The organism is Bradyrhizobium sp. ISRA436 (assembly GCF_029910015.1).
In the GTDB taxonomy this organism is placed as follows: domain Bacteria; phylum Pseudomonadota; class Alphaproteobacteria; order Rhizobiales; family Xanthobacteraceae; genus Bradyrhizobium.
In genome coordinates this window covers 5,572,652-5,687,994 of record NZ_CP094519.1, presented here as the reverse complement: position 1 = coordinate 5,687,994, position 115,343 = coordinate 5,572,652, and the positions used below count along the sequence as shown (strand labels likewise).

78 protein-coding genes and 8 pseudogenes (1 of these 86 cut by a window edge) are annotated in these 115,343 nt (G+C 59.1%); 52 read left to right on the top strand and 34 right to left on the bottom strand.

All coding sequences use genetic code 11. The features are described from left to right. The 6 genes from MTX23_RS26600 to MTX23_RS26575 all read left to right on the top strand — a co-directional run. Positions 1-1,070: the 3' portion of a DUF1592 domain-containing protein gene (locus MTX23_RS26600; protein ID WP_280973164.1), read on the top strand. The gene continues 613 nt to the left of window position 1, outside the view; 1,070 of the gene's 1,683 nt are visible here — the last part of the coding sequence; its start codon lies off the left edge, out of view; it ends in the stop codon at positions 1,068-1,070. 1 nt (position 1,071) lies between these two features. Next, positions 1,072-2,415 carry a DUF1552 domain-containing protein gene (locus MTX23_RS26595; RefSeq protein ID WP_280973163.1) on the top strand — a complete coding sequence of 448 codons (1,344 nt, stop codon included), beginning with the start codon at positions 1,072-1,074 and terminating at the stop codon, positions 2,413-2,415. Next, complete coding sequence (locus MTX23_RS26590; protein ID WP_280973162.1) at positions 2,412-3,815, top strand: hypothetical protein; 1,404 nt, start codon at positions 2,412-2,414, stop codon at positions 3,813-3,815. Before MTX23_RS26595 ends, MTX23_RS26590 begins: the two co-directional genes overlap by 4 nt. After that, positions 3,799-4,143: a hypothetical protein gene (locus MTX23_RS26585; RefSeq protein WP_280973161.1), complete on the top strand. Its 345-nt coding sequence runs from the start codon at positions 3,799-3,801 to the stop codon at positions 4,141-4,143. Before MTX23_RS26590 ends, MTX23_RS26585 begins: the two co-directional genes overlap by 17 nt. Next, positions 4,140-5,414, top strand: a complete 1,275-nt coding sequence (locus MTX23_RS26580) for a cytochrome c (protein ID WP_280973160.1) — start codon at positions 4,140-4,142, stop codon at positions 5,412-5,414. The genes MTX23_RS26585 and MTX23_RS26580 overlap by 4 nt, the downstream gene beginning before the upstream one ends. 389 nt (positions 5,415-5,803) lie before the next feature. Further along, positions 5,804-6,292, top strand: coding sequence for a hypothetical protein (locus MTX23_RS26575; RefSeq protein ID WP_280973159.1), 489 nt, complete (start codon positions 5,804-5,806; stop codon positions 6,290-6,292). 173 nt (positions 6,293-6,465) lie between these two features. Here the strand turns inward: MTX23_RS26575 and MTX23_RS26570 are convergent, their stop codons facing one another. Then, positions 6,466-8,052 carry a carbohydrate porin gene (locus tag MTX23_RS26570; RefSeq protein WP_280973158.1) on the bottom strand — a complete coding sequence of 529 codons (1,587 nt, stop codon included), beginning with the start codon at positions 8,050-8,052 and terminating at the stop codon, positions 6,466-6,468. A gap of 956 nt (positions 8,053-9,008) precedes the next feature. Here MTX23_RS26570 and MTX23_RS26565 point away from each other — a divergent pair. Beyond that, positions 9,009-10,049 carry a PLP-dependent aminotransferase family protein gene (locus MTX23_RS26565; RefSeq protein ID WP_280973157.1) on the top strand — a complete coding sequence of 347 codons (1,041 nt, stop codon included), beginning with the start codon at positions 9,009-9,011 and terminating at the stop codon, positions 10,047-10,049. A gap of 239 nt (positions 10,050-10,288) precedes the next feature. On the opposite strand, the gene MTX23_RS26560 is transcribed toward MTX23_RS26565, so the two are convergent. From MTX23_RS26560 to aepX, 5 genes are all read right to left on the bottom strand, one after another. After that, the gene (locus MTX23_RS26560; protein ID WP_280990701.1) at positions 10,289-11,161 is read right to left on the bottom strand and encodes a DMT family transporter; all 873 of its coding nucleotides are present in this window, start codon (positions 11,159-11,161) and stop codon (positions 10,289-10,291) included. 24 nt (positions 11,162-11,185) lie between these two features. Continuing rightward, complete coding sequence (locus tag MTX23_RS26555; RefSeq protein ID WP_280973155.1) at positions 11,186-12,283, bottom strand: PLP-dependent aminotransferase family protein; 1,098 nt, start codon at positions 12,281-12,283, stop codon at positions 11,186-11,188. A gap of 30 nt (positions 12,284-12,313) precedes the next feature. Next, positions 12,314-12,922: a CDP-alcohol phosphatidyltransferase family protein gene (locus tag MTX23_RS26550; RefSeq protein WP_280973154.1), complete on the bottom strand. Its 609-nt coding sequence runs from the start codon at positions 12,920-12,922 to the stop codon at positions 12,314-12,316. 10 nt (positions 12,923-12,932) lie between these two features. Further along, positions 12,933-13,733 (bottom strand): phosphocholine cytidylyltransferase family protein, encoded by an 801-nt coding sequence (locus MTX23_RS26545; RefSeq protein ID WP_280973153.1) that lies wholly within the window; start codon positions 13,731-13,733, stop codon positions 12,933-12,935. A gap of 333 nt (positions 13,734-14,066) precedes the next feature. Beyond that, complete coding sequence (aepX, locus tag MTX23_RS26540; protein WP_280978205.1) at positions 14,067-14,975, bottom strand: phosphoenolpyruvate mutase; 909 nt, start codon at positions 14,973-14,975, stop codon at positions 14,067-14,069. A gap of 744 nt (positions 14,976-15,719) precedes the next feature. Here aepX and MTX23_RS26535 point away from each other — a divergent pair. From MTX23_RS26535 to MTX23_RS26490, 10 genes are all read left to right on the top strand, one after another. Then, on the top strand, positions 15,720-16,358 hold the full coding sequence (locus MTX23_RS26535) for a type VI secretion system ImpA family N-terminal domain-containing protein (protein WP_280973151.1): 639 nt from the start codon (positions 15,720-15,722) through the stop codon (positions 16,356-16,358). Positions 16,359-16,946: 588 nt separating this feature from the next. After that, the gene (locus MTX23_RS26530) at positions 16,947-17,510 is read left to right on the top strand and encodes a DUF2285 domain-containing protein (protein WP_280973150.1); all 564 of its coding nucleotides are present in this window, start codon (positions 16,947-16,949) and stop codon (positions 17,508-17,510) included. 754 nt (positions 17,511-18,264) lie between these two features. Further along, complete coding sequence (locus MTX23_RS26525) at positions 18,265-19,398, top strand: glycoside hydrolase family 18 protein (protein WP_280973148.1); 1,134 nt, start codon at positions 18,265-18,267, stop codon at positions 19,396-19,398. A gap of 309 nt (positions 19,399-19,707) precedes the next feature. Then, a complete protein-coding gene (locus MTX23_RS26520) occupies positions 19,708-20,652 on the top strand; it encodes an SMP-30/gluconolactonase/LRE family protein (RefSeq protein WP_280978204.1) in 945 nt (314 codons plus the stop codon). 230 nt (positions 20,653-20,882) lie between these two features. Beyond that, entirely contained in the window at positions 20,883-21,056 is a 174-nt protein-coding gene (locus tag MTX23_RS26515) for a hypothetical protein (protein ID WP_280973147.1), read from the top strand. Between the two features lie 881 nt (positions 21,057-21,937). Beyond that, positions 21,938-23,548, top strand: a complete 1,611-nt coding sequence (locus MTX23_RS26510) for a trehalose-6-phosphate synthase (RefSeq protein ID WP_280973146.1) — start codon at positions 21,938-21,940, stop codon at positions 23,546-23,548. Between the two features lie 1,045 nt (positions 23,549-24,593). Next, complete coding sequence (locus tag MTX23_RS26505; protein WP_280978203.1) at positions 24,594-24,800, top strand: cold-shock protein; 207 nt, start codon at positions 24,594-24,596, stop codon at positions 24,798-24,800. 1,462 nt (positions 24,801-26,262) lie between these two features. Beyond that, positions 26,263-27,522, top strand: coding sequence for a glycosyltransferase (locus MTX23_RS26500; RefSeq protein WP_280973145.1), 1,260 nt, complete (start codon positions 26,263-26,265; stop codon positions 27,520-27,522). Between the two features lie 27 nt (positions 27,523-27,549). Beyond that, a complete protein-coding gene (locus tag MTX23_RS26495; protein WP_280973144.1) occupies positions 27,550-28,863 on the top strand; it encodes a Bcr/CflA family efflux MFS transporter in 1,314 nt (437 codons plus the stop codon). 28 nt (positions 28,864-28,891) lie between these two features. After that, on the top strand, positions 28,892-29,758 hold the full coding sequence (locus tag MTX23_RS26490; RefSeq protein WP_280973142.1) for an alpha/beta hydrolase: 867 nt from the start codon (positions 28,892-28,894) through the stop codon (positions 29,756-29,758). 65 nt (positions 29,759-29,823) lie between these two features. Here the strand turns inward: MTX23_RS26490 and MTX23_RS26485 are convergent, their stop codons facing one another. The 4 genes from MTX23_RS26485 to MTX23_RS26470 all read right to left on the bottom strand — a co-directional run bounded on the left by MTX23_RS26485 (position 29,824) and on the right by MTX23_RS26470 (position 34,491). After that, complete coding sequence (locus MTX23_RS26485) at positions 29,824-31,149, bottom strand: type II toxin-antitoxin system HipA family toxin (protein WP_280973141.1); 1,326 nt, start codon at positions 31,147-31,149, stop codon at positions 29,824-29,826. After that, positions 31,149-31,403, bottom strand: a complete 255-nt coding sequence (locus MTX23_RS26480) for a helix-turn-helix domain-containing protein (RefSeq protein ID WP_280973140.1) — start codon at positions 31,401-31,403, stop codon at positions 31,149-31,151. Before MTX23_RS26480 ends, MTX23_RS26485 begins: the two co-directional genes overlap by 1 nt. A gap of 731 nt (positions 31,404-32,134) precedes the next feature. After that, positions 32,135-33,694 carry an ABC transporter permease/substrate-binding protein gene (locus MTX23_RS26475; RefSeq protein WP_280973138.1) on the bottom strand — a complete coding sequence of 520 codons (1,560 nt, stop codon included), beginning with the start codon at positions 33,692-33,694 and terminating at the stop codon, positions 32,135-32,137. Further along, entirely contained in the window at positions 33,691-34,491 is an 801-nt protein-coding gene (locus tag MTX23_RS26470; RefSeq protein ID WP_280973136.1) for an ATP-binding cassette domain-containing protein, read from the bottom strand. The genes MTX23_RS26475 and MTX23_RS26470 overlap by 4 nt, the downstream gene beginning before the upstream one ends. A 1,239-nt stretch (positions 34,492-35,730) precedes the next feature. Here MTX23_RS26470 and MTX23_RS26465 point away from each other — a divergent pair. Continuing rightward, positions 35,731-36,032: pseudogene (locus tag MTX23_RS26465) on the top strand (hypothetical protein). After that, positions 36,029-36,455: pseudogene (locus MTX23_RS26460) on the top strand (VapC toxin family PIN domain ribonuclease). The pseudogenes MTX23_RS26465 and MTX23_RS26460 overlap by 4 nt, the downstream one beginning before the upstream one ends. A 359-nt stretch (positions 36,456-36,814) precedes the next feature. Here MTX23_RS26460 and MTX23_RS26455 read toward each other — a convergent pair. After that, positions 36,815-37,855, bottom strand: coding sequence for a nucleotidyltransferase domain-containing protein (locus MTX23_RS26455; RefSeq protein ID WP_280973135.1), 1,041 nt, complete (start codon positions 37,853-37,855; stop codon positions 36,815-36,817). 529 nt (positions 37,856-38,384) lie between these two features. Between MTX23_RS26455 and MTX23_RS26450 the strand changes: the two genes are divergently transcribed. Together MTX23_RS26450 and MTX23_RS26440 are read left to right on the top strand one after the other, a co-directional pair. Then, complete coding sequence (locus MTX23_RS26450) at positions 38,385-38,696, top strand: helix-turn-helix domain-containing protein (RefSeq protein WP_280973134.1); 312 nt, start codon at positions 38,385-38,387, stop codon at positions 38,694-38,696. A 379-nt stretch (positions 38,697-39,075) separates the two neighbouring features. After that, on the top strand, positions 39,076-39,954 hold the full coding sequence (locus tag MTX23_RS26440) for a HipA domain-containing protein (RefSeq protein ID WP_280973133.1): 879 nt from the start codon (positions 39,076-39,078) through the stop codon (positions 39,952-39,954). Positions 39,955-40,303: 349 nt separating this feature from the next. On the opposite strand, the gene MTX23_RS26435 is transcribed toward MTX23_RS26440, so the two are convergent. Both MTX23_RS26435 and MTX23_RS26430 read right to left on the bottom strand, forming a co-directional pair. Next, positions 40,304-42,661 carry a S9 family peptidase gene (locus tag MTX23_RS26435; protein ID WP_280978202.1) on the bottom strand — a complete coding sequence of 786 codons (2,358 nt, stop codon included), beginning with the start codon at positions 42,659-42,661 and terminating at the stop codon, positions 40,304-40,306. 829 nt (positions 42,662-43,490) lie between these two features. Next, positions 43,491-44,327 (bottom strand): shikimate dehydrogenase, encoded by an 837-nt coding sequence (locus MTX23_RS26430; RefSeq protein ID WP_280973132.1) that lies wholly within the window; start codon positions 44,325-44,327, stop codon positions 43,491-43,493. Between the two features lie 1,300 nt (positions 44,328-45,627). Here MTX23_RS26430 and MTX23_RS26425 point away from each other — a divergent pair. Then, entirely contained in the window at positions 45,628-46,518 is an 891-nt protein-coding gene (locus MTX23_RS26425) for a transketolase (protein ID WP_280973131.1), read from the top strand. A 263-nt stretch (positions 46,519-46,781) separates the two neighbouring features. Beyond that, positions 46,782-47,753, top strand: coding sequence for a transketolase C-terminal domain-containing protein (locus MTX23_RS26420; protein ID WP_280973130.1), 972 nt, complete (start codon positions 46,782-46,784; stop codon positions 47,751-47,753). Here the strand turns inward: MTX23_RS26420 and MTX23_RS26415 are convergent. The 7 genes and pseudogenes from MTX23_RS26415 to MTX23_RS26385 form a co-directional block, all read right to left on the bottom strand. Continuing rightward, positions 47,750-48,646: an SDR family NAD(P)-dependent oxidoreductase gene (locus MTX23_RS26415; protein ID WP_280973129.1), complete on the bottom strand. Its 897-nt coding sequence runs from the start codon at positions 48,644-48,646 to the stop codon at positions 47,750-47,752. The genes MTX23_RS26420 and MTX23_RS26415 overlap by 4 nt on opposite strands. A 13-nt stretch (positions 48,647-48,659) precedes the next feature. After that, entirely contained in the window at positions 48,660-49,406 is a 747-nt protein-coding gene (locus MTX23_RS26410) for an SDR family NAD(P)-dependent oxidoreductase (protein WP_280973128.1), read from the bottom strand. A 4-nt stretch (positions 49,407-49,410) separates the two neighbouring features. Then, positions 49,411-50,628, bottom strand: coding sequence for a Gfo/Idh/MocA family oxidoreductase (locus tag MTX23_RS26405; protein ID WP_280973127.1), 1,218 nt, complete (start codon positions 50,626-50,628; stop codon positions 49,411-49,413). A 583-nt stretch (positions 50,629-51,211) separates the two neighbouring features. Continuing rightward, complete coding sequence (locus MTX23_RS26400; protein WP_280973126.1) at positions 51,212-52,867, bottom strand: autotransporter outer membrane beta-barrel domain-containing protein; 1,656 nt, start codon at positions 52,865-52,867, stop codon at positions 51,212-51,214. Continuing rightward, a complete protein-coding gene (locus tag MTX23_RS26395; RefSeq protein ID WP_280973125.1) occupies positions 52,831-54,567 on the bottom strand; it encodes a hypothetical protein in 1,737 nt (578 codons plus the stop codon). The genes MTX23_RS26400 and MTX23_RS26395 overlap by 37 nt, the downstream gene beginning before the upstream one ends. Before the next feature lie 1,061 nt (positions 54,568-55,628). Next, positions 55,629-55,823: pseudogene (locus MTX23_RS26390) on the bottom strand (tyrosine-type recombinase/integrase); the annotation flags it as partial. Further along, complete coding sequence (locus MTX23_RS26385; protein ID WP_280978359.1) at positions 55,736-56,584, bottom strand: hypothetical protein; 849 nt, start codon at positions 56,582-56,584, stop codon at positions 55,736-55,738. The gene MTX23_RS26385 and the pseudogene MTX23_RS26390, both read right to left, overlap by 88 nt. 1,744 nt (positions 56,585-58,328) lie before the next feature. Here MTX23_RS26385 and MTX23_RS26380 point away from each other — a divergent pair. The 10 genes and pseudogenes from MTX23_RS26380 to MTX23_RS26335 all read left to right on the top strand — a co-directional run bounded on the left by MTX23_RS26380 (position 58,329) and on the right by MTX23_RS26335 (position 69,065). Then, positions 58,329-59,075, top strand: a complete 747-nt coding sequence (locus MTX23_RS26380) for a YqcI/YcgG family protein (protein ID WP_280973124.1) — start codon at positions 58,329-58,331, stop codon at positions 59,073-59,075. 247 nt (positions 59,076-59,322) lie between these two features. Then, a complete protein-coding gene (locus MTX23_RS26375) occupies positions 59,323-60,573 on the top strand; it encodes an amino acid permease (RefSeq protein WP_280973123.1) in 1,251 nt (416 codons plus the stop codon). Then, a complete protein-coding gene (locus tag MTX23_RS26370; protein ID WP_280973122.1) occupies positions 60,570-61,664 on the top strand; it encodes a radical SAM protein in 1,095 nt (364 codons plus the stop codon). Before MTX23_RS26375 ends, MTX23_RS26370 begins: the two co-directional genes overlap by 4 nt. 326 nt (positions 61,665-61,990) lie before the next feature. Next, positions 61,991-62,182: pseudogene (locus MTX23_RS26365) on the top strand (transposase); the annotation flags it as partial. 189 nt (positions 62,183-62,371) lie between these two features. Beyond that, on the top strand, positions 62,372-62,725 hold the full coding sequence (tnpB, locus tag MTX23_RS26360; protein WP_091968098.1) for an IS66 family insertion sequence element accessory protein TnpB: 354 nt from the start codon (positions 62,372-62,374) through the stop codon (positions 62,723-62,725). Positions 62,726-62,777: 52 nt separating this feature from the next. Then, a pseudogene (locus tag MTX23_RS26355) lies at positions 62,778-64,336 on the top strand (IS66 family transposase). After that, positions 64,333-64,935 carry a plasmid pRiA4b ORF-3 family protein gene (locus MTX23_RS26350; RefSeq protein WP_280973121.1) on the top strand — a complete coding sequence of 201 codons (603 nt, stop codon included), beginning with the start codon at positions 64,333-64,335 and terminating at the stop codon, positions 64,933-64,935. The pseudogene MTX23_RS26355 and the gene MTX23_RS26350 overlap by 4 nt, the downstream one beginning before the upstream one ends. Before the next feature lie 513 nt (positions 64,936-65,448). Further along, positions 65,449-66,696 (top strand): glycosyl hydrolase family 28 protein, encoded by a 1,248-nt coding sequence (locus MTX23_RS26345; protein ID WP_280973120.1) that lies wholly within the window; start codon positions 65,449-65,451, stop codon positions 66,694-66,696. A 168-nt stretch (positions 66,697-66,864) separates the two neighbouring features. Then, complete coding sequence (locus tag MTX23_RS26340) at positions 66,865-67,875, top strand: pectinesterase family protein (protein WP_280973119.1); 1,011 nt, start codon at positions 66,865-66,867, stop codon at positions 67,873-67,875. Positions 67,876-68,336: 461 nt separating this feature from the next. Next, the gene (locus tag MTX23_RS26335) at positions 68,337-69,065 is read left to right on the top strand and encodes a sulfite exporter TauE/SafE family protein (RefSeq protein WP_280973118.1); all 729 of its coding nucleotides are present in this window, start codon (positions 68,337-68,339) and stop codon (positions 69,063-69,065) included. 235 nt (positions 69,066-69,300) lie between these two features. On the opposite strand, the gene MTX23_RS26330 is transcribed toward MTX23_RS26335, so the two are convergent. Then, on the bottom strand, positions 69,301-69,576 hold the full coding sequence (locus tag MTX23_RS26330) for a hypothetical protein (protein WP_280973117.1): 276 nt from the start codon (positions 69,574-69,576) through the stop codon (positions 69,301-69,303). A 645-nt stretch (positions 69,577-70,221) separates the two neighbouring features. Between MTX23_RS26330 and MTX23_RS26325 the strand changes: the two genes are divergently transcribed. The 6 genes and pseudogenes from MTX23_RS26325 to MTX23_RS26300 all read left to right on the top strand — a co-directional run bounded on the left by MTX23_RS26325 (position 70,222) and on the right by MTX23_RS26300 (position 79,733). Next, positions 70,222-72,489: a hypothetical protein gene (locus MTX23_RS26325; RefSeq protein ID WP_280973116.1), complete on the top strand. Its 2,268-nt coding sequence runs from the start codon at positions 70,222-70,224 to the stop codon at positions 72,487-72,489. An 822-nt stretch (positions 72,490-73,311) separates the two neighbouring features. Next, complete coding sequence (locus MTX23_RS26320) at positions 73,312-74,925, top strand: acyltransferase (RefSeq protein ID WP_280973115.1); 1,614 nt, start codon at positions 73,312-73,314, stop codon at positions 74,923-74,925. Between the two features lie 980 nt (positions 74,926-75,905). Continuing rightward, positions 75,906-76,982, top strand: coding sequence for a 3-oxoacyl-[acyl-carrier-protein] synthase III C-terminal domain-containing protein (locus MTX23_RS26315; protein WP_280973114.1), 1,077 nt, complete (start codon positions 75,906-75,908; stop codon positions 76,980-76,982). Positions 76,983-77,388: 406 nt separating this feature from the next. Continuing rightward, positions 77,389-77,505 (top strand): annotated as a pseudogene (locus MTX23_RS26310) (transposase); the annotation flags it as partial. 182 nt (positions 77,506-77,687) lie between these two features. After that, positions 77,688-78,032: an IS66 family insertion sequence element accessory protein TnpB gene (gene tnpB, locus MTX23_RS26305; RefSeq protein WP_280973113.1), complete on the top strand. Its 345-nt coding sequence runs from the start codon at positions 77,688-77,690 to the stop codon at positions 78,030-78,032. A 74-nt stretch (positions 78,033-78,106) separates the two neighbouring features. Beyond that, a pseudogene (locus tag MTX23_RS26300) lies at positions 78,107-79,733 on the top strand (IS66 family transposase). Between the two features lie 202 nt (positions 79,734-79,935). On the opposite strand, the gene MTX23_RS26295 reads toward MTX23_RS26300, so the two are convergent. Both MTX23_RS26295 and hemN read right to left on the bottom strand, forming a co-directional pair. Further along, entirely contained in the window at positions 79,936-81,531 is a 1,596-nt protein-coding gene (locus MTX23_RS26295) for a carbohydrate porin (protein ID WP_280973112.1), read from the bottom strand. Positions 81,532-83,811: 2,280 nt separating this feature from the next. Continuing rightward, positions 83,812-85,146 carry an oxygen-independent coproporphyrinogen III oxidase gene (gene hemN / locus MTX23_RS26290; RefSeq protein ID WP_280978200.1) on the bottom strand — a complete coding sequence of 445 codons (1,335 nt, stop codon included), beginning with the start codon at positions 85,144-85,146 and terminating at the stop codon, positions 83,812-83,814. A gap of 1,551 nt (positions 85,147-86,697) precedes the next feature. On the opposite strand from hemN, the gene MTX23_RS26285 reads away from it, so the two are divergent. Together MTX23_RS26285 and MTX23_RS26280 are read left to right on the top strand one after the other, a co-directional pair. Further along, a complete protein-coding gene (locus MTX23_RS26285; protein ID WP_280973111.1) occupies positions 86,698-86,943 on the top strand; it encodes a type II toxin-antitoxin system VapB family antitoxin in 246 nt (81 codons plus the stop codon). Then, positions 86,943-87,339, top strand: a pseudogene (locus MTX23_RS26280) (type II toxin-antitoxin system VapC family toxin). The gene MTX23_RS26285 and the pseudogene MTX23_RS26280 overlap by 1 nt, the downstream one beginning before the upstream one ends. 924 nt (positions 87,340-88,263) lie before the next feature. Here MTX23_RS26280 and MTX23_RS26275 read toward each other — a convergent pair. Further along, complete coding sequence (locus tag MTX23_RS26275) at positions 88,264-88,485, bottom strand: hypothetical protein (RefSeq protein WP_280973110.1); 222 nt, start codon at positions 88,483-88,485, stop codon at positions 88,264-88,266. 367 nt (positions 88,486-88,852) lie between these two features. Here MTX23_RS26275 and MTX23_RS26270 point away from each other — a divergent pair, with 367 nt between their 5' ends. Continuing rightward, on the top strand, positions 88,853-89,578 hold the full coding sequence (locus MTX23_RS26270) for a LuxR family transcriptional regulator (protein WP_280973109.1): 726 nt from the start codon (positions 88,853-88,855) through the stop codon (positions 89,576-89,578). Positions 89,579-89,894: 316 nt separating this feature from the next. Here MTX23_RS26270 and MTX23_RS26265 read toward each other — a convergent pair whose 3' ends face one another. The 3 genes from MTX23_RS26265 to MTX23_RS26255 all read right to left on the bottom strand — a co-directional run bounded on the left by MTX23_RS26265 (position 89,895) and on the right by MTX23_RS26255 (position 92,803). Continuing rightward, entirely contained in the window at positions 89,895-90,629 is a 735-nt protein-coding gene (locus tag MTX23_RS26265; RefSeq protein ID WP_280973108.1) for an outer membrane beta-barrel protein, read from the bottom strand. Positions 90,630-91,113: 484 nt separating this feature from the next. Next, entirely contained in the window at positions 91,114-91,359 is a 246-nt protein-coding gene (locus MTX23_RS26260) for a hypothetical protein (RefSeq protein WP_280973106.1), read from the bottom strand. Positions 91,360-92,329: 970 nt separating this feature from the next. Continuing rightward, complete coding sequence (locus MTX23_RS26255; RefSeq protein WP_280973105.1) at positions 92,330-92,803, bottom strand: hypothetical protein; 474 nt, start codon at positions 92,801-92,803, stop codon at positions 92,330-92,332. Positions 92,804-93,316: 513 nt separating this feature from the next. Here MTX23_RS26255 and MTX23_RS26250 point away from each other — a divergent pair. After that, the gene (locus MTX23_RS26250; RefSeq protein WP_280973104.1) at positions 93,317-93,583 is read left to right on the top strand and encodes a hypothetical protein; all 267 of its coding nucleotides are present in this window, start codon (positions 93,317-93,319) and stop codon (positions 93,581-93,583) included. A gap of 981 nt (positions 93,584-94,564) precedes the next feature. Beyond that, positions 94,565-96,676, top strand: a complete 2,112-nt coding sequence (locus tag MTX23_RS26245) for a prolyl oligopeptidase family serine peptidase (RefSeq protein ID WP_280973103.1) — start codon at positions 94,565-94,567, stop codon at positions 96,674-96,676. Between the two features lie 527 nt (positions 96,677-97,203). Here the strand turns inward: MTX23_RS26245 and MTX23_RS26240 are convergent. From MTX23_RS26240 to nodD1, 7 genes are all read right to left on the bottom strand, one after another. Next, complete coding sequence (locus MTX23_RS26240; protein WP_280973102.1) at positions 97,204-98,232, bottom strand: LLM class flavin-dependent oxidoreductase; 1,029 nt, start codon at positions 98,230-98,232, stop codon at positions 97,204-97,206. A gap of 192 nt (positions 98,233-98,424) precedes the next feature. Then, on the bottom strand, positions 98,425-99,576 hold the full coding sequence (gene hisC / locus MTX23_RS26235) for a histidinol-phosphate transaminase (protein WP_280973101.1): 1,152 nt from the start codon (positions 99,574-99,576) through the stop codon (positions 98,425-98,427). Between the two features lie 462 nt (positions 99,577-100,038). Then, entirely contained in the window at positions 100,039-101,046 is a 1,008-nt protein-coding gene (locus tag MTX23_RS26230) for a branched-chain amino acid ABC transporter substrate-binding protein (RefSeq protein WP_348637517.1), read from the bottom strand. 414 nt (positions 101,047-101,460) lie between these two features. After that, positions 101,461-102,174, bottom strand: a complete 714-nt coding sequence (locus tag MTX23_RS26225; RefSeq protein ID WP_280973099.1) for a MerR family transcriptional regulator — start codon at positions 102,172-102,174, stop codon at positions 101,461-101,463. A gap of 121 nt (positions 102,175-102,295) precedes the next feature. Continuing rightward, on the bottom strand, positions 102,296-102,505 hold the full coding sequence (locus MTX23_RS26220) for a hypothetical protein (protein WP_280973098.1): 210 nt from the start codon (positions 102,503-102,505) through the stop codon (positions 102,296-102,298). Positions 102,506-103,007: 502 nt separating this feature from the next. After that, the gene (locus MTX23_RS26215) at positions 103,008-104,039 is read right to left on the bottom strand and encodes a LysR family transcriptional regulator (RefSeq protein WP_280973097.1); all 1,032 of its coding nucleotides are present in this window, start codon (positions 104,037-104,039) and stop codon (positions 103,008-103,010) included. Between the two features lie 758 nt (positions 104,040-104,797). Beyond that, the gene (nodD1, locus tag MTX23_RS26210; protein WP_280973096.1) at positions 104,798-105,742 is read right to left on the bottom strand and encodes a transcriptional regulator NodD1; all 945 of its coding nucleotides are present in this window, start codon (positions 105,740-105,742) and stop codon (positions 104,798-104,800) included. A gap of 664 nt (positions 105,743-106,406) precedes the next feature. Here nodD1 and MTX23_RS26205 point away from each other — a divergent pair. The 8 genes from MTX23_RS26205 (at position 106,407) to MTX23_RS26170 (ending at position 114,514) form a co-directional block, all read left to right on the top strand. Then, positions 106,407-107,039 (top strand): NodA family N-acyltransferase, encoded by a 633-nt coding sequence (locus MTX23_RS26205; protein ID WP_280973095.1) that lies wholly within the window; start codon positions 106,407-106,409, stop codon positions 107,037-107,039. Then, positions 107,036-107,695, top strand: a complete 660-nt coding sequence (gene nodB / locus MTX23_RS26200) for a chitooligosaccharide deacetylase NodB (protein ID WP_280973094.1) — start codon at positions 107,036-107,038, stop codon at positions 107,693-107,695. The genes MTX23_RS26205 and nodB overlap by 4 nt, the downstream gene beginning before the upstream one ends. A 15-nt stretch (positions 107,696-107,710) precedes the next feature. Then, a complete protein-coding gene (gene nodC, locus MTX23_RS26195) occupies positions 107,711-109,069 on the top strand; it encodes a chitooligosaccharide synthase NodC (RefSeq protein WP_280973093.1) in 1,359 nt (452 codons plus the stop codon). Positions 109,070-109,115: 46 nt separating this feature from the next. After that, a complete protein-coding gene (gene nodS / locus MTX23_RS26190; RefSeq protein WP_280973092.1) occupies positions 109,116-109,730 on the top strand; it encodes a nodulation methyltransferase NodS in 615 nt (204 codons plus the stop codon). A 13-nt stretch (positions 109,731-109,743) separates the two neighbouring features. Then, the gene (gene nodU / locus MTX23_RS26185; protein WP_280973091.1) at positions 109,744-111,453 is read left to right on the top strand and encodes a nodulation protein NodU; all 1,710 of its coding nucleotides are present in this window, start codon (positions 109,744-109,746) and stop codon (positions 111,451-111,453) included. Between the two features lie 7 nt (positions 111,454-111,460). Continuing rightward, complete coding sequence (nodI, locus tag MTX23_RS26180) at positions 111,461-112,375, top strand: nodulation factor ABC transporter ATP-binding protein NodI (RefSeq protein WP_280973090.1); 915 nt, start codon at positions 111,461-111,463, stop codon at positions 112,373-112,375. A gap of 2 nt (positions 112,376-112,377) precedes the next feature. Then, positions 112,378-113,166 (top strand): ABC transporter permease, encoded by a 789-nt coding sequence (locus MTX23_RS26175; RefSeq protein ID WP_280973089.1) that lies wholly within the window; start codon positions 112,378-112,380, stop codon positions 113,164-113,166. A gap of 361 nt (positions 113,167-113,527) precedes the next feature. After that, positions 113,528-114,514: a nodulation protein NodZ gene (locus MTX23_RS26170; RefSeq protein ID WP_280973088.1), complete on the top strand. Its 987-nt coding sequence runs from the start codon at positions 113,528-113,530 to the stop codon at positions 114,512-114,514. Positions 114,515-115,343 lie beyond the last annotated feature (829 nt).

Sequence of the window (115,343 nt, the reverse complement as noted above, 5' to 3'; positions counted from 1 at the left end):
AAGTCCGCCTGACGGGCTGGTCGAAGGCGACGCGGCTCAGCCTGTTTCTCTGGAATGCTCAGCCCGATGAGATCCTGCTTGATGCCGCCGAGCAGGGAGATCTGGACAAGGCCGATGGATTAAAGCGGCAGATCGAGCGAATGCTGGCATCTCCGCGCATCGAGAAAGGGGTACGAGCGTTCTTTGCGGATCTGTTGAAATTCGACCAGTTCGCTACGCTTGCAAAGGATCCCACGATTTATCCCGGATTTACCATCCAGGTGGCGCGGTCGAGCGAAGAGCAAATGCTGCGACTGATCACCGACCAACTTCTTTCGCGCAACGGCGATTATCGTGACCTGTTCACCGGACGCGTTACGTTGATCAACGCCACCCTTGCTCCGCTGTACAGAACTCCCCTCGAGGACGTAGAGGGCTGGACTCGGCACGAGCTGTCGCCGGCGGACAGTGCGGGTCTGCTGACTTCGCCCGGCTTCCTTGCATTGTATTCGCACCCGGGCAGGAGCTCGCCCACACGGCGCGGTCGCGCGGTCCGCGAGAATCTTCTGTGTCAACATGTGCCGGACCCGCCGCCCGACGTCAGCTTTGAAATCTTTGATGATCCCAATCGCCACTTCAGAACCGCGCGCGAAAGGCTGGATGCGCACAGGACCAATCCAGTGTGCGCCGGCTGTCACAATATCACGGATCCAATCGGGCTCGCACTGGAGAACTACGACGGCGCCGGAGCGTACCGCAAGGCTGAGGGCGATGCCCCCATTGATGTCGGCGGTGAGCTCGACGGAAGATCGTTCGTCGACGTGGCCGGGTTCGGTCAGGCGGTTCACGACAATCCCGCGCTCGTCTCGTGCCTCGTGAACAGGCTGTACAGCTATGGCGTCGGGCGGCCGGCCGCAGCCCTCGACCGGCTATGGCTGGACTACGAGACAAGACGTTTTGGTTCAGAAGGCTATCGCCTTGTTGCGCTCCTGAGAGACATCGCAGGCAGCAAGGCCTTCTACGCCGTCTCGGCCGGCTCTGACATGCGAGGCGGCGCGCAAGAAGCTCGAATTGATCGCCAGGAGGACTAGCGTGTTCAGGAAAATCGATCGCAGACAGGTGTTGAGAGGGATACTCGGCGGCACTGCCGTGACCGTGGGGATGCCCTTTCTCGAATGCTTCCTGAATGACGGCGGGACTGCCCTCGCCAATGGCCGTCCCCTGCCGGTGCGCTTTGGCACATGGTTCTGGGGGCTCGGTATGAACAGGGAGATCTTTGTACCCGAAACCACCGGAGCGAATTTCGACCTGAAGGAGGAGCTCGCCGCAATCCGGCCGGTCAGGGACCACATCAATCTCTTCACCCGCTACCGAACCTTTACAGATGGCCGGCCGTCTCTCTGTCACTATACGGGATGGGTTACCCTGCGTTGTGGCCAGGCGCCTGCCGACAGAAAATCGGTTCCGGGAGAGAGCCTCGATGTAACAATTTCCGACGCCATCGGCGGCAGCACGCGGTTTCGCTCGCTCGAGATGACAGCAACGGGCAATCGCCAGCACAGCTACAGCTTCCGCAATGCCCAAGCTGTCAATCCGCCGGAAATTTCCCCGCTGGCCTTTTACCAGCGGGTTTTTGGACCGGAGTTTCAAGATCCAAACTCTCCGGTGTTCCATCCGAATCCACGCCTCATGGTCCGCGAAAGTGTCCTGTCGGCTGTCCTTGAGGACAGCGCCTCGCTCAAGCAGAGCCTGGGTGCTGCCGATCGCGCGCGGCTCGACCAGTATTTCACGTCGCTTCGTGACCTTGAACAGCGCCTCGCGCTGCAGCTTGAAAAGCCCCCGCCGGCCCCGGCATGCCGGGTGCCGTCCGCACCGGCCGACGTTACGACGATCGGCGAGGATGCGGATCTCGTCGCTCAACGACACCGTCTCATGACGGACATTCTGGTCGCAGCGCTGTCATGCGATCAGACACGCGTGTTCAATATGGGATATTCGGAGAGTTTTGCGGCGACGACCAGGAAAACAGTTCCGAACTCGCACCACTCCGTGACCCATGAAGAGCACCTGAACAAACAGGGCTATCAGGCGATGCATTCCTGGTTCATTCGCCGGGCCATGGACGAGTGGGCCTATTTTGTTGGTGCGCTGGCGAGCGTGCGTGAAGGCGACCGGACGCTGCTGGACAACGCCCTGGTGTTCGCCCACAGCGATCATGAGCAGGCGCGCGTCCATTCCTTGGACGGAATTCCCATGATGACCGCAGGCAGGGCGGGCGGCCGGATGAAGTCCGGCGTTCACGTGGCTGCGGGCGCGGAAGATGTCGGTACCCAGATCGGGCTGACCGTCATGCGGGCCATGGGCCTGCAGAAAAGCGAATGGGGCTTTGGCTCAATGAAGACCAGCAAGGTCGTTGGCGAGGTTCTTCAGGCATGACGATGAAGATCGGCATTTCGATCGTCCCGGCCCTGGTGCTGCTGTCATCCGCGCTCGTGCAGGCGTCCCAATCAGGACTGGCAGCGCCGCCAGGCATCGATGTCCGGTTGACGGATGAGGGACCGGCCTTTGCCGGCCCCAATGGCATGACCCTCTACTCTTTCAGCCGCGAGCCGGATGAGCGCCATCCTCTTGAGGATTGCACGAACGAGATCCGGGCAGAGATTTACCGCACCGAATCCGACAACTTCTCCAACGAATCCGAAAACCTCGGCGCGGATTTCGTGATCAGGGCGCCGGACAGCCAAATGCGCCGGACCTGCGTCCAGAAGCGCCCGCCATTGCTGGCATCCCCCGATGCAAGACCTGTCGGAAAGTGGACGATCGTCCAGCGCACAGACGGCACAAAGCAGTGGGCCTATGAGAACGCGCCACTCTACATGTCGATCAAGGACAGACGTCCCGGAGATGTAAACGGAAACATGCGCGCCCAGAAGTACCTGGAGTTCTACCCGTGGAAGGCCGCCCTGGCGCCGCTCCCTGGCGCGCCACCGCAGGTCACAGTTCAAAAAACAGCACTTGGCCTCGCGCTGGCCGACGGATCCGGAAAGGTTCTCTACCACTCCGACTCCGGTGAGACGACTGGCGATCCGCAGCTTTGGCGTCCCTTCCTTGCCCCCGCCCTTGCGACGAGCGAAGGCTTTCCTGACTGGTCGATCGTCACTCGAGGAGGCGTGAGGCAATGGGCCTACAAGGGGATGCTGCTTTATACCTACGCACGGGACTCCGATGTCGCGAGGGAGTTCCAGGAGTTTCGCAACCTGTTCGGCGAACTTTACGGAACGCCGTCCGCTAGCTGGCAAGTGGCGCTGCTAAAGAGGGCGCCCTCCCATCCATCCGACGTCACGATCGGGACGATTCCGAATGTGATGGCGACTTATATGTCGCAAGGAAGTCTCGAGCGGAAAGTCTACGCCGATGCAAGGGGCATGACGCTTTATACGATTCATTGCGTCGACAAGACCGCGGACCGCCTTGATTGCGACGATGTCGCCGACAGTCCGCGCTACTGGACCAGTTTCTGCGGAGGTGAGGATAGATGCGCCAGAATTTGGCATCCCCTCGCGGTTACGGCGGGAACATCAGAAACGAACCACATCTGGTCCGTGATCTCGATCAATCCACGGCATCCCTTTCGCGAAATCGAGAAGGGGACTCAGGGCCTGAACGTGTGGGCCTACAGGGGAAGACCAGTTTTTACCTATGAAGGAGATCAGGCTCCAGGTGACTGCAACGCCTGGGAGGTCAACAACAACCAGAATCAGGGAAGCCAGATGAAAGCCTCGCCGATTATGGCCTATGAGAGCCAGGAGATGCGCAAGCATGCCGGCAACCCGTGAAGATCAGGCAAGCAGGACAATGGTTTCGCGCCGGCAAGCCTTGTACCGCGCAGCCTCGCTTTCCATTCTCGGCGTAATAGCGACGCTGGTCGCCTGCAAGAAGGACACGAAGGCGCTGGCTTGCGCCGAGCTAGCGGCTACGAGCGCGGACAAGTCGTTGCGTGACGCCCGGCACTACGTCGAACAATCGCCTGATCAGAGCAGGACTTGCCGTGCCTGTTCGTTCTTTGCGTTCGCAAGTGATGCAGGTGCCTGCGGCCGCTGCCAGATATTCAATGGAGCGGCCAATCCGGACGGCCATTGTGATTCCTGGGCTGCGAAGGCATGAAGCCGGTTCAACTGGCCACACGCCTTGCTCGTTCAGTAGCTGCAGCGATCCTGGTCGGAAGCCTCACGGCTCCGGTTTGCGGTCAGGAGATCGCGGCGCCTGAAGCACCAACGTCACTCGATGAAGGACGAGAGCTCGCGGCTCAAGGCCGATATCTCGCGGCCGCAGGCAACTGTATCAGTTGCCATACCGCGCGGGATGGCGAGCCATTCGCCGGTAACGTGCCATTCCAGACGCCTTTTGGTACGATCTATTCCTCCAATATAACGCCTGATCCCGATACCGGGATTGGCGGCTGGACAAGGGAACAGTTTGTTCGCGCGATGCGCGAAGGCATCCGTGCTGACGGGGCCCACCTCTATCCCGCTTTCCCGTATCCGGCTTTCACAATCCTGTCCGATGAAGATCTGGATGCCCTCTGGACTTATTTGCGCGGTCTCCCCACTGTGGCACGCAGTGTTCGCGCCAGCGAGTTGCGATTTCCGTTCAGCCAGCGCTCGCTGATGGCGCTCTGGAATCTACTGTTCTTCACACCTGGCCGTTTTCGTTCCGATCCTGACAAGTCACCGGAATGGAATAGAGGAGCTTACCTGGTGCGGGGGGCGGGGCATTGTGGCGCCTGTCACACACCGCGCAACAGCTTCGGAGCGGAGAAAAGTGAGCTCGCGTTGACAGGCGGTCGCTACATGGACTGGGTCCCACCCGGCAAGATGCGGCCGTGGTCAGCGCCGAATCTGACTGGTGCCAGAGACGGTCTCGCCTCGTGGCGGGTGAGCGATATCGAGGGCTACCTGAAATCGGGCCACAGTCCCCGCGCAGGCATTTTCGGTCCGATGAACGAGGTAGTTGGCAACAGTACACGGCACCTCGACGACGCAGACACTCACGCCATGGCGGTTTACCTGAAGGACCTTGCGCCAGCCGGGGAAGTCGCGGCGTCACCCAGTGCAACTCAGGCCTCCGCCGGCGAACTTGTCTATACGTTACATTGCGCGACCTGCCATCTGCCGGATGGATCGGGCGGCGCTACGACGGGCCCTCCGCTGGTCGGCAGCCCGGTGGTTCAGGCCCGCGATCCATCCAGCCTGATCAATGTCATTCTCTATGGGGGGCGGCCCGCGCCATCGCCGGGTTCGCACTGGAAGTCCATGAACGGCTTTGCTGGTGAACTCAACGATACGGAGGTTGCCAACTTGGCCAACTACCTCAGGGGAAGCTGGGGAAATGTGGGCGCGGCGGTGACATCTGCCGATGTCGCCCGGCAGAGATAAAGCCTGCGGCCAGCTCCGATCTTACCCTCGGAGAGCGGACCCTGCCGATAGTTCAGCGGCGATGGCTGACGCCGGGCGGAGGGTCCGTGGAATCGCCACAAATGTCGCCTTCGTCTAACCTTGTGATGCAACGGGAGTGTATAGGAACGTTGCGACCTGGCCGGGCAGCAACAGCGGCCCTGAGGGGAGGACGCGCTGCACCCGACCGGCCGGTGTTGATCTCCAGCAAAGCCCGACCAGCCGCTCCGGGTACAGCTTGTATGAAAGGCTGCGGCAACCAAGGCCCTTAGCCTGATCGAGGACCCAATCTGTTAGCGCTGCTTAGCGGGCACCTATAGTTTTAGGATAGAGGTGAAGTAAGTAGGCCGCGGCCATGGAGGGTCATCTAGTTGGTCACGAAAAGCGTGGTACAAAGCCCATTCGTCGCCATAGTTTTCATCGCAACGGTCGTCGGCGGGTTGGCGATCTTGCTGACGAACCTATCGACGATTTATTCGGTTTTCGTCGTGGATCAGCCTGCGATCCAACTTGAGCTTTGGATGGCTGGAGAAATCCCAAATAACTTCGAGGGCGCAAACAAACCCGCCTTCAACATCTACACACTTATGCTACGGAAGTTCGGCTCGGTGCCGTTGTACAAGTGCCGTTTTGAGGGAGAGCAGAACGAAATAGCTTTTCAGTTTCTCAATTCAGACCCTTTTACCCATCCGGTTGGCGAGTTAGCCCGACGTCAAACTGTGTTTGTAGTAAAAGCCGGGTACCCGACGACACGCTGCCTTTCGAGGCTCGGCATTCGATGCGGATCGTGGAATGCAAAAGTTGCAGAGCTACGCTTTACGACGGCTCGTCTGCCATATGCCCTTCTCTCCTTTAATTGAACGCCCAGTCGGGATCGACGGCGCTTCGAGACTGTTCTGACGCTGTACCCTTTAGCGGCTCACCGGCCAACAGCATTGATGCCCACTTTTGCCCAAATGGTTGAGGCGAAGCGGACATCAATCCTTCCGGAGCCTGCATGATGCAGGCTCGCGAAAACGCGCCTCATGAGGAGCTAGAAAGCTATTGTCGTAGCCGCCGAGAAATTCAGGGCGTGACCTGTTTGGGGCGTGTATGTGATGCTTGTCGGATTATTGATGTATGACAATCCAAGATTGAGATAGATTCCGGGCGCAAGATGTGCGGTGTACGTCCCCGAAATTGCCTTGCTGTCCCAATGGACCAGATTCCCCTTGGCCAGGGCAGCATTCACCGCCAGTTTGCTCCAGACCGTGTCGGTGACAACGATGGAAATTTGATCGCGGGGCCGACTGTCAAAAAAGCCCTTCGCATAAACGCGAAGCTCGCCATACTGGCTGACCTTGTTTATGTCGGATGGCGCAGACATTACGGAAAATCCGGCATAAATGCCGCGGCCTGGCGCCCCTTGCGGATCAACTTGCCAGAGCTGCCGGTCTGCAGCCAAGTAATAGAAGCTGTTTCCGTTATCCCTTGGCTGTGTCGGGTAGGCCAGACTGGTGTACTTGCTATCGTTGAAGCCAGCCCCCGCCCGCAACCACGTATCGGACACTCCAGGCGCAGCCTTGTTTCTGTAGCCCGTTTCATCGAGGAAAAGCAGGCCTGCGTTGGGCATACTCCAGTTCAGGCCGGTGGAATTCTGAATTGTCTGCGTGTATGATCCGTCCGGACTGATAGCCCGCTGGAGCGTCGATTTGGTGTAGAGCTGATCGTCGAAGTGGTAGGTCAGGTTGATAGCCGGTGTCGGCGTCTGGTTGCTGCTCAGACCTCCCTCATAAAGGATATTCGAGGATGATCCGAACACACTGGACCCGGCGTTTCCGCCCACAACAGTGCCCGCGAACTCATAGTTATTTCTGAGATAGCCCATCTTGAGCTCGACTTTTCTGTCGAACAGCGTCTGATAGTAGGCGATCTCATTGATGCCCCATCTATCAGGTCCGCCGGGCTGCCAATTCCAGGATTGCTGCTCGGTACCGACGATGATCTGGCCGTCGGGAATTCCGAACTGGCTGAGATCATAGGTCACCATCAGGAAGTTCTGGGTGTAATATGTCGGGTTCTGCCCGCTGTAGAGCTGATTGGCGATCGTGCTTCGGGCTGCGTTCGGAAGAACATTGTCTACGAAAAGATACTGGGTCCAGCCGACATAGCCAATCCCGACTTCCGCCAGCGCCGATCTTACGCCGCCCTCGTCCTGGGTAATCGTATCGGCGGGGCCAGGTATGCTGACCACGAGCCCCCTCTCCCTGAGCTTTTCGAATTTTGCGTATGGGTCTGCCTCTCGAGGGGGCAGTGTGCCCGCCCTCTGAAATACAGCGGTTGTTCTTTCGGATGCGATCATCGCCGCCCGGAATGAATCGGCTCCCTTGCGGAATCTGCTGCCGACCTTGTTCCCCGGGTTCTTCCTCCCAACCTGATCTGGATTACTGGAATGGGAACTCGTGCTGACGGTCTGTGCCGGCGCCGGACCGCCGACGAGGCTGGCCGCCAGCGACAACGCAAGTAACGAACCAGATTGTCTATTTCGCCGAAAGTTGGACACGGACCTTGACAGGCCGGTCAAGGAGAGCGCCCTTATCCCGTGGCCAACGCGCGCGTCGGCAGGTTTGATCCTGTTCATCTCAACTTGCATACTGTCCCCGAAGATTGAACCTGTTTGACGCGGGACGCTTCGCATTGAACGTGCAACGGCTCGATGACGTACATCGAACAATTCGATGTGAGTCGGCGCAAGACGCGATGGGCGATCGGCGTCACCGCATCTGCGCGGCGCAAATCACAGATGCGCCCGATAGAAAGCGGGATGATCGATCCAGCTCCACACGCCGCGATGAGACGCGACGTACACTTGAGCGCTCTGCGCCGGCACGTTCTCTTGTACCTTGATGCAGACGGCTCCTCCCATTAAGCGAACATGCTTGCGTGCGCGCTCCTTGACGTTTCGGTGTGCTGATGGGGCGCTCGCAGAAATTCGGTTCGATAAAGGTTTGCTACGTCGCAGCCAAAGCCGATCGGAACGCGCCGTTTTCCTCGCGCCAGCCGGTATTGTCCGGTGACCTATCGGGGAAACCACGACGATTCCGCTATTGACCAGCCGTACAAACAGCCCCGCATCGCTCGTTTGTTTGGAAGATAGCGGAACACCCGTTCTCGACCGTGGGCTCGACCGTTTTCGTCAACCAACCCGATCGTCGATCCCGAAAAGCCCAGCGTGCAAGGTGATCAACCTGATCGAAATAACAATGCATCCGATCGGATTATTAGATGTGTGTCATGCAGACGTTGTCTTCTATCGATATCGCCTCGTCCATGCTCATCGCGGCCTGCGAAACCTGCTCATCGTCAGATCATCCAGAAGCGATCCTGCCGGCCAACTCCGCAAGTTTTCCGTGCGCGGCGACCACAGGCAATTCCGGATAACGGCGCACCCGCCATGATCTTCAAATCGCGCGCGAAGAATCGCAATGCGCAAGCTGGTGCCTTGTGCCCGCGTGAACGGAGCACGAAGCTCTTTGAGAAAGTCAGTGTGAGGAGATGCACAATCAAATCGATCTTCGGCGAGTGACCTCACCCGTCATGCCCGATACCGACCGCGATGTCCGAGGCACGCTGCAGACCATGGCAACCAGTTGGCTCGTGACAGACGAAATGCGTCAACACCGCAAATATGGAACAGAACGCGACAGGCAAGCCGCGGCCAGTTTCCTCGGCGTCAGGTATGACCAGCAGCTCGATGCCAGCCGCATCTTTTTGGCCAACGGCACACAGAATGTCCTGGTTGCCTTGCTCGCTGTGCTGGCCGGCGGGGGAGGCACTGTTCTGGTCGAGGAAATGACTTATCGCCAGATCCGCGAAGTCGCCCAATTGCTGGATCTTAAGCTGATCTCGGTTCCCCTGGATGATGATGGTATTCTACCAGACGCGCTCGAGGACGCATGCAAATCCCATCGAGCCAAGGTGCTGTATTGCATTCCAACGGTCCAAAATCCCCGGGCGTCGATTATGCCCGAGAAGCGCCGGCGGTGTGTCGCCTCGATTGCGCGGAACTATGGGCTTGCCATCATCGAGGATGAAGCGCAGGGCTTGATTCCCGTCGATGCACCTCCGCCATTTAGCGCGATCGCGCCGGAGATTACGTGGACAGTCACGGGTCTTTCCAAATGTACCCTCGTTGGCCTTCGAATTGCCTACGTGGTCGCGCCGTCGCCGGGCACGCTCACGCGCGTGATGGCGCCATTTGAATCCATGGCTTTCTGGTACGCTTCCGTAGTTTCGGCCAGCCTCATGACACACTTTATCGAGAGCGGGCTCGCAAGAAGACTGCTGACCTCGATCCAGGCAGAGGCGATCAAGCGGCAGGCGATGGCGCGGGCAGTCCTTCCGGAAACAATGATCCGGGGGGCCAATGGCCTCCACGTGTGGATGGCTGATCCCGGCATGCCAGGCGACCGGCTGGCCGCAGAGGCGGCGCGAGCCGGGGTTCTTGTCAGGAGTGGATCTGAATATGCAATTGAATCCAGTCCGCTGAGCCCCGGCGTCCGGATTTCGCTTGCCGATGTGTCGGAGTCGGATCTCGCCGAGGCTCTTTCCCGTCTGGCGGTGGCGTTCCGACAATAATGTGCCATGCCAAGCTGACGGGCCGGCATGATGCCTGATCCGGGGATGAAAGGCCCAAGGCCCTGCTGCAGGCTTGCGTGCTCCCGCGTCAGGTCGCGTACGGCTGATCCCCCTGGAGGGCTAGCCAATCGGCTGCACAGGCTGCATGGGATGCCTCTGTTGTAAGACAGGGTCCTGCGCGACTGAAACAACAACGCCGCATGATGGGGATTGGACCTCCTTTCCCTGTACTGCTCCGTCTAGAATCTCTTTGCCCGCTCAACGTCGCTATTGCGCCTTACCGAGCCATGCGCGGCAGCGAAAGCGGAACCGAATATGATCAGGGCGACTCCAAACCATGCCGAGCGGGCAGGTTGTTCGTTGAACCAGAGAAGGCCCGCCACCATGCTCGCCGGAAGTCTCACGAAGTCGAAGATGGCGCCCCGGGCCAGCCGCGCGAGGGCGTAGCCTCTGGTCAGGCAAATTTGCACGAACGCGGCAAGAAAGCCGACGACAGCCAGCAATGCGAGCGTTGACGGCCGCGGCCAAACCCAATCCCGAAGCGCAAGCGGAAGACCGATCAATGTCGTCCAGATCATGAATCCGAATGAGGCTCGCTCAGGTGACTCTCCTGACGAAAGTTGCCGAACGACCATGATCGCAAGACCGCCCATCCCGGCACCTGCGAGCCCGACCGCCTGCCATGGATCGGGTGCTGCAAGATCCGGTTGAACGACAAACCATGTCCCGGTCAAACCGAGCAGCAATGTCGCGACAAGCCCTAAACTCACCATTTCCTTCAGGACGACTGTGGCCAGAAGAAAAGCCCAGACCGGAGCCGTGTAGGAAAGAGCCACTGCGTCGGAAAGGGGCAGGTGACCCAGACAAAGAACATAGCACAGGAAGCTGAGATAGCCGAATATCGCGCGAAAGAAATGCCTCTTGGAAAGTAGTATGTCCAGGACGCCAAAGCTGCCCCCCTTGATGAACGTTCCAGAAAAGAATGGAAGCGCTGCCAAACTCCGAAGAAAGATGATTTCTGCCGCCGGTATTTCGGGCGCCAGCATTTTGATCAGGCTGGATAGCGCAACGAAGCTGGCGCTCGATGCAACCAGATACCCGATGCCCTTCAATTCTGAATCCGCCAATGAAAGGCTCTATCGCGACAGGATGCGTGCCAGAACTTCGGCGGCACGACACAGGTCATCCTCGCTCCGTGTTTCGCAAAACGACACACGAAGACCCTGCATGGCTTCAGCTGATTCTGTCGTGGCCGCGAACTGAAAACCTGGACGGACAAGAACGCCAGCGGAAAGAGCCTCCGCTGCCAGCTTTCCCGCGTCCGTTCGGGTCGGGACCCATAGGTGGAGCGCCCGCGGCCGGTCGGCGAGCTCGGGTCGATGCAGGATATCCGCAATCATCTTGCGCCGCGACGTTGCTACATCCCTGATATGCTTCGCGGCTTCATATGCAACTCCATTCGTGATGAAGGCTTGCGCAAGCTCAGCCTGCAGGGCCGCCACAAACCACATGGACATCTTGCCGAACCGATCGATCAACGCGTTTGCATCCTCTGGCCGCGGCGCCATCACAAACGCGACCCGCATGCCCATCACGATGGTCTTGGCAAGACCCATGACGTACCAGGTAAGCTCGGGGGCGAGCGTTGCGAGGGGAGCGGGGGCATTGTCGACCATAAGAGCTTGCACATCATCTTCGATAATCAGAACGTTGTACTTTCGTGCAATTGCCGCAATCTCGAGCCGTCGCGCCAGCGGCATGACGACTGCTGTCGGATTCTGCACCGTCGGGATCGTGTAGAGGACCTTGGGTGTAAGTGTTGTGCGGCAAACATGCTCAAACGCCTCCGGACTTATGCCATCGGCGTCCAGGCGGATTCCCTTGATGTTGAATCCGAGCATCCCGGACAGCGCCTGCAAATTGGGATACGTCATCTCCTCGGCCAATAGAGTTCCGTTCCTGCCGACCAGCTGGTTCAGAAGCAGGAACAGGACATTCAGGGTGCCGTTCGTGACAACCAGCCGGTCGATATCCGGCGTAAATTTCAGCCGCTGGGAGATCCATTTCGCCCCGGCCAGTCGATCACCCGCCGTTCCACGCGGTCTGTTGGTTCTTAGAATTCCTTCTGCCCCTCGCTCCTCAAGACGACTCGCAATGCTCGCGGCGAGCGATGATTCCAGAACTGGAACGATCGGGGGAACGGCTCTTGACAGGTCAATAATCCCGCTTTGCATCGGCTCCTCGCATCAGGTGAAATAACCAGCCTAAGTCATCGCCCGGATTGACAGGCTCGCCGATGCAACGATGCTGAAGAGCAAGATCACGATATACATCGGACGGGTCGGTGCCGGTACCCTAATCGACGAAACATGCAACGTGGCAAGTGCAATGAATGAGCCAAGAACCAGCCATGAGAACGATGACCGTTCCAAAAGCGGCTGTATCAGTACGAGCAGCGCCAGGAGCGGAACGTCGTAGGATAACGGAACACCGGTGAAAGCGCGATCTGCTGTCAATCCAGCGATGTTAAAGTGGCTCAAGCGCAGCGCGCCTGCGAGGAGCAGCAGCGTGGCAACCGTGGCAGACGGTGTGGTAACGCCGTTCAACCGCAGCAGGATGATTGACGGAAACACGGCCCCGTACAAGAGATCAGCGTAACCGTCGAGGCTCTTGCCGATCCTGCCAGCGAGTTCGGAACGGCCTCGCGTTCGGCTCGCGACGATACCGTCGAGGTGATCGGCCAGCATCGCCCACAGGGCAACTGAAATGGCAAGTTCGATGCGCCCGTCCATCGCTAGAGACAGCGCAGCCCCCGACAATAACACTCCTGACGCCGTGATTGCATTTGCCGGGTCAAGCAAGTAGCGGAGCATGACCATTCCTTCAATCGGATCGCAGGGCTTGCGGCCGCCTGGCGATGCTTCTATCAGCGAACAGGTTGCTGGCGATACGAAGATCATCGGCGTTGTCGATCTCGTACCATCGCAGACCGTCACAGCGGATCGCCGCGAGTTGAAGCCCGCGATGCTCCACCAGATATGACAGGAGCTCTTCGGTATAGGCCCCCGTAGCTCCTGAAGCGATGATCTCGTTGAGCGAAGGCACAATCGTCGTGCACAGGGTCGATCCTGAGAGCCGAAGCAGATTCAACGTCTTGAAAAGCATCGGTCCGCCGATCGACAGGTCGGCACCGGATTGTTTCATGCGAAAACACGAGATGAACCTGCACTCGGAAAGCAGGACTGCAGATCCTTGCATTGTCGGCTGGAATGGCGCGACGGCGGCTACGTCAGCCGCCGGGCTCCGTGCAAGGTAGTGCAGGGCGTCCTCCTCGAAGAAAACGTCGCCCTCAAGGAGGTAGATGTCGCCGCGCAAGAGTGCGTCGCGCGCCAGCCAGAGGGAATATGCGCTACCGGTACGGTCGAAAACGGAAGACTCGACATAGGCAATTTTCAGCTCACCGAAGCGGGTCCCGCACGCATATTGAATTGCCTCCTTTCGGTAACCGACGACGATCGTCACTTCCTGTACGCCGACCGTCTCCAGATGTCGCAGGGCGTTATAGAGGATCGGCGTTCCATTGACTTCGACCAACGGCTTTGGTCGCAGATCGGTCAGTGGTCGCAGGCGGGAGCCGACGCCGGCGGCAAGAATGACGGCATTTTTGGGAGCGCTGCTCGTCATTCGGTTCTCCGTTATAGTTGCGGGGCCGCATCGTCAATTCGAGCTTCGGCGTCGATCGACAGCCGTACGTTGCGTCAGGCCCAGCGCTCCATTCATCATGGGTTGATAGTTTTGTTGTCGTGGCGCGAAACGAGCAAAGCACCAATACATTCAAGGCGCTCGTTCGTCTGGCAGGGCGGCCGCGTTCGGTGGCGGGATGCCCCCTGAGACGTGAGGCGATTGAGACAGCGGATGGGGTCAATGCACGGCGGCGGATGAGCTGTCTGCCGTACAACGTGACTTCAGATGAAATGAGCGTTGAATAGCTTGCTCCGGATCGCAGCGCGGTGCGATTCATGACAACGGCCCTTCAAAATCGATGCTGCTTTGTTCATGATAATCCGGACCTCGTGGCTCGGGCAGATATCGCGTTTCCGCATCAGCGAGTTCGTCGTAACTGAGCAGCTCGAAGACCTCATCGAGCGTCGCAATCGTGGGCTCAATGCTGGCACTACTCTCCTCAGCGATGATGCGACCGCAGACCTGTCGCATTGCCGCTATTGCAGCCCGCATGGAGTGGTTGGCCCAGATCACTGTGGAAACGTGAGCCCTGCGATATGCCGACACCGGGGTTCGATAGTACTTCGTTGGAACGATCACGACCGGCAACTTGTTCTGCCAGGCGCGCGTAAACGCGAAGATCTCGTCTGCGGCGGTTCTTCGCGAGTGAATGAGGATCGCATCGGATCCTGCGTCAGCATAGGCGTGGGCGCGAGAAATTGCGTCGTCAATTCCGTGCCCGGCGATGAGCGACTCGATACGCGCCACAAGGATCAGATCGTCCGCGACTGTATCTTTTACAGCGCGCAAGCGGCCAGAGAACTCGTCAATGTCGGCGAGCGGATGTCGATCGCCAATCAGCGAATTTGTTTTCGGGAAACAGCTGTCTTCCAGCGCGACGCCGGCCGCGCCACACTGGCGGAGTTTGCGAGCCAGCAGACGAGCGTTGTTGAAGTTCCCGAAGCCGCCATCCCCGTCGACCAGGACCGGAAGGCGGCTGCAATCCACGATCCGCCCGACTATGTCGACAAGCTGGCTCCACGATGCTTCATTGGCATCGCGGTAGCCCAGCGCGGAGGCAATCGACAGCCCCGATGCCCAGAGCCCCTTGAAACCTGCGCGCTCGGCGATTGCGGCGGAGAGGCCATCATGCGCTTCCATCAGGAATGAGAGTTCGCTGCTGCAGCAGATCTGGGAACGCATTCTTCCGGCAAGTGATGAGTTGGCAATGTGGATGCGGCCGTTGGCGGGAGCGGAAGACGATTGGGCTTGCATGCCGATTTCCTGTGCGCTTGACCGGCCGACGTTCATCAATGGAAAAGGTGACATGTGGCTGTCATCTGGATCAATGACGAGCACTGGTAGTTGACCGGCCCAGAATTCGTGCGAATCGCATGGAGAGAGATGCATTAGGAATGCTGGGCAAGACTACAACCAGGAGGCTCGAGTTAAGCGGCGGAGGATGTGTTGATCCTACAACCTTGCTGCTGGTCCAGACTGAGCGAATGCGCGAGTGGCCAATGCGTTCGCACGCGCGACATTGCAACAGCCAGGACAGGAGATCACAATCACCGAATTCAGCTGGCCGGCTGCCGCGGAGGAAATCCTGGTTCATAGAGGTTTTGACGGCATCCCGGGCGTGGTGTGTCCGAGCCGGACAACTCCATGATTCCAACATCCTTCCGGGCTGCGGGCCTGCGAAATCTCTCATGTCGGTTGTGCAACACTGTCGGGTCGATGACGCGTCCTATCGAGCAAATTGCATTTACAATCAGGCTGTCGGAATTGGCATAAGCCTTGATTGATGATTGCCATCGGCAGCGCCCGTAAGGAGCGGCAATGGTAGCTCACGACGTCGTCGGCTCCGGGCGGAGTGTACAGGAGCGGGAACAGGGGCGTCTATTCCATGAGCCCGGCCCGTCGTAACGGATACCCGGTTATGTCAACATGATCGATTACTGGATCGCAGTCCGCGACAACATCGCTGCACGTTCGCGCCACGGCGCGGCGCCTGTGTCAGGTCCTCGACCCGCCGGCATCAATATTCGACAGGCAGCCGTTTTCAAACGACTTGAAGCCGAGGTTCGGCGCATCGATCTCGACGGACCGGCTGCGGTCGACTGGAGCAAGGTCAATGCTCTGTCGCTCAACATTCTGTCCAACCAGTCAAAAGACATGCTGGTTGCTGCCTGGGCCACCTATGGCTTGTTTCGGGTTGAGGGATATGAGGGCCTTGCCGTCGGCTTCGGCGTCTTGCGCGGCATGGTCGAGACGTACTGGGAGGAGCTGTTTCCATCGATCGGGCGGCACGGAGCCCGGGCCGGAGCGGTCGACTGGCTCGTTCACCTCGGGCCGCCGCTGGTCGCGCATGAGCCGATTGAAGCCGATGCGTCAGCAGTGATCGCCGCCTGGGACGCGCTCGATGGACTGGCGCGTGGACTTAGCGCGAAGCTGACGAACGGGCAGGTTGCGTTGGAGGTTTTGTTCCGGGCGCTGCAACCGCATTATGAGCGAGCCAATGAGGCGATCGCCAGTGCGGCCGAACATGCGGCGGTCGAGGCGATGCAGGCCGCCGGGCAGGGCTGAGACCACATCGGCGGAATACGCATCTCCAGTTGAAACCGCTCAGACGGCAGCCCCGAATGGAGTGCTATCCTTGGCGCCGATCGCGGCTCGCTTGTTGTCGGCGTGCCAGGATCCGATGTTTCGCTGTCATCACCCGGAGCCACTGGCCGTGCGAGGCGGCCAGTTAGCACGTCGGGCGATCGTTGGCGCCGAAAAGTGAAGAGTGACGGTATCCGAAGCGGGCGTGAGTTTCTTGTCATCGCAAAAGTTGATCAGTCCATCGCATTAGTGGATCGCATGTTGAATATCTGAATGAGTGCAACCATAAATCGTCACAACCCTGCCGTTTCCTTGCGCGCGCATTCAGAGCCCGCGGGGAAAACAGTGCGATGTCAGGTGCGGACTGGAGATCAGAGAGCGCATACCACGATGTCAGGAAAGCAGAAGCCGCCGACATAGCGTGGGAGTGGCTGCGCCGCGATCGCGAATATAAAAAGGACTTTAGGGCCTTGCTCAGGAGCAACAAACCCAGCGCGACGGATCACTTCCGGCGGAAGTGGGGACTGACGTTTCGCAGCTGATCCGAACCAGCCGTTCGACAAACAGGCTGTGTTCTGGTCGCCTGAGGCGCTGTCGACCGTGCTGGCTATCCGCACGGCGATCTGCCCGACCGCGTCCAGTCCGTACGGGATTGATTTCGCCAACCTCGCAGGCAGCGAGCTTCGCGAAGCGCCGGATGGGTGGCATGCCATCGTGCCGCTCGGCGGAGCGAAGCATCGGCTTTGGCTGAGAGAACTTCCGCCGAACGGATCGTCGATTGCCGTCGACTTGCCGCTCGACCGTAATTTCGACCTCCGTTTGCAGGCTGCGCATCGATTCTGGCTCGCGCTCGAACAGCGCCCCGTTGGACGACCGCCTCTTGCTCAATCGATCGGGACCCGGCATCGGCACATCCTCGCCTTGCGTGCAGTCGATGGGTGGCTAGAAGGCAACAGCTATCGCAACATCGCCCAAGGTCTGTTTGGCAAGCCTCGCATTCCCGATCGGGGTTGGAAGACGCACGATCTGCGTAGCCGCACCATTCGCCTGGTCCGGATGGGCTTGCGCCTCATCCGAGGCGGCTGGCGTGACCTGCTCCGTCACAAGGGCAAAGAAAGGGACGATACCAGCTGAGCTCTCGCTGATTGGCCAGCGCATGCCGCCCTCCGGGACAAGGGGCGTCGGCAAGCGAGTTTGTCCTCACCGGGACCCCTCTGGTGCGAATTTCGTGACGTCCCCCTCCAGCCGGAAGCCGGCGCAAGCTTGATGCGCGTCATTTCAGAAGGACTTCTGGACACTGATTTGTCACGATATCGTGGTTGCTCAATCAGCTAGAAAGTCGGCACGTCAGTTCATCGTGCGGTGTCCAGAGATGCGGTTGGCGTTCAACGAACAACCAGGAGAATGCAGAGAGCGGCTCAACCTGCATCCTGTGAGAGAGCACCGTCGTGCGACATGCAGGACGCATCGCGAGAGCTTGCAGTCGGGATGGGCGCTTCGCGCTCGATCGACATTTCGCGGGCCTGCGGAAGCCAAACTCCCTCGCGAACGCCCAAATTGCGTGTGAGCATGAGCTCGATCAGCTTCAAGTCGAAATGCAGCGGACCTGGCCGCGCAATCAGAGATGAAGCGCACCGCGAATGGATGGCTGAATGAGATCGCGTTGCGCACACGAGACAACCGAGTCGACCATTTTTCGTTCGACAGGTTTGAACGATGAAAAAGCTTATGTCGTGGAGGCGACCGCTCCATCGGTTGGTGCAGGCCACAATTTGACGGAGAGAAGGTCGTGGCAGTCAATCGTCGAATCTTCGCTGCAGCGGGACTTTCTGCGCTTGTATGCGGATACACAGTTCGGCAGGGGAAGACGACGCCGGCGGGGAGGTCGGTGGTCGCCGGCTATGTCGCCCCCTGGAAGGTCAGGACGGGCGGTCCAGACATCGGGATGATCCCGGCTCGCGAGCTGACCCATTTGATGTACGCGTTCGGCATGGTTTCGGCAGATGGACTGGCTGAACTTTCGGATCGCTGCCTTGATGCTGGCGTCTGCGACGGGATGGTGCCGTCCGGTCCGTTCGGCGGCAATTTCGCCCAACTCGCCGAATTGAAGCGGATCAACCCGCAGCTTCGGATCCTGATTTCATTGGGCGGTTGGAGCGGATCGAAATATTTCTCGGCCGCTGCCGCAACTGCGCTGTCGCGCACACGGTTCGCCCAATCCGTCATCGAGGTATTCTTTCGGCCGTATCCGGGCCTGTTCGATGGCGTCGATGTCGATTGGGAGTTTCCCGTCTCAGGAGGAGCGCCAGGAAATCTCGCACGCCCTGAAGACCGTACTAATTTCACGCTCCTGATCGCGGAGCTCCGCCGAAAACTCGCCGAGCGTTCCGCGTCCGAACGCAAGGAGCTCGAGCTCACCATTGCCGTGTCGGCCGCTCCCGACAAGATTGTCCATCTGGAGGCGGCCGCTGTGGCCCGGCTGGTCGACCGCATCAATCTGATGGCCTACGACTATCACGCGGGCTCGGGCCTTGCCGCCTTCAATGCTCCGCTGTTCGCCAGCGCCCGCGATCCAAATCCCGATCTCAATGTCGATTCGAGTGTAACCGCCTTGATCCGGGCCGGCGTGCTTCCCGCCAAAGTGACGCTCGGGGTCGCCTTCTATGGCCGGGCCGTTGCCGGCGTTCCGCCGGAAAACGGCGGGCTCTTCCAAAAGGGCGCGACAGCGAGCCGCGAGTGGGGAGGGGGCGACGGCATCGACTATCGGGATCTCGTTGCCCGGCGCCCGCAGCAGCATGGCTTTCGCCGGTATTGGAGCGACGAGGGCCAGGTGCCGTGGCTCTATAACGCCGAGCAGCGCATATGGATCAGCTACGACGATCCGTTCTCCATCGCACGCAAGGCATCATACGCGCGCAGCCGTGCACTCGCCGGGATCATGATTTGGGACCTGTTCGCCGACGACGGTTCGCTGCTCGCAGCACTCCGGACCGGCACCCTTCCTTCGCGAAGATTCGAATAGGACCGTAGTCACCGTGTCGCATTGAAGCGCGTCATCCGTCCGTCTCCACCGAAAGCAGTCGCGAAATGCGCTGGTGCCGTGAGATCAGCGCGACGTCCGGTTGAAAACGGCAATGTCGGAAATCTGACAAGGGGCAGCCTCGTTCCAGAGTCATGCTGGTGGCAAACGCATGCTTTCCGCCTCAGGGCAAATCGCCCCGGTCATCGGAACCGCTGTGGCGGAAGGCCGCCTGACACGGGCGCTCCTATCACGAATGCGGATCCGTTGCCCTTGGGACCGCTCCCCGGAAGTCGCCATCCAGACACTCATATTGAGTTTCTCAAGAAGCCCAAGATCTTGTTTGGCTCCACGGACCTTCCGATTTTTTCTGGCACAAGCGCGGTTGAGCGCATCGCGACTGGATTGCGCTGGGCTGAGGGACCGGTTTGCTTCCCGGCAGGGCGCTACCTCCTGTTCAGCGATATTCCGAGCAACCGCATCATGCGGCTGTCAGAGGACGACAATCATTTGAGCGTATTCCGCCAACCGTCCATGAACGCGAATGGGAACACCATTGATCGAGAAGGTCGCCTGATCACTTGCGAACACAGCGGCCGGCGGGTCACCCGGACCGAGCTCGACGGCTCGATCACGATCGTCGCCGACAAGTGCAATGGCAAGAAGCCGAATTCACCCAACGAGGTGGTTGTCTCGTCCGATGGTTCGATCTGGTTCACTGATCCTGCCTACGGCATCAGCGACTATTCGGGTGGCAACATAGCCGAGCCTGAGCAGGAAACGATGAACGTCTACCGGGTCGATCCGAAATCCGGCGAGGTCAGGGTTGTTGCTGATGATTTCGTGGAGCCCAACGGCATTGCCTTCTCACCCGACGAAAAGAAGCTCTACATCATCGACAGCGGCTTCTCGGACAGTCATGACAATCCCTGTCAGATCCGCGTATTCGACGTCGATGTCGGAGCCGGAAAGCTGCTCAACGGCAAAGTCTTTGCGGAAATGCCCAAGTCGAATGTCAGCGACGGGGCGCGTTGCGACACCGCCGGACGGGTTTGGTGCTCCGTGGGGTGGGGCGATCCCAGCGAGGACGGCGTACGCTGCTACACGCCGGATGGAGATTTGATCGGCAGGGTCCACATCCCGGAAACCGTCGCCAATTTGTGCTTCGGCGGTCAGCAGCGAAACAGACTGTATATCTGCGGCACGACGTCGATCTACGCACTTGACACAAATGTGCAAGGCGCAATGAAGGCTTGAGGGCTGGCCGCGCCGACTTGTCTGCCAATTCGATAACGGCCGACCGTTCGCGGACGACGAAACGCTTAACCGCGCCGAACTTGGTGGAGCGGACGTATCGACCGATCGCGATCATGTCGACGAAACGGTTGTCGAGGCATACAGGCTCATCGGCTTTCGGACAGCGGCAGGCCGCATTCGGGAAGCTGTCGCAGGTGGTGGACGGCGCGAGCGGAAAACGAGCGCGATGTATGGCCCAGCTTGCGCAAGCAGGTTTCGGCATCGAAACCGGCTCGGTCACGACCGCCATCCCGCAACTGGAGCACAGTGATCGCCGAGCCCAACCTCGAAGGCTGGCGCCCGCGCTCGAGGTCGCCGAAGTGTGCTTTTGGCGCGATGACCCCATTCCGATTGGCATCAAATAGGTGACGAGCCTCCAGCCGCCGCGTCGCGCTCAAGCAAATCCGAACGCGGGTCGCAGGCATCGATAGCGCACGTCCGCGGTCGCAGCGGATCTTATCAAGGACAAAATCTTAAGTGCGCCCCAGTCTTCGCAAACCTGTCCAGAATTTGCTCGAGCAAACGATTTGGCGCGGCCCGCGACCCTTGCGCGTGCTCACCGGCAGGCGCGGGTGATAGCTCGTGATGTTCCGCAATGGATTTGACCGCTTGTCAATCGAGCCGCCGGGCGGCGCAACCAGGTCAAGTCACGGTCCATGCCTACTCCTGCATATGCTCGCAGATGCGCGCGGACGGCCGCGCAAGTGATGATCACGTAAGGGGCGATCCTGCTCCAGTGCTCGGGTCCTTGGCGTCGGGCCCGTCATGTCCTCGCCGGACCGCCTGTGGCGGCGTGCGCTCATCAAGGCGATGAAGGTCGAGCTCGTCTTCCCCTTTAATCCGACGTGTCGCCGTCCCATCCGCTCCGATCTAGCCGATAGTCCTCGATGAGAGAACCAATGCGGCCACTTGTACGACCGGTCAGCTTCCCGAAAGCTAGACCTGTCAGCCTTATGAGGTGGAAATGACTGGGAGCTGATCCGCAAACCGCATCAAACGAAAACATCGTCAAACGGAGTTACGAAATGGATCGAGTCCATGACACTCTCGACGTGGCAACATTGAGCACCGAAGCTATATATTATACGCCACTCAGCAACCTGAAACGACAGATCAGGCGGCGTTTGATCGACACCTGAGCGAGATCCCATTGGAACTGGAGCAACCAGCCGGCGCGAGCTCCTCCCATTCCGTCGTCTCCAGCGACCTGAATGATCGCGTCGATACGCGAGCCCGGCGACCGGACATGAAGCTGGTCGTCATTTCGAACCGCGGCGCGCCCTTCGATCCCAATGAACCCCAGGTCGGCGGACTTGCCGCGGGTCTCGAGCCGGTCGTTGAACGGTCCGGCGCGATCTGGATGTTCTCCTCGGACAGCCGCGGCGACGGGACTGAGAAGCCTCTCCCGCTCCAGGAAGCTGGCGAAGGCCATGTGGCCAAGCTCGATCTGCCGGCCGCGCATTATCCCGGCTACTATCGAGATTATTCGAACGCGAGGCTGTGGCCGGTATTGCACTCCCTGCCCGACCGGATGTCGCCCGCGGAAGAGGGGTATCGCAGCTATCGAGAGATGAACGCCTTCATCGCGCGCGCAGCGTCCAGCTTGCAGGATCGGAACGCGTTCTGGGTGCATGACTATCACTTATTTCCGCTCGCGGCCGATCTGCGTAAGCTCGGCATCGAACGGCCGACCGGCTTTTTCCTGCATACGCCATGGCCGACCCCTGACATGATAGGGCTCGTGTCCAATCATCGCGAACTGATGAAGTCGATGCTGGAGTATGATCTGCTCGGCTTTCAGACGAACCGGGACGTGAACAATTTCCTCGACTGTATGCGTTCCCATCTCGGGCTGGAGAGCAAGGACGGCGTTGTGATCTCGGAACGTGGCCGGACGCGATGTCAAAAGTTCCCGATAGGTATCGATCCAAAGCAGTTCGCAGACTACCTGGCTGCAGACTTGTCTCCCGCAGAGCAGGAAAAAGTCTCGTCCTTGCTGAAAAGCGTCGAGGGCACCACGCTTGCGATCGGCGTCGACCGGCTCGACTACACCAAGGGCATCGATAAAAGGGTCGAAGGTTTCAATCAGGTTTTGGCGAAGGCCGAGCCGCGCAGCATCTCGCTGTTGCAGATCTCGCCCCCCTCGCGCGCCGACGTCGAAGAGTATCAGAAGTATAAAAACGAGGTGGAGAGCCGGATCAACCAGGTCAATGCCGAGCACGGCACGGACGGGTGGAGCCCGATCCAGTACAGGAACGAATCGTTCAGCCAGGCGGCACTCGCGCGCCTTTACCGCGCGGCGCGTGTTGGCGTCGTGACGCCGTTGTGTGACGGCATGAATCTCGTCGCGAAAGAGTATGTTGCTGCACAGGATCCGGAGAATCCCGGCGTTCTGGTGCTCTCGAAGTTCGCGGGTGCGGCTGAAGACTTCAGTGACAAGGAGGCGCTGTTGGTGGACCCGAACCGTCCTGAAGAGATCAGGGACGCAATTTTGCAGGCGGCCAAGATGCCGCGTGAGGAGCGTGTCAGGCGCTGGCGGTCGATGATGGACAAACTAGAAGAATATACGATCCACGACTGGTCGGCGGACTACCTTCGAGAGCTGGACAAAAGCCGAGTTACCGCAGCCGCGGTGACCGCCCACGACAGGATCAATCCCGCCGGCACGGAGCTGAGGGAGAGCGCCGATGCGAGGGGAGCCTTTGAGGCTTTAGCGGACCCGGTGAAACATACACAGGATAGCCTTCGGGCGCTACCGACGACGACAGCTCCGCCCCTCGGCCCCAGCGGACAAGAGCCGGCCGCCAGCGACCGACCGGACGAGGAGCATATCGCGGCGGATTACGCTCTATCGTAGCAGGCATTGCACAGGGGACGATCCGATCCGGCGGGCGCACGTCGCTCTTGCGGCCGGCGCAATCCTGGCTCGAGGCTCGCCGCGCGTGAATGGCTTGCATGGCCCTTGCATGGCAATCCGTCTATGACCAGAAATGGCAGCGACAAGCCAATGTCCTGTTCCTGCCAGGAAACGACAGTCATGCGAGTGGCGGCAGTACCGTTTAGCCGCTGCTGCTCGCTGAGCGTCGGAAGCGGCGGTTGCCTCATGCCGGTGCGCAATAGCCAGTTCGCGGCAAGGCGGCGCTAGCTCGGGCCAGCCCGCTGGCCCGGCAGCAGCGGGCGAGGGAAGTCTCGTCCTTCATTTTTCGTGAGATGAGTTTCCTTGAAAAGATACGCAGCCTCCTTCGTCCGGTCTGCCATCGGAATCGGGACCATCGGTGAGGGTTAGGCAATCGGGAATGGCATGAGTTCTTTGAAACGGCTATGCAATCAGAGGCGAGCGGCGGGCTCCGATGGTTTTTTGGAAAGGGGCGACGTTTCGGGTTTTGAGCCTGGCCGGCCGGTTCTCACCATGTCCCGATGAGATGTCCAGCGTCCCGGTCGCGTCAAGTGCTGGCGAAGATCGGATGTGTGCGCGCCGGCCGACGGCTGCGTTCCTTGCCTCGACGAGACGGCTTCAGATTTTCAGAGAGTTACGCGACGAGCTTCGGGATTGGAGTGTACGATCGCCTGGTTCTGCAAGGCTGATCGGACGTTCCGCCCCAGCTCGGCTCCTCATGGGCGCGGTATGGTGCCGGCCCTGCAACTGCCTTCTAACCGGTAAGCCCGCGACCAATGCTGCGCAAGTGAAAACGCCGTCCGTATCCTGAAGCCTCAAAGCGAAGTGTGCTCCAAGCCAGGGCTTGTGCTGGTGGTCCGCGCACAATGCGGCGGGACTCAAGCCATGCGGCAAAAAAGTTGGTACGTAACGTGCGCTGCCAAGCCGTGCGTTTCCCCTGCCACCCAGCTTGATGACTGCAAAACTCTTCACTAAATCACCATCGTTCAATTATGGAGATAGTGCGGTGGCAATGGGTATTGTGAAGTGGTTCAGTTCGACCAAAGGGTATGGCTTCATCAGGCCGGACGATGGAGGACCAGACGTTTTCGTGCACATCCGTGCCGTCGAAAAGGCCGGCTACACCGGTCTTGAGGAGGGCGCTCGCGTCAGTTACGAGCTAAAGGCCAATCGCTCGGGCAAGACGTCCGCCGAAAACCTCCGGATTGGCTGATCTCATCCTGCCCCGACCAACCCGCCACACTATCCGACGTTTTCAGCTGAGGGTTTTACGGCGTCGCGTTATCCCGGCGCCGGTCTATTCGGCCGGCAGCTCGGGCGGTCTTTCCCCGCGCCAAAAAAAAGCTCTCGTTGGTATACCAGAAAAATCCAAACGCACTCGTAATCGCGAACAGATTTCGGTTTGGGTCTCAAACGAATGTAAATCGCTTATGACGCAGTTCGTCGGCGCGCCTTTTCGAACGTGGACGGCTGGTCCAGATCGCGCGCCTCTGAAATATTCTGGCAGGGTTTGCCGATGTCGATGCCGAGACCGCCGTGCGGTGAGACAAGGTGCGCATTCCCGGTGTCTTGCACAGAACGCGTGCATCGAGGCCTGCAGTTCAATTGCCTTGTTCAGGTCGGACAACGTGATCGACTGGTGATCTGTTGGTGCTTCGGCCAAGACGCTCGCCAGCGGCGCGGCGACGGGCTTGATTTTGCGCAGCTTGGTCAGAATTTCCGATGTCGTTGTCTTTGAAAATGTCGGCACAACGATGCGTCAGGTTCGACTGACATCAGTTCCTTCCTTCGTGATCATGATCCGCGAGGTGCGGTCATTGTCGTCGTGATCGGCCGCTGTCTCAATTGGGACACTCGCTAGAACAAATAATATGACCTACGCGATTTTGATGGCTCAGATCATTGCGGGAATCGAATTGGCTATGCACGATCAGGTTGCTGATCCGAGCTAATCCCGGATCAGGCGACGACGGCCCTAGCACCCGCCTCCATGGCCCCCAAAGGTGCTGGGGCCGCTTCGTTGTTGACCGCAGCTCGCTGGGGAAAAACCTCACCCGACGCCAAACGAATGTAAATCGCTTGCTGCGCGCACGTCGTCCGGGCACTGCGCTCAAATCGGCACGAGCCGATCCATCATGTTTCCATCAGACGAGGCTTTCCAAGCTTCGCCTGCGGCAGATTGGAATGAGGTCTGCGAACTCGTCAAAAACAACTTGAATCTCTCGTGGCGTCAGATTGTAGGTTTGAGGCCATGATCAAAACAACACGCTGGCATCGCCGGATCATCGGCAAATCACCTGTGGAGCTTTGCTTATCTCTTGGGTGAATCGTACGCAGTAGAGAAGGCGAGTCGTAACGACGGGTTCAACCGAATTCTCTTCGGCTGCACGACCTTGCTTCAATAGATCGAAATAGATCCGCGTCAAACAGACCAGATCTCGTCAATGCGAGAAGGCTGGCCTGGCGCGCTGTGGAAGACGTGTCGTCGATGGAACGGGGGTGACTGGCGCGTCGGAAACCGGAAGCGTTTATGTGACGCGGATAGCACCTTTCCGGCCCCGCATGCTGGACGGCTCGCGCGCAGCATCCTTGGGCTCGCGCGCGCGGGCTTTAAGTTGCGCCTTCGGGGCGAGGGCTGCAGATCTTGGAATGCGCGACTGCGAAGAAAGGCGCCGATGACTTCTTACAATTTTCTCTTCGCCTCGTGGGGTACGTTGGGCAATCTCAGTCCGCTCTTGACAGCGGCTCGCCGATTGCGCCGGCATGGTCACCATGTTCGCGTGATCGCCGATCCGGCCATGCGGGTAGAAGTCGAGGCCGCGGATTTCGAGTTCGTGACATGGCGCCGCGCGCCAATAGGCAGGGCCGCGGACCCGACTGATGTCTCGGATATGCAGGACCGGATGCGTAGGGTCGTCTTCGAGCCTTGTTCCGCCTACGCAGCCGACATTCGCGAGGAGATTGGACGCGTGCCAACGGATGCGGTGCTCGGTCTCGACCTGCTGTTTGGTGCGGCGGTCGGGGCGAAAGCATGTGGCGTGCCGTTCGCGTTTCTCTCGCCTCATGTCAGCATTCGTCCGCTGCCCGGAATGCCGCCCGCGACCTCCGGACTGGGGCAACCGAAAATGCCGGAGGAACACGCCGAAGTCAGGCGAGCCTCCGATGCGCTCGCGGCAACATTCAATGCCTCTCTTCCTATCCTCAATCAAGCCCGTCTCGAGTTCGGTCTTCCCGTCCTTAGCGACGCTATGGAGCTGTTTGACGAAGCCGATCGCGTTCTGCTTGCCATCAGCCAGGCCTTCGATTTTGAGGCGGACGCTCTTCCGGGCAATTTTCGCTACATCGGGCCTTTGCTTGACGTGCCAAGTTGGTCGAAGTCGTGGCAGGGTCCCAGGTCCCCGCGATCCGATCGCCCTCGTGCGCTGATCGCCTGTAGCACGGGTGCACAGGGCCAGCGCGAAGTATTTCAGCGCGTCATCAATGCCGTCGGCACCATTGATCTCGAAGCTGTGTTCACGACCGGTCCAAATCTGGACATAGCCGATCTTCAAGCTCTGAAGAACGTCCATCTGGTGCGCGGCGCGCCCCACGACACCATTATGAAGGACGTCTCTGTTGTCATATCTCAGGGCGGTCACGGAACCGTTACCCGAGCACTGATCAATGCTTTGCCGCAACTCATCCTGCCAATGGGACGAGACCAGTCAGCCAATGCAGCGCGGATAGAGGCAAAGGGAGCAGGGCTTCGATTGGCACCGACAGCGTCCGCGCCGGAGATAGCGGCAGCGATCAAGCAGCTGATCAGCGAACCGCAATTCAAAGTCGCAGCCCGAAGCCTTGGCGAAATCATCCAGGCTGATATCGACACGTCGCCTGTTGTCCAAGAGATGGAGATTCTCGCGGCAATCGGACGACGGCGGCGCGGCCGCGCGTGACGAGCGAGCCGAGGTGCTGATCGGGCGGTGCTCCCGGACAGTTGCCTGATCGATGCGTTGTCTTTCCCTGATGAAAATTCCTCCAAGCCGGCGACATGGCGCGCCTTGACGCCGATCAATGGAAACATGGCCCTGCGCATCAATCCAAATTCGTTCGCCTTTACCTTGTTGCTCGGTCTTCTGGCCTCCTTGCCGACATTTGGCATCGACATGATCCTGCCAAGCCTCTCGGCTGCGGCAGCCGATCTCGGCGCGACCTCAGCCGATGTCGGGCTCGCGATGAGCGTCTATCTCATGACCATGGGAGCATCGCTTCTCGTCTATGGGCCGGTATCCGATCGCTTCGGCCGCAAGCCGATCATTATGTTTGGCTGTGCACTCGTTGTCGCCGCGAGCTTAGGCTGCCTCCTGTCAAGTTCGCTATCGCAGCTCCTGTTCTTTCGCGCCCTCCAGGGAGCTGGCGCATCGGCGAGCGGGATCGCTGCGGTTGCGATTGTCAACGACCTCTTTGAGGGGGAGGCTGCCGCAGCAAAGATGGCCAACGTAGTGCTCGCGATCTACATCGTCCCGATGATTGCGCCAATCGTCGGTGCTGTGCTGCTTGCGCTGGGCAGTTGGCGGACTGTTTACCTTGTGCCGCTCGCGGCAGGATTAGTGCTGCTCGCCGCAATGTCGGCCTTCAGCGAGAGCGCGACAATCGATCCGAACCTCAAGCGCGGCCATGGGACGATCCTGCAAAACTATCGTCGCGTTCTGCGACATCCACTCTGTGTGGGCTACATCCTTTGCAACGCCGCGGCTGCGGGAGCCGTATTCGCCTACGTGACCGGTTCATCACTATTCTTCATCAATGCTCTGGGGCTCAGCCCGTATCAATATGGTGTGATCTTCGCAGCCAGTTCGCTATCGGTCATGCTCGGTACCCGCGTTAACAGGATTCTCGGCCGTTCGGGGCTATCGCCGGCGCAAGTGATTGTGACGGGCCTCGCACTCTCGACTTTCCTGGCCACGTCCCTGGTCGCCGTGATGCTCGCGGGAGGCACGTCGGCCGTTCTGGTGGTGATCGTGATCGTCGGAGTCGCATTGTCGTTCGGCTTGATTTCGCCCCACACCACGAACGAAGCGGTGCGGCCGATGCCGGACATCGTAGGCACCATCAGTGCTGCCAGGGCTTTCGTGCAAATGATCGGCGCCGCGTTGTCCAGCGCAATGGTCGCGGCGCTTTTCGACGGGCATTCGGCACTTTCGATGGCTGCCGTGATGCTTGGCTTTTGCTTGTTGGCCTTCGCCATCTATGTCGGCCTCGTTCTTCCAGCCGAACATGTCGTCGAGGCCACTTGAACGCCAACCAATTTCGAAAGGAAAGACCGTGATCTCTTATGACACGTTGGAGCCCGTTGTGTTGCGTCGCGACGGCGTACGTCTAGCGCACGTTGAGGCCGGTCCTAGTACCGGTCAAACCCCTCCGCTGCTCCTTATCAATGGCTGGACTGGCGACCACGGCATCTTCACGCCGCAGATCGCTCATTTTGCGCAGTACCGTCGCGTGGTGGCCGTCAATATTCGCGGCCATGGCGCCAGCGATGCGCCTGAGCAGGAGTACACCATCGCGGGATTTGCGGACGATATCGCCTGGCAATGCGCTCAACTGGACCTGATCAAGCCGGTTGTGATCGGCCACAGCATGGGAGGCCGGATCGCGCTCGAACTGTGTGGCCGCTATCCGGACTTGGCCTCAGGCGTGGTCATGATCGACACAATTGTCATGCCACCGCCCAGCTTGCGCGATTCTCGCGAGCTTTCCGCGTTCCTGGAAGGTATCGCCGGGCCCGACTATCTTGCGGTCTTGACCGCAAACGCATGGGACATGGGCTGCGATTTCGACGATCCCGCCCGGAGAAAGACGATCTACGAGACTTATGTACGTCCGTCTTGCGAGAAAACGCCACAGCATGTGGCCTATTCGATGATACGGAACGCAACCTTGAACTATGATCCCGTCCCTGCCGCTCGAGCCTGCCGGATCCCTATGGCCTATATTTCCGCAGACGTTCCGCTGGTGAACATGGCGCGCGACCTCGATCGGCTGCAGGAGATCTGCCCGCAGCTGGTGATCGCGAAAACGATGCTCGCCGGACATTTCAACACGATCGAGGTTGCCGATCAGGTCAATGCCATGCTGGATCGCTTCTTGTCTGTCGGTCTTCGCCCGTGCCGACGTCGAAGCCTTGAATAGGTCCATGCGTCGCACCTCAAGAATCCCGTGCTCCGCTGGTTCCTCTGTCATGATCCTGACCGGAATCAAGGTGCTGCATTGGACCAGGCTTCCTTCATCAGGGTGATCCGGTGCAGTGCGGCGATCCTGATCGACTCCGTGAGCTCCGACGGAAATTCCTTCGGAAGCTTGTCAAGAACCCCGGCGAAAGCCGGCTTGAAACTTTCGACCAGAGACTCGAAAACTGAACGGACGAGGGGAGCTCCGACACCGGACATTTCGGCCGTCTGGATGAAGTGGCGAGGCTGGATTTCGCTCATTCTATAGTGTCGGCTCTTGCCGACGGACATTGCGAGCTTGAATACCTTGGGCTGAATCTGCTTTGCATCCAGGCTCGGTTGGGCGGTCAGCACGTCGTACAGGGGGGTGAGGCGGAAGCGCCCCCCTGGGCTTAAGAAGACACTGAAGTTCTTGGCGTGACCATCCGTTGCTCCAATCAGCCAGAACGCGACGGCCGCGCGCATGAATGTCGCCAGATCCTCCGCCGGCGCGTCGCTACCCTTGAGCAGTTCTAGAATCTCTTTCATCCCGGGGCCACCTTCCGACTGGTATTTCCTCGAAGGCGGCACCGACAGAGACTGGCAACAATCTTCCTGGGGAAGGCGCAGCAAGCGCCCGTTGCCTGTCCAGCGTCGATCAAATCGCTGGATGATCAGGGTCCGGCGTCCCCCGAACTCGCCGATCTCCGCGTTGGCAGTCGGTATGCCGAGGCCGAACAGCAGTTTCAGACAGAAATATTCGTTCTCAACGCTGTTGGAGAGGTCAACGCCGTTTGGCAGCCTGCCAATTTGCGGCTTGAGAATGTGCGTGGTCGCGGCAGTGCCGACCGGCTTGTACCATTTGCCATCGCGGCGAAGTAAGGCGGTTTTCTCCTGCGTGCCCGCAATCGAAAGTCTGAATTCTTCATCCTCGCCAACCCCGAGCGGAGCTGTAGCGAGGTTCTGGATGATGTTGCCAATATCGGCGTCACTAACCGGTTTCCCGTCGACCTTCCCGGCCGGAGCTGGATCGACCCCCTCAGGCAAAAACTGGAGCGCGCCAACGCAATCATGCCCGAGCGCGGACAGCATGCTGTAGGCGTCGATTCCACTCGCCCCGACACGTTCGGCCACGCGTCTGCGCATCGGTTCGCTATCGGGAAGCAGATTGTCGAACACGTTGACGACCGGCGCGCCGATGTAGCGGTCCTCTCGAAGGGGCAGCGAGAGAGAAATTGGAAAAGTGGATTCCCAGGCCAGCCATTGCGGATCGTACCGGAAATCGATTGCTCCGCTTGATTCACGCCGAAGCATGCCGACCAACCGTCCGTTGACGAACACATTTAAGGGAGCGTTCGCTCGTCGACGGGCCATCAGAAGACGCTTTCAATGTCAGCAGCGCTCGACTTGCTGCGCGGGCGGATCACCAGTTCGAGATCAAGGGCTGCCAGGGCTTCCATCAGGGTGCGCAATTGAATTGCGGGCGCGCCCCCCTCCAGGCGGGAAACTGTTCCCTGCCGCAGGTGAATGCGCTTACCTAGATCGGACTGCGTCAGCCCGGCCTGTTTGCGAACCCGGCGCAGGACGGCTCCAAGTTGCCTTTCCGTGCGGGCAATATGCTGCGTCATATCCAGCCTCCAAGGGGGATATACGCGATCCCGTATATTAAGTAAATACACGCGATCACGTATATTTCAGCTTTATACGCAAGCCCGTATAAACATGGAATAAGCGATGGCCCATACGCACGGATCTGAGATCAATGCCCGGAATCGGCACAATTATGCACGTCTCTGGGATCTTCCCTCGGTAACCTTCCGCTGATGCGCATCGCGAGGAGCGATTGTCGCTCCATGGTCCGCGCCTCTGATAAAGAGGCGATGCTGCGCGAGACCAACGTCATCGGCACGTCCCGCGAGCGCACCCTGCAACATAAGGGACGCGAACTCGCGCGCGAAATACGTCTTCGTACATCAGGCCCGGGACGCACTGTAAATCGACGGGAGCTGGACTCCGTCCCTTGGCGCGTCGCCGATGGATTCGACGAACTGAGGAGACGGCGTCGTCAAGAATGACGAAGTCGCCGATCTCCACAAAATCGCCGCTGGCAAGATCGTGGCTCTCGTCCTCCACGCGTCGCAAAGCGCCGTGATGAGGCGCGCCGCTGCCACTGTCCGAAGCCTCGTGATCGCCTGGTCGCAGAGGCGGCCCGATCGCCGGCGCTATTCCGCTCGTCGTGACCGGCCACGTGCTGTTTTAGCGGCAAGACTTCGGGCGTGAGTGCGTAAGCGGGGGGAGGGGCGGAGGGCAGAGGCGTCCACCGTGCTGTGCCCTGATTATTTTGCGCGCCGGCCCCCGCCTACTGCCCACTGATCCTCTGCCACAGCCAACGTGCCACCGCGGCGGGCGAAGAATTCGCGTCGCTTCCGCCGGCGCGCAAATTGGCTTCGCGCATCGCCGCGATGTCGATCCGGCCAAGCAGCGGCTTCAGTTCGGCCTGCAACGCCGCGTCATGCGCGCGCCGCGGTGCCAGCAGCAGGACCGCATCATAAGGTGGGATCGCGTGCTTGGGATCGGCCAGCGCCACCAGGTCGTATTTCTTGATCCGCCCATCGCTGGTATAGCCCGCGATGACGTCGACGTCGCCACTGGCCACTGCCGCATACATGAAATCCGGCTGCATCTGTCGTTGCGTGCGGAATAACAGGCCATAAGCCTTGTGCAGGGAGGCCCATTCAGGGCGTGAGAAGAACTCGTAGTCGCCCGCAATCGACAGCGCCGGTGCGTGCGCAGCCAGGTCGGCGATCGAATGAATTCCCAGCGCATCGGCGCGCTGCCGCGGCATCACCAGCGCATAGGCGTTCTCGAAACCGAGCGCGCCGAGCAGGGTGATATTCTGCTTTGCCAGGATCGTCGTCAACTCGGCGAGCAACGTTTCGCGCGGCGGCATATCGGTGCGGTGAAACTGGTTGACCCACAGCGTGCCGGAATAATCCACGTAGACGTCGATGTTGTTGGCTGCGAGCGCTTGGAAGATCACGTTGGAGCCGAGGCTCTCGCGCGTCGAGGCCTGCAATCCCGCCGCCTGCAACCGCTGCTCGATCAACGCGGACAGCACATATTGCTCGGCAAACGTCTTGGCGCCGACGATGTAGGTCGACGGCGCCCGCGCTATCGAAGGGGTCAGGGTGGCCGCGACCAGTGCGGCAATCCCGACGCTGCCAAACGTCGTGCGCAGGCGCCTGCGTTCGCGCAAGCCTCGCTCAATCAGCGCCAGAAGCTGATCGACCGCGAGCGCGAGCACCGCTGAAGCGACACAGCCGAACAGCACGAACACCCAGTTCTGCGTCTGCAATCCGGCGAAGATGTAATTGCCGAGGCTGGTCTGCCCGATCGGCGTCGACAATGTCGCGGTCCCGATCACCCATACCGCCGAGGTGCGGATGCCGGCCATGATCACCGGCAGCGCCAACGGCAATTCCACCGTGAACAGCGATTGCCGCGGCGTCATGCCCACACCTTGTGCCGCCTCAAGCAGTGTGGGATCGACACCGTTCAGCCCTGTGATGGTGTTGCGCAGCACCGGCAGCATGGAATAGAGCGCCAGCGCCAGCATGGCTGGCAAAAATCCGAACCCGGAAAAGTCGAAGCCGAACCAGCGAAGCGTCAACGACGCAATGGCGAGCAAGAGCGGGTAGAACAGCGCGAGCAGTGCCAGTCCCGGCACAGTCTGGACGATGCTTGCGAGGCCTAGCAGGATGCCGCGACTCACGGTGTGGTTGCGCGCGAGGATCGCGAGTGGCAGGCTGATCACGAGCCCGAGCGCCAGTGCTGCCAAGCTGACCTGAACATGGCTGCCAAGATAGTCCGGCAGGTGCGCTGCCGCGTCGCGCCAACGCGGGTCGGACAGGAAACTCATCCCGTGCTTGCCCCCGGGAGCAGGGCGTTCAGGCGCTCCGCCTGACGCCTGGGCGTGCGCAACAGCTCCGCCACATAGGGATCGTTGTTGTTTGAGAGCTCAGTTGGCCGGCCTTGCGCTACAACCTGTCCGGCCCGCATCACCGCGATGCGATCGGCAAGCAGCAAGGCCGCCGTCATATCGTGGGTGACCATGACCGTGGTCAAGGCGAGCCTGCGGTGCAGAGCGCGGTAGTCCTCGCCGAGAGTGTCGCGGGTCAGCGGATCGAGCGCGCCGAAGGGTTCGTCCATCAGCATGATACGAGGACGGGCAGCGAGCGCCCGCGCCACACCTACACGCTGCTGCTGCCCGCCCGACAGTTCATGCGGAAGGCGATCGCGATGGAGGGAGTGATCGAGACGTACCAGATCGAGGAGCTCATCGACCCGCGCGGCGATCTCGGCGGCGGCCCATCCCAGCAGTCTCGGCGTGATCGCGATGTTGTCGGCGACGCACAGATGCGGAAATAGCCCGCCACTCTGGAACACGTAGCCCATGCGCCGGCGCAAACGCACCGGATCGACGTCGCGCACGTCCGCGCCTTCCACCACAACACGACCACTGTCGGCGTCGAGCAGACGATTGGCAAGCCGCAACAGCGTGGATTTGCCGGAGCCCGAGGCGCCCACGATCGCCACGAATTCCCCCGCTGCAATATCGAGCGAGACATCGTCGACGGCCATGACGCGTCCGGCGTCATGACCGTTACCAAAGCTCTTCACGACATGGGCGTAAGCGATCAGCGGTGTGAGTGCCATGGTTGGACTGAACAGGTGCGCGAGCGTCCGGAATCCGAAGGGCGCTTCATTCTGCGGTAAGTAGTTAGCGACCCCCCCGATTTGAAGGACACCAGCAAGTCTACGAGACTAAAGCGGCCCGCCGTGACGCGCGGTAATGCGGTTGTTGGCTTGAGATGTCGAAATCGGTCATGGCGTCGGGCATTCCGATATGAAGCGTAGCACTATGACCCGAATAGTTCACGCTCGCCGAGCGCGCGTGTTGGTCCGTTTCGTACAGAGTTTGCCTTCGATCGGTCCTGTTCCTGCAAAGGCAAATACGCTAGTGCGAAAAGCGAAGCGGACCAGGCGGGCGCGGAGTGCGGGTGGATAGCCGCGTTATGCCGCAGCTATATCGGCCTGCATGAGTCCGACGGCAAGCCGATTGCTCGCGCGACGCGTGCTCGTCGTGAGGCCTCTCAGATCTTACAGGCAAGCGATCAGTCGCCCAGGCCGCGGACATCGTCCTTCCACTATCCGTCGAGTTTACGAACTTCATATTCACGCGCGGCGGAACCGCAAAGTCTACGTCGGCCGTCCCAAATTCACGCTGCTCTGGATGTGCTTGGTAGTCACCGCACTGCTAAGCAGAGCCACGCGCTCTGAGCCTTTGCGGCGATACCACTGAATGTCTGCTGATCATTATTGGCGCTGGAACTCTGCCATCGATCACAGACGAACGATGGCGCTGACACCAGTCGACGGCCGATCGTTTCAACCGTTAGCGTTCCGTCAGGTAACCCAAGTATCGGCGTCGCCCCGGCGCGTGACGATCGTCCGTTTCGGAAGAACGAAATCGTTGCGGGCAGGCGGCGTCGTCCCGTTTACATCGGAGATGATTTATGCGGGACATTGACGAGCGCGGGCAATCGCCCATTTCCGATCTTTGGACCAATGAAGCTGCCAACGCCGACGCCTCTCGTGTTGGACCTGCCGCTGGCCGTACTGAAGAGCGCCAATTATTCAATGCCGTCATGGATCGCATGCGCCCGGAATCTGAGGATTCGGGTGCCTTCTCCTCGGGCATCGAGCGCTACACAGCGGTGTCCGGCCGGACCGGTCTGCCCATCGCGAGTCTCAGCCGCACTCAGGAGCGTATCAAATGGCGTGCCTTCTCTGCTCCTCGAACAGTCTCGGCCGGCACGACGGTCGAGCAGATGAGTCAGTTCGATCAGGCGCGGTTCGGACCATTGCCACCAGATGTAGTATGGAGGGCGGGCCATGGGCAACGCCGCACGGAAGAGAGCGACGAAGAACTACCGTACGCGCCTGTACGCAGCGCGGCTTCACGCGCTTCGAAGTTATGGCCCACGAGTCCGGTCGCGATCTGATCCGGACGCTGGCCCGCCGCCTGGCCGAGGAAGGACCGGAAGCAGAGCAGGTTCGCGCCGCCGTGAAGACGGTCATCGCGGGCGAGCCTCCCAAGCATGGTGCTATCCTCACCGCACGCGTCGTTCGCCTCTGGTGGGTGCTGACCTGATCTTTCCCGCCATCGTGAAGAGGGGCGTAAGGTCGGCCCGTGAAGCGCTACCTTCTCGGCACCAACATCATCAGCAACGTCGTCAACCCATAGCCGTCGGGGTCGCTGCTGGCCTGGATGGTGGCGCAGCGAGATGAAGATCTGTTCATCGCGTCACCAACCGTCACGGAAATTCGTCGCGCGGCTCTCGAAAAGCCGCGCGGCAAGAAGCGCGATGCGCTCGACACCTGGTGCTCGGGACCGGAGGGGCCTCAGGTCTTGTTTGCGGGGCGCATCCTGCCGTTCGACGACTGGGCCAGCCTGGTCTGGGCCCGCCTCATGGCGGAGGGTGAGGCCGCCGGCGTCGCGCAGTGGGCATGTCACCGCCGCCGTCGCTGGTGCGAATGACTGCGTCGTGGTTACCGATCACGAAAAGGATTTCGTCGGGCTACAGATCGTCAATCCGATGCGCGAGGGCGCATCATGAACAACATTAGATCCATTGACATGATGTTCCTCGGCTTGGCTGCGCTAGAAGCGCATGCGCGCGGCTACGGTTTCGAAAAAATCTCTCCACGATCTGTTCGATCGCCTATGGCTTTGCGCAACGGCAGCCTTTCGATTAATGGGCGAACAGATCGACGGCAGATTTCAGTTCGGTAACGAGACCTGTCTCGTCGAAGCCAATTCGGCAGTCGCGACTGCGCATAAGTATTCCACCGTGTCGAGCATTACTCCACTCATCTCCCGTATGTCCCCATGCCCGATCTTTACGGGGATGAGCAGGAGCGCTGGATCATAATCATGGTACCGCCGCTACGCGGCGGCTATTGTCGAGCCTGACCGCTAGATCCGCACTGCGGTATCTTTCTGAACGAAAAGTCGCGCCGCGCTGTCTACCAATTCTTTCGGTAGCATCCTTAGCTGCTCTGTGTCGAAGGGCAGGTGGGTCAGATAGTTCGCGACCAGAGCACCCACGGCTTCCGCCTGTGCTGCATCTCGTTGGCGCTTCAGTGGCTCCCTGTCCGCACGACGCGACAACCAAAGCTTATGGACAGCCCAAACCCGCGGATCTGGAGCGACGATGCGAACCGGCTCGCCCTTTTCGTCGATTGCGACCGCCTCGAAACGCGGAGAATTCTGTAGCCAATCGAGTCCTTCGATTTGAATGGCGGACAGATCTTCGGGGTCCGAGCCGATCTTGTCAGGAGCCGTCTTCCAGGGAGGGCTCTGCATGGGCTTGATCAGATCGACAAGATAGCCGTCCCGGTTCACAGCTCGAAACGTCTGCTTGGCGCGTTGGAAGCTGGTGTCGACGCGTTGAAGTATTTTCAGAAGTGAAGATTCGGAGACGTCGTCCCCCACGAACGTCAGCCCGCCACGCGCGTCGAACAGAAGGTCGATGTCTTCCGTCGTGGCCAGGCTCGGATCGATCCTGACGCCCGAAGAGGCCTCATAACCGTAGATCGCGTTCGTTCCGAGAATCCGAATGCCCGATCCCAACATCCCGAAGCCATCGAGGGCGCGCATAATCCGGGCCCCGATCAGAGGCACGCGACCAAGGCCGAGCGCGCGATTGATCGCGGCTTGCCGGTTGATCGTATCGCGCAAATTCTTCAATCGGTCTTCCGCCGCAGCGCGCTTGGCCTCGAAGTCGGCCTTCATCTTTTCGGTTTCGGCAGACCGCGCCCCTAGGGAACTTTGCTTTCGGCGGCCGGCTTTGTCGTAATAGCTCCGGACCAAATATTCGTGGCCTTTGGACTTCGCCCAGGTCAGGGAACCGCGATGCGCGGCAGAGGCCTCCTTGGCGTCTCGCAGGGCCTGAAACCGCTGCCGGCTGTTGACCATCTCGCGGCGCTGATCATTATTAAGCTCTTGAAAATACACGGTTTCAACATTTGATTCTGATTTTTGCCGTCGGTGTTGAAGCCCTATTTATCACCTGTAATCAATGGTTTCAACAGTTAGTCTGATGTACTGACGCAAGTGTTGAAACCGGGGCGATTAGTTCCCTTCCGGGCCGCTCGTATCGCATTGGAGCCGACGTGGAGGCGGGCCCTTGGCGAAGCCGAGTGGGGAGGGACCGCCGCAAAACCATGGCCAGCGTGGCCGCGACTAACATGCCGTTCGCCACATCGCCGGCCGAAGCGCGCTCCGCATCGTGTCCCAGGCCATAGCCGCCCCGGTTTGCGACTGAATAGCTTGCGAGGCAGGTAGGAATCGACGCGCTGAACGAACTCGGCAATCGCCTGGTCCAGCATTTCCGCTCGGCTCGCCTTGAAACGCGCATCGGCCTTCTCGACGGTTGGTCGCGGGAGCGCCGGCACCTTTTGGCCCCAAAAGTTGCTCCTTAGGCCAACGCCCTGTCAGGACGTGTCATGCCTTTGAAAAGGTTGATGTTTCAGAAATTCTAGATATGTCAGCGCTCGGTGACATTTGGATTGCGCGTGCTCGTACACCTGCCGACCTCGGCGCTGTCATTCGCGACAGACGCAAACGCCTTAAGCTCGACCAGTCGACACTGGCCAAGCGGATCGGCGTCAGCCGTCAATGGGTGATTGAGGTTGAGCACGGACATCCGCGCGCAGAGCTGGCGCTTGTCCTTCGCGCGCTTGACGCCCTCGGCATCCCTGTCGACGCAAACAGTGGAACGCCCACCAGCCCCGGGTCAACCTCCGCGGTTGATATCAATGCCATCGTCGCCAAGGCCAAGAAGGGCAAAGCATGACGCGTGAACTTGTCGCGCTCCTAGACGGCAATGAAGTTGGTCGCGTGCGCAACGATGCCCGTGGCCGGCTGACTTTTATAACGATGACCGCACAGCTTACCCTCTCTCGCTCTCAATGCCGCTCGCCGCTGAAGAACATGGTCCTAGCGCCGTGCAGGCCTTCCTCTGGGGCTTCTGCCGGACAACGAACGTGTGCTCGATCGTTGGGCGAAGAAGTTCCAGGTCTCGGCCCGCAACGTCCTTGCCCTCATCTCTAACGTCGGCGAGGACTGCGCCGGAGCCGTCCAGTTCGTCAGGCCTGATCGGTTGGAGGCGCTGAAAACTGGCAAAGACGACAAGATCGAATGGTTGGACGAGCCGGACATACCGGATTCAAGCCTTGCGCGAAGACCACGCCGCTTGGCGTTTGCCGCACGACACCGGGCAATTCACTCTTGCAGGCGTCCAGCCGAAAACGGCCCTTGTTCTGAAGACAAACCGATGGGGCATTCCGTCTGGGCGCATTCCGACCGCGCACATCCTGAAGCCGCCGACCGGCCACTTCGATGGTCACGCCGAGAATGAGCACATCTGCCTGCAGCTCGCACGCGAACTCGCGCTGCCCGCCGCCGAAACCAAAGTGATGCGGCTCGAAAAGGAAGTCGCCATCGTGGTTGAACGCTACGACCGGCAAGTCAGTGGGAACGACATCATCCCGGTACACCAGGAAGATATCTGCCAGGCCATGGGCATCCTGCCGACCAGGAAATACCAGAACGAGGGCGGACCAAGGCCTGCGGATGTGATTGAACTCTTACGCACCCACTCGACGGACCGCGCGGCCGACCTTGAGACGTTCGTCAGGGCTTTGGGCTTCAACTGGCTCATTGGAGGCTCCGACGCCCATGCCAAGAACTATTCCTTGCTTCTGGCGAGCGGCCCTCACGCCCGTCTCGCACCACTGTACGATATAGCGAGCATTCTTACCTACGACCGCGTTGACCAGCGAAAAGTCAAGCTCGCCATGAAGGTCGGGGGCGAATACAAGCTCGATCAAATTGGTGTGCGTCAATGGCAGAAATTTGCGCGCGAAACGCGCGTTGATGCGGACGAGCTTATTGCAAGCCTGGTTTCCATGGCCGAACAGACTCCCAACCGCGTGGCGGATATTCACGCGCGCGCACAAAAAGAGGGGTTGGATAACGCCGTCGTCGGGCGATTGGCAACCTTGCTGCGTAAACGAGCCAATGACTGCCAACGTCTACTAAAGGGAACCTAGCTTTTCGGCGAAGCAGGTCAGTGCCGGCAGCATCAGCGGCAGCATGATGATCGTCGGCGTCGCGATCGATACGGCGATAATCGCGGCGATCGCCGTTGGCACGGCCGGCACCGCAATCGCCGGACCGCGATTGCGGTGATCTGTTCTTCCACAAAGCGGCTGCGCTTCATGCTCTGGTCCTTTGGCCAAAGCGAATTTCAAGCCGGGTTAGGCGAGTTGCGGCAAGTCACCAGGGCATGCTTTGCGTAAAGAGCAATGCCCGCCGATCTCGTGTACTTGATCCAACTGGCTTTCGCTTTCAAACGCTGACCAAGGATCCCGATTTCGCGAAGGCACTTGATGCGAAGCGTCACGGCCTCGGACATGAATGCAGAGGCGCCTTCATGCCATCAAGGCCTGGTTCGCTCTTCGGCAGCTCGATCGATGCGGCATTCCAGTTCGGCGGGACCTGCCCGAGTATGTTACGAACGAAGTAGTCTAGGACCTTGAGCTGGGCATAACGGCCAGGCGTTCCGTGATCGGCGCCGGGCACATAAAGCATGTCGAAGTATTTTCCCGCCCTGATGAGCCGATCGGCAAGCTGGAAGGTGGAGGACGGATCGACGTTGCGGTCCATTTCGCCGACAATGAGCATCAGCTTGCCCTGCAGCCTGTGGGCGTTGTCGATGGCGGAGGATTGCGAATATTCGATGCCGACCGGCCAACCCATCCACTGTTCGTTCCACCAGATCTTGTCCATCCGGTTGTCGTAGTTGCCACTGTTGGCTACGGCCACCTTGTAAAAATCAGGATGGAAGAGCAGGGCGCTCACCGCATTCTGGCCGCCGGCGGACGTGCCAAAAATGCCGACGTTGGAGATATCGTACCACGGATACTTCGCGCTCGCCGCCTTGTGCCAGAGGATGCGGTCGGGAAGGCCTGCGTCCTTCAGGTTCTTCCAGGCGATATCATGGAAGGCGCGCGAGCGGTTGTTCGTCCCCATGCCATCGATCTGAACGACGACAAATCCCAGCTCGGTGAGCGGTTCGACCCAGGTCGAGAAGGATTTCGGAACGAAAGAGCCCTGCGGGCCGGCATAGATCCGCTCCACGACCGGATATCTCTTGTTTGGATCGAAGTTGGCCGGCAGGTGAATGATGCCCCATATATCGGTCTTGCCGTCGCGCCCCTTGGCATGGAAGCTGAGCGGCGGCCGCCAGCCGGCAGCGCTGAGCTCGGCGATGTCGGCACTCTCGACATCCATCAGTTTGGCATTATCGCTGGCGCGATACAGCACCATGTGCGGCGCGACGTCGATGCGGGACCATAGGTCGACATAGTAGCGGCCGTCAGGCGAGAATTCGATGTGATGATTGGCCTGCTCAGGCGTGAGCGCAGTCAGGCCCTTCCCATCGAAATCGATGCGATAGGCGTGGACGTAGTAGGGATCCTCCCTCGGGTTCATCCCGCTGGCGCCAAACCAGATCTGGCGCTTGATCGGATCGACATAGTAGACCGCGCGGACCACCCAATCTCCTTTGGTGATCTGGTTTTTGAGCTCGCCGGTCCGGCCGTTGAACAAATAAAGATGCTCGTATCCATCGCGCTCGGAGGCCCAGATGATCTCGTTTCCGTCGTCCACGTCGTAGCGGAAGATCTTTCCACTATGCGGCTGGTTCACCAGAGGATGGTAGTCGACAAAGGTTTGGCTGACCTCATCAATCAAAGAGCTCGCGTGGCCCGTGGCGGCGTCTACCGCGACAAGTCGATAGAGCTGATGCCCACGTTGATTGTAGTCGAAGGTGAAGCCGCGCCCGTCCTCCCACCACTGGATCGGCGAAAGTTCATAGGGATTTGGAAACAGGGTATTATCGATTGTGATCTCGCGCTGGCTAACGATGTCAAACAGCACCGGCTGGGGCAGTGATAGGGCATCACCTGGCTTCGGATACAGCATCGTCGAATGTCTGGGTTGAAGCTGATCCCTCGGCGATGACTCCACGTAATGGATCTCTCGCTTGTGGCCCGGACGGATGCGGTAAGCTGCGAGGTGACGTGAATCTGGAGACCATTTCAGCGTCGAGACGGCATAGTAGTTGCTTTCGGACCCGTCAAAGGTCAGTGGGATGTCCTGCAAGCCGTCCTTGCTGCGCAGGACGATATTGTAGTTCCTGGTATAGGCCAGCCATTTGCCGTCAGGCGATACGCTTGCCTTGTGCGGATCATTCTCCGCGGGTGGCGTGTGGTCGTAGTAGCTCTGCTGACCGGCGTCCAGGCGCGATGCGTTTCGTGTGCAGGCGTAGCTTACAAGGTCGCAGCTCCATCGGATATTTTCAATGCTGAAGTCGATCTTATTGTCGGTCAGCTCGAAACGGGCGAAGGGCAGGTCGTCGGCCTTATAGTTCTTGTGGCTCGCCCTGTTCAGAGCCTTCGCGAGGCGGGCCTGATCAAAAGCCGGCTGCTTTACGCCAGTTGCCGCATTCACCAGCATGAACTGCTGCTTGCCTTGGGTCGTCCGTCGGTAGACGAACGCCTCGCCCTCGCGGAGCCAGAATGGTTCGGCGGGGACATTCACGGTGAGCCGGCCATAGCGAGCGCCGATCGTGAGCGCTCGCTCGTAATCGGATAGCGCCGGCGGTGGTTTAGCGATGTCCTCCGGCAGAGCCCGCGCGGCTGCCGAATCCTGCAGAGCCAACAGCGCAAGCATCAAGGCGCCGTACTTGTACATGATCCCTCCTGTTTGTATGTCGATACCGGAATGCTGGGATTGAACGTCGCCAATCACGTGCAGCAGCGTCGATGTCTTCTTGGGGAGAGCCGCTCTGGTCGTCTTGCGCATGACGCGACCGCGAACGTTGGCTCGAGCTGGGCAGACTCACACGGCGCACTGGCGGACATCTGGATGGGCGGTTCTGGTTGCTCTCAATGCGAAGACAGCCGATGAAAACGTAGGTGCCCTCGACGCGGGTATTCCTCTCGAAGATCGGCAAATCCCACCCGACGAACTGCTCCCTGTATCGTCACCGCCCCGGTTCGTTCGCTGCTCGATTAACATGAACGTTTCATGGCCTCCGTCGCCGTTCTGCGCTCTGAGCGGCAAGTGTCCGATCTGCTGTATGCATTCGTCATGCCAAGGTGCAAACGCAACAAAGTCGTCCGCAACGGCCAATGTCCGATATCCGGGATCGTCGTAGATCGGACAATGTCACTCGACATTGTGCTCGGCCGTCGGTGGCATCACGGAGCGTGCGGCCACCACAATGCGCCGTGACCGCACCTAGACCTCATCAACCTGTTCATGCGGTCGTTGCGGCTGCTCGGCTGGCCCGATCAGCTGGAACCTCGATGTCGTTGGTATCTTCGCCTTGGACGAGTGTGGCGATCGCGTTGGCAAAAGCTCCGATGAGCACCGATCAGGTTCGGGATATTCACCGGCTGAACGCAAAAAGTCGCAAGCAACCAAGGACCGTGGCGCCACGTGCTCAGCGATCCATCGCCAATACACGAGTCCGCTACTCCCTTCGAGCTCGAGCGGGGCAAGTTGGCGAGCCCAAGACCTATATGGAGGTCGCCCGCGTGACCGCCGTAGGGCTGTAGTCTCCTTGAGGAAAACCAAAGAATTCGCGCATCTCGGTGAGTTGGTTGTCCATCATCACGACGCCCGGCTGCACGTAGCAGCCGCGCGCTTGTGCGGTAAGCAGCAGCGGGGTCATCTGGGGATGAACGACAACGTCCCCGACCAATGCCCAAGGCACCAGATCAGTGCAGTCGATCGAGATCGGATCATCCGGTTTCATCCCGATCGAACTGGCATTCACAATGAGATCGTATCCTCGCGCCGATGCTGCCGAAATCCCGGACGGGATTCCGGCTGCCTGAAGTCGGCTCGCGAGAGCGTGCGCGCGATCTGTCACGATGTCCGCGACGTGGACAGAGGCCGCCGCCGCTTCTGCAATAGCGAAGGCGATCGCAGTGCCAGCTCCTCCCGCGCCAACGACGAGCGCGCGACGTCCCTCAATGCGTTGACCTGCGCCCAGCAATCCCCTGACGAACCCGACGCCGTCGAGAATGTCTGCATGCCAGCGGCCTTGGTCGTCCCGCCGCATGACGTTCACAGACTGCACCCGACGTGCCCGGTCTGTATGGATGTCCGCATGGTGCACAGCCGCCAGCTTGTGCGGGATCGTAACGATCAGACCGGCCAGGTTCCGGATCGTTTGCAGACTCCTGAGGGCGGTCTTCAGCTCGGCAGGCTTAACATGGAGCGGGACGCAGACCGCATTGAAGCCATTTGCGCGAAACAGAGCGCTCCAGACTTCAGGCGCGCGCACCTGCTCAATCGGATCCCCAACAATACCAAGGAGCTGCGTCGAGCCGTCAATGATCTTGCGCATCAAGCCTCCGCTTGCGAACTGAGCCCGCAGTTCGCTGAAGGACGGGCTACGGTTCTTCGCGAGTGCCGGCGCGCAGCCCGCCGTCGGGTTCTCCTGCGTTGAGCTTGCACCGACCAGCAGCGCCAGGCTGTGCCCGTGACCTGAAGATGCCGTCGCGGCAAGTGTCGTTGCGGAGTACGCGCGTCAGCCGATGTTGGCTCAGGACGACAAGATGGCTCGCGGAGCCGTTGACAGGTGTCGAAGTCTTGGACGAGCGGACGGCCGCGATCACGATCGGCGCGACAATCAAATCTTTCGATCGACACAGGAGCTAGACCTTGGCGAGCGACGGCAACGGCCCGGACGGATTTCATCAACAGTCTCGCATGAGCGGGATCTCCTGTCGAGCGACGATCCGCTGGTCGGCAAGCACGCAAGCGCAACCGCCACATTTGAGCGTGGGCGCTCCCGTCGTGAGAGCCACCGGCCCGCCTCGAGGACCTTCGAGCTCGTCACCAAAGACGACTTTTTTGACTTGGCGATTCATCCCGTCTTGTCCAAACGGCGTCGGGGTGAAGACACTATGTGTGTCAGGAGTCCGACAACTGACGTCCAATCTTCGGGCGAGGGACGTGATGCCGCCCTCTCAGGCAGGCTTATGACAGCATCTTTGCGGCATGCCGATTGCTCTGACATCCCCTGACGGAGCCGTTACGACCCAGACGGTCCCAAGCGGTCACCGGCCTTGGATTTCTGATGGAACTTGCTCGATCTCAGCTGATCAATCCATTGAAGGCAACTTCATGGATCGAAGCGCTGCCATGTGGCTCGAGGGCGTCATTGTTGCGCGCGGCGGCGTCGGTCCTTGAGGGCAGCAGAGGGAGCTCCCAGGCACTCGCCGGCGGAGAGCTCTTCCATGAGATGGAGCCGGCCGATGTCAGGCTGGCGCCAACCGGATGCTCGAACCGCGGAGCGAAATTGGGGGGCGATGATTTCGGCGCTCGTGCGAGAAGCCGGAAGTGATGGTGTTGAAGCAGCTTGAGAGCGTTTAGATCATGATTGTGAAGGGGGACGAACTCATTGCCAATCCAATGACTGAACGTTATGGGCTCGGCAATGGCCAGTCGACGGAGCGTGCGACGTCCAGTGAACGAGATATTGACATTTTCATCGTGGCGGACAGTGCCGCACCGCACAGCATGGACGGCAGGTTGTTGCTCAGTTCGACGACAGGAAGTCCATCAAACTAACCAACGAGGCCACGCCACTCCATCTCGGCACGATATTGCGCATGCAGCACCCTTGTCAGGCGTTGAATCTTATGGAGCAGATCAAGCCCACCAACGACCTATCGAAGCTCGCGTCGGCGGCGGAAATGCATAGAGCCGACGAATTGCTCTGCCGCACACTTCGTGCTCGCACGCTAAGCGCAGTCCAGGAAAGCGGCGGTGGACACATTGGCTCATCGCTTTCGTTGATCGAAATCCTCTATTGCCTGGTTTATCGATTTCTGCAGATCGATCCGCTGAAACCAGACGATCCTGGCAGAGATCGCTTCATTTTGAGCTCTTGCCAAGGAGCTGTGGCGCTCTTTGCCGTCATGCAGCTTCGCGGGTTCTTGCCGCCATGTTCGCTGGAGCGGTTTCTCGCGCCCGGTTCTGAACTGACGATGTTTCCAACCACCCGGATACCCGGCGTGGAGATGACGGGTGGATCTTTAGGGCACGGGATCGCGTTTGGAATCGGAACGGCGCTGTCCGCAAGACGATATGGTCAATCCTACTTAACCGTCGTGCTTATCGGCGACGGGGAAATGAACGAAGGATCCATCTGGGAGGCAGCCCTGGCGGGCAGCCACCTCAAGCTGAGCAATCTTCTGGTCATCATCAACCGAAATCGACTTCAGATTGACGGCCCAACCGAATCGATCATGGCCCTTGAGCCCCTGGCTGAGAAATGGAAATCGTTCGGTTGGAATGTGCAGGAAACCGACGGACACTCGCCATCGAACATCTTGCGCGCGCTCGATCTTGCCAGGGGCAACGCTGAAACGTCGACATCTCCACAGATCTTGATTGCGCACACGACCAAGGGGCGGGGCGTATCCTTCATGGAGAATTGCTTGGATTGGCATTACCGCGTTCCATCTGAGGCGGAGTACGAGATGGCGATCAAAGAGGTGGAGGCGTGCCGGTGCGCTGGCGGTCAATAACCGCCGTGACCTGCGGATCAGGGTTGGCCTAGCTCGTCGACCTGCAATGTCGAGAGTGAGCCTCGCCGGCGAATGGCTGGCTGACGGAATAGACGGGCCGATGTGGTGCAACGAGACGTCCCGCGGCTGGCATCGTCGACAGCAGCTCATCCCGGTGTCCGCCGCAAAGCAGATCCAGTTGCGCCCTCCATTGCGCCGTCACCGCAACAGTCGGTGCTTATGGCCAGAAGCCTGTCAAGTCCAGTAAGGAGCCACGCCTAGCCGTGTCGAGCCAATCTGTTGATCTTCGTTCCGCGTTCGCAGCCGCGCTCATCGGAAAAGCAAGGGAAGAACACGCCTTCACCCTCATTTCCGTTGATTCGAAGACATCATCGCATGTCGAGCAAATCGAGGCAGAGTATCCGGCTTACTTCCTAGACCTTGGGGTGATGGAGCAGTGCGCGGCCGGCGTCGCTGCCGGACTGGCCAGCTGCGGCCACAAAGTATTCATTGTCGGCATCGCATCGTTCGTCACCATGAGGGCTTATGAGCAGATCCGCACAGTTCTGTCCCATGAGAACTACGACGTTAAGATCGTCGGCCTGTGGTCCGGCCTCTACTACACCTTCCAGGGGCATACCCATGTTCCCCACGAAGATATCTCGATCATGCGCAGCTTGGACAATGTATCCATTTACTGCCCAAGCAGCGAGCTCGACATGCGCAACGTCGTCGATCTCCTCTTTGCCGAACGGGGATTTGCTTACCTACGCGTGGAGAACCCGTTCTTGCCGGCCAGGATGAGGGCGCATGGTGGAGAGAGCTTGGAACTCGGCAGGCTGCAGATCTTAAGGCGGGGCCACCGCGTGACAATTCTGAGCATGGGCCGCTGCCTTCTCGGCGCTATCGACGCCGCTGATTTGCTGAATGACAAAGGGATCAGCTGCAGCCTTCTCAATGCAATCCGTCTGTGGCCGTTTGACGAAACCAGCTTTCTGACAGTGCTCAAAGAAACAGACGTACTCGTCACTGTCGAAGAACATGGGAAGGTCGGCGGGCTAGCCAGCATTGTTTCGGAGTTGCTCGTACGGCATCGCCTGGATCACGTCAGACATTTGCCGCTCTCTGGTTCCTCGAAATATCAAAACAATCTGTCCTATGAGGACGCGCTCGACAGCTTTGGATTGACGGGCGTCAAAATATCGACGGCCGTTATGCAACTGCTCGACGGCCGTGACGACACGCAGGCCGACTAACGCATGTTCCAGCCGCCATCCACCGTTATGGTGTGGCCTGTGATCATCCGGCTCTTGGTGTCGGAGGCGAGGAAGAGCACGAGCTCGGCGATATCGCGAGCCTGACAGAAGCTGTTTAAAGGCACCTGGCGTAGGAGCGATTGCTGCTGTTCCTCCTGCAGGCGAAGCATTCCTCCCTCTACTCCGCCAGGCGCGATGCAATTGACCCTGATATTGAACTCTGCAAGCTCGCGCGCCAGTGATTTGGTGAGGTTATGGACCGCAGCTTTTGATGCGCAATAATGGATACCGGAATTGCTGTACGGAAACCTGTTTGACGTCGCGCTTGTGGCTCCAATGAAGCCCATCACTGAGCCGATGTTGACGATATGACCCGAGCGCTGCCGACGGAAATACTCGCTTGCGGCCTTGCAGGTCAAGAACACGCCGTTCAGATTGACGTTGATCACATTGGTCCACTCATCAAGGGTCAGATCCCAAAGCCGTGCTCTTGTTGAGCCCTCTCGCTTGGGCGAGATTCCTGCCGCGTTGACCAATAGATCAAGTCTGCCCTCCCGATCAAACAGTTGCGCGAAGGCCCCGTTGACCTGATCTTCTCTGCAAGCATCTCCCGGCAAGTAGATCACCTCATCGGAGGAACGATCCCGCGATGGGGGACGTCGATCGAAAACGGCTGTGCGATAGCCCTGATCCGACAATGCGTGCACGATACTTTGTCCGATATTGCCAGAACCGCCCGTGACGATTGCAACCTGCCGGTTAGCGAGCATTAAGAAATCTCCGTTTTTGTTCCAGGCAAGCCAAATGCGGTTGCATCTGCTTGGCTGAATGGTTTCTCGATAAATATGTCCGAGCCATCCCGTCGCGCTCGATCGCGCTTTGAGAGCGTCCATCGGCGCTGGGCCATTAGCGCCCGCCCGACACATGGATCAGTGAACCGGAGACATAGTTTGCCGCATCGCTCGCGAGAAACCCGACCAAGGAGGCGACTTCCATCGACGTCGCAATTCGGCCGATCGGGATCGTTGATAGGATGCGGTCGTAAGCGTCACGCGGCAACGCATCGGCCATTCGCGTTTCCGTCATCCCAGGCAAGAGCGCATTGACCGTTATGGCGTAGGAGGCGACTTCCTTTGCCAGGCTGCGCGTAAGCCCGAGCAAGCTTGCCTTGCTTGCCGCATAGGGGCTGCCATTGGGCAAGCCTTCTGTCGCGGCTATCGAAGAAATGTTGATGATGCGACCCCAGCGTGCTTCTTTCATGGCGGGAATGACAATTTTGGTCGCGAATACAACTCCAAACACGTTGGTCGAGAAGACGTCACTCCAGGTCTGATTGTCATGCTGTTCGAACGGGCTGACCGGGCAATGGACCCCGGCATTGTTGACCAGGATATTTGCATTTCCCCAACGGACCCTGAGCATGTCGAACGCAGAACTCACCGCATGGTAATCAGAAACATCCACGCGAAGCGTCAGGAGCCGATCGCGGTGCTCCCCAACATGTTCGCGCAGCTGCTTGGCAGCCTGCTCGTCACTATGAAAGAAAGCGCACACATTGGCCCCCTGTTCCAGAAAAAGCGATGTGATGGCGCCGCCTATTCCTTGCGTGCCTCCAGTCACGACCACGGTCTTGCCCTCAAACGCGGAATGCATCCTGTTACCCTCCTTTGCCGCGGCGACCCGCAAGGACACCGCCTCCATTCGAGCGTGTGCCGGTTGGCGCGAGGCAGGCACGCGGAGCAACGGGTCGACCCAACGACATGGAGTCTTTGATTGCCTGTATGACAGACAATGTCGACGCGGCGTCTTCCAGGGTAATTGCCGGATTGCACTGTCCCTCGATCACGGCAAGAAAGTGCTCGACCTCGCGTAAAAGAGGATTGCACGAAGCATTGTCGGTCACGTCTGCAAAGATCGAGTGTTCAAGCCGCTCCGTCCATCCCTTACCGGGCCGCTTGGTCGACCAGATCTCTCCCGATGGAAAGCAAATCGTGCCGGTTGCTCCGAACAGGAGGTAACAGTCCTTGGGGTATCTGTGAAAGACGCCGTTCTCTGCAGCGTCGTTCTCATAGCTGAACGGTGAGGGGCTTAGGTCAGAGTGGATAAAGGTGAGGTGACAGGCGCCGCCCATCCTGTTCTCGATTTTGGCCGTGATCGTACATGAATGATCGAGTTCATCCCGAGTACGTATCGTCTCCTGACCGACAGCGCTCACCTCGCAGATCGGACCAAGAAGATGCTGAAACGTATCTATCTCGTGCACGATGTTGATCATCATCATGCCGCCACCAGCAGACGGTTCAACGCGCCAGGAACCAAAATAATCGTCTGGCTTGCGTACCAGCCAAAGCGCAACGGCGCGGTTGATTGATCCTACGATCTTTTCGTCGATGGCGCGCTTCAGCCATCCAATTTGATTTGAGAATCTGCGGTGATATCCGACAAGCACCGGCGTTCGACGCAATTTGACGGCTGATTGTAGGCGTCCAATCTCCGTCACGTCTCGAGCTCCTGGTTTCTCGAGCAGGACAGGAACGCCTCGTTCAATGCATCGCTCGGCCATCTCAACCAGGCTGTCAGTCGAGGCTGCGACGATGACGCCGTCCGGCCTGGCATTGTCAAGCAAAGCCGCGATAGAGTTATAGACTGGAGCTCCAAGGTATTCGGCCTTTTGAGCGTGTTTGGACGGATCTTTAACGCATAATCCTGCCAGCATCGCCTTTCTGGTCGCGAGAACCTGCTGCGCCATCACGAAGCCATGTCCCAGACCAACGACCCCGACCCGTAACCCGCCAGTGCACCCGGCCTCACTTGGCATGCTTTTCTCGTCCTCAAGCATCGTACCTGACGCCATTTGCTCCAGGCTCTTGACCATTTGTTCATCCGGCGAGCTTTTGTGATTTCGCTCGCGGCTTGCATTGATGCGAGTCACGATGGCGCTGACAAGCTATCCAACGTCACAGGCTTGCGCGACAATCAGCGTGCGTGGAGGCTGTGCTGTTTGAAGTTTCGCCGACAATGTTGTTCGGTCTCGCACAGAACGCGCGAATGCAATTGTCATCTCGAGCCGAAACTATCGGTCGAGTCTGATCTTACTCCAAGTGCCACCCAGTCTTTTAGTGCACCGTTGGACATGACTGGCTAATTGCCGCGGGCAACTGCAAACTGCCTCGGAGTTGCACGGGACTGTCGGACGATGTCACCGACGCGGTCCTGGAAGCGGGGCTATTCGCTATTCGCCAAGTGCGGCCCCGGCAGCCGGCATGCGGCATCGGCGCCTCGCCGAACCTGACTGCGCAGCCGTGCAAGACCGATTCAAGCGCCGGGACGTGACGCTGTCGATCCTTGACAATCTGTGGGTTACCCCTCGATGATAGCGCTATACTTCTCCTCGATCTCTTCGGATTCCGGGTCGATCCGGACACCCGGTCCTCCAAAAGCTCTCGCCTCCGGCGTCCTCAGAGCTTCACATTGAAGTTGGCGTGGAGGCTGTTCTGTGCGACGCCTGAGCCGAACTGACCCTGATAGGCGACGCCAAGGGTTGTGTTGCTGGAGAGCTGGAAGTCCACACCGGTTTCTACGAGTGCCAAGTCCCTGCCAATGGATAGGCCAGAAGCTGCAAAGGCGCTAGAACCGGCAGCGAAGCTGCCTGTTGACAGTGGAATGTAGTCCGCAAAGGCATGGCGCCAGCCAAGGTCGGTTCGTACTGTCGAGGCTACGTGCCCAAGTTGAAGGCTGTTAGTGGCTCGGATGCCGAGGGTGGAGAGGGTGGTTTCTATTGTGTCGGCGCGCATATCAAGTGTCGCTCCGCTCCATCCCTTCTCGCTAAAACCGTCTGTGTTGCCCCGAACATAGGCGAGATTGGCGTAGGGCTCGACCAAGGAATGGTCGCTGACGTGAGCCTTGTAGCCCAGCTCTCCGAAGATCTGGAAGGTGCGTGCATCGTAATCGGAGCTCAGATTGTCGCTGAAGCCCGGGAAGGCAACGTTGCGGGTCATCTGCAGATCGTGCCATGTGAAGGCCAGGCCTGAGCGGAGCGCGATAGCTCCTTTTGGCACAGCCCACTCGGTGCCGCCGTAGGTACCGACAGTGTAGTCCTCGCTGCTGCCGGACGACCGAGGAAAATTAGCCATTAAGGTAGAGCGGCTGTAGCCTGCAAGAACGCCGAAACGCCAGTCGTCATCGACGGCCGTATCGATACCAGTTAGGAAACCGCCAATGGTGGATTTGGTCTTGGCGGCATTGCTCTCACCTGATTGCGTTGACCAGCCACCAAAGGCGAAGCCCCACGCCGCGTAACGCAGCAAGTCATCGGATGGAGCGCCGGGAGGCGTCTGTCCGATCGAACCGACAGCGGTGCCGGATTTGCCGGTAGCCTGCTCAGACCCATAAGTCATCACCGCAATCGGGTGGGATGGCGCGCCGCCGAAAGCCTGCTTCAGACGGTTGTAGACCGCCGAACGGGCATAGAAGCTGTTGTTGACCTGCTCGGCTGTGGCCGACGCATAGGCCGCTGGCGAAAGCTGACCCAGCGCAGATGTAACCCCTGTACCGTCCGGCGCGGAGAAGTCGAGTGCTCCGACGAGGGTGTGCAACCCTAAAGCGGCGTTGCCCGCGACTTGATCAAGTGCCGCTCCCACCTGCCGGCTGTTGGCATCGGCGGCATAGCGAGAGTAAGCCTCGGGTGGACGCGAGAACGTCACAGCGTACGTATTGTTGCCCTGAGCCGCGGCCACGGCTGTCAGGGTAGGTGATTGAAGAGATGTCGCCACGTTCGTGAATGAACCGGTGAGAGCTGTGGCGTTCAACCACTGATTGGATGCAAACTTGAAACCGCTGCCATACCAGCCACGCTGCGGCGCAATCGTGAACGTACCGTTGACAGCTGCATTGCCGTTCACCACGAGTCGGCTGAATGCGCCAGTATCGTTCAGTGCGACTTGCAAGCGGCCGCTAGAGGTCTGCAAGAAGTCGCCTTTCACCGTTATGCTGTTGTCACGGCCATTGATTACCGGCGCGAACGTGCCGCTATTGATGAAACGGCCATCGGTGTTGAGCAGGTAACTGCCATTGCCAGTCAGCGTTGCACTTTGCGCGACATTCGCGTCGTACACTTCGTGATGTCCGGTAAAAAAGAGCTGCCGCCCAACAATTGCAATGACAGATTGTTGTGTTCGACGATATTGCCATGATAGCGAAATGCAAAGCTTGGGTCTGGTTGCCCTGTAGAGTAACCACTCGCATCGGGCGTCATGCCGAACGTCAACTTTGTTAGCCGCGGCGCACCGTTTGCATCAACCTGGGCGTAATCTGAACGGATGTCCCCTGATAGCACCGCCCCACGCATCACATTGATCTGGCCCACATAAGCGTTGTTCGACATGTACATCGCCGCATAGTTACCAGCCAGACGTCCGGTCAGGTCGAACGTGCTGACCAGCGGACCATTGATTTCATCGAGAATTGGGGCCGGTTCATTGCGCGCGGTGTGAATGTACGAGCCACGATACTCGAAGCGATTCCCTACCACGTTGTTGCCGAAATCGAAGCTTGCGGCGATGCCATGGTTGCCGACAGCCTGCACGTCACCACGCTGGGTAAATGTGTGATCCTTGCCGTAGATGAACATGACGGCGCGCCCATTGGCGCCGTCCGCATAGACGCGAGTCCCGGGCAGGATTGTTATTGAATTGTTTCCGCCGTCGACGCGAATGCCGGCACCGCCGACGCCGCGTGAGAGCAGGTCGGCGCGCTGAACCACCGTATTATTGCTGCCATACACGTGCAATCCCAGCCCAAGCATGGCCGTATTGTAGGTATTCGGAAGGTAGGCGGTACCACCGGCGTTGCGGCTGAAGAAGGGGTTGTCGTTCACCATAGTCTGGCCACTGCCGTACAGTGAGTAACCGAAGAAATTGCGCCGATCGATGGTGTAGCCGAGATCCTGGAGCGCTGCGAGCTCCGCCTCCATCAGATTGGTGTAGTTCCGGTATTTCTGATGGCTCATCAAACTGTTGTTGAGCTCGATATGCGACATGCCACTCGTCGATCGCAGCGGAACACCCGGCATGGCGCCGGCGAGCACTTCGCTCACGTGCCTCCCACCGAAATAGCCTTGATCGCGCCGGAGGTCGAAAACGTCGGCAGCTGGTGGGTTCAAGCATCGGGAACAATAAATCGTCTGCCCCGGCCGAGCCTGTTTGCCATTGTCATCGTACCAATGGCTCGTCCACCCATCTATCGTTTTGGAAAAAGACACCCAGTTAGTACCGTCGCCCAGCATGCCCAACGCATGTGCCATCTCGTGCACTACGACCGCTGGTAGATTCGTACTGGGTGTCATCGACACTTGGGACGGGATATACGGCTCGGATGAGAATCCCATCTGGCCGATTCCAATCACGCCATGCGCACCATCGTCAAGCTCGCCCGGATCCTGACCGGTGAGTGCCGCCTGCACCTTCGTGACGACCCCCTGATAAGCGGAAAAGCCAGACGCGTTGTCACTATGGTCTGCGACGATATTGATAATGGCCGGCGATTGACCAGGGACAACCTTGATGATTTCAGCCCAATACTGAATCCCGGCCAGCGCCTGATCTGTTTCCCATTGCGACAAATTCCGCACCGAGGACACCGGCTCCGCATTTTCGCAACAATAGGGGGCGTCGCCGGTACCGAATATTCGCGCCCGTATAAACGGCACACCGTTCGAATCCCTGACATCATAAGTTTCAATGGCCTGGCTGGGCGTGGCGAGCAACGCATAGGCCGCGACGGCCGTAGCCGTCCTTGCGAATTGTTTCGTTCTCAATTTATAGCCTCAGCTCGGGGGACCAATAGAAGCGCGCGTAGCTCAGCGTCGTCCGGAATTCGCAATTACGGGAGGCGCGTAGACATGCAGCTAGGGAGCAACAAAGCTCCGTCAGCCGCTCCCGCCTCTATCCAAAGCGGCGCGCCAGACGCTGCATATGCGTTTTGTTCGGATGCACCATGGCTGACAGGTTGGTCTTCACTGTTGTTCCTTCGAATGAGATGATCGCTCGTTGAGCTCGGGCGGCACCTGCCAAATCAAGACTCGTGCCGACTGCTGCGAAAGGCACCCCTGAAACCGTTCTGCATTTTATTCAGAGACTTAAGTGAGCGCGAAACAGCAAGGGTCGAAACACCACCTGTTGCGAACTCGACAAACCCAACAATAGTCGGCGCAGAGCTTTGAGGCGGGAGCGAACGAACGCTTCGGAGGTGACGCAGCGCAATGGCATCGGCCCGGACTGCTCACGGGAGGGCGCCGCCAGGTTGCGGCGCCGGCGGTCAAGACGCCGAGCTTCGTGCCGATCTAAATTGGTGTCGAGAGCCGCAGCGCAGCTGACGTGCGTATTTCATCGGCGAGGCCTTTGGACATCAGCGCGCGGCCGACGAAGGCCTGCGGGCTGGTCGAGATCGAGCTGAGTGCAGCGGATCGCGCCGGAGGAGCTGGCGTGGCTTTCGACCGCGGCGCTTCGGGCCATGCGTGGTTGCACTGAGCAACGAGCTCAACGTGGAGCTCGCGGCACAGTCGGTCGACCTTCGCATTCAGTGCAAGCGATCGAAATCTTTAGAGTTGAGCTTGGTTGCGCCTGAGGATGCGCGAGCCGGGCACGAGCGCGCCGCAGTCCAGCACTCTTCGATGACCCCCATTAAGCGTAGCTGGAACCGGCTCAGGTGCCCGGCGTGGGTGACGCGGAGCGCATTGCCGCGCTGGGGGAAGAGTCCGCCACCTCGAACGCGGACGTGCGCCCGGCACCTGCCCTGGGCGAGATCTCAATCGTGCGTCGAGATCGTCGAGCGGACTTCTGGCTAGTGCGTCAGATTGGTTGCGACTTGCGTGCATCGCTCCGTCGACGACAGTCGCGCATGCCTAAAAAGTACTTGGATGAGCCGGATACCAGTACCGCGCCCATAACGGTGAGTAGCAAAGCTGTGCCGCAGAACATGTGCCATCACCCGCTGATCGAGGCGGGCATGCTGCCAAGCTTTGCGGCAAGTCTCCTGGAGGTGGCAACGCTCACCAGATCGCCCAGATTGCATCCCGAAGACAGCCAATGGCGCGGTTTGGCAAGATACCAATAGGATCGCAGGATGATGAGCAGCCGCAGCGACAGCATCATGTAGCGATCGTTGCCGCCCTTGCGGGCCGTCATCAGGATCAGCATGCGCTTGCTGTCGATTGCGCTGGCGTCAGGCGGCCGACCTCGCCGACCCGTAGCCCCGGCAGCGTAGGCCGTCACCAACGCAATGCGGTCGCGCAGGATCGGGACAGCCTCCAGGAAACGGGCAACGTCCTCCGCACTCAGCGCCAGCGGTGCTTGATCGGATCGCTGGCCCATCATTGCGACGTGCCCAAGCTGCGTGAGCGCTATCGGTGTCGCGGGCGTCACGGTTGCGGCGAGTCGCCGGTCACGCGACGGACGCTGGTGACGCCACGGCGATGCTACCTTGCTTGTACTGTCTTGCTCATTCAATAGGTTGGCTCCGGATTGCGCTCTCCAGAACACCGATCGTTTGCTTTGTTGAGACGATCGTCTCGCCGCGGTCGCGTTCGCATCACCGGCGTCATGTCTATTGATAGAATGTTCTACTCGATAGCGCGCCACCCGAAATTGGTGAGAGCATTCTGGCTGCAAGGGAGGTTTCTCTTCAGTAATCGCGGCTATCGACGTCGCGCTGCGACGTTGAACTGTCTCGTTCAAGACGTCGCTTGGCTTAGGCGCGACAACAAGATGTCTGCATCCAGACAGTGCGGCGAGAGCTGTCCTTTCATCGAGAAAGCTCTCAAATGTCTTTGGCATGCCGGTTGCTTGAAGATGCGGCGAAATCCGTCGCGATCATGATCGTCGTCCAACCCTGATCGACATATTCAGATGAGACTTGCTCAATTGATCGCGGTCAGAGCTGTCCTGATGCGCTCGCGTCCAAAGCGCGCACCTGCCTCGCGACGTCTCTCATCTTCGGGTGGCGTTCAGTTTGTTGGCCGCTATCCAATTGCCCGGTACAAGGCATGGACGAATGGCGGGACTCAAAGAGATGGTGTGCACCATAGTCAAAACGTTATGCCACGAGGCAATCGACCGCGCGGCCGTTAACCTGAGGCTCAAGCGCAAGTATCGCATGGCGGCGAGATGCCGAACCTGTGTTCTTAAAGCTGACCGCCGGACACGCATCGGTAATTCTAGATAATAAGAAAGATGATGCAGGGCGATTGGGAGCTCGAAGAAATATCGAGGCGACGAGACGAGCTCAAGATAACACTCCTTCGCGCTCAATCGGTTGTAATCGAGTGCAAGGCAGAATTGGCGGACCTCGAGCAGAGGCTTGAGCGTGGGGAGGGCCTGTCGGCGCTCGGTGAACGCCAGAGCAGCGCTGCGGCAAGGGCTGCGGCACGGAGCGCGCGACCGCGCAAGCCTCGAACCGCCGCGGAGCCTATTGGCCCGCAAGCGGATGCCATGGCGTTGACGCCTCGATCGCGGACCGTTGACAGCGGCGGCCGCGCGCGTCGTCGGAGAAAGGTGGTGTCATGAGGCACAAACATCACGGAGCCATGCATCTTGGGCGCATCGCGTTGCGAACTCGGCGGCGGGATCGGGTCGGTCGCGGTGCTTGGCGATCACATGCGCGCGGATGGCAACGCAGATAGGGGTGCGATCGCCGCGTTATTTTATGGCGATGCGCCTGTTACGTGCTTTGGCTGCCTACAAAAATATGTTGTCAATCACGAATACAGAGCTATCCGCCCGGGGCAGGACCCGTTCGCTCGCGTAGATATTCTCCTTCGTTCGTGTTGCCCGCAGATGTGTTTGAATGTGTGCTCGCGAAGCGATTGTCCGCTGCGATGATCCGCTATGCGCTCTGCGGACAAGCAAGCTCTTCAAGCGACTGCCGCAGCAATGCCATATCGAATAGCGTCCTTGCGATACCTTCGATTGCACCGCAAAAATGCTGCAGCATCTTGATGACAAATGCCTGTTCCTGCCGAAAGAGGGGAGCGACCATTCGCAGGAAAGTCGCTACGCAAGGCTCATCGCCGAAAGCGGAGCATTGAATCCGCCGAGTTGGTTCGATAGGGCAATAACCGCCGTGCCCGCGCAAAGCGAACGTCCTCGGCGAACTCGCATCCTCCTTTACCGCCCTCAATGCCCCCTGCCTCGCGCGCCGTTGCGAGCCTCGGTGTCGTCTGTAGGACATCCGACATAGCGATGTCGGAGTGGTCGTATTGCTCTGAAATGAGTTTCTCATTTGGCACGACGCCTGCAAGGCGATCCGCGAACGCGCTGTATCATGGACTGAGAACAACTCATCCCTTGGTCGGGCGCGCCGAACATACGGTTGTCAGCAGTGGCTGCGCTCCCGAGCCGACCCCGCGCATTGGGGGCCCAGTTGGAGACATCCGGCAACGCTTTATGAGGGATGCTCTTTGCGCGGGAACACGGTAGGGGCCGATAGAACGGAGCCGGTCGTCGCAAACGTGTACGCCGCATCGCGTCAATCCGTCAGGGATCGCCAACAATGCTTGTCACCTAAATCCGAGGAAAGAATATGCTAATCAATCAAGGAGAACTTGCCAACCTCACTGATAAATTCCAGTGGGGGCACGCAGCGATCTCGTATGTTCTATCGAAGTTCAACAATGTGGCCGAAAACGGTCCTGGATTTCCATGTTTTTTCGGGCGGAGCGCGGTCAAGCGCGGCAAGTTGCGCTTTCTCCTCATTCCATACGATTACGGAAAATCACGGTACGAGCTTGATATTCTAGCTTGCGGCTTACGAACTTACATTGAACAGATTGATATCGACGCTCTCGATGTTAAGGGCCACCACCCACTCCTCGTGCTTTTTGAGCCAGTCGCCGCGCTCTCCACCACGGATCACTTCAAACAGGTCTTCATAGAAGCGATGCAGTTTCTCATCGATGAAGATCGGCGACCTTGGCCTGTGCACGTGGCCAAGGATCCTGCGCACCACACGTGGACGATGTGCTTTCACGGATGTGAACTCTTCGTGAATGTAAGTCATCCTGCCTACGTTCTTCGCAGAAGCAGGAACATGGGAGCCGGACTGGCCTTCGTTATCAATCCGCGAAAGATCTTCGACATTGCAGCTCCCGCCGATCAGCGAGGCAGAGCTATTACAGCGAAGATCAGACGCAGCATCGACATCTATGATGATGTCACACACAGCCCATTGCTAGGATCGTACGTTCTAGGGGAAGCGCAGTGGCCGCAGTACATGATCCCCGACAACAATGAGGACGCTCCACTCGAGTGCCCTCTGCACTTCAAGTGACTGGCGGCATGTCAACGGCTTCCCTCCGTCCTTCTCTCCACCTGGATCTTGAGACCAATTTGGGTGTCAGGCAATGTGGCCGGTCGCGCTTCGCTTTTGTGGCCGTACAATGATTGAGCAGGGTCAATGGTCTTGCAAATGAGAGACGCAGCGGTGATGCCCGCTTGCGACATACTGTCGGTAGTACGCAGACGCACGACTCGGTGTGGTTACTACAGAGAATCTATTTCTCATTCCGAGGACTGGTGTGAAAGATGAAAGTCAAGGTGAGTTCAAGGGACACCTGGGACTTGCCTCAGGGATATTGCTTATAGTCACAATAATCCTTGGGTCCGGCATCCTCGTGCTCCCAGGACTTGTGTTCCAGAAAATCGGGCGGGATGGCATCTACGCTTGGCTCGCATGTTCGCTGCTCTCTGTACCGATCCTAACAACGATGGTTGTTCTCGGTAGCGCATATCCGAACACTGGCGGGGTTGCATACTATGCAAAACTTGCCTTCGGCCAGTACCCAGAGTTGCTCGTGGCACTGCTCTTTCTTGGAGCGACATTATTGGGTTTGCCATCGATCGCAATTGTGGGATCGGCCTACTTACAGAAATTAACCGGCTCCAGCGTGGATATTCATCTGCTTGCCGCGCTGTTGATTTTGCTTGCTGCCTTCTTTGCCCTGTCTGGCGGCGAGACACTCTCAAGTGGCGTGAGGCTGGTGGGCGGATCGTCGTTATTCCTTCTGGTAGGCGCTCTCGTTGCCCTCATCGTGCTAGCAGTGCGAGCCAGCGGTGTTGGGTTCAGTCGCCCCTCAGATTTCTTGTCGGTTGCGAGTCAGATCCCGTTGATCTTCTTCTCCTTCACGGGTTGGGAAATCGCGTCCCATTTGTCCGCGGATTTTCGGAATCCTAAGAATTTTGGCCGAGCAATGTTCTTCGCATTTGTTCTGGTTTGTAGTGCATACGTCGGCAGCGCGGCGCTCGTGCATATCGCTGATATTAAGGCGAATTTCAATACACCAATATTTCAGGCTGCGGCGCAAGTCGCGCCATTCGCACCAGGCTGGCTGGTTCCTTTGCTTGGTGTATCGCTGATCGTTGCCAATCTCTTCGGGTCAGTTGTGGCCGTCTCACGACTTGTTCTTTACCTGTCCGGTCGACGCTTCCTTCCTGCCAGCCTCGGATACTTGCGCGACGGTGCGCCCCGCAACAGTGTCTATTTCGTGGCTGCATCGCTGATCGTAATCGTGGTCTGCGACAAGATTGGGTTGCTCGATATTGAAATGATGTTCAGCTTGGCCGGAACGAACTTTATTGCCGTTTACGTGATTTCTGCGATTGCATTGGTTAGGCTCCGAGGAGGATTGGCAGCGTGGTTGCTCGCTGCTGCGATTTTGATTCCCTCCGGGTTGATCATATTCAGCGCCGCGTCTTCTGTTTCTTATATCGCATCGACTGCCCTCATTGCCTACGTCTCAGTCCGAAACAATCGAACGAGATTGATATGAACCAGCTCCATATCAATGAGGTATTCAGGGCCATCTCGATCGAGGAGGGCCTGTTACCCGTGAAGGTCACGCCATTCTATGAAAGGAAGATCAAGGAAGAAGTTGGGGCGCTAGGCAATCATCTGGGACCGCTTCACCGGGTGTCCTTTCCAACGCGGGAAAGAATCTCATTGAGGGCCCCCAACGAGGTAAAGGACTTCGTCGACGACCGGTCAAATGCGTGTGGCCCCGCCAATAAGACCTCCGCCGTCAGAAAGTACGCCGATCGCGTGCTTTTCTTGACCACCTCGAGGTGCTTTGGGAATTGCCAGTATTGCTTCCGCACGGACGTACTTAGAGAGAACGCCGCCATTGACGGGCGATCTGAACTAGATGCAGATCTGCGTTATCTGCTCGAATACCTTCGTAGCCAACCAGAAGTCACTGAGGTGATCCTGTCGGGTGGAGATCCGTTGATCCTGCCAGGATCACGGCTGGAGGCAATCATTGAAGGAATTCGATCGGTTCCATCGGTGAAGTCAATCCGAATTCATACAAGGGCGATCGTGTATGAACCGAAGGCTTTCACTGCGGAGAAAATTGATCTCTTTGCGAAACATAACCTCCGTATCACCTTCCACATCGTGCACCCATACGAAATTTGTGACGAAGTGTCCGAAAAGATCGCAGAGCTTCGACAGCGCAAGCTTAGACTTTACAACCAATTTCCGCTGCTACGTAACACTAATGATCACCAGTTGGTCCTTTATCGACTCCTGGAAATGCTCGACGACAGGGGCGTGCGCAATCTGTCGATCTTCATTCCGGATCCCATCAACTTCTCCGCAGCCTTCCGCGTGCGTTTGAGTCGCGTCTGGCACATTTCTGATCGTCTTAACTTCATTTCACCATCATGGATCAATTCGACACGCTTTGTGTTCGATTCCAGTCGCGGGAAGGTAAGGCGAGAACATTATTCTGAAACGAATAGCGGGACTGATGTTGCCATCTTCGTACGAGACGGAAAGTCAGTTTCCTTTCCCGATTTTCCTGAGCATCTTGATGTCCCTGGCAAGATCGAATTTATGCTGTGGAAAGAAAAGTGGCCATAAGGGATGATATGTCGCCGGTTTGGCGGATGCCGATATAGGGTGATTTTCCGGCGCTCCCGCGGGTTCTTTTTGGCAAGCGGGGGGTACGATTGCTCACTTTCAGTCCAGCTTTATCGTTCGGCCGCGATCCGGGAATCTGTTCTGCAATGACGAACCCGCTTCTCCGGTGAGTTCGCGCTGGTGAGTGTTATCACTACGACCAAAAGTAAGCGTGGCGTTGAGGCCCTTGAGAATTTTGGTACTCAATCCTGAGAGCACCGCTAGAAGAGTCATCTTCTGCAAGGGTGCTCACAATGGACGACCATTCGGACGACATAAGACGACCGTTGTCACCGCGTATCGAAGTGTACGCAGGCGCAGGTCGAAAGCGCTGGCCGGACGATTTGAAGGCACAGATTGCCGCGGAAAGCCTCGAGCCGGGGGCGATTGTCACAGATGTCGCGCGTCGCCATGGGTGCCGACCCCAGCAGGTGCACGACTGGCGGCGCCGGGCGCGTTTGGGCCAGTTGGTGCTGCCGGCTTCGGCGGACACGCTGTCGTTCGTGCCGGTGGTGTCGGAATCGGCGCTACCAGCGGCCGCAGAGGCCACCGGGTCGCCGGAAGCAGCCGTAGTGACGGTTGAGCTCCAGGGGGCACGCGTGGAGGTGCGGGGGACGCCTGGCCTTGCTGTGTTGAGTGATGTTCTTGGCGCTTCGACGGACACGTTCATGCTGATGCCGCCCGCGAGCCTCATGATCTACGTGGCGACGCAACCTGTGGACTTCAGAAAAGGTGCGGAGGGCTTGGCGCTGTTGGCGAAGGAGACGCTGGGCCATGACCCGATGAAGGGCGTGGCGGTGGTGTTCCGTGCGAAGCGCGCCGATCGGGTGAAGATTGTCGTCTGGGATGGCAGCGGCCTTGTGATGTATTGGAAGCGGCTCGATGGCAGCGGCTTCAAATGGCCTCCCATCGTAGCCGGCGTGATGCGGATGAATGCCGCCCAGCTGTCCGCGCTTCTGGCCGGCATGGATTGGACGCGGATGCACGCGCCTCGAATCCTGCAGCCGAAAGCACTTGCGTAGGACGTAAAATCTTCGCTGCATCGGGGGCGCGAAGCATGGCAGACTTGGGCCAATGAGTGATTTGCCTGATGAGCTGCCGAGCGATCCGGCCGAGTTGCGTATCTTTGCCGCGGCTCTGCTGGATCGCTGCGCCAGGCTCGAGCGGTTGCTCAAGCTTGCAAAAGATGCGCAGTTCGGTCGGTCCTCGGAAAAGCTGGACGCTGATCAGCTCCAGCTTGTTCTGGAGGATATCGATCAGGCCGTCGCGGCTCTCGAAGCAGCCGAAGATAGTGCCAATCCCAAAACATGCGAGAAGAGAGCTGCCGAGCGCAGAGCCAATCGTGGTCAGTTGCCGGAGCATTTGCCGCGCATCGTCGAAACCCTGATGCCGGCTGCAACCTGCTGCCCGTGCGCCCTTTTTGAGATCGGTCACGATGAGAGCCAGAGGCTGGACGTCGTACCGGCGCAGTATCGCGTCATCGTTACCCGCCGACCCAGACTGGCCTGCCGCGCCTGTCATGGCGTCGTCCTCCAGCACGCCGCTCCCGAGCGATTGATCAGGGGAGGATTGCCCACCGAGCGGCTGGTCGCGCATGTGATCGATGCCAAGTATCATTGGCATTTGCCGCTTTACCGCCAGGCGCAGATGCTGGCGACGCACGGAATAGCGCTGGACCGTTCCACGCTCGCCTTCTGGGTCGGCTATGCTGCCCAGGAATTGAAGCCCTTGTGGCATCGTCTGCGCCAGCTTCTGCTCGTCTCTTCGAAGCTCTGTGTCGATGAGACCCCGGCGCCGGTGCTGGATCCGGGGCGCGGCAGGACCAAAACCGGCTATTTCTGGGCGCTCTCGCGCGATGACAGGCCCTGGGCCGGACCTGACCCCACCTGGGGTGATCTATGCCTATGCACCGGGCCGTGGGGCCGTTCATGGCTTGCGCTTGCTCGAGGGCTATCGCGGCATCATCCACTGCGACGGCTATCAGGCTTACAAGACCATGACCCGAGAGACGCGTGCGGACGCCCTGTCCGGGACGCTCGCCTTCTGCTGGTCGCATCTGCGGCGCCAGTTTGTGAAGATCGAGCGGGAGGCTGCGCCGGCGCCAGCTCCGGTTGCCCGCGAGGCTCTTGAGCGCATCGCCCAGCTTTACGCGGTCGAGAAAGCGCTCCGCGGCCGATCGGATGCCGAGCGCCGTGCTGGCAGGCAGACGCATGCCCGACCTCTGGCTGCAGCCTTGAAGCAGTGGTTTGAGGCCAAGCTTGATCACCTTGCACAGAAGAGCGACACGGCGAAAGGCCTTGCGTTACGCGCTGCGCCATTGGGACGGCCTGACACTCTATCTTGATGACGGGCGCATCGAGATGGACACGAATGCTGTCGAGCGTGCGATGCGGCCGATCAAGCTCAATGCCAAGAATGCCCTGTTTGCCGGGTGTGACGAGGGCGCCGAGAATTGGGCAGTCCTGGCTTCGTTAATCGAGACCTGTAAGCTCAATGGCGTCAGTGCCGAGCACTGGCTCGCTGATGTTCTCGCGAAGCTCGTCAATGGTTGGCCTGCGGCGCGACTGGACGAACTGCTCCCTTGGGCGTCGATCTACACGATGCATGCGCACGATCCGAGGCTGGCGGCATGAGCCTGAACACGACCGCGGTCCGGATCAAGGTGACCCTCAAGGACGTGAAGCCGGAGGTGATGCGATGCCTCGTCGTGCCGCTCACGCTGCGCCTTGATCGGCTGCATCTGACGCTTCAGGCGGCGTTTGGCTGGACGAACAGCCATCTCTTCGAGTTCCTGGCTGGCGAAGGACATTGGGGTATCCCTGATCCCGATGGAAATTTTGGCCCTCAGCCCATCGATGCCCGCAAGACGCGGCTCTCCAATATCGTTCAAGAGACCGACGCGAAGACGATCCATTATCTCTACGACTTCGGCGATAGCTGGGATCACGTGATCAAGCTCGAAAAGTGGTTCGACAACACGACAACAGAGGGACTTCCGTTCTTGCTCGAGGCCGCCGGCCGTTGTCCTCCGGAAGATGTCGGCGGTGCGCCAGGCTATGCCGAATACCTCGACGCCATCAGCGACCCCACCCATCCGGAGCACGAACATATGCGCCTCTGGGGCCCGCAGCAGTTCGATCCCAACGTCATCGACCGGAAGGCGCTTGCGGCCGCTGTCAATGCGTTGTCCGACATATGGAAGCCGCGCCCGCGCACCACGCGCTCAAAATAGACGTCAAGCGCCAATCAAATGGGCCTCAGAGCTACGCTTACGACCAAAACGCGAGCGTTGTCGATGCATGCGGGTCATAGGCGAATGCCGGCCTGGCCGCGTGATGATAGCGGTAGCCGTAATAGGCGAACGATAGGGGCTATGTCAGGATTACAACAACGTTCAGAGAGGGCAGTCCGCGCATCCATCAATTGCTTTCGCAGCCGCGCACCGACGCCCTGCAGGATCGCTCTTCCTCTCGCGAATAGAGTCGATCCAGCTCGACGAAAGGCACGGTGAGACGGGTCTACGAGAAAGTGCGCCCTCGCGATAGCCATCCTGAACGGGTGACCTCTTGCAGGAAAGTCTTTCTTCGCGCAGCGCTCCTGCGAGTTCGTCAAGTCCACGTCTGCTTTGCGTCTTACAATTGTCATCTTGCACGGGCCAGTGCGCCGAGCGGCGGTTGATCTGGTCTGCGCGCAGCCCCGACAGGGCAGGCCGCAAGGATGCACGCAGCAAAGCATGAAGAGGTCGATGACAAATCTGTTTCGCGACTGGATCTTGTTGTCCATAGTTGGCGTGATGACTCTTTGCCCCGCTGCCAGAGCGCAAGACCGCCGCGTGGTCGTCGAACCCGTTGCACCTCGTGCGGTCTGTGACCGGCCGGTGCCATCTGGCAACAACGATACGGCCAGGCTGCAAGACGCGATTGACCATTGTCCAGCCGGCGCAGCGGTCTATTTGGGGCGTGGTGAGTTCAGCTCGGGTCCACTCGAGATGAAATCGGGCGTAACGCTCTGGATCGGGCGTGGGGCCAGGCTTTTTGCCATTCCCGAACCAACTGCGTATGACAAGGGCTGGGGCCATTGTGGGCGCATCGCCGGCAAAGGTGACGGTTGCCGGCCGCTCATCAGCTTTTCCAAAACGCGTGGCGGCGGCATCTATGGCGAGGGCATCATCGATGGCCAAGGCGGCACAGCCATGGCCGGCAGTGCCGAAACCTGGTGGCAGCTTGCTCGCCGTGCGCAGGCAGAGGGCGGCCACCAGAACGCGCCGCGTTTGATTCAGATTGACCATGCACAAGACATTACTTTCCACGGCATCACCTTGCGCAATGCGCCCAATTTCCACGTTGCGATGAACCGCGTCGAGGGAGCCACCTTCTGGGACGTCACCATCGATACGCCCGCGGATGCCCGCAACACCGATGGCATCGATCCGGGCGCTAGCCAGGATGTCACCATCTCCCATAGCATGATCCGCACTGGAGACGACAATGTCGCGGTAAAGGCTGGCAACAACGGTTCGACCCGGTATATCTCGATCATCCATAATTATTTCGGATGGGGACACGGGATGTCGATTGGCAGCGAAGTGAACTCCGGTGTCAGCGACATCCTCGTGCGCGACCTGACCCTGGACGGCACGACATCAGGCCTGCGCATCAAGAGCGATGTCAGTCGAGGCGGCCTGGTGGAACGGGTGACCTATGAGAATGTGTGCCTGCGCGGCAACCGGTGGCCAATCATGTTCGATACAAAATACGATCCTCGCGCCGATGGTGATAGAATTCCGCTCTATCGCCAGATCGTTCTGCGTCATGTCCGCGGCGATAATGGGACGCTGTTGATGCGCGGGCTTGACCAGGCGCATGCTCTTCAGATTACGATGGACGACGTGCGCTTTGGCAAGTCAGCGGCTTGGCAGATCGAAAATGCCGACGTGACGGTGGGAAATTCCGGCGTATCGCCGCCCCTGCCGGGGCGACTGCCGGACCGCTAGCTATTGGATGGGAAGGCTGTTCGCAGACACTTCCCAATCACTAGGCCGTCGGAACAATCTGATGTCGGACGCATCCGGAAAGCGATCGAAACGCGCAAGCGGGCGTGAACCCTCGGCATCAGCGCACGGACGCGCTCAAACCCCGACTGCGACTATTGCGGCGGTTAGATGACATCTTGGGTCATCATCAACAGTAAGATTGTTGTGAGGATTTTCGCACTTTCCGCCGTCGTTCTGGCCGGATGCTTTGATCCCTCGCAAGCACATGCGCAACCACTTCTGGTCTCGCAGGTCGACGAAAACGCGTATCACTCCCTTCAAGCGGCGATCGAGGCATTGCCGGCGCGCGGCGGCGATATCCTGATAGCGCCGGGCACCTATCGCGAGAAAGTCAAAGTCGTCAAGCCTGGTGTTCATATAAAAGGCTCCGGCAAGAAGCCGGACGACACGGTTGTTGTCTACAACGACGCCGCGATCAATGTGGGGGGAACCTCCCATTCCGCGACCCTGGAGGCGTCAGGCGACGACTTTCGGCTCGACAATCTGACGGTCCAAAACGACTACTCCCTAGACAAGGCCAATCCGCCCTCCCAAGCGGTGGCGTTATCCATGACCGGAGACAAGGACGTGATCACCCACGTCCGCGTGCTCGGCGCACAGGACACGCTGTTCGCCAATAAGGGGCCGAACGGCCGAATGTCGCGTCAATACTTTTCGGACTGCTACATCGAAGGCCATGTCGATTTCATCTTTGGCAACGCGAAGGCTTATTTCCATCGATGCGAGTTGCACGCCATCGCCCACCACACGGTCGTGTATACCGCGCAAAGCAAGGCCTCGCCGGACGAGGATAGCGCCTATGTGTTCGATCACTGCAGGCTGACGGCCGATCCTGCCGCGCGAGAGATCGCCCTCGGGCGCGCCTGGCGGCCCTATGCTGCGGTGATCTTCTTGTCGACTGAGATAGACGCGCCAGTGATCCCACAAGGCTGGCGCGAATGGACGCCCGGAAAGACTGACACACTGACAACGGCCTACTACGCCGAATACAAGTCCACCGGCATCGGATCCAATCCCGCAAGGCGCGAACCTTACTCCCATCAACTGAATGGCAGCGAAGCCATGCAGTGGTCACTCAAGACGTTCTTTGCCGGCGAGACGGCGTGGCTGCCCCACTAGCCATCAAAATGGGATCCGGTGGCATATTCGAGGCTCGCCAAGATGATTCCAGACCTGCTGCTCGGTTGAGGCACGTCTCGGACGCTGTCAGCACGATCAATGTCCTCGTTGTCTGACTGCGGACAGGATCTGTCGGCATTCGTACATTGCGCGACGTCATGGCCGCTCTTCGGGAGAAGGACACGCGTGTCCTTGATCATGATCGCGTCGTCATCTATCGCGGCATGGCCCAACCATTGCAGGTAGAGCAAATGATGCAGTGGGAGATGTTCGCAAGCATGGTCATGTTCGGCCGTGATTTCACTTTGTTGAGCAGGGCTTGCGCAAGAGGAGGTCGCAGTGGCGGATAAATATGTTAGTCACGCGCTCTGTTTGCTAGATCGAAATGAGCGAATGTGGGTAAAGCGCCTGTCGGGTCCCGTTCGGCCATGTTCGAGTCCTGCTGCCCACGGACAATCGAATTGACCCTGTTCGCCGCGCTGTTGATAGGCGTTGTCTCGCTGTTGTACGCGTCCACCGGCCTGGTCGGGGGGACAGCGTTTCTCGCTGTCATGGCCTTCGCAGGGCTTCCGGCCGAGCAGATGCGTCCGACGGCGCTTGTTTTAAACGTGCTTGCCGCCGGCTATGCGACTTTCGTGTTGCATCAGCACAAAAAGATTGAGTGGCAGCTGCTTTGGCAGCTCGCAATCCCATCGATGTTGACCGCCTTTGTCGGCGGATGGTTGGCGCTTGACGGGTCGCTGTACTGTGTCATGACCGGCGTTCTGCTGATCGCTGCCTCCATCCTGATGTTGCTCAAGCCTGGACTTGACGGCACCAGGCACCGCCAGGTGTGGCCCGCTCATGCCGCGTCGGTCGGTGCTGCCACGGGGCTGCTCTCCGGCTTGACGGGGATAGGTGGTGGTGTCTTTCTGATCCCATTGATCCTGGCGCTTGGTTGGGTCTCGCCGAGACAGGCAGCTGGACTCTCTCCTCCGTTCATCCTTGTCAATTCGGTGCTCGCACTGGCTGGAGTGCTGGTGTCCGGCCAATCGGTGAATTCCGAGGTCGCGTTCTATGCGATCGGTGCGGTATTTGGCGCAGTGCTGGGAACCTTCATTGGGCTGCGCTGGATGTCGAATTGGACCACTCGATATGTTCTGGCAACGATTTTGCTTTTTGCAGGCGTGAGATTGTTGTTGCGGTCCTGACGTTCGGCTTGGCTTGTCCGCGGCCGCTTTCGAACCAGTTGCGTGTTGCTCTCGGCAGAGCGCAATGTCGATTCGAGGGTATCGGCGATTGAGGGAACTCCGACTTCGAGATCGATGAGACGTTTGGGATGGCACCCGCGTTGCGCCAATCTCGCAATTGTTGTGTTTGGCGATCAATTCGACGGCGCTTCTATGGAGAGGCTTGATTTAAGAGGGCTTTCGCCATGAGTGCGCTTTACGCGATGCACACTTTGTTGGAAAGGGCGGAAGGGGTGGCGGTGCCGTTTATGTTGGTAATGGCAAGATCGTCGGGATCGATGTCGGAAACCTGCGCTATACAGGCACCTTTACGGAGCAGGGCGGCCGCTTGCAGGGCACTGTTGATCTTTATGCGCCGACCGGTGGCACGCTTGTAACCGACGCTCAGGTACCTGCGGGCAGCAGATGGAGCATCGCGCTCGATTGGCCGGACGATTTTGCTGATGGTAGCGTCCAGGCCCTTGTCGTCCAAGGGAGCCCAGTACACGTCGTATTTGAGAAGGTCGGGGATATCTAACGTCCTCATAGCTCGGCAGTTGTTAGCCGGCAGTCGTCATCGTTCTGTCGTTGTCCGTGCGATTGCGCCGGTGCGCCCGAATCACAATAGGCATGCCGGTTATGATAACCGATAGGGAAGCTATCCTGTTCGTACTCGCCATCTAAGGCGCGGCGCTCTCCAGTTGGAATCTGTAGAACGGTCTTTGCAATGATCGGCGCGCCGCGTCACCTTTGGTCTCGAAAATTCCGTCGACACGAGCTCGCTTAGCGCATGACGCCCGATGCTGCGGCCGAGCCTGCCGCGTGGGACATGAATGTCGACAAGCGCTCGCTGGCGGGTCGGCGTTAACAAACCTCCGGCGATCTAACCGCTGCCGGTGGACCGTGCGACGCGCTCAGGCAGCCATTGCGGGCTCGCGCCAGTTATTGGCGGCTCCTTCGAAGACGCGGGCGCGATCGCCGTTTCCGACTTGCGGCTCCCTACACTCGTCAGCTTCTCGAAAGCTAGCTCCTGCAAAAAGCACAATCTAGCTCTGACTGAAAACGCTGCTCGCTGGCACTCCAGGCCGAAGTGTAAGTCCAGATTGCGCAGCACCTACACCGTCAAGAGGAGAGCAGGATGGATCCAATCGACCCATTTTTCAATTCAGAAGCCTGGATACAGGAATACGCTGCCAGGCAGGAACGGCAGCGGGCGGGGCAGCAATCGGGCAACGCGAGCCAGCAAGGCGGCTTTGAGCAGCAGATGGAGAGTTTGCAACTCAGTTCACCTGATCGGAGTTCAGCCAGCTCAGCTTCGCCTGATGAAAGCCCCGCAGAGCGGACTGCACAGCACCAGCACGCTGGCCTCGGCGGTTCGATGCGGATGCCGCCGTATCCCCAGCTCAGGGACGAGTTATTCAGTAGCGCGCGCCACAGCGTGGACGTTCCCCGCCCTCGTCCTGGAAGTGCGGCCCAGCTGCCGCGCTCCAATTTGCGCGATAACGTGTTCAGCAGCGCGCGCTACACCTTGCCAGATGCAGAGCCTGCGATTCAATCTAAGAGCAGCAAAGGCCGCGGACTGTGGTCGCGCATCAAGTCAGGGGTCGGAAAGGCGTTCGGAGGAGGTCGCAGTGAAGGCTCGTCCGGCGCCACGATGCAGCAAGAGGCCCTTCCAACGTTTCGCGTGGATTACGCCAGGCAGCCCGGCCGGGCGCGCGGTGGCCCTGTCCCTGCGGCGGACGAGGCGCTCATGCAGGATTTCAGAAACAAAGCGGGAGGCAATCTCAGCGACGGCACCATCAAAAATGCGGCCGCAGATCTGCGTCATTTGAGCGCGCGCCTGAGCATGAACGGCAGGCCATCAATAGCAGACCGGATTCGCCGTGAGTTGGAAAACGCGCAATTGGAAAATCCGGAGGTGGACAACCATCAGCTGGAAGCCGAGCTCGATCAGGATGTGGACACCTATGCAAATGACCGCGGCAGGCGGATCAAGGCGGCCTTGAAAAAACTTCGTGAGGTTGGCGCCGGACGGGCCCTATCGGCCGATGTTCGCCGACTGAATCCCTATCCTGCAGACGCAACGCTTATCGACATGTGGGCTGCGGCGGAAAAGGCGACGCACAGGATCGAGCCGAAGACCGTCGACAGGCAGGTTCGTCGCCTTTACAGGCTGAGCGAGTGGCTGCAAGCCCGAAACCTGGAGCCCATCGCTGGCCGGCTCTTCACCGACGGGCTTTCTGGTGACGTCGAGGACTACAAGCGTGAAACACAGGAGACTAAAATTGGCCCTGATTTGATGAGGCTTGGCCAATACCAACAAGTCCTCGACGCGAATAGAGCGCTCGGGCTGTCTCCTGCCGCGGGTGCGCCCCCGTTCGCCAGGGAAGGTGCGCAGCGATCGGCGCCGCTGGAATTGCCGGCAACGCCAGCTACCCCAAGCGCGGGAGCCTGGAATTGGCTCGGGGAGCAGATCCATGGACCCTCATCATCGTCGTCCACACCGCAACGCGGCCCTCAAGGCAGCTTGTCGCAGGGCCTTCCCACAACGCCGGCCACCCCGAGCGCGGGAGCCTGGGACTGGCTCAGCGAGCAGATCCATGGATCCACGTCAGCATTGCCAGCGCCGCCACGGGACCGGCAGCCCAGTTTGTCACACGGGCTTCCGGCGACCCCAGCCACGCCGAGCACGGGAGCTTGGGATTGGCTCGGGCAACAGATGCACGAAGCCGCCTCACCATCATCTGTGAGGCGCCCGTCGTCAGACATCTACGGCAGTCTCGATCAATTGGTTAATCTGGATCCGCCCACGCCGTATGAACTGCGTGACGATGCCCAGTCCGTGCCTGCGCCTCGGTTCGCTGGACCGCCGTCGGTTGCTGGACCATCAGGGACACCGCAGGAACTACGGGACATCGGAACTATCGTTGGCGAGGACTGGCAGCACGGCTCACAACCGGCCTCAGACGTCCTGATCGACGTACTGGGCAATATCAATCTGCTGCCGAACCAATACGGGCCAAGCCAGTTTGCGATCAACGGTGAGCGCTACTCGGCTACGTTCGGACCGGGAGGACGCAGGGACGTTCGTCTCATCCACTATCCTGGCACCCGGCAGATCAATCAGTCAGCCGGGCCATCGCGGCAGCGCCATCAGCCGCCGCAGGTAAGCGACGCTGGGCCATCGCGCGAAGGCGTCGTGGATCTTGGTTATCTCATTCACGGAGGATGGCAGCACCGCGAACGCTACCTTCCGTCTTTCCTTGTCAGCGCACTGGAGGGCCAGAACCTGATGCCGGACGCCGAGAACCCAACGTATTTCAACATTCGCGGCGTGCCCTATAGAGGCGAATTGGAGGAAACAGGCGGCCGCCGGCGCGTTCGCATTCGCCCTGAACCTGGCTGAAGAATCCGCCTGGCCTGCAACCTCACAGGATCGCTGGCGCAGCTCACGCGAGCGGCGTTCTAGTCAGGCCCTAGCACGGGATCGCGATCGCTTCAGGATATCGTCAACAGCGCACGGGAGCAGCTCTTGGAGGTTCGCCACGCGTCGAGCCGGCCTTTGGCGCAATCCTGCGGTGATCGCGAGTTGAGGTCTCGCGCTTGAGCAAGAGATAGATGTCAAGATGGACCACCATCCGTGCTGAGTTAACCTTGATGCTACTCATCCTCCTCCAGGGCAGCTTTCATTTCCAGGAGGGCTTCCTTGAGCGGGCAGATCGTCCTTCACCGCCTTCCAGACAATCTGGCTATCGGCTCGCTGATACTCGTGCCGCAGGATGTTGCCGATGCTCGACTCTCGCTTTGGTTGTTTCGACGATGTCATCGTCCTTGCAGACGACGATCAAATCGAGGCCCACGCGGTTCACCGAACGTGTCGCCTTTCACGGTCACGAAAAGAGGGTGGCTTGCGCAAGAAATTGTCGAGTACGAGAAACAGACCAGCCTTTTCCGAACCATCCTACCAGAAAGCAGAGGTGCAGATTCAACGAACTCCTCTATAGGCTGCGCAGGGCGCGTTCAACCGGTCGAGCGACTTGGGCGGATCGGCCACTCGATCGGACAAGCTCGCGTGAGCGGGCTCGCCTCCGTTTTCTTCTCTCGCTCTGTTTGCGTCTCCGTCGCTGTCGTGCGGTAGATTTGATGAGTCTGGACCCCTGGCAGACTGCGTTTCGTTTACTCGGCCACCAGGGTTGGTACACGCTGCCGCGACCGGCGAAGGACATCGATGGCGAAACAGATACCCGCATTGACCGGCATCCGATTTATCGCCGCAGCAAGCGTGGCATTGTCTCACGGCGGCAGCCTGTTCCTGGAGGGCGCCAACCTGACACTCGATATCAGTATCGGGACGCTTGGCCTGCTTGGAATGTCGGTCTTCTTCGTATTGAGTGGTTTTGTTATCCAATACAACTACGGCACCACGATTGCCGACAGTCCGCGGAAAGCGATACCGGACTTCCTGGTGGCGCGCATAGCGCGAATCTATCCACTCTTTGTCGTTCTTTTCCTTGTTGAACTGCTGACCGGACCGATGGCCTGGCGCTGGCTTCTCGGAACGCCGGGACCGGCAGAGGGATTTTCGTGGCACATTGTGCCGTTTCAACTCGCAATGCTCCAAAGCTGGTTCTTCGCAAACGTCGCTGGTGTCGCGCCGATCTGGCAGTATGAGTCGATCGGAACAGTCAGTTGGTCGGTCAGCACCGAATGGTTCTTCTATCTCGCCTTTCCGATCGTTTGCCCGTTACTTTCGCGCATCAGAACCGTGCCTGACGCAATCCTGTGCGCAATCGGGGCGGTCACAATCGAACTGGGAATCGACGTTGCGATATTGACTTTTCAGAACCATATCAATCTGTTTGCGCTTCATACCTATGGGACGGAGACGGCTCTGCCGAATTGGAACAACAGCCCCATCCTTTGGCTCGTTTACTTCTCGCCCTTCTGCAGGGTATGGGAGTTTTTTCTCGGCTGCTCTTTGGCTAAACTTCACGAGCTGTGCCTGGCTCAGAATTTGAGACCATCTCGAGTTCTCCTTGACATCGTCGCAGCGATTGGTGTCGTCGCGGTAACCTCGGTGTTCTGGTTTACTGCTCATAAATCGCCATTTGGCTTGCAACTCACCCTGTTCGATATCGCGCGCTGCAACGTCGCCCTGACGGCGCCGGTTGCGTTGATCCTTGTTGCAGCCGCTCATCCCGTCAGCAGTGCAGGACGGTTGTTGTCGGCAAGATGGCTTGTCTTCCTCGGAGAAGCGAGCTTTGGCCTGTATCTTGTTCACTTCATCATCTACAAGCGCTTTCCCGTCGTGCATTGGCAGACGAGCAGCGAACTGTTCGCCCATCTCGGGGCGCTCGCATTGGCTTTCACGCTGGCTGTTTGCGTCGCCGTCCTGCTGCATTTCAGTTTTGAGGTGCCTGCACGAAGGCTGATTCGAGGATGCTTTCAAGACGCCACCGCTCAGCAGCGCAGGTCCGTGATTCGATTGTGCGGTGCAGGCTTTGTCACCCTTGCCGCCGCTGCCGTTGTGTATGCAGTCCAAGGTGCAACCGCATACGCCGTCACACAGCCGGGTATTTCAGTTGTCGCTGGCACTTATGGCGGTAATTGCCGCTGGATGTCAGCGCGCGGCAACGCCACGCGCGCGCTTGCCGCGGCCTGTAATGGCAAGAACGAGTGCACATTCCGGACAAGAATGGAGGATATTGGAGATCCGGCTCCAGACTGTGCGAAGGAGTTCACGGCAGCCTGGATCTGCAGGGGTGATCGATCGATCCGCTCTGGCTCGATTCCTGCCGGGGCCGAGCTGGGCTCGGCGCTGCAGATCTCTTGCGACCATTAAGCTCGCGCTTTTCCGCCGGAGCGCTGCGCAGGCCCTTTAGCAGAGGATCGCACGGTCAGACTTTCGCCGCAGATCGTAAACTGGACGGTCGGCGCCATCCGCCGGCGCCGTTACGAGAATTGGGACGCTGATTGATCTGAAGACATCGATGCGGATAAGTGGCCGCCATGCCGAGCAACCCGCGCTGGTACCCTTTGTCGGGCAGTCGGACATCAATGGTGGCATTGACTGATCCGGGAGCACCGACACCGGTTGAGGCCCCGACGATGCTGATTGTGAGCCGGTGCCGAACCTTCAACTGCCCCGCGGCTGGGTTGTCTACCTAGCCAGGGCCCATCATCAAGCGCCCGGACTTTGCCGATCTCGGGCCTCGGGCGACAATGGACGCCACAGTCCTCACATCGACGCCCGATCATCGAGATGTTGGATCATGTCTCGTTCCCAGTACGTCGCCATGATCTGTTTTCCAAGGTCAAGAAGCCAGCCGCAATTGCGCTATGTGAACATCGGCTTCGACCACCAGAGCAACCTTTCCGCGCGTAGTATAGGCCGGAGCCGTCACGAGGCGAGCTAACAACCTTGCCGGCCAACTACCAACCTTGGCAATTGATGGAGCAGACCGACGCATGGCAATCCTGCTCCATAAATCGTGAAGGAAGTCGCACCGGAATTGGGCTCAAGAATGAAAAAGGTCTTGCTGGGCGCCGTGGCTTTCATCGCGCTGGCCACTCCCGCCTCCGCCGCCGATCTGGAGGTGAGGGCTTCGCTGCACCGCTTGCCATGGCATGCCATCATGCGACAGGAGGCCCATTCGGCGACGAGATGGGCCTTGGTCGTCCGTGAGCTCTCGCGGGAATGGCCTCTGCAGGGACATCGACATTGGTTTGCTCCGTGCCAACGTCCACCGAAATGGCGCGGACGTCGTGACATACTGATCCTGGCATTGGATCAAGCCTTCCGCACAGCAAACAGAGGAACCGATGTCCAGAATTTTGGCTGTTGGGACGGCGCTACCGCCATTCCGACTTTCGCAGAGCGACGCCAAGCAACTGGCGGGGGGCCACTTCGGGTCCAGGGTACAGGCGCTTAAGAGGTATCTCAGCGTATTCGACCACGCGTTAGTCGATCAGCGTTTCCTTTGTGTTGCCCCCGAATGGCTTCTCCGCGAGCATCGGATAAGTGAAACAAATCAAATATATTTGGAGTGGGCAAAGCAGCTCGCGTACGAAGCGACAGTGCGCTGTCTCGACAGCGCCGGCATAAAGCCCGAGCAAGTCGATAGGGTCATATTCATTTCAACGAGCGGGATAGCGACCCCCAGTCTCGATGTGGATCTGATCTTGAAGGCAGGATTACGAACGGATGTAAAACGGACGCCCGTCTTTGGCCTCGGATGCGCGGGGGGCGCATCCGGGGTGAGTTTGGCAGGAGCGATCTGCCGCGCGGCGAACGAACGTGTTCTTCTTGTGGCTGTCGAACTGACATCGCTGACATTCCAGCCGAATGATCTCACACCGAAGAACGTTGTCGCTGCGAGCCTCTTTGGTGATGGCGCTGGCGCGGTCCTGATTGGCCCAGCTGAAATCGGTGTCGGCAAATTGGATATCGTGAGAAGTACGAGTTTGCTTTACCCCGAAACGACGTCTTTGATGGGCTGGCATTTTGGCGACACCGGATTTGAAGTCGTCGTCTCAGAGCGTATCCCATCAATGATCAGCGAATTGATGCCCAAGGCGTTGCGGTCGTTGCTAGGGGAGGATGGCATCCATCTTGATCAGGTGAAGAGCTTGATCTTTCATCCAGGCGGCAGGAGAGTCTTGGAGGTTTTTGAGCAGAGCCTGGGTAGACCGTCTAATGAATTCATGTCCAGTTATGAGACCCTTCGACGTCATGGAAATATGTCGAGCGCAACCGTATTGTTCGTTTTAGATCACGTGCTCGCGCATGCGGAGCAGGCGCCAGGATCATACGGAATCCTGGCTGCGTTCGGACCAGGGTTCTCGGCCGAACTGTCGCTACTGAAATGGGCTGAGGACGAAGGAGCCGGACGGCAGTAGCAGCTCGGCAGCACAAGATATGTTGAGCTCCGGCCAAGATGCCCTTCACTTTGGCCGGTAGCGCCGCGATGGCGTTGCAGCAAACGGAGCAACAGCAATCACCGACCAATTGTGAATCAGTCCATCAAGGATGGCGTTTGCCGCAACGGGACATCAGACGGTACGCAGTCGACCGCCCAACGGTCGTGATACCAGCATCCTGTCAAGTCATTGTCGGCGGCCGCTGCTGCGTAAGCGCGTAGGTCACCCCACGTAGCGGATGATGTTCGATTGTCGGAGAATCTCCTGGTGATTTGTCCCAGGAGTTCATGAGAGCGAACATATGTCTGATAGCAAGAATTTCGAAGTTATCACGGCTACAGCTGAGCGGCTTTCGGTCAGTCCTGGGCGGAGCTACCGCACTTGGTCGCGGGAGGAGAAGGAACGGATCGTCGGCGAAACGTTTGCACCGGGAGCGAACGTTTCGGCGATCGCGCGCTCCCACGGGCTCGATCCATCGCAGTTGTTTGCGTGGCGACGCAAGGCGCTGGCCTCGGGGCTGGTTGCGCCGGCGTCTGGGGCGCGAGCGCAAGCGGTCAAGTTCGCGCGGTTTGAAGCCGTGGCGGGCGAAATGGTGGAAATTGTCGTCGGCGATGTTGTGGTGCGCATTGGCGGAGAGGTGGAGGTAGAGCGGCTTGCCGCCGTGATCCGGACGGTTCGGCAGGCATGATCCCGGCGGGTGTTCAGGTTCACGTAGCCAGCACGCCAGTCGACTTCCGCAAGGGAGCGATGGGGCTGATGGCGCTGGTGCGGGATGGTGGCATCGATCCGTTCTCAGGGGCGCTCCACGTCTTCCGCTCGAAACGAGCGGACAAAATCAAGATCGTGTGGTTTGATGGAACTGGGGTTTGCCTTTTTGCCAAGACGCTTGAGGAAACAAAGTTCTGCTGGCCGAGGATTGCGCCGACCCGGGTGCAGCTGAACCATGCGCAATTGCTCGCGCTGATCGACGGGCTGGACTGGACGAAGGTCCGTCCGGTGGTTGTGAAGCGCCCGGAATCGGTGGGCTGACAAGCTGCGGCGAATTGAATCAGGGCGGCTGAAAGGTTTGGGAGATTGGCGGCGACTCTGCTGTGATGGCGGCGATGACGACGCCCGTTGCAGAGCTTCCGACGACCCTTGCCGAAGCCCATGCGCTGATCCTCGCTTTGGCGGAAGAGCGGGCGGTGATCGAGGCCGAAAACAGCCGCATCGCCTCTGAGATTGCAACACTGACGGCAGCCAACGCCGATCTTGCCGCGGTCAATCAGGCGGCCGACGGGCGGATCGTGGAGCTGACGGCGATCGTGAAGATGTTGGAGCGCACGCTTTACGGCACGCGCTCGGAACGCTTGCGTAGCGACACGCCGAGCGATGAGCAGATCGCCTTCGTATTTGACGAGATCGCCACCGGCGTGGCGGCCATTGAAGCCGAACTGGCCAAGGCGGGCGGCCGGGACAAATCGAAACGCGCGCCGCGGCCGCGCAAGGAGTTCGGCGCGCATCTGGAGCGGGTGGAGATCGTTGTCGAGCCCGAGGTGCCCCCTGGGTGTGAAGGGTTGGAGAAAGTCCTGATCGGCGAGGATGTGTCGAGGCGGCTGGACGTGACGCCGGCGAAGTTCCGCGTGATCGTCACGCGCCGCCCGAAATACGCGTATCGCAACCGCGATGGCGTGGCTCAGGCTCCGGCCCCCGCGCATCTGATCGAGAGCGGCCTTCCGACCGAAGCCCTTCTCGCCCAGATCGCGGTGGCCAAATATGCCGACGGGCTACCGCTCTACCGGCAGGAAGCGATCTACGCGCGTGACGGCGTCGATCTCGACCGGTCGTTGATGGCGCAATGGATGGGCAAGGTCGGTTTTGAATTGCAGCCGCTGGCCGACTATGTGCTTGAGAAGATCAAGCAGGGCGAACGGATCTTCGCCGACGAGACGACCCTGCCAACGCTCGCTCCCAGATCCGGCAAGACGCAAAAGGCCTGGTTGTGGGCCTATGCGCGCGACGATCGGCCATTTGGCGGCATCGGTCCACCGATGGTGGCTTATCGCTTTGAGGACAGTCGCGGCGGCGAATGCGTCGAGCGGCATCCGGCGGGCTTTGCCGGCATCCTGCAGGTCGATGGCTATGCCGCCTACAATCGGCTCGTCAGGTCAGCGGGTGCCAATGAGGGCGTGCGACTTGCGGCTTGCTTCGCGCATGTCAGGAGACGATTCTACGAGCTGCACGTCAATGAGAGCTCGCCCCTGGCGACGCAGACTGTCACGACTATGGCGGAGCTGTGGGCGATCGAAGCGGAAATCCGCGGCCTCGATCCTGACACGCGAGTGAAAGCGCGCCAGGAAAAAGTCCGCCGCGATCGTCGCGGCGCTCTTCGATCTGTGGGACAAGGGGCTGCCGCGCCTGTCGGGCAAATCCAAACTCGCCGAGGCGATCCGCTACGCCACATCCAGACGCGCCGCCCTCGAGCGCTTTCTAAGCGACGGCCGTATCGAGATCGACTCCAACACCGTCGAGCGGGCAATCCGGCCGCAAACCATTACAAGAAAAAATGCGCTCTTTGCGGGTAGCCATGGCGGCGGCCGGACCTGGGCGACCATCGCCACGCTTCTGCAGACCGCGAAGATGAACGATGTCGATCCGTACGCCTGGCTCACGCAAACTCTCGAACGGATCGCGCAGGGCTGGCCGATCTCTCAGATCGATGCTCTCATGCCCTGGCACTTCAAAGCATGAACGGCCTCAGCTTCGCGCTTACGCTGCTGCAACACCCATCCGCAGCGCATTCGCGTTCGAGGGGGCCGGCCCTACCACAAATTGGTCGAAAGCCGGCAGATGCGCGTCGAGCCCTGATTGGCCTGCCTTGCAGGCGAGATATTCGAGATGACGCAGGTCATGGGTCCCTGTAGGGAAGGTATTTCGCATTTCAGACGGGCCGTTAGAAGAATATAGATGTCGATACCAGGAGATTCAGGGCATGTCCTGTTTCTACCGCGTGCGTGATGCTTGTCGGGGTATGAATGTATGTCAGACCGACGCTTGCATAGATACCTGGTGCCAGATGCGCGGTATATGTTGCCGAGATCGCCGTAGTGTCGCGATGCGCAAGTTGCTGTTTGGTCAAGGCGGCATCCACTGCAAACTTGCTCCAGACCATGTTGGTGGCAACAAGAGCAATCTGATCAGTCGGCCTGCTATCAAACAGTCCCCTCGCATAAAGGCGAAGCTCGTAATACTGGCTGAGCCTATTCACGTCGGGCGGAGCGCCCATGACCGAGAAACCACCATAGATGCCATGAGATGGTGCACTCCGGGCATCACTTTGCCAGAGCTGTCTGTCGGCAGCGACATAATAGAAATGATTGTCGTTTGCCCTTGGTCGAGCCGGGTCCACGACGTTCCTGTAATGACTATTGTTGAAGCCAAAGCCTGCCCGCAGCCAAGTATCGGGTATGCCAGGAGCAGCTTTGGTCTTGTAGCCAATTTCATCGATGAGAAGAACGCCGGCGTTGGCCGTGCTCCAGTTTAAGCCCGTCGGGTTCTCGGTTATTTCCGCATATTGACCGTCCGGATTGAGCGAGCGTTGGATCGAGACTTTGTCATACAAGCGATCGTCAAAATTGTACTTCAGGTTGACGGCAGGCCTTGGCGCGGCATTGTTGCTCATGCCGGCCTGGTACAGGAGAAAAAGGGTCGCGCCCGTAATCGCTCCGGTCACTGCACCTGCGAACTCATTTTGATTCCTGAGATAACCGAGCTTGAGTTCGAGTTTCCTGTCGAAAAAGGTCTGATAGTAGGCCAGCGTATTGAGTCCCAGTCGATCCGGGCCTGGCCGCTCCCATGTCCAGTATTGCTGCTCGGCGCCCACGACAATCTGGCCATCTGAAATTCCAAAGCGGCTGAGATCGTAGGTTACGGTCACGATATTTGCGCTGTAGAACGTCGGATTCTGGCCCATGTAGAGCTGATTGGCGATGGTGCTTCGAGCCGCATTTGGAAGTTGATTGTCGACAATGGCGTTGAGCGTCCAGCCGGCGTAACCGATCCCGAGGTCGGCTAGCGCGGATCTAACGCCGCCAGTATCCTGATCTATCGTATCAGCGGGACCGGGTATATTGAGCCACATGCCTTTTTCACGAAGGTTCTCGAATTTTGCGAACGGATCGATCTGCTTTTGAGTTCTCTTCAAAGCAACGTCATGCGCGCCGTCGCGCTTTGCGGCAAGCATACTGGTGGTCGGTGCCAGCGCTAAGCTGCCGATTGGACGCGGTGCCTGGTTCAGCTGGCGGCGTCGGGGCGTCGTCGCCGGATTCGACGCCGTTTGAGCTTGTCTTTTGCTAGCTTCATGCAGAATGTCTGTTCCTGGGTTGAGCACGTTGACGCTTTGTGCCAGCGCGGGACTAGGAAGCAGACTTGCTGCCACAGACAATGCGACAACATGCGCTCGCTGTATCGGAGTCGATCGACGCTCGAGTACGGCTGCCGCAGCCGGATACATCAAAATCGATATAGCCACGAACAGGCGATCATGCATCGTGAACTCCGCGTCTGTACTGCTGGTCTTGAATGAATTGCGCTGCGGCTCGACTGGTTGTTGAGCTGCCCGGTGACTGAGGGCAGTCGGGATTTGACAGCACTTGGCCGACCAGCGAGCCGCAGCTCAGCCATCCCCCGAGCTAGATCGCAGGCCGTTACGTCATGGCAGGCAAGGCGAGTACACGATGACGACTCGTTGGCGCGCATGCGGCGCGTTCCGCAGTGCTGGCCCTAAACATATCTCGTCAAAGACCTCTCCTTCGAACATATGCCAGTCGCCCAGAAGGAGGTCCTCGCCCGCCAGGGCGGGACTCCAGGACGTGCCGGAGGCATCGTGTCGCCGAACGACCATGGGCCCGGAGACCAAGGACCTTTGACGCATGAGCGCCAGGCGATCGCGTCCGAATGTCCTATATGGCGTTCGAGCGGATCTGAAAGCTGCAGATGAGGAGTGGCAAACCCAACAGGTCCGTTGGTGCGGCCAGATTGATACTGCAATCCCAAGTTTCCTGACCTGTGATCCGTCCGGTATTCGCTGGCCACGATTGCCATGTCCCGGTCATCTCGATCAATTGCCAAGGTTGGCAGTTGACTGGTTCTCAAGGCGTCACCCGAGACCGTCGCGATCCCGCGCTTGGGTCGCGGCACAATCAGGAGATTCGGCAAGGCCGGCTCGTCAGTTACAAATCGAGTGTCAGTCACTCCAAAGTGCTGCTGGCTGACACCCGCTCTTATGCGCCGCTGTCTCGGCGAGGCGGCGTTGAACCGCAAAGTTCTGCATCGCGAACGCCGCGCTCTGCCGATCGAGGGCCGGATAGATAGACCCGCAACAAGCTGGTCGAGTCTGCAGTTCAGTCGAGCATCGAAGATCCGTGTCCGGGGGCGGTGAGATTGGCGAGTGATCCACATGATTGGTCTTGCGGGTTATGCCGGCTGCCGCGTTACTGCCGGGTGACCTGGCGTAAACCGGCGAGCAGCTCGTCGAGCAGCCGCGGTGCCCGATCAAGACTTTGCTGGCCATGCCAAGTGACGACGCCAGGCTGAGCTGCCGAACGGCAATCGAGGGAATTTCGGCTGGCGCGCATTCGAGCGCCCAAAAAGACGAAAGATAATCTGCAAGGTTCTTCTCAATGGCGACAAAATGCTGCGGCGGGGTCAATAGTGACGAGAACTGTTGCGTCGCGGTGGCGCGATGATGTAGAGGCGCGCGTGCGCAACGGTGTCGCATCGCGCTCCTCATCAAGTGCGCCTCATAGGGCACATGACCCAAAACGATGGGATAACGTCGCCGCTCAAGATGTTGTGGCGGCCGCGGTTCGCTGACCCGCTTCTGGGCGCGTCAACGGAGCCGATCCGGATCGGTGCGTCGGACGAGGGATGATGTAGATGATGGATCAAGCCGTGACGTCGGAGTTGCCGCCGATCTTGCGGAGGTCGTCCAGGCGCCCCCCTGTGTGTTCTGGTGCTCTTAGTTTTCTGCCTCGGGCTGGGCGCTGCGGGAGTTTATTTTGGGGCAAGCATCGAAGAGGTTGGCGAGGTAGCGGCCTCCCGTGAAGCTGTCGCACCGCTGGCCTTGTCTGGCAGGACAAGGCAGCCCTGTCTGAAATTCAATCAGGACAACGCGAGGTCGGCGATGGGATCGCCGAGCTCAAGCTCAGCATCGATGCCCAACGGGCCGACCTAAAGCGAATCGCGGATCAGATCGCAGCCTTGGCTTTACGAATCGATTTGTTGCAGAAACTGACGTCCTCCGCTTCTTCTTCTTCTTCCTCTTTTGTTCCTCGTTCGCCAGACCAAGCCGTTGCGAACCCCGCCAAAAGAATGCCGCGGTCCGCCAAACCACAAGGGCCAGTTTCAGTCGGAGGGGCGCCGTTGACATCGAGCTCAAAGACAGACGAGCCTTGATGCTCTCAAGAGTGCGAACGGCGCAGTCCCGCCCGTGAAAGGCGCGAGAAATACACGTCGGACCGGTAGCTGATGCTGTTTGCCGGCCGAGCATCACGCGGCTTTCTACCATCAGATGCTTCGCGGGGAGCGGCACGCGTGGACTATCCCAAGAGTCATCGTGAGGTTTCTCGCGGCTCGCTTCGCTCAGTCAGCAGAGCGAATAATCAGCCGTGTGAGAGGAAGGTTGCAGCTCCATCGCACGCTTCGCCGGCAATGTTGAGCCGATGCTGTCAGCCGCACCACTGCAGAGGAGCGGTTGATGAATACCGAAGCGCCCGACCGAAGATGGAACGGAGCCGCAGCAGCCGCAATCTTATCCTGTCTGGCCCTGTTAATAGGGTGAGCGGCCGAGATAGGCGTCGAACGCGGAAGCAACCGCGCGAAGTACAAAGCGGTGCTCCTGCTTTACGCGGATGAAACCCTTATCGATGTCCACGAGGCCGTCCTCGGCGAGCATCTCCAGGCGTTCAGCCGAATCAAGAAAAGCGGCCGGGTCGAACCCGTGAGCGGCGCAGATGGCCGACACATCGACCTGCAAGTCGCACATCAGCCGCTCGATGATTGCGGCGCGGAGGCGGTCTTCGTCGGTGAGAGTGTAGCCCCTCGATATTGCCAGACGGCCGGCCCTGATGTGCTGGTTGTAGGAACCCGTCGCGATTTCGTTCTGGACGTAGCCATCACCAAGACGGCCGATGGCCGACGGGCCGAAGCCGATCACGGTCTTGCAGGTGTCAGCCGAGTAGCCCAGGGAGTTGCGTCGCAGCCGGCCGGCTTTCTGCGCCAGCGTAAGTTCGTCGTCCGGCAAGGCAAAATGGTCGAGCCCGATTTGACGGTAGCCGGCGGCAACCAGCGTATCGGCCACGGCCGCAGCTTGCTCGGCGCGAGCGGCGTTATCCGGGAGTGCTTCCTCGTCAATCAAGCGCTGTCGCTTCATATAGGACGGAACGTGCGCGTAGCCGAAAACCGCGAGCCGATCGGGGCGCATGGCAATCGCCGTTTTCGCAGACTGGACGCAGGACGGTACGGTCTGATTTGGCAGACCAAAGATCAGGTCGAAATTGATGCGGCGTATACCGTGTCGACGCAGACGTTCGACCGCGGTCGCCGTCTGAGCCTCGCTCTGGACCCGGTTGACCGCCTTTTGAACGATGGGATCGAAGCTTTGCACGCCGATGCTTGCGCGATTGACCCCGGCGGCTCCCAGGGTTTCGGCCATCTCAGCCGTCAACGCGCGCGGATCGATCTCGATTGCGATCGTTGCCATTTTGCTGAACATGAAGCAGCGGCGTAGAAGTTCCAATAGCTCCAGGAACGCCGTTGGCCCGATGCTGGTCGGTGTTCCGCCACCGAAGTGCACGTCACTCACCGGTAACGCCTGCGGCACGTGATCTGCCACCAAACGGATCTCGTCTCGCAGCATTGCCACAAAATCGAGGATCGGCTTATCCCGACACGTAAGCTGTGTCGGAAAGCCGCAGTACCAGCAAATCGATCGGCAGAACGGAACGTGGAGATAGAGCGATACAGGATCGTCACCAGGAAGACGCCTCAACCATCTCTCACAGGCGCCGGCGCTGACTGCCGCTGAGAACTCCGACGCAGTTGGATAAATCGTGTACCAGGGCAGCCGAGCATCGCAGTATTTATCCAGGATTGAAGTCTGCAATGGTTTGCTGTCCCAGAGTTCTGTTGCCATTAACCTGTTCGCTGCGCGCGAACCTGTCTTTGCGCTATGTCAATCGGTCCGCCCTCGTTGCAAAGCCTGCGTTCCGTGATCTCCTTGCGAAGCGCGCGGCTTAGCGGCGGATCGCCGGTGAGGTGGCGTGAGACTAAATTTATCGATGATCAGCCTACATGCCGTGCCTATCTGCTAACCACCAACTCGACCCTGGTGTGATACGGCGCTCCTGCCAAATGGTTCACGCCGTGAATGACGCCGATCGAATAAGCCGGATCGCTCGATTAAGACACCTCTCGGACAGAGGCCTTGAACTCCACGTCGAGTTCCCGGGGTAATGAGTGCCTGAACGCGATCGTGCTCGGAGGACACCCAGCTTCGCCGCTGGAGGGTTTCGCGGAAAAAATACTTGAAAGCTTGAGGAGAGCGGACGCGTGAGGTCCGTTCTGCGGTGCATGACGACAGCGGCATGTGAGACGCTGACGATGAGAGCATCATGCCCTCCTTGATCGTTGTCGCAAGGCCCGCGCGATCACGAACGGGAAACTGTTTACGGAAGGGTGCGCCGAATTGGAAATCATACAACTTGACGCTACGTACGATTCAAGCTCCCGCACGGTTGCGCACGAATGTATTTTTGAACACCCGGGCTCAAGCGCAGCGCGCCTCAATTCCGCCACGCTACTTGTTTCATTCCCGGCAATATCATCCGGATGTACTGATGATGTGGGGTGGACCCGGCGCACTTATTACCCGGCAAAGTGCGTCGGGGGCGCCTTGGTTCAGGGCCTTCGATGACCAGAGCCAAGCAGCTCATCTAGCTTTCATAAGAGTTTGGAACGTTCGATCCTGTCAGCACGCGTACGCGATGCGCTCTTGTGCGTCAGCACCTGCTGTCGTCTGCTCTCATGCAATCGCTTACTGCCCGTTAGGGCCGGAGCTTGTGTCATTCGCACAAAATCGCTCATGCTTTTCATCTCGGCATCGCGACGCCGAACATCGCCAAACGGACGTTCGATGGGTGGGACGCACCAGGACGAACAGGCTCCCCAAGGGAGGCGAGGCGTGTGAAATGATATAGATACAATCTCTCGATGATCCAGCGCCGGTGGCGAGCGCCGGCCGATCGGTCGCCCTTGAACGCGTCCCGATTTTCGCTGTTTTGGAAACGAAGATTTGTCACGGCAGCCATGAATACTGGCCGAGCCAGTTTTGGGGCGGGGCGGTGAAGCGCGACATCGCCCCAAGCCGCCGGCTTGATCGCCAAGCGCCGTGCGCTCTTCCTAAGATCGTACTCACGTATGATTAAACTAAAGGTTGCATATGGAACTGAGCGAAGGCCGACGGAAGATCGCCGCGATCAAGTTCGACCGGGATGGAACCAGGGCTCAATCACCACAATGTTGAGCAGGAAGCTGCTATTCTCACCGGAATAGGGGAGGGTCGGGTTTTCATTTTGCCCGCAATTGCCAATCTGTCCTTGCCTAGTATATCTAAATCTATATATGCGGATATACGCGTAGTGTAGAGAGCTGCGTCATGGCCTTCTATATTAAGAATCCGGAGCCCGATGCGCTGGCCCGCAAGGTGGCCGCGCTCAAACGAATTGGCCTCACCGAGGCCGTGCACACCGCGTTGGCCCATGAGCTCGAGCGCGAACAAGGCACTCCCTCCCTAGTCGAGATCGGCGTTCGGTTCTGCAGCGAGCTGCGCGCGAAAGGCAATCCGGCGAAGGGCCAACCGGCCGACCGGGCGTTCCGCGACAGCCTGTACGAGGATGGCTGATGTTCATCGATGCCTCGGCGCTGACGGGCGCTGCTCACTGATGAGAGCGAAGCGCGCGAGCTTCTGGCCCGCCTGCAGATGACGCGAACCCGCCTGACTTCGCCGCTGGCGGCGTGGGAGGCGGCAATCGCGGTCGCGCGGGTGCTCAACCTGCCGATCCACGAGGCGGCGCAGGCATTAGAATCCTATCTCGTGCTGGTCAAGATCGAGATGGTGGCGGTGCCGCCGCAGGCGGCCAGGATCGCGCTCGACGCCTTCGATCGCTACGGCAAGGGCCGCCATCCCGCGCGGCTCAATTTCGGGGACTGTTTCGCCTATGCCTGCGCCAGACACCTGGGCCAGCCCTTAATGTTCAAAGGTGGCGATTTTGCGCAGACTGACATCGAGGCGGCCTGACCGGAGTGCGGCAAGAGGCCGACGTCGCCCCCAGGGCGCAGCCAACCCACCAACGTGACAGAGGCGCAAATCTCTAGTTCTCGGTGGTCCAAACTTCGGTCTCGCTGCAACAATTCCGAGAGGTTAACCGCAACTCAGTGGCAGGTCACGAGGGAAGGTTGAGAGTGCCTATCACGGTGAAAAGACACGGCTATCGCATATGGCACTGGCGAGCTTATGTGATGGACGCTCCGAGATTCGTCGGGCACCTTGTCCCGGCAATGACGTCTTTTTCGCCGGGAAGCCAAGACATGGATGCCAAGGGCGGCCCAAGGCCGGCATGACGAGTTTGTGGAGTTATCCAACGTAAAAAGGGCGCATCGAAACCGCGGCACGAGCCGCATATGCGACAGCTCTGGGTAAAAGCGGGCGGCAGCCACCTAAACCGGCTGGCAATAAGAATAGTAGAGCTGCTGCGAATGAGTTGTCACAGCATCGCAGTGACCTTGGCATCGAGTAGTCTCTCGACGCGCGCTTGGGCTGAAATCCGGCCTGGAGGTGTCGTCTTACAGCGCCTTGCTTGATCGACGTCAACCAATGTCAGGCCGCACGAACGGCATTGTCGCATTTCCTCCTGATGTCGCGATTGCTTCAATCTGCAGTGCGCTGCAATCCTGGTCAAGCACTTGTCTTGATGGTCGATTTTCTCAGCTCCTGCGATTGGTACGACACTTGCTGCTGCCACCCCAGTTCTTCTCCCGCCTGGAGATGCGCATGCAAAGTGTTCTCTGCGTCAAGCAGGTCTCTCGGCTCCACGGGTGCCTGGGTAGCCCGGCCGGCATGCACTGGGGAAGCCGATCGCCATTGAGCCATACGATTTGTTCGCGCCGAACTGAGAGCTGCAGACGCCTCATAGTCGCGCAAGGAGCGCTCCATTCGCAACGATTAGGCCCGGCACCTCACCGATCGTGTGCTCGCCCGCAGCCACATACTGACGACCAGATGCGGGCCGGTAACGCCGATCTGCAGGATCGGGACGGGATATGACCCACTTGATTTCGTCTTCGCCGGCAAGCCGAGCATCAACCGCGCAACAGCCTTGGTGGTGTCCGGTGTCGCGAAGCGGGTCAGCACGCTGTAGTTCACCAAAGTGGAGAACCTCGTCATCCCGGCTCTGGCCGAACGCTCCCTCGAGATGCAGCGAAGCGTCGTTGATGCCGCGCGGCGACCTCGCAAGAGCAATTGTCGCCTCTAGCGACTTCCGAGGGTTTTCGGCACGCCCGGCGTGCTGTTTAAGCCTGGAAAAGCGAGCGTCGCCGCAGCGCTGCTGCTTGATCGACCCGCCCGCGATTTTGCACCTGCCGCAAAGAGTAACGGATCCGACAACAGCGGCTGCCACTGGCGGAGCGTCCAAGCGCGCAAAGAGTGGAGTCGGACAGTGCAGTTGATCGTACAGAACTTGCCTTCGCCCAGAGCAAGCTCAATAGAACGGCGCGGGGCTGACCGTTTGGCGCGCCCTCCAGAGGCGCCCATAATGGATCTTTTCAGCTTCACCGAATGCGCAAATCAAACGCAATCCCTCAGAGCGTTATTCGAGCTCCTGGTGAGCTGCGCGAGCAAGGAGGGATTCAGCGAAGTTGCCTACGGAGCGCTCAATTTCGTGGAGCCGCTTCGTTTTCCGGAATATCCACCGCCCACAGTGGCCGTGAAATGGCCTGCAGATTGGTGCGATCGATATTTTAAACGCAAGTACCATACGATCGATCCAATCGTCCGCCGAACACCAATGCTTGCTCGGCCGTTTCTGTGGGATCAGCTCCCCGAGTACTATCAACTCCAGGCCGATGAAAGGCGGGTACTGAATGAAGCCAGAGAAGCGGGACTGAAGCACGGAATGAGTGTGCCATTGTTCGGGCCGCTTGGACGACTCTCGGTGGTATCGTTTGCATCGCCGTCCGACGATGTTGATCCTCGACATCGCATCAGCCATCTCAACGCGCTCGCTTGGCACTTTCACACCGCGTGCGTGGAGATCGTGCGTCCCTCCGACGACAGCTGCAATAGGAAAGTGACGCTCTCCGAGCGCGAATTAGAGTGTATGCGGTGGGCGGCAGAGGGCAAATCGTCGTGGGAAATGGGGGTAATATTGAAGATCAGCGAAAACACAGTTAACTTTCATCTCAAGAACGCGATGCGTAAACTGGGTGCGACAAGTCGGATCCAAGCCATCATTATTGCGATGCGTCTCAATCTTCTCTGAAACCAACTGCGTGGAAGTCGTGTTGAGCGAATGCAGATGTGACATCGGATCCTGACACGTCCAGGAAGTTGGCGCGGGACGTGTTGCAACGATCGCAAAACGCCTCTGGGCATCGCTAACCAGAGTAGCCCATTGAGGACGATCGGTCCTGACGAGCCAAACCGGCTCGCCGGAAAAACGAGCCCGCGATCTCGAATCGGGGAGCTTGGAATGCGGCAGCCGCATGAATGATTGTTGCTCGCGACAGACGCACCAAAAGCAGGAGCCCCGACCAAAGGTCGGGGCTCCTCGATCCGTCGCCCCAAGCGCGCAGAGATCAGTACTTGGGCAATGCCGGGCCGAACTTGTAATTGAGCCGCGCGGTCACGAGATCGATATCCTGGCTGATACGATCGGTGGCGACCCCGCCAGCGGCCGTGGTGAAGGTGAGATTGCTGTCTGGCATGAACAGGTGGTCATACTCGACGCCAACCGACCAGCTGGGCGTCAGGCTGACTTCAAAACCGGCGCCGATCGTACCACCCCAACGAATATTGTCGCTCTTGGCAAGCTCGGTACCGGTAGACGCCGCGTTGATCTGATAGGTATTGCTGGTCACCGCAGCTCCGCCCTTTGCGTAGAGCAGAACGTTATTGAACGCGTAACCGATCTGACCGGTAAGCAGACCGAACGCATCGACCTTGGTGCGAATCGTATCTGCGGGGAAGGCAGCGCTCACATTGGAGCCGCTGAAGTCGGCCCAGTTACCTTGGGCTTCGAGACCGTAGACCGTGTTGAATATCTGCCAACGATAGCCGATCTGGCCACCGAGGGTTCCGCCAACCGCGTCATGGCAGCCCTCGGGTAGGATGCCCCCGGCGTCCCAGCAGTTGCGGCTCGAGCCCCAGCCGCCATTGATACCGATATAGTAGCCCGTCCAGTCATTGAGCGTGGCGGTTACGGGGGGCGGGGGAGCCTTGGCGATCGGCTGCGCAGCGAGGTCCGCGCCAAATGCAGGCGTCAACGCGCCAAGCGCGAGGATGCTTGCAGTCAAAAGCAGCAAATTCTTCATTCTGGTGTCGTTCCTTTCGATGTGCCCGGCGCTGCGCGTCTTAGCAAGATCGTCACGAATTGCTGTAACTTCAGCACAACATGTTTTCGGAAGAAATGGCTGCAATCGTACGCTGCGTCAGCTTGCAGAGTCGTCGTGATGATGCGTGATGACGACGGCAGCCGCTTCGTCCTGCCGCAGGCCATTGTCGAAAGCGGCAGGTGCGAGCTCCCACCGAGTATCATTTGTCGGGCGGGACGCAGGTCGTGTGCCCGCACTTACGACGTCATGATACTCGCCGAGCCGCGGACATTGGCGCGCCACCCGGATCTTGTCGATCGCTCGGTCGTCGCTCGTTTTGATCTGGCAAAGAACGATCTCGACCGTCCAGTGGACTCGTGCCTCGATCATAAATGCTTATTCGGCGCTGGGCATTGCCAGACTGAGATCCTCAGACGCCCACCTTTAGTCCGGAAAGCGGTCGCTAACATCTCTCTATCCCCGCCTATCGTTTTGGTGGCCCCGCCAGTTCGGCACGTAGCTTTGCTATCGCCTCGTTTGCTAGCTTCAATGTGCTGCGTTCACCGCTCATAATTGAGCATTGCAGATGAGCTCGCAGTCGGCTGTGCAAAACTGTCTTGCGAGTGTGTGCCAAGATCGGATCGGCCTCGACAAAGCGCCACGCCTTATCAAATGCAGCGCTTACGAGAGCCTGCGGCGTTTGATCGGGCTTGGATAAAGTCTGGTCCATCTCAAATGCTCCTGCGACATGCTGATGCAGAGGGTGATGACCAATCCGGCTCCCCGATTTGCGTGCTCAGCGTGCCATAGTGGAGCATTGGATCCGTTGGCGGCATGCCCATTGAGGGAGAACGCGGCCGCTGACATTAATAGCAACGCTCGTTGAACTTGAGATGACCGCCGTCAGGTCTCGAAGTAATTTGCATTGCTTGTGGCCGAGTACTCTGCTTGCGGTGGCGGCCGTGCGACATGGACTTTGAAGTCGTAACCGGCTTTTGCGCTCTTCCGGTGCAGCGCTCCGATCGTTCAATTTAGCGCTTCCGAACTTTAGAGCGGCTTTCTGCAAATTTGTTTCCGGGACGCTCGTATTCGTGACATGCCCATCCGGATCGGGACTGTTGCCGAGGTGCCCGGATGCGGAAGTCCGGCGCGCGTGGCGCAGCGTTTGCTTCTCAGCGGAGCGAATCGTGCATGAGAGAGGAGTGGTGGTTCAATTGAGGCGATCATGCCTAGCAGCGCGGGCACGCTTGCCCGATTGTGGGCTTCACGCAGCGTTCGACAGGTGCGGGGATGTCGTTCTTGGTGGGTTGATGTAACCGTCAAAAGTTCGCGGTTCACCGGGTTGCATTGCATGCCGGCTTGCGTGCCGGCGCAAACGAACGATTCGCTGCCGTATCAGCTCTCGTCGGCACGCGGCCGTTGCGAGAAGCGTCTTGTCGTCGTGGCTCCGGCGGTCTGCAGCGTAGGCCAGGTCCCCGGTTGCTTGCCGGCTTTCGCTCGACAGTGGAAAGGATGCCGCTTAGTTCGTCGTCTGTGATGCTGGCCTCGCGCGACGGACGCATGGCGCCCGTGCGCCTTGCATCACGCCAGCAGGACAACGACGATTTGTGTCGAAGAGGAATTGCGGCAGGCCGGAAAGATGCTTGTTGGCAGCTCGCAATCTGAAAGAATAGTCTTCGGATAATGCGGCATCAGAGCATCTATGAACTGCACGCGCAAGGATTGGAGGTCGGCTTTATCAATCGGCAGGAGCAAAGGGCCGCAAAAGTTGGATCGGAAACATGCAGCCGACCCTCGGTAATCACGGCATGCGACAAAATGAAGTTGGCGACTGTCGACCGGTTGGTTGGAGTTTGCAAGGCTTCTGGTAAGGCAGCGATCGCGAGGTCAAAAATTCTGCCGAGAAGCTGAAGGTCTTCCGGATAGTAGACAACGTTGGGTCCCTGTAATATTCGTCCGGTTTCCCGCTCGCCAACGCCATCGCTGGTTCTCGGCCTATCGAGGCTATCGCGCTCTGTTTCCGCCACTACCAGTGCGCTTGTCAGCGCGTTGAGCAACTGAATCGTTTCGCGAGGACCCTTGTCTTCGCAAACGGGTCCTGCGCTGGCGTCTGCCAGCTGGTTGGCGCCGTATTTGAAGCAGTGAGTGTTTGAATCGCAACGCTCGATGTCCACTGTATTTCTCCGGATTAATCGAAAATGAGTGATAAGTGCGGGAAGACGAGTCGTCTTCCCAATTCCGCTTGGTAGGTCTTGACCTCGCGCGGAAACCGCGGGCAGTGTCGATCAATGATCTGCGTCTTCGCAATCGACGTCCGTTGAAAGTCAGGCGCGTAGGTGCCGGACTCGGGGCCGCAGCGCCCTGGTCTTCATCATCGTTGCAAATCGCACAACCTCCCCATGACGTTCCGGTATGATCGTGAACTGCTCTGATGCGCCGCGGGTGCGCGGCGCGCATCTTGACGCTGAGATACGATGACATCGACCATTGGCGGGGGCGTGGAGAGCGATCACGTCATTGGACACTGGCGAACGGCTTTCCGACAAGCACACAGCGCTTGTCGCTTCCAAAAAATCGGCGAGAGCCGGGCATAAGACGCGAGCGAACTATCGGCCGTAGCGGGCAGGTCCACCGCGAGATTGCTTACTCATCGAGATTGCCAAGCGGGCCGCTTGAGAAGCGCTGTCATGAAAAGCACCGAAAAGCCGGAGGAAGCTGCGATGATCAAACGGCCGAACGTTCTGTCATTGGTCCGACGCAGAGGAGCAGATGCATTGCGTAAGAGCACAAACTCGTTTCGCCAGAGAGCAGCCCGGACTGATCGGCGGAAGGTGGCGGCCGTGCCGGTGGCCAGTCTGACGACGCGCGCAGGGCTGCACAAGGCGGTCCTGGCGATTGGCGGCAGTTCGCTGGCCTGGCTCTCGCGCGGCGTACCCACACGCGCCAACCGATGAAAGGTGGCGAGACCCAATCGTTCTGGTTGCTCGCTTGGCGAAAGGTGATTGTTATTGGCCGAGCGCGTGATCGGGCGAGGTGAACCGACTGCCACGGCTGCGCGATGATCGCAAGCTGACGGGCAGGGACCTCGATGTTGGGGCAACAGCTTGCTCACAAAAGGTCGCTTCGGCCTGCAGGGACCGAAGATCTGGAATTGCTCGTGATGTGACATTCCGGGGATGCTTTTTAAGAATTGGCAGTTGAGTATGGGCGTTCGACTGGAACCGGTAAAATCCATTGTGTTTATGGAACGCATCCAGGCCACCGATCGGCCGTGGTCGATGCGCGGATAGCCTCATGCACTTGCCTTGAGGCAAGTGCGGGATATTGTCGATGGTCATGATTGGCGACTGCGTCCCTGAACCACGAGCACTCAGCATATATCCGTCATAGGTGCGATATGGACGGACTTGGTCCGGCTTCTGCGCGCTTCGACATACGGACCGATCGTCTCAAAATCGAGGACCTAGGAGCTTGCCAATGACCAGGGCGGACTCGCCGAAGCGATAAGCAGATCCGATTCTGTATCGGCTTGGGCGAGGGAATAGCGTTGCGGGAATGTACCCCCATAGCGTCAGGCAGGCGGCCTCGGACCGGGTTTCGATGCCCTCGGCGACCGGGATAAGCGATACGAAAGCCCGCTGCTGTACCGCGCTTTCGGCTTCTGCAACGAGCAGGTGTCGTCAGTCCGGACATATACAAAGTCCGGCCGAGCCGGGACAATGACGATTGGTCGTGACGGTGACCATCTCCTCGAGGAGAGCGCTTGAACGTCAGCCTGCCGACGGAGCAAATTGACTTCGGCATGGAACATCGGAGAGTTGTTAAACGGACCGATCGGGAGACGAGCCCTACCAGAACTCGTAGTTGGTCCACTCTCGGGAATACGACTACCTGTGGGGCGGACTGTTCGAAGGCTGCCGAGGTTGGAGTGAAGCGTGGTCAAGGCAAAGTCGCGAGTTGAAAAGCCCACGCTCGCCGATCCAGACGATGATCCCTATCTGTGGCTGGAACAGATCGAAGGCAGAAGAGCGCTTGACTTTGTCGAGCGGCAGAAGAGCAGAACGCTGCAAGCGTTCGGCGGAGCGGCAACCGGCCGCGATCGCGACACGCTCACGGCGATCTACGACCGGCCAGACAATATTCCCTATGTCAGCCGACGCGGTGGCTATCTCTACAATCTCTGGAAGGATGCTGACAATCCACGCGGGCTCTGGCGGCGAACCACTTTAAAGGAATTTCGCAAGCCGGAGCCGAGGTGGGAATTCCTCCTCGACATCGATCAGCTCGCCGCCGCCGAGGGTGAAGACTGGCTATTGAGGGCGACAGCCTGGCTGCCTGGGTCTCATTCGCGGACGATTTTGAGCCTGTCGCGCGGCGGCGGCGATGCCGTCACTCTGCGAGAGTTCGATACCGAGGCGAAAAGCTTTGTTCGCGGCGGCTTCCTCCTGCCGGAAGCCAAGAGCAGCGTCGATTGGCTCGACCCGGACACGCTGGTGCTGTCAAGCTCTTATGGAGACGGCATGGCGACGACCGCCGGTTATGCACGCACGGTGAGACTGTGGCGGCGCGGCACGCGAGCGAACCAAGCGACAGTCACGTTTGAGACCACAACCGATCATGTGGGCGTCCGTTGCGCAGTCGACCACACCGCTGCATCGCCAAGGATGTGGTACGTGGACGACGCGGACTTCTTCAATTCTGTCGTCTGGCTCGGCGATAGATCGGGCCCCACGACGAAGCTGGATCTGCCGAGCAGCATCCGGATACAGCCTCATCGCGACTGGCTTGCCATGAAGCCCCGCGAAACCTGGTCTCCGGCCAGGCAGACCTATGCCGCGGATACGGTCCTCGTCACCTCATTGGCGGCTTTCCTCGGAGGCAACCGTCAGTTCGACATTCTCTTCGAACCGGGCCCGCGCCGCGCGCTGCAGGGATTTTTTTGGAGCGCAGGCAGGCTTGTGCTCTCCATTCTGGACGAACTGCGGCCTGTCTTCGAAATAGCTACGCCGCACGCAGACGGTTGGACCCGCGAGCAGTTGCGTGGACTGCCCGATATCGGTGTCGCGGACGTCTGGCCTCTCGATCGCTATCCGTCCGAGAGCAATGGCGACTTGCTCGCCAACATCCAGGATCCGCTTACGCCTCCGTCACTGACGTTAATCGAGCAAGGTGTCGCCAGTCCAGCCGTGCTCAAGCGGGAGCCCAAAGCGTTTGCCGCGGATGGTCTTGTGGTCAGGCGACATGAGGCCGTCTCGGTCGATGGCAAGCGCATTCCTTACGTAGAAACTGGTCCTGCGGACCAGACGGGCAAAGCGCCGGTCCATATGAGCGGCTATGGCGGCTTTGGGCTTTCGATGAAACCATATTACAATTCGGCGCTCGGCAAGCTGTGGCTGGAGCGCGGCGGCACCACGGTGCTGGCGAATTTGCGCGGTGGCGGTGAGTTCGGCACGCGCTGGCACGACGCCGGCCGCTTCGCCGGCAAGAGATTGTCGCACGATGATTTCGCAGCGGTCGCCGCCGATCTTGTCCGCCGCGGCGTGACACGGCCGAAACGCATCGTCGCCGAGGGCGGATCGAACGGCGGCCTCCTCATCGCCAACATGCTCACGCGATATCCTGAGCGCTTCGGCGCGCTGTTCTGCACGGTCCCGCTGATCGACATGCGTCGCTACACCAAGCTGCTCGCGGGAACGAGCTGGATCGCTGAATATGGCGATCCCGACAAGGCAGAAGACTGGAATTGGCTGAAAACCTATTCGGCCTATCATGCCGCAAAGCCTGGCCGGCCCTATCCGCCGATCCTGATCGCCACCACGCGGCGCGACGATCGCGTTCATCCCGGCCATGCCCGCAAGATGGTGGCGAAGCTGCAAGCGATGGGCTATGAGGCCTATCTCTACGAACTCGCCGCGGGCGGCCACAGCTATGGCAAGAACAACAAGGAGCGGGCCGGCTTTCAAGCGCTCGGTTTCAGCTTCCTGAAGAGCAAGATCGGCTGGCTGGATGATGAAAATCCAACGAGGCAAGTGTCCACGACCTCGTAAATGCCAGTGCGATTATTGAGCAATATTTCGGCAAGCTCGGCTTAAGACGAGCCAAATCTCTGTGCCATGTGCAACGATGTCAGCCGCGGCCTGCGCTAATGGCCAAAGACAGGCAGAGTGCCTTCGAGGCGATATTGTTTGCCGCATCAAAAAAGGATGACAATCTGTCTGCAGAGATTGTCGCGCTACCATTTGTCGAAGTGACGATTGGAAATCTGGTCGGATCTCCAGGCGCCTTCTCTCACAGCGTAGCCTTCCAACGCGGCGGAGCGACAGCCTGGACCTCATCATTTCGCCGAACGCTGGGACCGACCTGGAGGCGCTCGTGGGGGGCGCGCAAGCGTCCTCCACGGACGTTCGTCGATCACAGGTTCATGTTCAGGATTTTTGTCAAAGACGCGGATGGTCCATGGTCACGCTCATGCTCGAACGCGGTGAAAAACCAGCGTGGCCGGAAAATCTATCCGAACGGGGCTGGAACTGAGGCTGCCCTGCCACACGATGTGATCCCAAGGGCCGCATGGCGGTCAGCATGCCCGAGCGATGATTTCGGATTGGATCGTGCTTGCGGTGTACAGCGAGACATCCAGCGGCAGATTCCCAAAAGCAAGCTGACAAAGCAGGTAGTTGGCACCTGCCTCCTCCATCTGGTTAAGAAGGTCCTGTCGCACGGAAGATGGCGTTCCGACGACGCACAACTCACTCTCAAGTGCCGCATCGAAGGTCAGCGGCAGGTTAGGTGGTGTGGGAATGGCATTGAGCTCATAAAGAAATTTAAAGCTCTCCAGCCATCGTTGGTAAGCCGTTGCCGCCAAGGAGTAGGCGTCTTGGTGGTCGCGCGCAATCACAACCATGCGGAGCAACCCAAGGAATGGCTCCCGATCGCTCGCCTCAGCGCTGTGCGTTCGATGGGCTCGGAAGGCGTCCGTGACTGTTCGCACGATTGAGGAGGGACCTACACATGCGAGATTGGCGCCGTTCGCGGCCGCCCAAGCCGCCGACTCGGCTCGATTGCTGGCGATCCATGTCGGCGGATTGGGACGCTGATGAGGCCTCAGCGTCACAGGGATGCCGCTGAGTTCAAAATGCTGCCCCTGATAGGACAGTGAATGCTGTTTCATCGCGCTCGCAAGGATTTCGCTGGCTTCGTCATAGCGGCTCGGCGCGACGTCGGCGCCAATACCGAAATAGCCCAACTCGATCGGCACCGAGCCTCGTCCGATGCCGAGCTCGAGCCGGCCGCCGCTCAATTGGTCCAACATACAGACTTCTTCAAACGCGCGTAATGGATGATAAAGATTGAGCAGCATGACCAGAGGACCAAGACGAAGGCGCCGCGTGCGCTGCGCGACACTTGACAGGAACAGATTCGGCGACGGACCTCTGCCGTGTGGGGTGCAGTGGTGCTCTGCCAGGTGATACGCGTAGAAACCAAGAGAGTCGCACTTCTCCGCCAATGTGAGACGGTCCGCGTATTGCTGAGCTGCGTCGCGGCCGTCGTCATCCAGATGGTCGAAGATGCCGCAGGTCAACTTTGAAGGAATGCCGTTGTTCATTCGAATTGTCTCCGATTGTAGGTTACTGCAGGCCGGCCCGATCCGCGCCGTCGAAGGAGCAGTGTTATCGACGTTCATGCATGCGACGGCTTGTCAGCATTCGTTGCCTCTTTGGCCGGTTGCACGATGCGCAAGCGCGAAGATGATCTCGGCCGCCCGCCGCCGTCACCCGGCGTTGGTTTCTACTTGTCGTCACTGTTTGCCGTTTGGACATCTGCACCCGCTGCATAACGTTCGCGCCTGGTTGCTGGCCGTCTTCAAGTGTGCGGAAATCGCGTGGACCGCGGCGAGAAACGCATCGATCTGGCTTGTTGTCCCGATACTAATGCGAATGCTGTTTTCCAGACCCTTGTCGGCAAAGAAGGCGACAAGGATCTTCTGCTTCTCCAGGGCTGCCTGCCACCATCTGCCGTCTTGTGGTCCCGGCACGCGGGCAAGCACGAAGTTTGCGTGGGACGGCGCCACGCAGAAGCCAAGCTGCGACAATTCGGCGCTAACTCTCTCCCGTTCTTGCTTGATATGCCGATGATTGGCTTCATAAGCGCTGCGATGTGCAAGAATGCTGATGCCAACCGCGTGAGCGATCACATTCATATTGAAGACGTTCTGGATGTTACGGAGTCTGCCAATGAGCTCGGGATGACCGATACCAAAGCCAACGCGAATGCCCGCGGCGGCATAGCTTTTCGAGAGCGTCCGCAGGATGAGAAGATTTGGATAACGGCTAAGGAGACGCAGGCCGTTGTCAGGAGCGAAGTCGACATAAGCCTCGTCCAGAACGATCAGGCGATCGGATTGGGCCAGCAGGCGTTCGATATCGGCGATCGGAATGAAGAGTCCGGTCGGATTATTCGGGTTCGCCAACAGAAGAAACTTGGCAGCTGTTGCAGGCCCGGACAGAAGCTGTTCGATCGGCAAACGCTGAGGAGCTGCGCATTCGACCTCTATCAATTGGGCAGCTTGCAACATGGCGAGCTTGCGGTTGAACGTGAAGCCTGGGGCGACCATTGCGATGCGGTCGCCAGAGACAAGGAAAGCCTTGTAGATCAAGCCGAGAAGTTCAGATGATCCGTTGCCAGCGATCACATGATTCGTCGGGACGCCGTAGGCGTTGGCGGCTGCCTCCCTCAAGCGGAGGTTGTCATGCTCCGGATAGAGATGCTGCCGTTCAAGGGCCGCTAGCGCGCCTTGCATAACAATGGCGGGCATGGGGAAGGGATTCTCGTTCATATCCAGCTTCACGTAGCTTGTGTCTGGAGCCGCCCGGGCAGTTGGCAGAACTTCCAATCCGCGCGCCACCGGGCTGAGGGCGGAAAGCACGCTTCGCAGTTTATCGTCCGACATGGTGTGTTCTCCCTATGAATAGCCAAGTGCCGGCGCAGCGTATGCGGGTCGATTGAGCTGATGAGACGTTGCAGGAGATTGATGATTGTTATTCGCGGACGACGCTGCAGGTAACCAAAGCCTCGCAGCGAGGGGAGGTCGAACCAGGAGTCCTCGACGCGAAATGACCGATACCAGACAGACTGTGACGAGCTCGACTTGTCGGCGCGAAGCAAATCATGACTCGTTCCGCGAGGAAGCGCTTCCGCGCCTAATCAGCTTTGGCGTCAGTGTTCCGGGCGCGAATTCGTCGTTCGGCACATTGGCATCAGACAAGTCCGATAGCACGACAGCGAGCACAACGAACGCGATGATGATCGCGAACGCCACGACAATCGCGAGGATCGCAACGCCTAGGTCGAGAGGATGTCTCGTCATGCGATGGCCTTGCTCAATATCCAGGCGCTATTCGGATCGGGACGATCAGTTCTGCTCGGCGGCTTCGATGGCGTTATCGTGCCAGCGATAGACGACGAAGCCTGGAGACGCGTTGTCTCCATTGGGATCGAATCGGACCGGGCCGATCACCGTATCGATCGGCTGCGAACGAAGCGCAGCGGCCACCCGTGTCGCGTTGAAGGATCCGGACCGTTTCACCGCTTCGGCCCATGCTTGGACGGCTGCGTAGGCGTAAAGCGTGTAGCCTTCGACGGATGAATTCGAAGCTTTGAGCCTTGCCACGACGTCGGCTGCGCTCGCGTTCTTGGCGGGATCTGGCATGAAGGTGAACAAGGTACCGTTCCCAGCACTGCCCGTGATGGCCCAGAATTCAGAGGTCATCAGTGGATCGTTCCCCACCACCGTCAGGCCGGTACCAGCTTGTGCCGCCTGTCGCACAATCAGCCCGATTTCAGTGTGATAGCCGCCGATATAGGCAATCTGGATCCCGTCCTTTTTCAGTCTCGAGACGAGTGCCATGTAGTCCTTTTCGCCGGCCACATAGCTTTGCCGCACGACACTTGCGCTGCCGTCGCGAAGCCTTGCCTCGACAATATCGGCTATGCCCTTGCCAGCTGTACTCTTGTCGTCAAGGACAGCGATCGCCTTGTTCGGATAGTGCCGCAGGATGTATTCGGCTGCCACGATGCCTTGGTGGTCGTCGCGGCCGCAAATGCGAAAGACGGTCTTAAGTCCGCGCTCTGTCAGCCGCGGATGGGTGGATCCAGGCGAAATCTGAATAATTCCCGCCTCGGCGTAAACATCGGAGGCTGGAATCGACGAGGACGAGCAGAAGTGGCCGACGACCAGCCGGACCCGATCGATGGTCAGCTTGTTTGCAACCGCGACGGCCTGTTTGTGGTCGCACGCATCATCGACGACACTCAATACGATCCTGGTGTCGGCAAGCAGGCCCGATGCGTTTAGCGCATCGACGGCCGCAGTGGCACCATCGCGCATCTGCTTACCGAATGCAGCGCTGCTTCCACTCATTGGACCAGCTACCGCAATGGAGACATCGGCGGCAGACGCTGCGGAAGCCAGGGCACAACACAGGATGGCTGCGCTTGCAGCGCAACGGATATGCCAACTCGACATTGTGGAGCTCCCGATGTTTGCCTTGTGCTGTCAGCCTGGTCGCTCCGATCATGGGCTGGTCGGTGCGATGGGCCAGGGTTATCCCCGATCGTTCGTCGAAGACCGTGGGACCCGGGTTAGACCGTACAATTTGACGCTAGGTGCGTTTCAAGCCCCTTATCGGGAGCGCGATCAATAAGTCAAAAATTCGTCGGCTGATGAAGCTACAGTAGAAAGAGATATGCGATAGCTCGCTCACCCCCCCCCGGAGGTCAGTGACATCAGCATCAGGAGGCAGGTCGGCAGTCTCGTATGATCAGGCGGCGCCGCTCAGTACGGCTGATCCTCCAGGGCGGCGAGTGCGAGATCGAGATACTGCATGAGATTGGGATCCCAACCAGCAAGGCTCTGAGGCGCACTCAATCGCGCGAGCACTTTCAGGATTTTTGGGACGGTCGAATCGGCTCCTGCGATTTCGCCGATCAACTGGCGTGCCTCAAGAGCCACCGATCTTGTCCGCTCGCTGCATGGATGCTCGTCGCGATCCACACAGTCACGCAGTTCATCGCGGATTCGTCGCCACCGCTCCTCGCGATCCGCAGCCAGGGTGCACGTGCATGGTCGTGGCTCGGTGCGTTTCTCCACCCGCGCCATAGCATCCAGCGTGGCGGGCAGCTCATCTACACTGACGCGAACTTCGCCATCGGTTGTCATATTGCGTAAGCGGTCTCGCAACAGAGTCGCACGAGCAACTTGCAGCTCGATACGCTCCAGATGCTTGCGCAACAAGTCAGTAAGCGAGGTGCGTCCCTCCATTGCTCTGCGGATCTCCTGAAGGGAGAAGCCAAGCTCGCGCAGCGCTCGAATCTGATGGACACGTTGCATGCTTTCGCGATCATACATGCGATGACCGCCATCCGTGCGCCCCGAGGCGGCAAGGAGTCCGGTATGCTCATAGTGATGCAGCGTGCGTACCGTTACTCCGGTAGCATCTGCAAGTTCGCCAATGCGCCATCGACGCCTTCGTTGTGTAGCTTTGGTCATGTTCTTTCGATTTCAAAGCCTACAACCTGACGTCACGTGAGATTCAAGCTATTTCAATGACCTAGCTGAATCTTCTTCCATTCCGGCGCAAGCAAGGGGACGATCTTAGGGTGCCGCTCGATCAAGCGGCAGGGGAAATAGCGTCCATCAAGCTGATCAGGGACGCCAAGCCAGCTTCGCTCGTCGCTGCTCGCTCCAGAATGAGCTTTGCGATTGCCGTTCGGTTTTCAGGAGTGCGCATCGAGGCGGGCAGCGCAGTGACGGCTTTGTCAAACATCGTTCCCAGGACTGATAGATCCTCGGGATCGAAGATACCATTGTGCTGCTGCAACGTCGGGCTCCCTATTTGTCATTGTGCGAGGCGCGCGCCCATGGCCAAGACGTTTGGCTGCGGTAGGGCCAAAAGGAGACGGGCTGGCGGCGTGCAGCGGCGATGATGCGGTATGCCCTCAAGTGATGCCGTCGAGCAACACAATCGTGCATCGCTTTGTCTTGATGTCTCGCGAGCGATTGAGCGAGCCGTTCTTCGCACAATCTATGAGCTGACGACATTGGAGTGGCCGAGCAAAGCGAGAATAGCACTATATTGCTGCCGTCGGATGTTGGGCTCTGTTTCCTGAGCAGACTCTATTGCCGGCTGAGCGCCGTTGCTCGGGCGGGCGGCTCGATAGCAATTTGCGACGGGCTGCACAATAGGGTGGTGCAAGTGGTCAGTCTGAAAGCTGTCGCGCGCGAGACGACAATAGCAATCGGCAGAGTCCAAATGTCAGGCGGTTGAGGTGGCCAAATCCGGCATCCGATTCACGGGTGTGGCGCGCTTTATGGAATTGCGCTCACGATGAATGGGAGTCCGCCCTCACGAAGTATCCGGACGGGCGCTGATTGGTGGGAAGAATGGCTGAAGCGAGGTGCCGACTGGACTTCGAGCGTTTAGATGCTCGCGCGACGTCACGAGGAGGGGACATGCATGACGCTTCCTGTAACAGTATGTCTCGCATCCATATGCTTGCTGGATCACTATTGTGAAGAGCAGGCCACTGGACGGCTTCAGTGAATGCGGGAAGCGAGAACGGAAGTGTCACAATGCGCAGTGGCGTCGTTTTCTCGAAGTGCTTAACCAACCTTAGAGGCATCATTCCGATTCGGTCAGTACCTATCAGCATCGCTGGGATCATGCTGAAGCTTTGCACGACGAGGTCGACGCGGCGCTTGAGCCCATGTCTAAGCAAAAAATATTCTTCGATCGAGGGCTTTCGCGTCAGATCGCATCCAACGGCGACCTGCCCGATAGACATATATCTTTCGAGTGTAAGCCGACGCGATAGCCGCTTGTTCGTGTGACAGCCGACGCAGACGAGCCGTTCCTCGAATAGCGCTGCTTTAGGATGCCCGTTTGACATGAATGAATCCGGAAAAATCAGAAAGTCGACTTCCCCACGCCGGAGCAGCTGATCGTGGTCGTCGGCGACCGGCAGCAGTTCGAAGCTGACCGTGGGCGCTTCCTGCGCAACACGTTCCACGATCCGACGAAAAAACACCAGCGTGACGAAATCGGAAAGGCTGATCCTGAACCGGCGCTCCGATTGGGCTGGATTGAACGCCTCCCGCGAAATCACAGAAAGCTGGATGTGCAGCAAGGCCTCGCGAACGGGACCAGCAAGCGCTTCCGCTCGCGGTGTTGGGACAAGTGTTCGGCCGCTCATCGCAAACAAGTCATCGCGGAAATAGGCGCGCAGCCGGGCGACGGCAGCACTCATGGCCGGCTGACTGAGATTGATTCGGCGCGCTGCCGCGGTCAGGTTGCGCTCGGTCATCAGGGAATCGAGGGCGACGAGAAGATTCAGGTCAAGGCCCTTGAAACGCATATCTTTTCACCCCGCTGAAAGCGTTTGCGTTGCACTCCTTGAGCCGCAACGGTTAGGTCTGGAACGATCGTGCTAACCGTCCAGGAGGTCTCGATCTGGCGGCGCGATCGTGAGAAACAGCTCGCGTGTTTGGGCCAACAGGCTGATCGACCCGAGGTGGAGCGGGCGAGGAGCGTGTAACTCGGCGGTTTCGGACCTGATCGTTGCCGCACTCCGGCAACAACATCCCTCAGCGTGAAGACCATTCTAGGTAGAACGCTGGTGTTCACGCCGACAATGTCGCAAGTGCGCTATCGACATCCGTGTGACGGAGCGTTGCTCACGATTGCCAGCCTACAACCTGACGCAGTGTAAGGTTCAAGCGTTTTCGTTCCACTGCTGTTGTTATGATCCGTAAAGTGGAGCGTTCCTAGGTCTCTGCCGCCTTCGGCGAAGGCGCACGGTCGAATCCAGAGCATCACCATCGTGCAAGAGCCGATCGTGGTGCTTGCTTGGCAAGGTCTGGCAGCATCGGCAGGCGGGAGGCGCCCGCCAAAACCGGCTTGAGATCTGGATGAGTGGGACGTCGGCACCGGAAAGCTCGGCGGGCACGTTGGGTCCGCGCCGCGGCTATCGTCCGATCGAAGCCGGCCCTGCCAAGATGCCGTGAACGCGGTCCTGCTGAAACGTCGCAGGTCAGCGACCGAAGGGCCTTCGAATGCTCTCAGGCGCAAATCAGTATCCCCGCCCGCAACGGCTTGCGAAGGTTCGCGATCAACCTAGCAGCGTCTGCGACGTGGTGGCGTCTCGGGTGGCAAGGTCATGCTTGACGCTTCCTGCAGCAATATCCGCCGCATCCAGATGCTGGCCGGATCGGTATTGTGGGTGGCAGGCCATTGGATGGCTTCGGTGAAGGCGGGAAGGGCCAGCGGTGGTTCGACGATCCGTAGGGGCACCAGTTTTTCAAAGTGCCGAGCCAATCTTAAAGGCATTGTTCCGATCCGAGTGGTGTCCAATACGACCGGGGGGATGAGGCTGAAGCCCTGCACGACGACCTCGATTCGTCTCTTGAGGCCGTGCTCAAGCAAATACCACTCCTCGATATTGGGCCTCAGGGCTCTGCCGAACTTGGCCGCGACATGTCCCATCGACATGTATCTCTCGGCCGTGAACTTGCGTGCGAGCTGCTTATTTGTACGGCAGCCGACGCATACCAGTGTTTCCTCAAACAGACTGGCCTTGGGGTGCGCGCTCGACATGAACAATTCGGGCACGACAAGGAAATCGACTTCGCCACGTCTGAGAAGCTCGCCGGGTTCATCTGAGAACGGAAGCAACTCGAAGCGGACAGCGGGAGCCTCCCGAGCGACGCGGTCTATGATCTTTCGGAAGAATACGATCGTCATGAAATCGGAGAGGATAATCCGGAAGCGCCGGCTCGATTGAGCCGGGTCGAACGCGTCCCGCGAAATGATGGACAGCTGGATGTGCAGCAAGGTCTCCCGAATTGGAGCAGCGAGCCCTTCTGCGCGCGATGTTGGGACAAGTTCGCGACCCCTCATCGTAAATAGTTCGTCGCGGAAGTATGTCCGCAGCCGTGCGATCGCGGCGCTCATGGCCGGTTGACTGAGATTGATCTTGCGTGCCGCTGCAGTGAGATTGCGCTCGGTCATCAGAGCATCGAGCGCAACGAGAAGATTTAGATCAAGGCCCTTGAACCGCATCTTGTGACTCTATCCATCGTATGGATGTGTTCTATCAAAACAATCGATTTTACCCAATCATGCCGAATGTTGGATAGCAAACATCAGTTGGAGAAAGTGAATCAGGCATAGCAAGATGGCTGTCGCTCTTCGCGCCGTGGTTTCCGAAAACAGTTCCAGGGAATGCGCGCAGCGTCAGCCGGGCCACGCTGGGCCGGTCTGTCTTGCTGGACTATGCGAACTGAATTCCGTCAATTTGGTTCGGCGGGCGCTTGGAAAGACCGACAGGCACCTACTTTCGATAAACCTTGGTATGGTTTTTTCATGCCTTTCCATACCGGCGATTTACCCGCGTACACTTGAGGCAACGATCGTCATTGACTTAGGTTCGCGACGACACGGCAGACGCGGATCGCGCGCGCAACTCTCCGTACCACCTGCGAAATGGTTCGCGCGTCCATCGCGTTCAAAGTGTATCGAAAATGCAAATGACACTCATAGATCGGCGGCCTGCGGTGCAGGAGATTGCAACCATCGCCCGTGCCGATAGCTCGTTCGACAGACCGCGAGGCCGTCGAAACGCTTCCGTGCTTTCGGCGTGTGATTGCCGGTCGGGCGGACGTGGTTGGCGGACTGCTCACGTCACCGAGGCCGCTTTCGAGCCGCTGTCGAAGGAGAGCACGCCATGAATATTGCTGTTTCAGGCTCGACGGAAGGTGTTCCCATGCGCTCTCAAGTGCAGTGGATCGTGCGCTGGGAAAACGAGCTCCAGCTCGCCGACCATATCGAGCTGTCCGAATTCTTTCGAAAGAGCTACGGCCCGACGGGCGCGTTCAACGCGCAGCCCTTCGAAGGTGGTCGAAGTTGGGCCGGTGCGCGGCCTGAGCTGCGCATAATCGGCTACGATAACCGCGGCGTGGCGGCACATCTCGGCTTGTTGCGGCGCTGCATCAAAGTCGACGAAGTCGATCTGCTCGTCGCCGAACTGGGACTCTATGCTGTACGACCGGATCTCGAAGGACTCGGCATCAGCCATTCACTGCGCGTGATGTATCCGGTCCTCCAGCAACTCGATGTCCCATTCGGCTTTGGTACGGTTCGTCCGGCGCTCGAGAAGCATCTCACAAGACTGGTCGGCCGACAAAAGCTCGCGACCCTGACCCCTGGAGTTCGCGTACGGTCGACCCGTCCAGACGTGTATCTCAATGTGCCGCCCACTCGGATCGAAGAGGTCATCCTCGTCGTGTTCCCGATTTCACGCGCGATCAGCGAGTGGCCGACAGGCACCTTCATTGATCGGAACGGGCCCGAGCTGTGAAGCGGCACGATTGCTTGTCCGTGGTGCGAAGCGAGTACCCGGACATTGACGGGAGTCGGAGCGTCTATTTGACGTTTGACGACGGCCCAAATCCGCTCTGCACACCGGCGATCCTCGACGCGCTGGCGGAGCACCAGTGTCCGGCGACGTTCTTTGTGATCGGCGTTCATGCAGCCGATCAGCCTGGGCTCGTCCGACGAATGATTGCCGAAGGGCATGAAGTAGCAAACCACACAATGACGCATCCCGACCTATCCCGATGCGAGCCCGCCGACGTGGAACATGAAATCGTCGCGACAAGCAGGCTCATCAATGCGGCGTGCCCGCAGGCTTCGGTCCGGCACGTGCGCGCGCCGTATGGCCGATGGACCGACGAGGTTCTCGCTCTGTCAGCTCAGAGCGGGCTTGCGGCCCTCCATTGGTCGGTAGATCCACTGGACTGGTCTCGACCGGGCGTTGATAGCATCGTGAACACGGTACTGGCAGCTGTCCGGCCGGGTGCAGTTGTGCTGCTGCACGACGGATGTCCGCCTGGTGAGTTGGAGCTGGACCATCAAGCTGGTGATCGCGACCAGACCCTCATTGCGCTATCGACTCTGATCCCCGCGCTGCGCACGCGCGGGTTTGCAATCCGTCCGCTTCCTCAACTCCACTGAACAGACTGGCTTCCTATGGATTTGCTCGCCGCAACCAGTACCGTCGCTGTCTCGTCTTATGCGCTGCTCTCGACGGTCTATAAGAGCGTACAGGCGCTCTATGCCACGCCGACAGAGACGCCATCTCCACCGCCCGGACTGCGGCAAACGGCTGCCGGTCTGCCGAGTGTAGATGTCATCGTGCCCTGCTTCAACGAAGACCCGCAAATCCTGTCGGCGTGCCTGCAGTCCATTGCAAATCAGGATTATGCCGGCAAGCTCCAGGTCTTTGTCGTCGATGACGGTTCGGCAAACCGGGATGCGGTTGGGGCCGTCCAGAGGATCTACGCCGATGATCCGAGGTTCAGCTTCATTCTGCTGCGCCAGAACGCCGGAAAGCGCAAAGCGCAGATCGCCGCCATACGCCGCTCATCCGGTGATCTGGTGCTCAACGTCGACTCGGACACTGTCATCGACGCCGACGTGATAACGAAACTCGCATCGAAGATGAGCGATCCTGAGATCGGTGCGTCCATGGGGCAGTTGACTGCCAGCAATCGGAATGACACCTGGCTGACCAGGCTGATTGACATGGAGTACTGGCTGGCCTGCAACGAAGAGCGGGCCGCACAGGCCCGCTTTGGCGCGGTTATGTGCTGCTGCGGCCCATGTGCGATGTATCGCAGGTCGGCGCTCGTTCTGCTGCTCGATCAGTACGAAGCGCAGTTCTTTCGCGGAAAGCCGAGTGATTTCGGTGAGGATCGCCATCTTACGATTCTCATGCTGAAGGCAGGGTTTCGAACCGAATATGTTCCTGACGCTATCGCCGCAACAGTGGTTCCGGACAGGCTTGCGCCGTATCTGCGCCAGCAACTGCGGTGGGCGCGGAGCACCTTCCGCGACACGTGGCTGGCGATGCGCCTGCTGCCCGGTCTCGATAGCTACCTGACGCTGGACGTGATCGGACAGAATCTCGGCCCCCTGCTTCTTGCTGTGTCGTTCCTGACCGCGCTCGCGCAGATCGCTGTCACGGGTACAATGCCATGGTGGACCGTGCTGACGATCGCATCGATGACCATGATTCGATGCAGCGTGGCAGCGTTTCGCGCTCGCGATATTCGATTTCTCGGCTTTTCGCTGCATACGCCGATCAATATCCTTCTCTTGCTTCCCGTGAAAGCGTACGCCCTGTGTACCTTGAGCAACAGCGATTGGCTGTCGCGTAAGGTCACCAGTCTACCGGCTGGCAGTGAAGAACGCCTCGCCGTTCATCAGGCCAACACTCGACGAAAAGCCGCAGCGGGCGCGGGCACTGACGACGCCGTTCGGCGGGCCGATCTTTCGCGCAGGCCGTCAGGCTTGGTGACGAGCGACAACGTTTGCAGCGGCGAGTGACCAAAAGACCGACAACTGGATGGGGTTTCTCGTGACGCAGGGCACAATGTACCACTTGCTGGAGCGTGAGCTCGCGGCCGATGATCCGTGGCGGCTCGACGGTAATCCGTTCGAACACGAGCGTCACGCGCAAATGCTCCGGATGTCGCTTTCCAGAGGTGCAATTGCAAACGCACTCGAGGTCGGCTGTGCAGCCGGAGCGTTCACGGAAAAGCTGGCGCCCAATTGCCAGCGGCTCACAGTGGTCGACGTCATGCCGCGTGCGATCGCGCGTGCGCGTCAACGAATGAGCAGATGGTCGCACATCACGTGGGTCACCGCCAGCATCCAACTGTTTTCACCCCCGGAGCAGTTCGATCTGATCGTGGTGGCGGAGGTTCTGTATTACCTCGAAGACATACCACAGATGCGCGAGGCCATCGCGAAGCTGGTGAAGATGCTGGCGCCGGATGGACGTCTGGTGTTTGGGTCCGCGCGTGATGCCACGTGCCGGCGCTGGGGGCACGCGGCCGGTGCCGAGACGGTCATTGACATTTTCAAGGAGACCTTGATCGAGGTCGAACGTCTGCACTGCCAGGGGGATCTGATCGACGAAGGCTGCCTGCTGGTCCAGTTCCGCAGTCCGATCCAATCTTCAGACCAATCGAATCGCCGCGACTAGGCAAGGGGGACGTATGCGTATCTGTGGTATCAAACTAACCCATGACGGGGCGATTGCTGTTGTCGACGACGGGCGGCTTGTCTTCTGCACCGAGCAGGAGAAGCGGAGCAACAATCCTCGCTACCAGCTCATCGACAACCTCGATGCAGTCGTGACTGCCCTCACCGAGCATGGTCTCGATCCGCGGGATATTGATCAGTTTGTCATCGACGGCTGGGACGGGGAAGTCGAGTCCAAATTCCAGGTTCTCAGCGGGGCGGTACCCATCACGCTCAAAGGGGGGCCCTATGTCGAGCGCCATGGCGAGGGACTGCTCGATTCGGTGGACGGCTTTGGCCTGATCCTGGCCAATAAGGTCTTTCCATATAAGAGCTATCCGCATGTCACGGGCCATGTCGCCTCCGCATACTGTACGAGCCCATTTGCCAAAGCCGGGCGACCCGCGTTCTGCCTGGTCTGGGACGGCTGCATCTTTCCGCGCCTTTACTATGTTGAACGCCGCGGCGCGCGCCTCATTGACTGCCTGCTTCCCATGATCGGTCACGCCTATGCTGTCGCAGGCCATCATTTCGGACCTTACAAGCAGGCGAACCGCAGCAATTGGGATTTAGGCGTCGCCGGCAAACTGATGGCTTACATCGCTCTCGGAGCCGTTGATGAAACCATCGTGGCGGTGTTTCAGGAGCTCTACGAAAAACGCTTTGCATCCGATACGGACGAAGCTCGTCGTTATCGTGCCGATATCAACAACGCGGAGTCCTCGCTTGCGGCTCTGCACGACTTCTTCGACGCATGTGCGCTGCGATTGGGCGAGAAGCGGCCGGAAGATGTACTTGCATCATTCCATGAGTTCCTCGAACGCCTGCTCGTGCGGGAAATTGCGCTTGTCTTGCTGCGGCACTCATCACTTCCGGGCGCACGAAATCTCTGCGTCGCCGGTGGATGCGGCCTCAATATCAAATGGAACAGTGCGCTACGCGCGACCGGTCTGTTCGACGATGTCTGGGTGCCGCCGTTTCCGAATGATAGCGGCTCGGCAATTGGGGCTGCTTGCGCTGCAATGGCGGCGCAGAATGGCTACGTTCCGCTCGAATGGTCAGTCTACAGTGGTCCGGCCCTGCAGGCCGGTGAGGTCGCCCCGGAATGGGAGGCCACGCCCTGCGGCATGCAGGAGCTTGCAGCCATTCTCGCCAGCAACAAGCCCGTGATCTTCCTTACCGGACGCGCCGAGCTCGGACCGCGGGCTTTGGGTGGCAGAAGCATCCTTGCAGCCGCAACGTCTCCCGAGATGAAGGATCACCTCAACGACATCAAGCGTCGCGAACACTTCCGACCGGTCGCCCCGATTTGCCTTGAGGACCGGGCACCGGAGATCTTCGATCCTGGAACGCCAGATCCGTACATGCTCTTCGATCATCAGACGCGAGCGGAATGGCGCCATAAGGTCCCCGCTATAGTCCATCTGGACGGATCTGCGCGATTGCAGACCGTTCCCAGGACATCGCAACACAAAGTCGCCGAGCTCCTTGTCGAGTACGAGCGCCTCACAGGCCTTCCTTTGCTTTGCAACACCAGCGCCAATCACCACGGACGCGGCTTTTTCCCAGACGCTGCCGCGGCCTGCCAATGGGGTCGCGTTGAACACATATGGTGCGACGGCCTGCTCTGGACCAAAGCGGTTGTCAGGAATCCGTTGTCGCCTGAACCGCTTCTTTCAGCCTAAGGTAAACATGTCGAGCGTAGCAATCGACCTTGCCGGCGTTAGAAAGTCATTCGACGACAGGATCGTTGTCAACGATCTGTCGTTCAGCGTGGCACGAGGGGAATGCTTCGGTCTGCTCGGGCCGAACGGCGCCGGCAAGAGCACGATTGCGCGGATGGTCATGGGGATGATGGCGCCCGATGCGGGAAAGATTACAGTCCTCAACGAACCTGTGCCGGCCCGCGCTCGGGTGGCACGCCTGCGTATCGGCGTGGTGCCGCAGTTCGACAACCTTGAACTCGAGTTTACGGTACGAGAAAATCTGCTGGTCTTCGGTCGCTACTTCGGCATGAGTTCACGTCAGGTCGAGGCGGCCGTGCCGGAACTGCTCGATTTCGCCCGCCTCCAGAGCAAGGCCGACGCGCGCGTCGCCCAATTGTCGGGCGGGATGAAACGGCGGCTGACGCTGGCGCGTGCGCTGATCAACGATCCGCACCTGCTGGTCATGGATGAACCAACCACCGGTCTCGATCCGCACGCGCGCCATCTGATTTGGGAACGTCTTCGAGTGCTGGTGGCACGCGGTATGACGATTCTCCTGACCACCCACTTCATGGAGGAAGCCGAGCGGTTATGCGATCGGCTGTGCGTGCTAGAAAATGGAGTCAAGCTCGTCGAGGGCAAACCCCGCTCGTTGATTGATGAGCAGATCGGGTGCGACGTGATCGAAATCTACGGCGGCGACCCACACGACCTGCGTGCGCTGATTGAACCGTATGTGCGGCACGTCGAAGCGAGCGGCGAGACGCTGTTTTGCTATGCGTCAGATCCAGGTCAGGTTCGCAGCAGACTGCAAGGTCGGGCGGGGCTTCGCCTTCTGCAGCGCCCGCCAAATCTCGAGGACGTCTTCTTGCGATTGACTGGGCGCGAGATGGAGAAATGAGGATGGTTCAAGGTTATGCGGCGACCTTGCCCGCTAACGCATATAACTGGATCGCGGTATGGCGACGCAACTTTCTGGCATGGAGGAAAGTTGCGATCGCATCCGTTCTCGGCAATCTCGCCGATCCCCTCACCAATCTGTTTGGTCTGGGCTTCGGCCTCGGCATCATCGTTGGTCGTGTCGAGGGTACCTCATACATCGCATTTCTAGCGGCCGGAATGGTCGCGACCAGCGCGATGACGTCGGCGACCTTCGAAACAATGTATGCGGCGTTCGCCCGCATGGACGCAAAGCGCACCTGGGAAGCGATCCTGTCCACGCAGCTTACGCTCGGCGACATTGTTCTGGGCGAATTGGCGTGGGCGGCGAGCAAGTCCGTCCTGGCGGGGACGGCAATCGGAATTGTCGCGGTCATGCTGGGCTATGCGCCGTGGCGCTCCGTTTTCTACGCAATGCCTGCAATTGCCTTGACCGGCGTCGTATTCGCGAGCCTAGCCATGGTCGTGATATCTCTCGCGCCCAGCTATGACTACTTCGTGTTTTACCAGACGCTCTTCATCACGCCCATGGTATTCCTGTGCGGGGCAGTCTTTCCCGCCAGCGAACTGCCGGGCGCATTACAACGCCTGGCGAGCTTATTGCCGCTGGCGCATTCGGTCGACCTCATCCGCCCGGTGATGCTTGGGCGGGCCGATGGTGGCATTGCCCTGCACATCGCAGCGCTGTGCGTATACGCGATATTGCCGTTCCTGGTTTCGACAGCACTGTTCCGTCGGCGCCTGATGCGTTGACCTCACGTGAGGCTGAAGGAAGAGGTTACAAAGGATGCGGCCTGCGGTTGGGGTCGCGGCACCTCGGAACGCCGCAGCATGACACGTCGGGCGCACACCTGTCTTCGGACGGACAATGCCAGTCAGTGCCAGGTCGCAGCCCAGGGCATGCCGTCTCGGCGCCACGAAGCAAGAGAGGCGCGATTGATTGATCGCAAGTCGCCAAGTCGGGCGAGACTTGTGAGGAGCTCGGTTGGGATGTTTGTCGCGCGGGTTTCAGGAGGACTTCGAGGGGACAGCCCAATTTATTGTGGGATAGGCAAATCCCGCTTCCGCGACGCCTTCTCTTATCCAACCCATATCCCGGAACGAGGCAAAGCAAATGCTCGCTGGTAACTCGACGAACGATCGCTTCGTTGTTTCTCGACGACGCACAGGGTTCGGTGATTGCCTATGGTCCCTGGCCGCAGCGTGGCGGTATGCGCGGCGAACCGGGCGCACGCTTGCCATTGATTGGCGGGGCTCCTGCTATCTCGATCAACCATTCACCAATGCATTTCCAGTGTTTTTTGAGCCGGTTCAGGAGATCGCCGGTGTGCCGGTCATTTGCGATGATCGGATCAATCAGCTTGCATTTCCGGGCCCCTTCTTTCCGCAGTGGTGGAATAAGCCACCGATCGAGTGCGTTTATCGGCCAGATGAGCAGATTTTCCGAGAGCGCGACGAACTGGACAAGCTGTTCCAAAGCGAAGAGGACACCGACGCCAATACGGTAGTGTGTGACGCCTGCCTCATGTGGCGTTGCGATTCTGACGCCGAGCGGCAGATATTCCGGAGTGTCAAACCGCGATCGGAAGTGCAGACCCGGATTGACGCGATCTACCGCGAGCACTTTGAGGGGCGCAGCATCATCGGAGTTCACGTCCGTCACGGCAACGGCGAAGACATTATGGGACATACGCCCTACTGGGCGGACCCGACACTCGCTTTGCGCCAAGTCTGTGCGGCGATTGATAAAGCCAAGGCGATGCCTCACCCAAGACCCGTACGGGTGTTCGTGTGCACGGACAGTGAGCTCGTCCTTGAGAAGATAACAGGTATATTTCCTGATGTTTTCACGACCCCAAAGCGGTTCCAGGCGCCTCATGCCGGACCCTTGCATAGTGCAACACTCGGAGCAGACGGCGGCTTTTCGGCCCTCATCGAGATGTATCTCCTGGCGAGGTGCGAAACTGTGGTTCGGTTTCCGCCGACCAGCGCGTTCACCCGCTATGCCAGCCTGTTCGTCCCGCGTGTGATCGAGTTCGATCTAAATGACCCGAGCCGCTTGATCGTGATTGAACAGCCGGCGGCGGAGTGTGCCGATTGATGGCGATTACAGCTGTGCATTTGTGAGCTCGGCAGCATCCGCGTCAGTCGCCCCGGCGATCCTCCATTGCGAGAATCTGTCCCTTCACAATAGATGACGCTGGGTGCAAGTGTGATTTTTGGCGGGGCGGTAGCTTGAAAGGCGACGGCCTCATCAAGCTGACGGAGTGCGAACAAATGGTCTTGCTTATGCATGGCGCGCGGCCAACGCGTGCGTACCAAGCGAGGCCGGAAAGACCAATCGCGACCCGGCCGATCTGACGGGTCTCCATCACGAAATCTTACGCATCGCGTCCGACGCCGGCATCCAAGAGCCTCAAGCCGGAGCGTCAACGTATCAATGGCCGGTTTCCGACGCCAAATCGGGGAGCGACGCTGTGCGTGCAACGGTCGTGCACACTCGTATGAACCGACGCGCAGTGTAGAGTTGTTGCGGGCGGATCAGCTTTACGACGTCTCCCTCGTTTCGTGGTGTTAGCGGCAGACCAAACTTTGCAATGTCATATCGATGCAAAGCGCAGTCGTAGGCAAACCTGACGTAGAAGCATGTCGCGTCAGATTTGTGCTTGCGATCGTGCGCGGTTGGAAGCTGCGGCGACGCGCCTTCTTGACGCAGCACTCCGATCCGGCCAGAAGTAGCTCGTCTGCGCTCTCACAACCAGCTTGCGGATGCGATCGGGCGAGGCCAACTCTATCGGGTCAATGAGCGTGGGCCGGCAGCCTGTCGGGCACGCGCGAATTATAGATGAGTTCGATAGCGCGCGACGGGCAAGATGTGTCGGTTAACGTCGGATGGATCACATGGCGCGCGCCGCCATGCTCAAGGGGAG

Bases quoted from the DNA above. Each gene is read 5' to 3' on its own strand.
- MTX23_RS26550 (WP_280973154.1), bottom strand. From the start codon at position 12,922: ATGCTCCGCTACTTGCTTGACCCGGCAAATGCAATCACGGCGTCAGGA.
- MTX23_RS26425 (WP_280973131.1), top strand. From the start codon at position 45,628: ATGGAGCAGATCAAGCCCACCAACGACCTATCGAAGCTCGCGTCGGCG.
- MTX23_RS26565 (WP_280973157.1), top strand. From the start codon at position 9,009: ATGCCCGATACCGACCGCGATGTCCGAGGCACGCTGCAGACCATGGCA.
- MTX23_RS26385 (WP_280978359.1), bottom strand. From the start codon at position 56,584: ATGCCAAAGACATTTGAGAGCTTTCTCGATGAAAGGACAGCTCTCGCC.
- MTX23_RS26435 (WP_280978202.1), bottom strand. From the start codon at position 42,661: ATGTACAAGTACGGCGCCTTGATGCTTGCGCTGTTGGCTCTGCAGGAT.
- MTX23_RS26475 (WP_280973138.1), bottom strand. From the start codon at position 33,694: ATGAGTTTCCTGTCCGACCCGCGTTGGCGCGACGCGGCAGCGCACCTG.
- nodD1 (WP_280973096.1), bottom strand. From the start codon at position 105,742: ATGCGGTTCAAGGGCCTTGATCTAAATCTTCTCGTTGCGCTCGATGCT.
- nodS (WP_280973092.1), top strand. From the start codon at position 109,116: ATGTACCACTTGCTGGAGCGTGAGCTCGCGGCCGATGATCCGTGGCGG.
- MTX23_RS26515 (WP_280973147.1), top strand. From the start codon at position 20,883: ATGGCCCAGCTTGCGCAAGCAGGTTTCGGCATCGAAACCGGCTCGGTC.
- hisC (WP_280973101.1), bottom strand. From the start codon at position 99,576: ATGTCGGACGATAAACTGCGAAGCGTGCTTTCCGCCCTCAGCCCGGTG.
- MTX23_RS26170 (WP_280973088.1), top strand. From the start codon at position 113,528: ATGCTCGCTGGTAACTCGACGAACGATCGCTTCGTTGTTTCTCGACGA.
- MTX23_RS26175 (WP_280973089.1), top strand. From the start codon at position 112,378: ATGGTTCAAGGTTATGCGGCGACCTTGCCCGCTAACGCATATAACTGG.
- tnpB (WP_280973113.1), top strand. From the start codon at position 77,688: ATGATCCCGGCGGGTGTTCAGGTTCACGTAGCCAGCACGCCAGTCGAC.
- MTX23_RS26340 (WP_280973119.1), top strand. From the start codon at position 66,865: ATGACATCTTGGGTCATCATCAACAGTAAGATTGTTGTGAGGATTTTC.
- MTX23_RS26555 (WP_280973155.1), bottom strand. From the start codon at position 12,283: ATGCAAAGCGGGATTATTGACCTGTCAAGAGCCGTTCCCCCGATCGTT.
- MTX23_RS26510 (WP_280973146.1), top strand. From the start codon at position 21,938: ATGAAGCTGGTCGTCATTTCGAACCGCGGCGCGCCCTTCGATCCCAAT.
- MTX23_RS26350 (WP_280973121.1), top strand. From the start codon at position 64,333: ATGAGCCTGAACACGACCGCGGTCCGGATCAAGGTGACCCTCAAGGAC.
- tnpB (WP_091968098.1), top strand. From the start codon at position 62,372: ATGCTGATGCCGCCCGCGAGCCTCATGATCTACGTGGCGACGCAACCT.
- MTX23_RS26240 (WP_280973102.1), bottom strand. From the start codon at position 98,232: ATGAACAACGGCATTCCTTCAAAGTTGACCTGCGGCATCTTCGACCAT.
- MTX23_RS26345 (WP_280973120.1), top strand. From the start codon at position 65,449: ATGACAAATCTGTTTCGCGACTGGATCTTGTTGTCCATAGTTGGCGTG.
- MTX23_RS26285 (WP_280973111.1), top strand. From the start codon at position 86,698: ATGGCCTTCTATATTAAGAATCCGGAGCCCGATGCGCTGGCCCGCAAG.
- MTX23_RS26230 (WP_348637517.1), bottom strand. From the start codon at position 101,046: ATGAGTGGAAGCAGCGCTGCATTCGGTAAGCAGATGCGCGATGGTGCC.
- aepX (WP_280978205.1), bottom strand. From the start codon at position 14,975: ATGCGTTCCCAGATCTGCTGCAGCAGCGAACTCTCATTCCTGATGGAA.
- MTX23_RS26325 (WP_280973116.1), top strand. From the start codon at position 70,222: ATGGATCCAATCGACCCATTTTTCAATTCAGAAGCCTGGATACAGGAA.
- MTX23_RS26265 (WP_280973108.1), bottom strand. From the start codon at position 90,629: ATGAAGAATTTGCTGCTTTTGACTGCAAGCATCCTCGCGCTTGGCGCG.
- MTX23_RS26410 (WP_280973128.1), bottom strand. From the start codon at position 49,406: ATGCATTCCGCGTTTGAGGGCAAGACCGTGGTCGTGACTGGAGGCACG.
- MTX23_RS26480 (WP_280973140.1), bottom strand. From the start codon at position 31,403: ATGACGCAGCATATTGCCCGCACGGAAAGGCAACTTGGAGCCGTCCTG.
- MTX23_RS26370 (WP_280973122.1), top strand. From the start codon at position 60,570: ATGAACCAGCTCCATATCAATGAGGTATTCAGGGCCATCTCGATCGAG.
- MTX23_RS26485 (WP_280973141.1), bottom strand. From the start codon at position 31,149: ATGGCCCGTCGACGAGCGAACGCTCCCTTAAATGTGTTCGTCAACGGA.
- MTX23_RS26225 (WP_280973099.1), bottom strand. From the start codon at position 102,174: ATGACCAAAGCTACACAACGAAGGCGTCGATGGCGCATTGGCGAACTT.
- MTX23_RS26250 (WP_280973104.1), top strand. From the start codon at position 93,317: ATGAAAAGCACCGAAAAGCCGGAGGAAGCTGCGATGATCAAACGGCCG.
- MTX23_RS26270 (WP_280973109.1), top strand. From the start codon at position 88,853: ATGGATCTTTTCAGCTTCACCGAATGCGCAAATCAAACGCAATCCCTC.
- MTX23_RS26500 (WP_280973145.1), top strand. From the start codon at position 26,263: ATGACTTCTTACAATTTTCTCTTCGCCTCGTGGGGTACGTTGGGCAAT.
- MTX23_RS26470 (WP_280973136.1), bottom strand. From the start codon at position 34,491: ATGGCACTCACACCGCTGATCGCTTACGCCCATGTCGTGAAGAGCTTT.
- MTX23_RS26580 (WP_280973160.1), top strand. From the start codon at position 4,140: ATGAAGCCGGTTCAACTGGCCACACGCCTTGCTCGTTCAGTAGCTGCA.
- MTX23_RS26405 (WP_280973127.1), bottom strand. From the start codon at position 50,628: ATGGTCAAGAGCCTGGAGCAAATGGCGTCAGGTACGATGCTTGAGGAC.
- MTX23_RS26380 (WP_280973124.1), top strand. From the start codon at position 58,329: ATGCTAATCAATCAAGGAGAACTTGCCAACCTCACTGATAAATTCCAG.
- nodI (WP_280973090.1), top strand. From the start codon at position 111,461: ATGTCGAGCGTAGCAATCGACCTTGCCGGCGTTAGAAAGTCATTCGAC.
- MTX23_RS26585 (WP_280973161.1), top strand. From the start codon at position 3,799: ATGCCGGCAACCCGTGAAGATCAGGCAAGCAGGACAATGGTTTCGCGC.
- MTX23_RS26275 (WP_280973110.1), bottom strand. From the start codon at position 88,485: ATGACGAGGTTCTCCACTTTGGTGAACTACAGCGTGCTGACCCGCTTC.
- MTX23_RS26315 (WP_280973114.1), top strand. From the start codon at position 75,906: ATGTCCAGAATTTTGGCTGTTGGGACGGCGCTACCGCCATTCCGACTT.
- MTX23_RS26215 (WP_280973097.1), bottom strand. From the start codon at position 104,039: ATGCGTTTCAAGGGCCTTGACCTGAATCTTCTCGTCGCCCTCGATTCC.
- MTX23_RS26295 (WP_280973112.1), bottom strand. From the start codon at position 81,531: ATGCATGATCGCCTGTTCGTGGCTATATCGATTTTGATGTATCCGGCT.
- MTX23_RS26320 (WP_280973115.1), top strand. From the start codon at position 73,312: ATGGCGAAACAGATACCCGCATTGACCGGCATCCGATTTATCGCCGCA.
- MTX23_RS26590 (WP_280973162.1), top strand. From the start codon at position 2,412: ATGACGATGAAGATCGGCATTTCGATCGTCCCGGCCCTGGTGCTGCTG.
- MTX23_RS26260 (WP_280973106.1), bottom strand. From the start codon at position 91,359: ATGGACCAGACTTTATCCAAGCCCGATCAAACGCCGCAGGCTCTCGTA.
- MTX23_RS26415 (WP_280973129.1), bottom strand. From the start codon at position 48,646: ATGGACGCTCTCAAAGCGCGATCGAGCGCGACGGGATGGCTCGGACAT.
- MTX23_RS26570 (WP_280973158.1), bottom strand. From the start codon at position 8,052: ATGAACAGGATCAAACCTGCCGACGCGCGCGTTGGCCACGGGATAAGG.
- MTX23_RS26450 (WP_280973134.1), top strand. From the start codon at position 38,385: ATGTCAGCGCTCGGTGACATTTGGATTGCGCGTGCTCGTACACCTGCC.
- MTX23_RS26430 (WP_280973132.1), bottom strand. From the start codon at position 44,327: ATGCGCAAGATCATTGACGGCTCGACGCAGCTCCTTGGTATTGTTGGG.
- MTX23_RS26545 (WP_280973153.1), bottom strand. From the start codon at position 13,733: ATGACGAGCAGCGCTCCCAAAAATGCCGTCATTCTTGCCGCCGGCGTC.
- nodC (WP_280973093.1), top strand. From the start codon at position 107,711: ATGGATTTGCTCGCCGCAACCAGTACCGTCGCTGTCTCGTCTTATGCG.
- nodU (WP_280973091.1), top strand. From the start codon at position 109,744: ATGCGTATCTGTGGTATCAAACTAACCCATGACGGGGCGATTGCTGTT.
- MTX23_RS26535 (WP_280973151.1), top strand. From the start codon at position 15,720: ATGATCGATTACTGGATCGCAGTCCGCGACAACATCGCTGCACGTTCG.
- MTX23_RS26205 (WP_280973095.1), top strand. From the start codon at position 106,407: ATGAATATTGCTGTTTCAGGCTCGACGGAAGGTGTTCCCATGCGCTCT.